The following is a 114095-nucleotide window of genomic DNA, read 5'->3' on the forward strand; positions in this document are numbered from 1 at the left end:
ACTGTTTTCGGTTTCGTCAGAAACCGGTCGCTCACTCAACGTACTGACGATGATTAATCCGTCTTTCGACAGACAAACCTTCCTCTAATACTGTGTGAGGCTTTTGATACTTTTGCTATCCGGTGGCTCCGAAGAACCACCGCCGCATTCCGCATCAAGTGCCCACACTTATCGGCTGTTAGTTTTTAAAGATCGATTCGCTCAACGCGCTGCGCCGAACTTCAATTACCCGGCGCTGCTTCGTTTTGCGTCGCTGCGTCTGCAGCAGAGAAACGAGATTATGGAGGCTGTTTCTCGTTTCGTCAACACCATTTTCGCTTTCGCTTAAAAAGTCTTGCAGATCACTTCCGGGTTGCGTTCAGGACCGCGTCGAGAGGCACCGCATCCGCCATCGCCGCATAGCCGGCGTCGCTTGGATGGATGTGATCGCCGCTATCGAAAGCGCGCTGCAGACGATCCGGTTGCGCATGATCTCGAAGCGCAGCGTCGAAGTCGACGACGCCATCGAAAGAACGGCTGGTCCGAATCCACTGATTGACAGCAAGCCTGATATCTTCCCGCTCCGGCGGCAGCGATGCCGGCGTCAGCGTCGCGCCGAACACCTTCACGCCCGCGTGCCGAGCGGCGGCAATCACCCGCTGGTAGCCGGAGATCAGGTCGCTAGCCGTCACCGACGTATGCGGAAAGTCGCAATCGAGCCCACTATGAGCCGGCATCGCCGCGAAGTTGATGTCATTGATGCCGATCAGTAGAACGACGGCCTTCACGCCCGGACGCCGCAACGCGTCGCGATCGAAGCGGCTCACGAGCGCATCGCCATAGCAAGGCGAGTCGCTCAGCAGCCGGTTGCCGCTGATCCCGAGATTGACGATCGCGACCGACTGCCCGCCGCTTGCATCCAACCGCCGCGCCAGCGCGTCCGGCCAGCGGCGGTTCCGGTTCAGGCTGGAACGCATCCCATCGGTGATCGAATCGCCGATCGCGGCAACGGTCGCCGCCGGCGCGGACGCATCCACCGACAAGCCGGTCACCCACATATATTGCGTAAAGCGGCCGCGAAACGCCGCAGCGGAAGCGTCGGCAGCGTGATTGCCGGGCGCCGACACGTAATTCACCTGGTTCGACACGCGATGCCACGCGGCCATCCGCTGGTCCGGCCCCATGAATGCGCTGATTGCGTACGGCGTGCCTTCGATGATATCGACCGCGACCGGATCGCTGTCCAGTTCGCCGCCCGGAGGAATACTGACCGCGCCCCGTCCGCCAAACGTCACGCGGGTTCCAGCCCCCTCGGCTGCCGCCGCGCCGCCCGCCGAGCGCGCAATGCGCAGGTCCTCGATCACGAGCGGCGTCCTGCCGTACGCATTGCTCAGGTGAATCCGCGCACTTTTTCCGGACAGCGTCGGATAAACGATCTGCCGAATCGTCCGCCCGGCAACCTCGGGCGCGCGATACAGCGGCGGCAGGTCAGCTCGCTGCGGAATCGGTTGCAGCGCGGTCGCCCACGCCGACACCCATTGCCCGGACGTCTCCGCGGCGACAGCGCTCGACGAAACCGCCAGAGGAGCAAATTGGACAAGCAGCGCAGCGCCGCATGCGGCAGCCAGGTGACGGAGAGTCATTCGGATGGATCGGTTCAAGGCGAAACGCGCATTGTGCCCGATCACGACGGTCACCGCGGGCAGTTGGGGGCAGCTGCGGGCGATCCGCCTCACCCCGGGAACAGCTAGTTCACGCGACGCACACTCAGGCCTTCTGCTGGCTCATGATCTTGAGCGCGACCGCCTCGGCCACCTCGATTCCGTCGATCGCCGCGGAGTAGATCCCGCCGGCATATCCGGCACCTTCACCCGCCGGATACAGCCCCTCGACGTTCACGCTCTGATAATCGTCGCCGCGACGCACCCGGACTGGGGACGATGTCCGGGTTTCGACCCCCGTCAGCACCGCGTCGTGCATCGCAAAGCCGGCGATCTTCTTTTCCATCTGCGGCAGCGCCTCGCGAATCGCCTCGATCGCATAGTCGGGCAGCGCCGTACTAAGGTCGGTCGGCCGCACACCCGGTTTATACGACGGCACCACCGAACCGAGCGACGTAGACGGCCGCCCCGCGATGAAGTCGCCGACCAGCTGCCCCGGCGCCATATAGTTGCCGCCGCCGAGTTCGAACGCCCGCTCTTCCCACTTACGCTGGAACGCAATGCCCGCCATCGGTCCGCCGGGGTAATCCTCGGGCGTAATGCCGACCACAATGCCCGCGTTCGCATTGCGCTCCGCGCGCGAGTACTGGCTCATCCCGTTCGTGACGACGCGCCCCGGCTCGGACGTGGCCGCGACCACCGTACCGCCCGGACACATGCAGAAGCTATACACCGCGCGGCCGTTGCTGCAGTGATGCACCACCTTATAGTCGGCTGCGCCGAGCTGTTTGTGACCGGCAAATTTGCCGAACCGGCTGCGATCGATCACACCCTGCGGATGCTCGATCCGGAAACCCAGCGAAAACGGCTTCGCTTCCATATAGACGCCGCGGTCGAAGAGCATCTGGAACGTATCGCGTGCACTGTGGCCAACCGCCAGCACCACGTGATCGGTGCGCAGCGTCTCGCCGGTCGACAGCTTGAGCCCACGCACCTTGCCGTCTTCGATCTCGATATCCTCGACGCGCGTCTCGAAGCGCACCTCGCCGCCGAGCTCGTGAATCTTCGCGCGCATTTTCTCGACCATGCTGACCAGCCGGAACGTGCCGATATGCGGCCGGCTCAGATACAGGATGTCTTCGGGCGCGCCGGCCAGCACGAACTCGTCGAGCACCTTGCGGCCGTAATGCTTCGGGTCCTTGATCTGGCTGTACAGCTTGCCGTCCGAGAACGTACCCGCGCCACCTTCGCCGAACTGCACGTTCGACTCGGGGTTCAGCACGGATTTGCGCCATAGCCCGAACGTATCCTTAGTGCGTTCGCGCACGGCCTTGCCGCGCTCGAGGATGATCGGGCGGAAACCCATCTGCGCGAGGATCAGTCCCGCGAACAGCCCGCACGGCCCCATGCCGATCACGACCGGGCGCGGCGTGCTCAACTGCTCCGGGGCCCGGGCCACGAACTTGTAGCTCATGTCGGGCGTCACGCCGCAATGCGGCACGTCGGCGAGCCGCCTGAGCGCGGCCGCTTCATCCGTGACCTCGACATCGACGATGTAAGTCAGCTTGATGTCGGCGCGTTTGCGCGCATCGTGGGCGCGGCGAAACACGGTGTATCGGATGAACTCGTCGCCGGCCACCCCGAGTTCCGCGAGACGCGCACGGATGGCGGCTTCGAGGACGCTCTCGGGATGATCGAGCGGGAGTTTGATTTCGCTTAGACGTAACATGAGGTACCGGAGACGCAGAAAGGGCCGTCAATCGCGGCCAATTCGCAATTTTATCGGTTAAGCGTCGGAACGGGGCGACGACGGTTGCCTGAACACTCACGTCGCGCATCCGCGGCCGATCCGTCGAGGCAGCTCCCCGCGCTATCGAACACCACGGCTATCTTTAAAAAATTTATTAACCGACCGGTCGGTTGGTTTATACTACGCCGACCCAGACAACTTCGGCAGAGAGCGTCCCCATGTACACGCAATCCCTCGATATCCCCGGCAATGTCGCCCCGCTCGACGCGGACGCGAATTCGCCGGAGCAGGCCCGCTTCGATGCGGTCATGGCCGCGGACGGCAAGATCGAGCCGCAGGACTGGATGCCCGATGCGTACCGCAAAACGCTGGTCCGGCAGATCTCGCAGCATGCGCATTCAGAGATCGTCGGCATGCTGCCGGAAGGCAACTGGATCACGCGCGCGCCGAGCCTGAAGCGCAAGGCGATCCTGATCGCCAAGGTGCAGGATGAGGCAGGCCACGGGCTCTATCTATATAGCGCGGCTGAAACGCTGGGCGTATCGCGCGATCAGCTGATCGCCGCGCTGCATGCCGGCAAGGCCAAATATTCGAGCATCTTCAACTACCCGACCCCCACGTGGGCCGACGTCGGCGTGATCGGCTGGCTGGTCGACGGCGCGGCGATCATGAACCAGATTCCGCTGTGCCGCTGCACGTACGGTCCGTACGCCCGCGCGATGATCCGCATCTGCAAGGAAGAGTCGTTCCACCAGCGCCAGGGCTTCGACGCGTTGCTCGCGATGATGGCCGGCACCGACGCACAGCGCGAACTGGTCCAGCAGGCGGTGAATCGCTGGTGGTGGCCGGTGCTGATGATGTTCGGCCCGAGCGACAAGGATTCGGTCCATAGCAACCAGTCGGCGAAATGGGGCATCAAGCGCATCACCAACGACGACCTGCGCCAGAAATTCGTCGACGCGACCGTCGAGCAGGCCAGGGTGCTCGGCGTCAGGCTGCCCGACCCCGACCTGAAGTGGAACGAGGCGCGCGGCCACTACGACTACGGCGACATCGACTGGGAAGAGTTCTGGCGCGTGGTCAACGGCGACGGCCCGTGCAACCGCGAGCGCCTCGCGACCCGCGTGAAGGCCCACGACGATGGCGCGTGGGTGCGCGAAGCCGCGCTGGCCCACGCCGAAAAGCAGCGCGTGCGCGAGCATCAACAGGCGGCTTGACGCACTGGCGCGGACGCAAGCGCATCGACGAATTCACAGGCGCCAGCGCGCCGCCCGAACAGCACCGCATATCAAGGAATCAGGAGATCAGCAATGAACAAGGAATGGCCGATTTGGGAAGTGTTCGTGCGCAGCAAGCAGGGACTCGACCATAAACACTGCGGCAGCCTGCACGCCGCCGACGCGCCGATGGCGCTGCGCATGGCCCGCGACGTCTACACGCGCCGCCAGGAAGGCGTGAGCATCTGGGTGGTGCCGTCGGCGGCGATCACCGCGTCCGCGCCGGACGAAAAGGCCGAGTTGTTCGAACCGGCGGCCGACAAGATCTATCGCCACCCGACGTTCTACACGCTCCCCGACGAAGTCAACCACATGTAAGCGCGGCCATGTCCATCACGTCCCAACATCTCCAGTACGTGCTGCGCCTCGCGGATACCGCGCTGATCCTCGGACAGCGCAACACCGAGTGGTGCGGCCACGGCCCGATCCTCGAAGAGGACATCGCGCTGTCGAACATGAGCCTCGACCTGATCGGCCAGGCGCGCCTGCTGTACACGCACGCGGCCGAACTCGAACAGCAGCTCACCGGCAAGCAGCGCAGCGAAGACGACTACGCGTACTTCCGCGCCGAGCGCGAGTTCGCGAACTACACGCTCGTCGAGCTACCGCACTGCGGCCCGCTCGCCGGCACCGCGCAGGCCGAAAAGGATTACGCGGTGACGATCGCGCGCAACTTCCTGTACTCGACGCTGATGCTGCACCTGTGGAGCGCGCTGACCGCTTCCACCGATGCCCAGCTCGCGGCAATCGCGGCGAAGTCGATCAAGGAAACGCAGTACCACGTGCACCACGCGAGCGAGTGGCTGATCCGGTTCGGTGACGGCACCGACGAATCGCACCGTCGCGCGCAGGCCGCGCTCGACTACCTGATCCCGTACACGCGTGAATTCTTCAGCGCGGACGAGGTGGAAGACGCGATCGCCGCCGCCGGCATCGGTCCGCGTACCGCGGAACTGGAAGCCGCATGGCTGGCGGACGTCAGCGCGACGCTCGACGAAGCCACATTGATATTGCCCGAACCGGTCAAGCACGTGACGACCGGCAAGCACGGCGAGCACTCCGAGCATATGGGTTTCGTGCTCGCCGAAATGCAGAGCCTCGCGCGCCAGCATCCGGGCGCCAACTGGTAAGCACGCGATGACGACCTCGACCGCCCCGCATCCCGCCGACGTAGCCGACGCCACGCTCACCCACGCGTGGACCGTGCTCGAAGCGGTGCCCGATCCGGAGATCCCGGTGGTATCGATCCGCGAGCTCGGCATCCTGCGCGACGTGCGGCGCGGCGCCGATGGCGCGCTCGAAGTCGTGATCACGCCGACCTACTCGGGTTGCCCGGCGATGTCGCAGATCGCCGAAGACATCGGCCGCGCGCTCGATGCCGCGCAACTCGCGCCGTACCGGATCGCGACCGTGCTCGCGCCGCCGTGGACCACCGACTGGATCACCGCCGACGCCCGCGAAAAGCTGCGCAGCTACGGCATCGCGCCGCCCACCGGCAACTGCGCATCGACGGCGCAGCCGCGCGAGCAGGTGCTGCGCTTCGTGCCGCGCGCGTTGCCGGCGCCGTCCTGCCCGCGCTGCGGCTCCGCGCACACCGAGCGGCTCGCGCAATTCGGCTCGACTGCCTGCAAGGCCCTGTATCGCTGCCTCGACTGCCGCGAACCCTTCGACTACTTCAAACCGTACTGATATGGCCACCCCGCAATTTCATCCGCTGCGTATCCGCGAAGTGCGTCCCGAAACCGCCGACGCTGTGTCGGTCGCGTTCGAAGTGCCGCCCGAGCTGCGCGACCAGTATCGTTTCACGCAGGGTCAGTTCGTCACGCTGAAGACGCATATCGACGGTGAGGAAACCCGCCGCTCGTATTCGATCTGCGTCGGCGTCACCGACTACGATCGCGACGGCGAACTGCGCATCGGCATCAAGCGCGTGCGCGGCGGGCGTTTCTCGAACTTCGCGTTCGACACGCTGCAGCCCGGTCACACGATCGACGTGATGACGCCGGATGGCCGCTTCTTCACCCATCTGAACGCCGAGCAGGGTCAGCAGTACCTCGCGTTCTCGGGCGGCTCGGGCATCACGCCGGTGCTCGCGATCATCAAGACGACGCTCGAAGTCGAGCCGCGCAGCACCTTCACGCTGGTGTACGGCAACCGCAGCGTCGACCAGATCATGTTCGCGGAAGAGCTCGAAGATCTGAAGAATCGCTTCATGAACCGCTTCGTGCTCTATCACGTGCTGTCGGACGATCTGCAGGACGTCGAGCTGTTCAACGGCGTGCTGGATCAGGCAAAGTGCGCGGCGTTCCTCGAGAACCTGCTGCCGGCCGACGCGATCGACGAAGCGTTCATCTGCGGCCCCGCGCCGATGATGGACGCCGCCGAGGCCGCGCTGAAAGCCGCCGGCGTGCCGCCCGCGAAGGTGCACGTCGAGCGATTCGGTTCGCCGCTGCCGCAGGCGGGCGTGCCGGCGGTGGAAATCACCGAAGATACGCCGGCTGCCGACCTCGAAATCGTGCTCGACGGCAAGCGCCGCAAGCTGCGGCTGCCGTACCAGGGTGTCAGCGTGCTGGACGTCGGCCTGCGTGCCGGCCTCGCGCTGCCGTATGCGTGCAAGGGCGGGGTCTGCTGCACCTGCCGCGCGAAGGTGCTCGAAGGCGAGGTGAAGATGGAAAAGAACTACACGCTCGAAGAGCACGAGATCCGCGACGGTTTCGTGCTGACCTGCCAGTGTCATCCGGTCAGCGACAAGCTGGTCGTCAGTTACGACGAACGCTGAGGCGCCGGCATAGCGCGGCAGCCGCCGCCGCTTTCGGCCATTTCGCGATCCGCTTACACTAGGGGCCGCTCATCGACCGGGACCCTCGCTTCCCGGTCGATGAGCGGCCTCTTTTCGTTACAGCCGCTAGCGGCACAGCCAGCCTTAGCCAATGAGCACGATTCACCTCACCAACGGCGACGTCGCCGCCGAATCACTGCGCACCGCGCTGGCCCAGGCCGGCCGCGACGACCGCGTACAGGCGTTGCGCGACGATCTCGCGGTCGGCCCATTGCGCGGCGTCGACGACGGCCCGCAGATCCGCGCCGATTTCTGGGCGCGCGTCAGCGGCGACACGCGGCGCGATTTTGTGCGCGAATTCCGCGAGCAGGCCGCGATACTCGCCAGCCTCGCGAACGGCACCGCGAATCTCGTCGTGTGGCACGGCGCAAGCGCGTCCGACCAGCTGATGCTTCGGCGCGTCTGCTACCTGCTGCGCAACAGCCCGCAGCGCCTGAACGAAGTGCGACTGTCGCTGGCCGATCTCACTGATCCGCACGCATGGGCGCATACGCGCAAGGATCGCGCGACCTCGGTGGGGATGTTCGCGCCGGATGTGCTGCAGGCGCGGGTGCCGGACGCCGCGCCGATTTCGGTGCTGCGCATCAGCCGGCTCGCGCTCGAATGGCAGGAGGTCAAGCACGCGAACGGCGAGACCCGGCGCTGGCGCGACAACACTTTCACCAGCAGCAGCTTCGCCGAACTCGACGCACTGATCCTCGAGCACGCCGGCGCCGACTGGCAGCCCGCATCGCGCGTCGCCGCCAATGTAATGAGCGCCGAGCTGTGGTTTCTCGTCAGCGACAGCATCGTGCTGTGGCGCATGCGCGAACTCGCGGCGCTGCGGCGCATCCGCCTGCGCGGCGACGCGAACGCGTGGCGCTCGCTCGAACTGTGCGCGGCGCTCGCCCCCTGCTCACCTCAATAAAAACAGACCACTATGGCCCGCACCCGAGCCCCCGATCACGAAACCCAACGCGAGCAGATTCTCGAACTGGCCGCGGCGAAATTCGCGCAAACCAGCTATCCGAGTACCTCGATGGCCGATCTCGCCGCGGCGAGCGGTACCTCCAAAGCGCGTCTCTATCACTATTACGAGAGCAAGGAAGCGATTCTGTTCGATCTGCTCGATCGCTATACGAAGCGGCTGATGCTGATCATCGCCGAGGTCGAAGGTTCGAGTCAGCGCCGCGGGCTGAGCGAGCGCGAGACTTTCGCCGAACTGATCCGCGCGTTTCTCTCGGAGTACGAGACCTCGCATAGCCGGCACGTCGCACTGCTGAACGACGTCAAGTATCTGGTCGACACGCAGCGCGAGATCATCCTGAACCGTCAGCGCGACGTGGTCGCGGCGTTCGCGCGACAACTCGCGCGCGCGTATCCGGAGCGTGCGACCCGCGACAACCAGACCGCGCTGACGATGATGGTCTTCGGCATGATCAACTGGACCTTTACGTGGCTGAAGCCGGACGGCCGGATGGGCTACAGCGAGTTCGCCGAACAGGTGGTAAATATGGTCGACCACGGTCTGGGGACGGCGCCGTAAGCGTAAAACAGCGGCCCGGGCCGGCTCGTGAACGCGCTGCGGGGCTGCGGTTGCCCCTCGGATCAATTTCCCGGGGTGCTTGCGTCTCACCGTCACGAACGCGCCGGAATGACGCACAGCAGCAATATCCAGACCGCCTGAAGCCCTGATGCGACCCATGTGGCATCGTGTCACGAATGCACGTTCCATTCAATTTATTCGTTAAAAATCATATAATTAAAAATAGGTCTTTAACGGTTTAGATAGTTCACTCTGATTTTGATACGGGTTTTCCCTAGTGCGCCCCCTAGGTTTCCGGTAAAATTGGTTTTGCGGTGCACAACACCGCCTGATCAAAAGGAGAACCCGACCATGAACCTGCTGCCCCCTAGCACCGCCGAGCTGATCGCCTCGAACGATCGTGCGTCGCTGTCTGCCGGACGTGCGCCCGTTCTGGTCCGCGAGCTCACCACAATCGACCGCGAACGCCTGCTCACCCACTTCCTCGCGCTCAATGAGGAAGACCGTCTGCTGCGTTTCGGCCAGGTCGTCCCGAATCACGTGATCGAAAACTACGTGCGCGCGATCGATTTCACGCGCGACACCGTGTTCGGCGTGTTCAATAGCAAGCTGGAACTGAGCGGCGTCGGCCATCTGGCTTATCTGCCGGCCGAGGGCGACAAGCGCACCGCCGAATTCGGCGTCTCGGTGCTCGAAAGCGCGCGCGGTCAGGGCATCGGCAGCAAGCTGTTCGAGCGCGCGGCGATCCGCAGCCGCAACACGCACGTGACGATGCTGTACATCCACTGCCTGTCGCGCAATTCGACCATGATGCACATCGCCAGAAAGGCCGGCATGAAGATCGAATACGCGTACGGCGAAGCCGACGCCTACCTGACGTTGTCGCCGGCCGACCAGTCGAGCATCCTCGCTGAAATGCTGCAGGAGCAGGCCGCCGTGTTCGACTACGCACTGAAGCGCCACGCGCGCCAGGCATCGCGACTGTTCGAGTCGTTCATGCCGGCCGCTATCGCTGCCTGAATAATCGCTACGGGGAAATGAGAAGGGGGCGGCCGCAAGGTCGCCCTTTTTTCTTTTGGCGGATGCCCGCCACGTCGGACCCACAAGTGCCTACAGAATAGGCAGCGCCGTCGTTTCCTTGATCTTTTCCAGTGAGAAGCTCGACTTCACGTCGATCACCGACGGATGACGCAGCAACTGATCCTGCACGAAGCGCGAAAAGTGCGCCATGTCCTCGACCTGGACGCGCAGCAGGTAATCCATCTCACCGGTCATCGCGTGACAGGCGACTACTTCGGGCCATGTCTGCACGGCGGCGCCGAACAGCTCCGCGTGGGTCGCCTCGCCTTGCGGGCTGAACGCGCGGCCGCCGCCCTTCTCCAGGCGCACGTTCACATACGCGAGCAGATCGAGTCCGAGCCGCTGCGCGTCGAGCAGCGCAACGTAACCGCGAATCACGCCGCTTTCCTCGAGCCGGCGAATCCGCCGCAAGCAGGGACTCGGCGACAGGTTGATCCGCTCCGCGATTTCCTGATTCGACAGCCGGCCGTTCTCCTGAAGAATGCCCAGAATGCGCCGGTCGATCGCGTCTAATTCTGCGTTAGCCATGTTCTGCCGCGTAAGGTTGAAATTGAGACGTAAACTGGCTCAAGCGTAGTCATCCGCGAATAAGTTCGCAAGCTTTTGCCTCCGGTGCAGTCCTACACTTGCTTCATGCGTTCGCGCCATACAGGAGACAAGACCATGCAGGTTGCAACTTGGGACAACCCCGTCGGCACCGACGGCTTCGAATTCATCGAATACACCGCGCCGGACCCGAAAGCGCTCGGCAAGCTGTTCGAGCAGATGGGTTTCACCGCCGTCGCGCGACATCGTCATAAGGATGTGACGCTGTACCGGCAGGGCGGCATCAACTTCATCGTCAACGCGGAAAAGGATTCGTTCGCGCAGCGCTTCGCGCGGCTGCACGGCCCGTCGATCTGCGCGATCGCGTTTCGTGTGCAGGACGCCGCCAAGGCCTACAGCCAGGCGCTCGAAAAAGGCGCATGGGGCTTCGACAACAAGACCGGCCCGATGGAGCTGAACATTCCGGCGATCAAAGGCATCGGCGATTCGCTGATTTATTTCGTCGACCGTTGGCGCGGCAAGAACGGCGCGGCGCCGAACAGCATCGGCGACATCGATATCTACGACGTCGACTTCGAGCCGATTGCCGGCGCGAACCCGAATCCCGTCGGCCACGGCCTCACCTATATCGATCACCTGACGCATAACGTCCATCGCGGCCGCATGCAGGAATGGGCGGAATTCTACGAGCGCCTGTTCAACTTCCGCGAGGTGCGCTATTTCGATATCGAGGGCAAGGTCACCGGCGTGAAGTCGAAGGCGATGACTTCGCCGTGCGGCAAGATCCGCATTCCGATCAACGAGGAAGGTTCGGACACCGCCGGCCAGATTCAGGAATACCTGGACGCGTATCACGGCGAGGGGATTCAGCACATCGCGCTCGGCACCAACGACATCTATCGCACGGTCGACGGCCTGCGCGGCGCGAACATCTCGCTGCTCGATACGATCGACACCTATTACGAACTGGTCGACCGCCGCGTGCCGAATCACGGCGAACCGCTCGACGAGCTGCGCAAGCGCAAGATCCTGATCGACGGCGCGCCGGACGATCTGCTGCTGCAGATCTTCACCGAAAACCAGATCGGCCCGATCTTCTTCGAGATCATCCAGCGCAAGGGCAATCAGGGCTTCGGCGAGGGCAACTTCAAGGCGCTGTTCGAATCGATCGAACTCGATCAGATTCGCCGCGGCGTGGTGCAGGACAAAACCTGAACACACCGCCGCCTCACGGCCGGTCGGCCGGTCGGCCGGCCAATAAAAAAGGGCGAGCATCGCAGGATCCTCGCCCTTTTACTTATTTACGCCGCCGCTCACACCGGAGCCGCGGCCGGTTACAGAAAGACGCTCCGCTCGCGCGGCACGTCAGGAATTTTGCCCGTCCTCGTCGCGGCTGACCGACGCTTGCGTAAGTCGCCCGGCCTGCGCGCGCGCGGGTGCGACCTGGGCGCTACGGCTCATCGCGTTGGAAAGTGCGCCCATGCTGCCCGGGTTCGACCGCGCCGGCGCGCTGATCGCGAAGAAAGCGGCGGAAACCATCAGGAAGGTCTGGATGTTTCTAGTGTTCATGCGTACTCCTTGTTCTAACTGCCCTGCTGCCCCGAAGCCGCGCCGAATGCGCGGCGTTACACGGGCATCGCTCGCAGGTCGGGGATTAGACAGTGGTTTTCACTGCGGTTCCGCAAATTCGTAGGTTTTACAACCTGTTACATGCGAAATTGCGATAGAAGCGCATTCCAGCCAAAACGAAGCGCAATTGAATGGAATTTGCAGGCAACACGCGATGAATCGACTCGAAAACCTGCCGCGCATAGCCATTTCTGAAACGCCTGCGGCGGGTTTCCACCAGTGCTACCATCGGCTAAAACCAGTCAATATGAGCACCCCGGCCCCAGCATTCACAAGATGTCGGGGACCCAAAAAGTTTTGGCGATCCCAAGCTGAGTGGAGGAGTACACATAATGAATGCCCCGCTAGACGCAGGTCAGCGAGCCCGGCTCGAAGCTGCGTTGTCATCCGTCACGCTCGACGACAAATACACCCTCGAACGCGGCCGCGCGTACATGAGTGGCATCCAGGCGCTGGTACGTCTGCCGATGTTGCAGCAGGAACGCGATCGCGCCGCCGGCCTGAACACCGCCGGCTTCATCTCCGGCTACCGCGGCTCGCCCCTCGGCGGACTCGACCAGTCGCTGTGGAAAGCCAAACAGCATCTGGCCGCGCACCAGGTCGTGTTCCAGCCCGGCGTCAACGAAGACCTCGCCGCCACCGCCGTGTGGGGCTCGCAACAGGTCAACCTGTATCCGAGCGCCAAATACGACGGCGTGTTCTCGATGTGGTACGGCAAGGGCCCCGGCGTCGACCGTAGCGGCGACGTCTTCAAGCACGGCAACTCGGCCGGTTCGTCGCGCCACGGCGGCGTCCTCGTACTCGCCGGCGACGATCACGCGGCCAAATCCTCGACTCTCGCGCACCAGTCGGAACACATCTTCAAGGCCTGCGGGCTGCCTGTGCTGTTTCCGTCGAACGTGCAGGAATACCTGGACTTCGGCCTGCACGGCTGGGCGATGAGCCGTTATTCCGGGCTGTGGGTCGCAATGAAGTGCGTGACCGACGTGGTCGAATCGTCGGCATCCGTCGATATCGACCCGCACCGCACGCAGATCGTTCTGCCCGAAGATTTCATGATGCCGGACGGCGGCCTGAACATCCGCTGGCCCGACCCGCCGCTCGTGCAGGAAGCGCGGCTGCTCGATTACAAGTGGTACGCCGGCCTCGCCTACGTGCGCGCGAACAGGCTCGACCGCGTCGAAATCGACTCGCCGCATGCGCGCTTCGGCATCATGACCGGCGGCAAAGCGTATCTCGACGTGCGCCAGGCGCTGACCGATCTCGGTCTCGACGACGAAACCTGCTCGCGCATCGGCATCCGCCTGTACAAGGTCGGCTGCGTATGGCCGCTCGAAGCGCAAGGCGCGCAAGCGTTCGCGCGCGGCCTTCAGGAAATTCTGGTGGTCGAGGAAAAGCGCCAGATTCTCGAATACGCGATCAAGGAAGAGCTGTACAACTGGCCCGACGCCCAGCGTCCGCGCGTGTTCGGCAAGTTCGACGAAAAGGACGGCGCCGGCGGCGAATGGTCTGTGCCGATGGGCAACTGGCTGCTGCCCGCGCACTACGAGCTGTCACCGGCGATCATCGCGAAGGCGATTGCGACCCGGCTCGACAAGTTCGATCTGCCGTCCGACGTGCGCGCGCGGATCGCCGCGCGCATCGCAGTGATCGACGCGAAGGAAAAAGCGCTCGCGCGCCCGCGCGTCGAAGTCGAGCGCAAGCCGTGGTTCTGCTCGGGCTGCCCGCACAACACGTCGACCAACGTGCCCGAAGGCTCGCGCGCGATGGCCGGGATCGGCTGCCACTACATGACGGTGTGGATGGACCGCAGCACCAGCACGTTCAGCCAGATGGGCGGCGAAGGTGTCGCGTGGGTCGGCCAGGCGCCGTTCACGAACGACAAGCACGTGTTCGCGAACCTCGGCGACGGCACCTACTTCCACTCGGGGCTGCTGGCGATTCGCGCGGCGATCGCGTCGAAGGCGAACATCACCTACAAGCTGCTGTACAACGACGCGGTCGCAATGACCGGCGGCCAGCCGGTCGACGGCGTACTGAGCGTGCCGCAGATCACTCATCAGCTGGCGGCCGAGGGCGCCGCGAAGATCGTGATCGTCACCGACGAGCCGGAGAAGTACTCGGCCAACGTCGGCCTCGCTCCGGGCATCGACATCCACCATCGCGATCAGCTCGACGAAGTTCAGCGCCAGCTGCGCGAAATCCCCGGCACGACGATCCTGATCTACGACCAGACCTGCGCGACCGAAAAGCGCCGTCGTCGCAAACGCGGCGCCTATCCGGATCCGGCGCGCCGCGTCGTGATCAACGAGGCGGTCTGCGAAGGCTGCGGCGATTGCTCGGTGAAGTCGAACTGCCTGTCGGTCGAACCGCTCGACACCGAATTCGGCACCAAGCGCCAGATCAATCAATCGACCTGCAACAAGGACTTCTCGTGTGTGAACGGCTTCTGTCCGAGCTTCGTATCGGTCGAAGGCGGGCAGTTGCGCAAGCCGAAGGTGGCCTCGGGCGTCGGCGCGGATGCGATGCCGCCGGTGCCGGAGCCCGAACTGCCGTCGATCGACCGGCCGTACGGCGTGCTGGTGACTGGCGTCGGCGGCACCGGCGTCGTCACGATCGGCGCGCTGCTCGGGATGGCCGCGCATCTGGAGAGCAAGGGCGTCACCGTGCTCGACGTGACGGGCCTCGCGCAGAAAGGCGGCGCCGTGATGAGTCACGTGCAGATCGCGAACCAGCCGGCCGATATCCACGCGACCCGCATCGCGATGGGCGAAGCGAGCCTCGTGATCGGCTGCGACGCGATCGTCACCGCGAGCGACGAATGCGTATCGCGGATGCAGCCGCAGCACACCCGCGTCGTGCTGAACAGCGCGCACACGCCGACCGCCGAGCTGATCCGGAACCCGAACTGGCGCTTCCCCGGCACCAGCACCGAAGCCGACGTGCGCGCGGCGGCCGGCGACGACAACGTCGCGACCGTCGACGCGAACCAGTTCGCGGTCGCGCTGCTCGGCGACGCGATCTACACGAATCCGTTCGTGCTCGGCTACGCGTGGCAGCGCGGGTGGGTGCCGCTCACCTATCAGTCGCTGATTCGCGCGATCGAGCTGAACAACGTGCAGGTCGAGAAGAACCGCGCGGCGTTCGAATGGGGCCGGCGCGCCGCGCACGACCTCGCCGCGGTGCGCAAGCTCGCGCAGACCCAGGGACGCGCGGACGCAACCGATACCCAAAGCGGCAAGATCATCGCGCTGCATACGCCGAAGGCACTCGACACGCTGATCGACAAGCGCGCCGACTACCTGGCCGCGTGGCAGAACCGCGCGTATGCGGAGCGTTATCGCGCGCTGGTTGGGCAGGTGCGGGCCGCGGAACAGGCGCTCGATCCCGCCGGCAGCCAGTTGCCGCTGACCGAAGCGGTCGCGAAGAACCTGCACAAGCTGATGGCGTACAAGGACGAATACGAGGTCGCGCGGCTATACAGCGACCCGGCGTTCATCGACAAACTGAACGCGACGTTCGAGGGCGACTGGAAGCTGCATCTGCATCTGGCGCCGCCGACGCTGTCGAAGAAGGACGCGCAAGGTCACCTCGTGAAGAAGAAATACGGCCCGTGGATGTTCCGCACGATGCCGCTGCTCGCGAAGCTCAAGTTCCTGCGCGGCACGCCGCTCGACGTGTTCGGCAAGACCGAGGAGCGCCGCACCGAGCGCGCGTTGATCGGCGAATACGAGGCGCTGGTGCGGGAAGTTATCGGCGGTCTCACCGCGCAGAAACGCGAGCTGGCAATCGAACTCGCGAATCTGCCGGACGGCATCCGCGGTTATGGGCACGTGAAGGAGAACAACCTGAAGGGCGTGCGGATCCGCTGGAACGAGTTGCTTGCGCGCTGGCGCGCGCCGGATGCGGGCAAAGCGCGGCACGCGGCGGCCTGACGGGCTCGTCCAGCGTCGTGAGCATGAGCTGCGACGGCTGAAGCCGAAACTGACAAAAGCGGCGGTCCTCACGGATCGCCGCTTTTTTTCACCCATAAAAAACGCCACGAAATCCCAAGGATTGCGTGGCGTTGCTCGCTCAGCGGCGACCTACCGTTTACTTATTGCGCATTCACCGACTTGCGCGCGTTCGCCGAAGCGACCGCCGTCATGTTGATGATCCGGCGCACGGTCGCGGCCGGCGTCAGGATGTGCACCGGCTTTTCCGCGCCGAGCAGGAACGGACCGACGGTCACGCCTTCGCCGCCCACCACCTTCAGCAGGTTGTAAGCGATGTTCGCCGCTTCGACGTTCGGCATGATCAGCAGGTTCGCCTCGCCGGAGAGCGACGTGCCCGGGAACGCGGCCTTGCGGATCGCCTCCGAAAGCGCGGCGTCGCCGTGCATTTCACCGTCGATTTCCAGCGACGGCGCACGCTCGGTGATCAGCTTGCGGGCGGCGGCCATGCGCTGCGACGACGACGACGGCGCGCTGCCGAAGTTCGAGTTCGACAGCAGCGCGACCTTCGGCGTGATGCCGAACTTCTCGATTTCGCGCGCGGCGAGCATCGTCATGTCGGCGAGTTGTTCGGCGGTCGGCACTTCGTTCACGTACGTGTCGCAGATGAACAGATTGCGGCCCGGCAGCATCAGCAGGTTCATCGCCGCGAAGTTCTGCACGTCGTCGGCCTTGCCGAGCACCTGTTCGATGAAGTTCAGGTGCGTGTGGTACTGGCCGATCATCCCGCAGATCATCCCGTCGGCTTCGCCCAGACGCACGAGGATCGCGCCGATCAGCGTGTTGAACTTGCGCATCGCGGCCTTCGCGACGTCCGGCGTCACGCCTTCGCGCGCGCCGAGTTCGTGATACGCCTGCCACGCGCGCTGATAACGCGGATCGTCTTCGGGATCGACGATCTCGACGTCCTCGCCGCACTTGAGCTTCGAGCCCATCTTCTTCAGACGCATCTCGATCACCGACGGCCGGCCGATCAGGATCGGCTTGGCGATCTTCTCGAGCAGCACGAACTGCGCGGCGCGCAGCACGCGCTCGTCTTCGCCTTCCGCGAACACAATGCGGGCCGGCGCCGACTTCGCCGCCGCGAACACCGGACGCATCACCATGCCGGTGCGGTAGACGGTCGTGCCGAGTTCTTCGCGGTACGCGTCCATGTCCTTGATCGGACGGGTCGCAACGCCCGAATCCATCGCGGCTTGCGCGACGGCCGGCGCGATCTTGATGATCAGGCGCGGATCGAACGGCTTCGGAATCAGGTACTCGGGACCGAATTCGAGCGAATGGCCTTCATATGCCTTCGCGACTTCGTCGCCCTGGTCGGTTTCCTCGGCCAGCTCGGCGATCGCGCGCACGCACGCGAGCTTCATTTCCTCGGTGATCGTGGTCGCGCCGACGTCGAGCGCGCCGCGGAAGATGAACGGGAAGCACAGCACGTTGTTGACCTGGTTCGGATAGTCCGAACGGCCGGTCGCGATGATGCAGTCCGGGCGCACTTTCTTCGCGTCTTCCGGGCGGATTTCCGGCTCCGGGTTCGCGAGCGCGAGAATCAGCGGCTGGGTGCCCATTTCGGCGACCATCTCCGGCTTCAGCACGCCGGCGCTCGAGCAGCCGAGGAACACATCGGCGCCGCGGATCGCGTCGGCCAGCGTGCGCGCGTCGGTATTGGCCGCATAGCGTTCCTTCGACGGATCGAGGTTGCCGCGGCCTTCGTAGATCACGCCCTTCGAATCGGTGACGAGGATGTTCTGCTTCGACAGACCCAGGTTGACCAGCAAGTCCAGACAGGCAATTGCCGCCGCGCCCGCACCCGAACAGACGAGCTTCACTTCGCCGAGCTGCTTGCCGACCACTTTCAGGCCGTTCAGGATCGCCGCCGACGCGATGATCGCGGTGCCGTGCTGATCGTCGTGGAAGACCGGAATTTTCATGCGCTCGCGCAGCTTCTTCTCGATGTAGAAGCACTCGGGCGCCTTGATGTCTTCGAGGTTGATGCCGCCGAGCGTCGGCTCGAGCATCGCGATCGCTTCGACGAGCTTGTCCGGGTCCGACTCGCTCAACTCGATGTCGAACACGTCGATACCGGCGAACTTCTTGAACAGACAGCCCTTGCCTTCCATCACCGGCTTCGCGGCGAGCGGACCGATGTTGCCGAGGCCGAGCACGGCCGTGCCGTTGGTGATCACGCCGACGAGGTTGCCGCGCGACGTGTACTTCTGCGCGTCGAGCGGTGTGTCGTAAATCGCCATACAGGCCGCTGCAACACCCGGCGAATACGCGAGCGACAAGTCCAGCTGGTTCGACAGCGGCTTGGTGGGCGTCACCGAAATCTTGCCGGGTTTCGGATTCTGGTGGTATGCGAGAGCGCTTTGCTTGAGTTGTTCGTCCATTTCTAGGCCTGCGAGACGTAAGTAATTGGGCCCGGGGCACCACACCGTTGCTTCGCTTGCATCTGTCAGACGGATAGCCGACCGAGGTGGTTTTCGCACGCGCCGGTTGGCGCGGTGGCTTACCTCGACGAAGTACGGGACGATGTGGAGTGCTTCGCGGGTCGACCAGTGTACACCTGGGACGTGTCGATGCACTGAGTGGTTAACAGGACTAACCAATGGCGAAACAGCGGCTGATAATACTGCCGCGCCGCTGCCCGGCGCCGGGTTCCGCGCGCTGGCTATTTGACATTGCGCCGCGCAGCGGGCGCGGATTCGGAGTTATTCCAGTTCGGCGCCGCGCCGTTCAGGAATCAGAAACAGTGTCGCGACGATGTCGAGCAGATAGATCGATGCGAGCAGCGCCAACGCCGCCGAGAACGAATAGCGCGCGGCCAGCGCGCCCACCACGACCGGCCCGAAACCGCCGACCGCGCGGCCCGCGTTGAACAGCACGTTCTGCGCGGTGGCCCGCGCCTCGGTCGGATAGAGCTCGGAGATCAGCGCGCCGTAGCCGCCGATCATCCCGTTCACGAACACCCCCATCGCCGCGCCGCCGATCAGCAACGCGAGCGGCGTGCTCAACTGCGCGTAGACGAACACCATCACGACCGCGCCCGCCTGATAGAACAGGAAGGTCGGCTTGCGGCCGAAGCGATCGGCGGCGATGCCGAACAGCCAGATGCCGGCCGCCATGCCGAGAATCGTCGCGGCGGTCCACAGGCCCGACTTCGTCAGCGAATAGCCGAAGGTCTTCGACAGATAGCTCGGCAGCCAGATCATCAGCCCGTAATAGCCGAAGTTCTGCACCGAGCACAGGATCGTGACGCCGAGGCTCGCACGGGTGGTGCGCGCATCGGCGAACAGCAGTTTGAGCGGCAGCTTGCGTACCCCGCGCGCGGCACGCTCAGTGAACAGCGCCGGCTCCTCGACCCGCCGCCGCACGAAAAACGACACGAGCGCCGGCAGCAGCCCGATGGCGAACATCCCGCGCCAGCCGATCAGCGGCAGCAGCAGCGGCGTCAGCAACGCGGCCGCCAGCACACCGAGCTGCCAGCCGAGCCCGACATACGACGACACCCGCGCGCGCTGCGCCGCCGGCCACGCTTCGGCGACCAGCGTCATGCCGATGCCGAACTCGCCGCCCAGTCCGATCCCGGCGATGGTCCGGAAAATCAGCAGGTCGGTGTAGCCCTGCGCGAGCGCACACAGCCCGGTGAACACCGCGAAGATCAGGATCGTCCACGTCAGCATCCGCACCCGGCCGAAATAATCGCTGAGCACACCGAAGAGCACGCCGCCGGCGACCGCGCCGATCAGCGTCCACGTGACCAGCGCGCCCGCTTGCGCCGAACTCAGATGCAGGTCGACGGCGATCACCGGCAGCATGAAGCCGAGGATCAGCAGATCGAAGCCGTCCATCGCGTAGCCGAGCACCGCGGCGAGCAGCGCGCGGCCCGCATGGCCCGGTTTGAGCGCCGAAGCGGCGGGTGCGGCGGCGGTCGCGCGAGCGGGAGGGGCGGCGTTCATCGAAAGGATTCCGTAGGTCGGGGAGCGGGCGCGGCGGGTGCCCGCCAAAGTCGCGTGAGTGTAAAGGCGGCCTTGCGCGCTCACAAGACGATGCGCGCGCCGTTGAGCCGCCGACGGCCTCCTCGGCGCCACCCATTTCGGGTAAAATAGCCGCCCACGCGCGCAGCAAACGCCGGTCTGGGTATCACCGCCGGTCGCGTATTCCGCCCGGCATGGCGCGGCATACCTCCGCTTGCTGCGCCACCGGGCCCGCGCCCGCTTCTCCCCCGCTCATTCCGAAGGATCCGCCCATGACAGGCTTCGATCGCCAGACGATCTCCGACACCACCGCCAAAATGCTGCTCGAAGTGCAAGCAGTGCATTTCAACGCGGAGAAACCGTATATTTTCACGTCCGGCTGGGCGAGCCCGGTGTATATCGACTGCCGCAAGCTGATCTCGTATCCGCGCGTGCGCCGCGGCCTGATGGAAATGGCCGAAACGACGATCCTGCGCGACGTCGGCTATGAGCAGATCGACGCGGTCGCCGGCGGCGAGACCGCCGGTATCCCGTTCGCGGCGTGGCTGTCCGACCGCCTGATGGTGCCGATGCAATACGTGCGCAAGAAGCCGAAGGGTTTCGGCCGCAACGCGCAAATCGAGGGTCTGCTGACCGAAGGCCAGCGCGTGCTGCTGGTCGAAGACCTGACCACCGACAGCCGCAGCAAGATCAACTTCATCAACGCGCTGCGCACCGCCGGTGCGACGGTGAACCACTGCTTCGTGCTGTTCCACTACAACATCTTCAAGGAAAGCGTGTCGGTGCTGAAAGACATCGACGTCGATCTGCACGCGCTCGCCACGTGGTGGGACGTACTGCGCGTCGCGAAGGAAAACAAGTACTTCGACACCAGGACGCTCGACGAAGTGGAAAAATTCCTGCACGCGCCGGCCGAGTGGTCGGCCGCGCACGGCGGCGCCACCTCGACGCCGCAGTAAGCTCACAGCCAGCCGCCTGATGCGGGCTGAATGAAAAGCCGCCGGTCTTCGCGACCGGCGGCTTTTTTTATGCGCGTTCAGCAAGCGGCGCGCGGTTCGGGCTTTCCGCGCGACACGCACCACCTGCGCACCACCTGCGGGACACGCCGGACACGCACGCCCCACACGACGATGCATCGCACAGCTAACCAGCGCCGATGCAAGTGTTAGACTTGGTTTCACTTTAGGGCACGATTAAGGACAACAACCATCGCGAGGACGAGCGCCTCGCGCCCTGACAGGAGAGCCGGCACATGCGCGCGCGTTGCCTGGTTGTTTCGCTGACTTCCTCGTGGTGGCATCGATCGATTCTGGTGTGCGCAATGCTCGCGTTGACCGCGGCGCAAAGTTCGGTCGCGCGCGCCGACGGCGCCTTCACACTGACCAGCGCGAATCTGCGCGTGGGCTCGCCGGTGCCGAACGCGCAGGTGTTCGACCAGAACGACTGCAAGGGCGGCAACCGCTCGCCGCAACTCACGTGGCGCGGCGCGCCGGCCGGCACCCGCGGCTTCGCGATCACGATTTTCGACGAGGATGCGCCGGGCCGCGGCTGGTGGCATTGGGCCGTCGCGGGCATTCCGGCCAACGTCGATAGCCTGCCGGAGAACGCGAGTTCATCGGGGTTCCTGAAGAAACTCGGCGCTGTCGAAGCGCGCAACGACTTCGATACCGACGGTTACGGCGGCCCCTGCCCGCCGCCCGGCAAACCGCACCGCTATATCATCACTGTCTATGCGCTGAACTCCGCCGATCTGCGGCTCGCGCAAGGCCGTCCCGCGCTGATGTTCGATCACGAGATCGGCACCGCTGCGATCGGCAGTGCGAAGCTGGTGGTCAGCTACGGGCGCTAACGCCCGCTCACTTTGCTGGAGTACTACATGTCGAAAATCGTCATCGTTTATCACAGCGGCTACGGCCATACGAAGAAAGTCGCGGAAGCGGTACACGCGGGCGTGCTCGAAGCCGGCGCCGACGCGAAGCTGATGCCGGTCGGCGAAATCGACGACGCGGCGTGGGACGAACTCGCCGCCGCCGACGCGCTGATCTTCGGCGCGCCGACCTACATGGGCGGACCGTCGGCCGACTTCAAGAAATTCGCCGACGCGAGTTCGAAGCCGTGGTTCGGCCAGGCGTGGAAAGACAAGATCGCGGCCGGCTTCACCAACTCCGCGACGATGAACGGCGACAAGTTCTCGACGATCCAGTACTTCGTCACGCTGGCGATGCAGCACAGCATGATCTGGGCGGGCACTGGCATGATGCCGGCCAACACGAAGGCGGCGACCCGCAACGATCTGAACTTCGTCGGCGGCTTTACCGGGCTGCTGACCCAGTCGGCGGCCGACGCATCGCCCGACGAAGCGCCGCCGCCCGGCGACCTCGAGACCGCGCGGGCGTTCGGCGCGCGCATTGCGGCCGTGACCGCGCGCTGGATCGCCGCGCGCGGCTAGCCCCGCGATCTTCCGCCAACTTCCCCGCATCCGCTCGGATCTGCCGCGCAACACTTCACGTCGCTGTCACGTTGCGCGCGCATCGTCGTTTTTTCGCGCTGCGCCGCACGAGCGGCGCACTGACGTCTTAAAATAACGTTCCGGCGCGGCGTCGCGCCCCGTTTCCAGCGAGTGAGATCGAGATGAGCACGAAAGTTTTTGTCGACGGACAGGAAGGCACCACCGGCCTGAAGATTTTTGAATACCTGTCGAAGCGCGCCGACGTTGAAATCCTGCGTATCGAAGAAGCGAAGCGCAAGGACCTCGACGAGCGCCGTCGTCTCATCAACGCGTCGGACGTCACGTTCCTGTGCCTGCCCGATGTCGCGTCGCGCGAATCCGCGTCGCTCGTCGAGAACGAGCGCACCGTGCTGATCGACGCGAGCACCGCATTCCGTACCGCGGCCGACTGGGCCTACGGCCTGCCGGAACTGGCGCGCGCGCAACGCGAGCGTCTGCGCAGCGCGAAACGCATCGCGGTGCCGGGCTGCCACGCGTCGGCGTTCGTGCTGGCGATGCGCCCGCTCGTCGAAGCCGGCGTCGTCGCGCCCGAGTTCGCCGCGCACGCATACTCGATCACCGGTTACAGCGGCGGCGGCAAGAAGATGATCGCCGACTACGAAGCCGGCGGTAACGGCAAGCTGAAGAGCCCGCGTCCGTATGCGCTCGGCCTGACCCACAAGCATCTGCCGGAAATGGCCGCGCATACGGGCTTGACGTCGGCGCCGATCTTCACGCCGATCGTCGGCGACTTCTACAAGGGTCTGGCGGTCACCACCTACTTCTCGCCGAACCAGCTGGCCAAGAAGGCGACGCCGCAAGACGTGCAGGCGCTGTTCGCCGAGTACTACGCGGGCGAAGCATTCGTGCACGTCGCGCCGTTCGATGCGGACGCCAATCTCGACAACGGCTTCTTCGACGTGCAGGCGAACAACGACACCAACCGCGTCGACCTGTTCGTATTCGGCAACGAAGAGCGCTTCGTCACCGTCGCGCGGCTGGACAACCTCGGCAAGGGCGCATCGGGCGCGGCGATCCAGTGTATGAATCTGGCGATCGGCGCGGCCGAAGAAACCGGCTTGAAACGCTAAGCGCGTCACATCGCGAACGGTCATCCGCACTCTCCGTTCGCCACTCCCGTCGAAAAGCCGGTCTGCAAAGACCGGCTTTTCTGTTTTAAAACACCCCGCATCCAATTCGCTTGACACCCCTTGTCGGTAGTAGCCCGAATTACTTTAAATATTAAAACCGGACTATTCACCGCATTCCGGTAATTCGTGCCCGCAATTGCCGCGCAATGCATTGTTTTCCGCCTGGGGAAACACCTGATTTTTTTGCGAACGGTCGTGCCAGGATGATAGAGCCTTTTGCCGCGACGCTTGCCCAGCAAGGCGATGCGGCGAAACAACGGCACCGCCTTCAGCTCGAAAAAAGCTTTTGCGTTTAAAAGGACGGCAACTGTCCGTGCCATGCGCGCGCAATGAAAATCACGCTGTTTGAATCAGCCTTTTTAGACGGCTCATTCAATTGACAGCAAATAAACGCACAGCAAAATGACTCCGCACAATTACACGAAGGGAGACAGCAGCATGTCGCACGCGATGACACGCGGCCTGGCAATGGCGATTGCCGCAGCGCCGATCCTGATTGCTTGCGGAGGCGGCAAAGCTGGCGATCCGAGCCCGGTCACGCCGACGCAATGTTCGGGCGTGAGTTGCGGCCCGCAAGGCGCGCCGGCCTCGAGCGCGACGACGGCCACGCTGTGTCCCGCTACCGCCGATATCGTCAAAAGCAAGTACCTCGGCGGCGCCGGCAGCGGCGAAGTCGTGCAGCTGAACATCGACGCCACCGCGATGACCTACACGCTGAAGTGGCTCGAGTCGCCGATTCCGCTGACCAGCGCCAGCGTGTCCGTCACCCGCAAGGGCACGCAGATCGCCGGCCCGGTGATCCACCCGCCGGCCGGGATGCTGCCGACCGACGAACAGACGCGCTGCGCGTTCATCCTCGGCGCGGGCAGCGGCACCGCGTCGAACGGCACGACCTATACGACGCCCAGCTTCGTGAACAACCCGAATCCACCGATGGTGCTGGTCGGCAAGGGCGTGGCGGGCGGCGGCATACCCGGCGCGACGGTCGAATACGCGGGCATCAACCTCGTCGTGACGACGCTCGGCGCGGTCACCAAACGGCACTTCGACTTCTATCCGTTCCTCGGCTTCGCGAGCACGACCACCGACCTGTCGCGGCTGCCCGGCACCTACAACGCGCTGCTGTACCACCTGTCGCCGACCGCGAACTACGAAACGATCGCGACCAACGCGGTCGAGACCTTCGACGCGAGCGGCAACTGCACGTCGTCGAGCTCGACCGGCTGCCTGTCGACCGGCAAACCGCTGACGCTCAACAGCAACGGCTACTTCGACAGCAGCACACCGCCGCAGATCGTGCCCGGCACCGGCGCCGCCGCCAACCCGCTGCGCACCGGCAATTTCGGCACCGCGCACATGATCCTCGGCCAGCTGAACGGCGCGACGGTCCCGCTGGTGGTGCGCACCGGCCTCGCCAATCCGGACACGCTGCAGGTCGACGACGAATCCGGCATCGCGATGCTCGCCGCGGCGACGCCGCTCGCATCGGGCGGCTTCGACGGCGGCTACGTCGGCGCGGATTCGAACTTCAAGTACACGGCGACGCTGGTGCAGGGCGCGGCCGCGACCTTCATCAATCCCTCGACGTCGGCCCCGGAAAGCACGGTCGGCCTCGGCTACGGCGCGTCGACCCCGGGACTCGTCAACGTGCTCGACGGCAACGGCCACACCGGTCTCGCGATCGCATCGGGCGGCCTGTACGCGACCGTGATCCAGGGCAGCGAAAACGGCGGCATCGCGTCGACCTCGGCCAACCCGGATACGCCGAGCGCGCCGTACTTCGGGATCGGCGCGCAGATCAGCAAGTAAGCCGCAAACAGGCGGCACATCAAGGGCAAAGGACCGGCCGCGCGCAACGCACGGCCGCCCCGCTCGCGGCGGGACTCCGCGGTGGGACAGATCAGGCAGAAGGCGGCCGGACGCGGAGCCGGCCCCATACAACGACAACATTGGGAGGCGGTATGAATTGGAGAATCGTTTCGGTGCTGGCGCTGTCCGCACCGTTGGGGGCGTGCGGCGGTGGCGGCGGCAGTGACAACGGCGCCGGACCGATGACCGAGACGCGGCTGTGCCCTTCGGCGCTCGACTACAACACGGTCTTCACCGGCGGCGGCGGCGACGGTGAGCTCGTCAAGCTGCGGCTCGATACGAGCAAGATGACCTGGCAGATCAGCTACATCGAGTCGCCGATTCCGGCGACCGCCGGCACCGTGATGCCGACCCGCGCGGGGCAGACCGCGAGCGGCACGCTGAGCCAGGAAACGCTGCTGCCGACCAACAAGCTCAATCAATGCGCGTTCCGCCTGAACGGCGCAAGCCTCGATTCGAGCCGGCCGGCGCGAATTTTCGTCGGCGAAGGGGTTGCAGGCGGCACGATCCCGGGCGCCGAAATCTCGTTCGGCGGGGTGCTCGGCGTCGGCGCGGTGCCCGACACTACGTTCCCGTACTACCCGTTCATCGGTTTCTCGTCGATTGAAACGAATCTCGCCAATGTCGCCGGCACCTACAACCAGGTCGGCTATCACCAGGTGCCGTCGCAGAAATTCGCGCCGGTCGCGGTCGATTCGAAGATCACGATCAACGCCGACGGCACGTGGAGCGAGTGCGACAACACCGGCGTCCATGCGGGCACCTGCCAGCAGCCGGGCGGCAACTTCAGCGCCGCCACCGACGGCAGCGGCGCATTCCAGACCAATAACTTCCTCGGCCAGGCCAAGCCGACGCTCGCGGCTACACCGAAAGCACGCGGCTACATGATCGTCGGCAAGCTGAAGAACCAGCTGGTGCCGATCCTCGTGCGCACCGGCGCGGCCAACTCTTCGGCGACCACCGCGGTCAACGGCGAAACGGGCCCGTACGCCGACGACGAATCGGGCATCTCGATCCTCGCGCCGCAGATCGCGACCACGGTGAACGCGCAGAACGGCGAGTACATCGGCGTCGACAGCCAGTTCGACTACCGGACCACCGCGCTCGAGGGCACCGAGGCGACGCTGCTCGATCCGTTCAACGCGTCGCAGGCATCGCTCGCGACCGCGCTGAACTTCGACTTCTCGCAGACCGTGCCGGGCGTCGTGACGACTTACAAGGTCGGCGCGTCCACCGGCACCAAGGCGACCGGCAAGATGATCTTCACCGGCGGCGTGTTCGGCTACCTCGACATGACCGACGCGTCATCGCCGTATTTCACGATCGGCGCCTTCGTCCAGTAATGGCCAACCGCGGCGGCGCCGGCCTGCCGGCCGCCGTCCGCACAGCGGTTGCCGCGTTGCGCTGCGCTGCCCTCGCTGGGCGCTCAGCCGGCGACGCGGCGACCGCCGCCCCCCGAATATCCAGCGCGGCGGCCCGCCCGACGCGCGCCGCCGCCCGTCGCGCGACATGCCGGCCGGGCGTCTGAGGAGAAAACACGATGAAAAAACTCTGTCTCGCGATACTGGCGACGCTGTTGTCGGTCAGTGCGTACGCCCAGCGTGCGGGCGACAACGTCGCCGTGCTCGGCTGGTTCCACGTGATGCCGCAGGATTCGAGCACGCCGCTCACCACCCACGTCGCGCCGACGCCGATCAACACGCCGCTGCGGCTGCCGGATCAGTTCACGTCGGCGGGCACGGGTCTGTCGACCAATTCCGCGAACACGGTGGGCTTGGTATTCAGCCACTACCTGACCGACCATATCGCGGTCACCACCGTCGCCGGCATCCCGCCGACCTTCAAGATCTACGGTCACGGCACGATCAAGCCGCCGGGACCGGCCGGCGCGCTCGGCCAGCAGAACCTGGGCGACCCGCAGGCCAATCCGATCGTCAAGAGCGTGCGGCAGTGGAGCCCGGCGCTGATGTTCCAGTACTACTTCAACGAGCCGACCGCGAAGCTGCGGCCGTTTCTCGGCATCGGCGTGTCATATAACTGGTTCTCCGACATCCAGTTGAGCCCGAATTTCGTCAAAGCGACTCAGGAAAATCTCGGCGCGGTGCTCGCCGCGGGCGCGGGCAAGAGCGGAACGACGCAGGTGTCGGGGAAAGCGTCGTCATCGTGGGCACCGGTGTTCAACGCGGGGCTCGCGTACAACATCACCGATCACTGGGGGCTGGTGGCGTCGGTCACCTATATCCCGCTGAAGACGACCTCGTCGGTGATCATCAAGGCGGCGGACGGGACGGAGCTGGGTGTGTCGAAGGCGGATCTGAGCGCGAATCCGATCATTTCCTTCCTGGCGGTGTCGTACAAGTTCTGACGGCGCTGCCGCGCAACCCAGTGGCCCGGAATAGGGCAAAAAAAAAGCCCGCCTAGGTTGGCGGGCTGAATCCATATCAGAGGAGACATGGAGGAGACAAGAAGAACTATAGCAAACCGCTTGGTGCGACGCAACATGCAAATTAGGGTTGACCCTCAATGTTGCTTACATACAACGGTCATATTTCGTAGTGTCCGCCTGCTCCCCACCTCCCGCTGCCGGCGTGGTGCCTAGTGGCGCACCAGCGCCATCATTGCGCCGAAACCGACGAATACGCCGCCGGTCAGCCGGTTGAAAGCGCGCGCGACGCTGCGGCTCTTCAGCTTCGAGCCGATACGCGTGCCGAAGCCCCCGTAGACCAGATACCAGCTGACTTCGATCGCCGCAAAGGTCGCGACCAGCACGCCGAACTGCGGCAGCTTCGGCTCGCTCGCGTCGATGAACTGCGGCAGCAGCGCGGCCGCGAACAGAATCGCCTTCGGGTTGCTGCCGGCGACCAGAAAACCGTTGCGAAACAGCGCGAAGCGCGAGCGCGCGGGTTTCGCCGACTGTTCGTCGAGATTGTGCGCGGCGGCTTCATCGACCGGCGCGCGCCAGGCCTTGATACCGAGATAGACCAGATAAGCCGCGCCGATCAGGCGCAGCGCGTTGAACATCGTCGGCCACGCGGCCAGCAGCACGCCGAGCCCCGCCGCCGAGACCGCCAGCATCAGCACCAGCGCCGACAGGCAGCCCGCCATCGTCGCGCTGGCGCGGCGCAGGCCGTGCTGCGCGCCGTGCGTCATCACCAGCAGCATGTTGGGACCGGGAATCGCGGACACGACGAAGACGGTGGCGACGAACAGCCACCAGGTATGCAGAGTCATCGGAACTGGGGGAATGTAGAGAAATCGGGCGGCTATTATGCCTTGCCGCCCGACCCGGCCGGATACGCTCGCCCGCGCTCAGCGCTAAGCGGTTAGTGCTTAGCGCTTAGCGCCCAGCGCGCCGCGCCGCGACCTGGCCCAGCACCGCGAAGTCCTTCTCGCCGTCGCCGTGCGCGATCGCTTCGATCAGGCTGTCGCGCACCACGCTCGCGACCGGCATCGGCGTGGTCACCGCGTCGGCGGCGGCCAGCGCGAGGCGCACGTCCTTCAGGCCGAGGCGCGCCTTGAACAGCGCCGGTTCGAACTGCTGGTCGGCGATCAGCTTGCCGTAGCCCGCATACACCGGCCCCGGGAACAGGCCGCTGGTGATCACGTCGAGGAAGTCCTGCATCGCCAGACCGTGGCCGGTGACGAGCGCCGCGGCTTCGCCAAGCGTCTCGATCGCCGCGCCGAGCATGAAGTTCGCGCCGAGCTTTATCACGTTGGCCTGCTGCGGCAGCGAACCGATCCGCCAGGTTTTCTGGCCGATCACGTCGAACACCGGCTGGAGCCGGTCGATCGACTCGGCCGGCCCGCCCGCGACGATCGTCAGCTTGCCGGCCGCCGCGACATCCGGGCGGCCGAGCACCGGCGCGGCGACATAGTGAACGCCGCGCGACGCGTGCGCGGTCGCGAGTTCTTCGGCGAGCGCGACGGAAATCGTCGCCATGTTCGCGTGAATCAGACCGCGCGGCGCGTGCTCGAGCAGCGACGCGGTGATGACTTCGCGCAGTGCGGCATCGTCGGCCAGCATCGAGAACACGGCGTCGCCCGCAAACGCTTCGGCCGGCGTCGCGACGACCTGCGCGCCGAGTGCCGCCAGCGGCTGGGCCTTCTCCGGCGAGCGGTTCCACACGCGCACCTGGTGCCCGGCTTTCAGAATGTTTGCAACCATCGCGGCGCCCATCTCGCCGAGACCGATAAAACCGATGTCCATCTATCGCTCCGTCAACTAAAGAACCCGAAGTAAAGCACACTCATGCGACATGCGCAGGACAACGCGCAGCACGGACGGTGCGATACTGCCATGATGGTCACCGCGACTTTCCGCTTCTACGAGGAGCTGAACGACTTTCTCGCCCGCCAGTTGCGCCGGCGCGAGTTCGCCTGCGTGTGCGCGCGCGGGGCGACCACCAAGCACATGATAGAAGTGCTCGGGGTGCCGCATACCGAGGTCGAGCTGATTCTGGTGAACGGCGTGTCGGTCGGCTTCGATCAGCCGCTCGCGGACGGCGATCGCGTCGCCGTCTATCCGAAGTTCGAAGCGCTCGACATCCAGCCGCTTCTGCGCGTACGCGAGCGGCCGCTGCGGGTGTTGCGCTTCATCGCCGACGCGCATCTCGGCGGCCTTGCGCCGCTGCTGCGGCTGGCCGGCTTCGATACGCTGTACGACAACCACTACCCCGATGCCGACATCGAAGCGCTCGCCGCCTCGCAACAGCGCATCGTGCTGACACGCGACCGCGAACTGCTCAAACGCCGCAATATCACGCACGGCTGCTACGTGCGCGCGCTGCGTCCGCGCGAGCAATTGCGCGAAGTGTTCGAACGGCTCGATCTGGCGCGCAGCGCGCAACCGTTCCGGCTTTGTCTGATGTGCAATGTGCCGCTGCGGCGCATCGCCCGCGAGGAAGCGGGGCCGCGGGTGCCGCACGGCGTGTTGCAGCGGCATAGCCGCTTCGTCACCTGCGACGTATGCCAGCGGATCTTCTGGGAAGGTACGCATTGGCAGAGGATGCGCGCGTTAATGGACAGCGTGTCGGCACCGCCGGCCGAGCGCGCGGACTAACATCGGCGCACTCATGACTCGCTCGCCTGGCGCTCACCCGCGCCCACCCCGCACTCGCGATGCGCACCGCGCCAGGCCGCATGGCGCCACGGCTTGCGCGGCTGCGTACAATGCTGGCTTATTTACCTCGCAGAGGCCTTCCAGATGGCGATGAAAAAAACCGACCTTGAAAAGAACAAGGCGCTGAAACTGAACAACGCAATGAAGCAGGCGGGTGCGAACCGCGCCGGCAAGGGCACCGCGACCGCACCGGTCGCCGACCGGCGCGAACAGCGCAAGCTCGATCAGGCGCAAGGCCTCGTCGCGTTTGCGTGCAAGCTCAACGGCGAACTCGTGAACGAACTGAAGACGCGCGCGGCCACCCATCCGGACGGGCTGAACGGTCTGCTGGACGAAGTAATCCGGCGCGGACTGGCAGGCTGATCGTCCGGGTCGAGCGTGACATAAGCGGCGTAAAACGCGCCGCGGATGCAAAAAGGCCAGAGCGAAAGCTCTGGCCTTTTTGCTGGCAATCCGGTTTATCACCGGCTGCCGCGGGCGGCGAACCGCACGACGCAAGTAACCGCTACGTCGCGTAGCGACGAGCGTGCGTCGGCTTAGTTTGCCGCGCCCTTGTCGTTCGTGCCTGCTGCCGAAGCTGCTGCTGCCACCGGCGCGCGCTTGCCGTGGGTCTTCAGCTGCTTGACGTGGTGCTTCTTCGGTGCGCTAGCAGCAGCGGCAGCCGGCGCAGCAGCTGCGTCCGATGCCTGTGCGAAAGCCTGAACGGAAACCAGCGCGAACGAAGCGGCTGCGAGCGAGACGATGACTTTTTTCATGTGTTGATCCCCAAACCTGACGACTAAGTCGAATGTGAATTGAAAACAACTGCACGGTAGAGCAGGCTGCGAGATGCCTTCGGCTCCCCGCGGGAGAGTATTACCCAAGCGTAGGCGGTTTGTCATGCGTAAAACTCGATATGTATTTTCCGGGAGACACCGTGCTTTCAGCGCGCTTTCAGTTATTCAGTATTCCCTGCCAGGGACAATACCTAGACCGCTGACAGCGGCTTGCGTCGGGCGTTACCGCGGATGCCCGACACCGCGCTGACGCCGCGCGGCGTGCGTGGCGGTCGCCCGGCCCGCGTATCATGTGAGCGGCTGCTTACCGGCAGCGCGCCGTGTGCCGACGTTGCGTGTCTCACCGGCGCGATCCACCGCTCAAGACCACAACAACACCTTGAATCCCGATACCCGCCAACACCTGCGCGCCAACGCGCTGATGCTGATCGCCGCGCTGATCTGGGGCTCCGCGTTTGTCGCGCAGCGCCTGAGTCTCGATGCGATCGGCCCGTTTCTATTCACCGGTCTGCGCTTTCTGCTCGGCGCGCTGGTCGTGCTGACGATGATCGTCTGCGTGCGACGCTCCGCGCTCGCGGAACTCACGAAGCGCGAACCGGCCGGCGCGCGCGAACTGCTCGGCGCGGGCGCGCTGCTCGGCGTCGTGCTGGCGGTGTCGATTTCATTGCAGCAGATCGGCCTGCAATACACAAAGGTCGCCAACGCGGGCTTCATCAGCTCGCTCTACGTGGTGATCGTGCCGCTGCTCGGCGTGCTGTTGCGCCATAAGACCGGTCCCGGCACATGGCTCGGCGCGGTGCTCGCGGCGCTCGGCATGTACTTCCTGAGCGTCGACGAACATTTCTCGATGCTGTACGGCGACTGGTTCCAGCTGGCCGGCGCGCTGGCGATTTCTCTGCAAATGATGCTGGTCGGCCGCTTCGCCGCGCGCCACGACACCCTGATGCTCGCGCTCGTGCAGTTCGTGACCTGCGGGCTCGTCTGTCTGGTGATCGGTCTCGCGCTCGAACCGCTCAGTGTCGCGGTGATCGTGCGCGCGGCGCCGACGATCGTTTACGGCGGAGCGTTGTCGGTCGGTGTCGCGTATACGATCCAGGTGGTCGCGCAGCGCTATGCGGCGCCGTCGCACGCGGCGGTGATCTTCAGCATGGAAGGCGTGTTCGCGGCGCTCGCCGGCTGGCTGGTGCTCGGCGAAACCTTGACGGCGCGCGCACTGTTCGGCTGTGCGCTGATGCTCGCCGGTTTGATCGTGTGTCAGGTGTTGCCCGGCTGGAAACGCAGCCGGGAGCGCGTGTCGAAGACGGCTTGAGCGTGTGGCGCGCGTCGTTCGTCGTTGCGTTCGCCACTGTTGATCCCGGCGCCGCTGCGGTGCGCCGGCTATGCCGCGCGTGGATGCGCGAACAGATTGCGGGTGTCGGCGGTCGGCGGAAACACGCACCAGCAGCCGTCGTCGTGGCGGAAGAAAAACAGTCCGCGGCGGCCCTCCCGTGGTGACGTCTCGACTCGCACGTAGCGTCGCCCACCCATTCGCGTGCGGCTGAATTCAGTCACGTGAACCGGCTCGGATGGCGACGGCGCGAGCCACTTCTCCACCAGAAACCGCAACGAGCGTTCGCTTGCGGCTCTCATGACCGGCTCCGGAACAGCTTGTCGCGATAGGCGTCGCGGGTGGACTCGGTGTTGTCGTCATCGGCGGCGGCGAGGTCTTCGTCGGCCTCGGCGCTTGCCAGCGCTATCGCCCGGTTAGTCGCGGCGGCCCGCAACGTACTGCAATGGGCCGCATGCCGAAGATCCGAAAGAAGCCGGACTAGCTGTCGTGCTGATCTGCGTTTCATACATCCCCCCGCACTGCACCAAGAACCTCACAAAGCACTTTAACTCTATGCCTGTTTTGGCCGTTGGCTAAACGGATTTAGCGAAATAGCAACAGTTGCGTTTGCAAAAAGTAAGCACGCAATCTTTGTTCCGTGTTCTTACTATGCGCGCGGCGTTAACCGGATTCTGTGCGTTAACGAGCGCTTCGCGACCCGCGAATCGTCTGCTCCGCCGCTTTGGGATAAGCGTTGCGAGGGCCAGGTTATCCACAGCGACCTCTGTACAACTCGGGGATAGCACGGCGAATAGCCTGTGTGCGGAATCTTGATAAGAGCAGGGGCCGGTTAACGTGCTTTCAAAGTTATCCCGGCCATGTAGTTTTTCTACAGCCGTGTTCCGCACGGTTATCGTTTCCGCATCGTGTTGATGTAAGACGGGATTTGGGAGTTATCCACAGAAACGAGTGCCCTTTGTTAACTACTACTATGTATGTATACGTTTTAAGTAAACACCATAAGGTAAACGTCGCTGCGTGGGGTTAACGGCTGAACAGTGATTGATCAGCCCAAACACATTCGATGTCCGTGTTGGTTTACCGGTTTACGGAACGCGGGTCGCGCCGCTCGCCGGATCGGCCGCGGCAGCCTGGCCGATCGGGTCCAGGAGTTGGTTAACGGGAGCGGGTGCGGTGGGCTGCGTTGGGGTGAGCGTCGGCGGTTCAGTTGCCACGGATGTGGTGATCTGGACCGGCGCTGGTGATGTGATCTGCGCTGCGGCGGGTGTCGATGATTGAGTTGCCGCGGGTGCTGCGATCTGCGCAGGGATTGTTTGCGTCGGCTGGCTCACTGCGGGCGCAGTTACATGCTCTGGCGCTGCGGCCTGAACCGGTGCGCTCATTTGAGCCGGGCCTCCGGCTGGCACTGCCGCCGGCGCGCTCTGCGTGACCGGCATCTCGGCGGGAATTGTCGTGAGCTGCAGCGGCGTCGCGACCTGCATCGGCAGCGTGCGCGTTTCGATCGCGCTGCTCGTCACCGGCTGCGTGCGCACGACGGTCTGCAGATAGTGATCGACGAGCCCGAAGAACCGTTCATAGAACTTGCCCGACGGAATCGTCTCGCTCGAAATTTTCACCATCGCATCGCTATTCGAGCGGATCGGCAGCGACAGCGAACCGAGCACGCTGAGCCCGACGCTCGCCGACGTATCGCTCTTCTTCAGCGCAAAGCCGTTTTGCACCGCATTCACATACACGATGCTGCTGCTGGCCGCCTCTTCCCCGGGCGTACAGACCACATGAAATTCGACGACCACGTGGGTGTCGCTAGTCGGCTGGAAATTTTTCGTGCCGTCGACGGAATCGGGACGCGACATCGTCGTCAGATAGCCCTGGCTCAGCAGCGCGCGACGCGCGGCTTCGCAGCTATCGATGGTGTTCGAATTGAAATTGCGCGCATACGGACTCGCGCCGGTCTCGAACATCTCCTGAGTGAATTTCGGTTGCGGCGTGCTGCTGCATGCCGCGAGCGCCAGCAGGCCGAATACGGCCGCGGCGGTGGATCGGGAAAACGGGATCTGCATGGTCGATGGCAAGAAGCGCGCGTCGTCAGCGCGAATGGGAATGCATTGTAGAGCGGCGCTGTGAACGTGCGTAAAAAGGGTGCAACGTCAGGCCGGTGTCGCATTACGGCGCATGACAAGGGCGGCACCGGGCGAACTCGCCGGCGCGGAGGCACGGGCCTGTCTTCGGGAAAATGCGCGATGGACCGCGCGAGCGCGATCGGCGGACCAGGTGAACGCGATTATTTCGACGCGCTGCGCGGCGAGCCTGAGGTCGAGGCCGATACGGAACCCGACGACGCCGCGAGCGCGGCCGACGGCGCCCGTGCGCCGCTCGCCGCCGCATTACCGGCGGGCGTGGCCGGCACGCTGAACGCGTCAGCCCACGGATTGGCGTCGTCGCATCGATCTGCTTCACACGACGCCGCCTGGCCGCTGCCGGCTTGCGCTTTGTCCTGAGGCACGGCGATCGCCGAGAAATCCTCGACGCGCAACGTAACCTTCTGCGCATATGCCTTCGAGCCGCCGTAACTTTTCAGCGCAGCGTTCAGATCGCCGTTGGCCGAGCGCATGTAGCCGTACAGGATCGCGGAGCCGGCTTCGATGTTGGCGCCCGGCTCGGTCAGATCCTTCACGTTGCGCAGAAGTCCGCGATGCGCTTGCGGCACGACCTGCATCAGCCCGGTCGCGCCGTTGGCGCCGTGGGCTTTTTCCTTGAAGCGGGATTCGATCGAGATGATGGCGAGCAGCAGCGCCGGCGGGAGGGAGTATTTGGAAGCGGCGGATTGCACCGCGTCGGAGATCTTTTGAGCTTTGTCTTTGTTGAGCCCGAACTTGTGCGTGAGATACGCCGAAATCCGGTCGCTGTTTTCGTCGGCTGCGGCAGTTTGCGCGAGGCCGAGCGACAGCACGATCAGGCAAAGTAACCGGCTCATGGCGGGGCGGAAGGTAACAAAGACCTGCGCATTATAGCGCCGGCATCAGGGCTGTCATCGGACCATCACAATTTTTGTCTTTTAAATCAAGGTTGAACGAAAGGCTCGCGGCTGGGCAGGCGAGTTTTCGACTGAACCGGTGGCTCACGCAAACAGGCCGCAAAAGGTTCGCATGCGCGCCCGCCAGCGCTGCAAGCTGGTTCTTCTAAAAATTGCACGGTTATGCTGTTAGTTGCGTTTGACGGAAAAACCGTCCCGCCGCCCTGTCCTCTCATCGAATCGCGTCGATCCGCGGACCGCATGCAGGCGTCGTGCTTTGCATGGATTTGCGACAATGCAGGTCGCCCGCCTGTCGCGGGCTTCCTGGAGGCCCGAGTTTCGGCCCACCCCAGACGAACCAACCAGCGATGTTTTCACGGATGAGCAAGACCGCGTTTATTCCCAGCGTCCCCGGGACGACGGAGGACGACTTCGAGATTTCGGCGAGCGCGAAAATGACCGGCTACCGACGCTTCTTCGGCGTATTGAAGGTGGTACGCACGACCGACGGCCGCGTGCTGTTTCCGTTCGACGGCGCCCCCGAACTCGGCCCGCACGAGAGTCGGCTCGAAGCGACCGCGGCCGCGCAGGTGTACGGCGAACATATCGTCGAGAGTGATCTGGCGCGGCCGGAGTTATAGGCTTAAAAGAGACGCGCCGCGCTGGTCACGAAGTCGCGGCGCCACCGCGCCAGGGCTTACCACGCGTGCCAGGACAGCGGCCATCACAGCGACAACCTCAGGAGCGAACCATGCGAGCCATCAGCGGTTGGGGCCAAGCAGGACGAACGCTGGGCGCGCTGGGCTGCGCGACCCTCCTCGCCGGCGGCGTCTTCCCTCAGACCGGTTTCGCGCAGAGCGAACCTGTGTCCGCCGCGGCCGTGCAGGCGGCGCTGCGGCAGGCCGACGTCGTACACATGCAAGTACGCGTCGTCGCAATCGATCCCGCCCACAACAACGTCACGTTGCGCAGCCCGCACGGCCAGCTCGCCGATGTCGACGTGAATCCTGCGATAGCCGATATCAGCCGGCTGCGGGTCGGCGACCGGCTGAACGTCGCGTATCAGCAGGCGCTGCTAATGCACGTCGACAAACTCGCGGCGCGAGGCGTGCGCGAGCGCGTCGAAACGACGGTCGCACTGCCGGCTTCGGGGGGCAGCGCGTCGTCCGTGCATCGGGTGCGGGTCGTCGCGACCGTTGTCCACATCGATCGCGATAAGCGCCTGCTGACGTTGCGCGGCCCGAAGCATCAACAGGTGCTGCACGCGGCGCGTGAGATCCCGCTCGCCGACCTGCGCGTCGGCGATAGCGTGCGCGCGGAGTTCGTGTCGGCGGTTGCGGTCGCGCTCGCGAAAGAGTGATCGATTGCTTGACCCCGTTCAGTGCATCGCCGTTTTCCCAACCGGCTGCGCATCGCTGTCGTTCAGCGTGTTCAGAAACGCGATCACATCGCGGATATCCCCTTCCGACCACACCGGTTTGCCGCCCTTGTGATTGGTCAGCGGAGCAGTACGGCGATCGACGTTGTTCTGATACTTCACGGGCAGATCGTCGAACGGCTGCTTGCCGCCGGGATGCGGATACCACTTCTGCGGGTTGGTGTCGCGCTGCACGTAGAAGCGCAGCGACTCTTCCAGCGTGTGGAAGCGCCCGTTGTGGAAGAACACCTTGCGCGTGCTGACGTTGCGCAACGTCGGTGTCCTGAACATTCCGCAGTACCAAGCGGTGTCGGACTTGTCGGTTCGCAGCGGCCCGCACAGCCCCATGTCGTAGTACTTCGGATCCGCATTGGCCGGAATTTCCGGATTGCGCGGCACCCCGAGCGTCTGGAAGTTGTAGTCGGTCAGCACCGGGTGCGCGCCGGCCGCGCCCTTCTCGACCAGATGGCAGGACGCGCAGTTGCCGCGCTCCGGATCGACGAACAGCGCAAAGCCGCGTGCTTCCTGGGTGGTGAACCGCGCCTTGCCGTCGAGCACCTGGTCGAACTTGCTGTCGAACGGCTGAAAGCTCGGGTCATCGAACTGGAAGCGTTCGAGCGCCTTGCCGAGCGCCGCGAGCGCGTCGGCCGGACGCGCGAAGATGTCCTCGCCGAATACCTCGCGAAAACGCACCGCATAGGCGGTTTTGCTCAGGCGGGCGGTAACGTCCGCGGCGTTCGCATTGGCCATCTCGTCCGGATTGAGCAGCGGAAACGCGGCCTGGTCGGCCGGGCGGTCGAAACGGCCATCCCACCCGTAGCCGCCGGACGGCTGATTGTCGCCGTCTTCGAGACGTTCCTTGAAGCTGCTCGCGTACGTGTGCGTCCAGATCGGCACGCGCCGCAGATAGCGCAGCGACGGCACCGCGCGGGTGCCGTAGTGCTTCAGGTCGGCGCCGCCCAGTTGCACCGCGAGCCCGTTCGGCGGACCGTACGCATGCTCGGGGCTATGACAGCTCGCGCACGAAAGTTTGCCCGAGGCGGATAACGACGGATCGAAAAACGCCAGCTTGCCGAGTTGCGCCATGTCCTTGCTGGAAAGCGCCGCCGCTGGCTTCGGCGCGGGCGCCGCAACGGTCGCGGCGCCCGCCGTGTTCAGGGGAGCGTCCTGCTGGCCACATGCCGTGAGGAACACGCTTGCAATGAAAAAAAGGGCCGCCCCCCGGGCGGTCCCTTTCGAACAGTTAAAAAACATCTGTGTTTATTGGGTGAAGATGTCGGACCCGAAGGTCACGAGTTTCGAGTCGTCCGCATATCCCAGGTATTCCGGAATACCGAAGCGGTCTTCCAGGCTCTTGAGCAGCGAGTAGTGGTTGTAGCCGGTGGTGCTGGTCGTGCCCGCCTTGATGAACGGCGACAGCAGCACAGCGCCCGTGCGGTCACCGCCGACGCCGTCATAGTGCATACCGATCTGGATCGTCTTCACCGTCGACGGCAGCGACGAAGCGTTGATGCCGAGAGTCGATGCGTACGCGATCGGCAGAGTCGACATGATCTGATCTTCCGGACGCTTGACGTTCGGGCCGGTCTGCTGGTTGCAGCACGACTCGCCGGTCAGGTTGATCGTCAGATTCATCTGCGTGTAGGCCGAGTTGAACGTCGAGGTCATCGGCGAGCTGGCCGCGTTCGACTCGTCGAAGTTGATGATGATCAGGCCGTCCTGCTTGTAGGCCGCCGATGCCTGGATGAGCGGAATCCACTTCTTCAGGAACGCATCGATCGAGGTCAGGCCGCCGGCCGCGCCGCTCTTGCAGCCCTTGCCCGCCGCGCCGGTACCGTCGCCGTCGTGGCCGTCGTCGCACAGGTTCGGCGTGATGAACACGAAGTTCGGCGTGGTATCGAGCGACTTCAGGTCGTTCTCGAGGTTGTCGTCCAGGTTCACGACGTGCTGGTCGCAGTAGTCGATGTCGTCGATGATCGAGTGGAAGTACACGAACGGGTTGTGACGGGTCGCGTACGCATCGGCCTTCACGTCGCCCGATGCCGAGCTCGCCTGAGCGGACTGGGTGCCGTCGACCGCCTTCGCCGGATCCTTGCCGGCCAGCTTCGCGGTACGGGCGGGGAAGCTGCAGGTCCTGGTGCCGTCGCGGTTCAGGTCGTTGCCCATGTCGCCCATGTAGCCCTTCCACGTCAGCTTCGCGTTATCGAGCTGGTTCGGGAACGTCTTCACGCGCGCCGGGAACACGCAGCCGCCGCCGGCGTGACCGTTCGCGTCGGTGCCGGCCTTCAGGATCTTCGGGTTGGCGCTGTCGTTGCCGGCATCGACGACATCCGACCAGAGGCTGAAGCAGTCGGTTTCGGTATCGACCGTGGACGGCTGGCCGCTCATCATCGAAATGTAGTTATCCAGACTGACGTGGCCGGTGCCGTAGTAGTTGGTCAGCAGCGCGCCTTGCGGCGCGAGCGACTTCAGATACGGGTCCTGGCTGCTGGCAGCGGCGGTTGTGCCGAAGGATTCTTCGTAGTTCTTGTTTTCGAGCGTGATCACGAACACGTGACGAATGCTCTTTGCACCGACGACGGTCTTGATGTAGTTGTCGCTGGCGGTCTTCACGGCCGCGAGGCTGCTGTCGGTGTTGAAGTCGGCGAGCAGCTTGTCGGTCGACACGCCGCCGAACTTCGTCGCCAAGGTGGTCTTCGCGTCGCTTAGCGTCGCGCCGCCGGCCACCAGTTGAGCGAGCTGCGTGGTGATCGCGCTGACGCTGCCGGTCGCGCCGTTCGGGGCGAGGAAGAATGCGCCGTTGCCAAACTTGGTGCCCATGTCGTTGCCGTTGGCATCGTTCTCGCGGGCGTTGGTCAGATCCGCGACGATGTTTTTCCACGCGCCGCCGCTCTTGTCGCCGATCGAGAATTTGCCCTTCGCATCGCTGACTGCCGACGGTTCGTCGCTGTCGCACTTGCCGTTGTCGTTCAGGTCGAGACAGACCTTGGCGTTCTGAATGTAGCTGCCGAGCACCTGGCCGGCCACTTGCGGGGTTTTGTCGACGGAAGCCTGCGGGGTGCTATCCACGCTGTCTCCACAGGCGGCGAGACCAGCCGCCAGACCGATCGCGGTCAGCAGGGCAAAGGTGCCCTTGCGCCACATCGGGTTCTTGTTTTTGTTCGAAGAAGTCACTTGCGCTCCAGTCGCGTGCGAGCGGAGTTGCGCCCTCACGCATCCCCTGCCCGTTTTGTTAGGTGTATTACATCGGGGTAGGAGAGTAAGGCGGGGGTGTGACAGGGGTGTTACAGGGGTGTCGGCGGAGATGGGGGAAGTTTGAAGGGGATGCGGGAAGTGGTGATGCGAGGAAGCCGCGGGCGCGTACCCATTACGTCCTGAAAGCAGAACGCCGTCACAATCCGTCGCCGCCATACGAAACCCATGCGCGCCTTGTCGTACGACCGCGGCAAACTTTCTGGTTTCTTCCTCATGTAATCGGGAACGACGGTCTCATCGACCTTCTTTATATCCTTCAGCGGGGCGTCAGGCGCATCAAATGACCAAGCCTCCCAATGACCGGGGCCCTTCGGAGCGCCCTGACTGACAAGCCTTAGCACATGTAGCACCCTATCTACCGGATTCCAGCATATCGACCTGTATCGGACGTTGTCTCCATCCCGTTCGCGTTGAAAAAGCGCAAACCGATACAACCCTTTCGGCCATTCCTCGTACGGTAGCTGCAGTTGCTCGAGCATCGTCGTATCGGCTACTCGAGGTCGAAGCCGCGAGACGGCGCCGAGCTCTTCAAGTCCACGCTTAGCCATGTTGCCTCTCCCCTTGGAATTGCAATTTACAGTTGGCAGTTGCGTCTGACCAGCTCTAGCCTTTTGTCCGTCCTCAAAGGGTAGTCGTGGTCTATTTCAAGGAAGCCGTAGACGACTGCCGCTGTGAATCGGTGGTAGGCCGCGTCCGAGCTGATGCCCATGTTGCGCGATACCCTAAGCATCACTGCATCGAGGCTTCCCCGATTGCTGCTTCGAAGAACAACCGGCGCAAACAGGCGAGCTGCATTTACGAGGGATGGAAGGTCCTGCTCGCGTGCAATGTTGTAGAGATAGCGCAGATTGACGAACTCGGTCATCGGGACGGCGTTGCCGCGGAGAAGCTCCCACGTCCAGCGGTTCGTATAACCAGATGGTCACGCGTACGCGCTGGAACGGCCGAAACAACGAAACCTATTCGGAGAATATTCGGCGCTCGTGTTCGTCGTGCGGCGGCGGTGGTCGGGTTGTGTGCACGACTTGCGGCGGCTCCGGTAAGCAGACTTGTCGAGCGTGCTCGGGGCACGGATTTTTCACCGACATTTCCAACGTGCGTTCCGTTGCCACGCCGTGGTGGCACGTTCCCAGGCACAGTGGACTCGCTGCGGAAGCACTCGTCGCGGCACTGGAACGTAGAGGCACAGAGACTGCGCGGGAACTGGTACCTTTTAACCTTGCGGGTACTGAATATAACGAAAGCGATAACTGGGTTGTGCGCTACACCGGTACGGCTGATGTCGTAGAGCTCGGCCTTGATGTCGCCGAAACTCCGTATGCTGTGGCTGCCGTCGGCGTGAATGTCATCCCAATCAAGACTCCGCCGATTTTCGACCAGCTTCTACGCGGCGAATTGAAGGACATCGCTGCGACACTGGGGAATGGGAAAGACGGCCGTTCCAATATCCGCCGACAGGCGAAACGGCTCTATGCCGTCTTCCGAAGTGTTCCTGTGCTCGACAAAGCTATGCGGAGTGTTGCCAAGCTCGACAAAGAATCGAGGTCGAATCCTGCGCCAGTCGTGGTTCGTGTTGCAGAAGGCTTCATATCGGCCCAGTCTGCGGAGACCTTCGGTATAGTGTTCCTTCATACCCTCGACAAGGTCTCGCCCGCGAACTCTTGGGTCGCCTGGGCATTGGTCGCGTTGCTTCCCATCCTTGCGGCGTTTGTCTCGGCTGCCAACAACTTCCTTACATTCTCTCCGACACACCCATGGCAGGCCCTGCTGCCGCTTTGCTTTGGTATGGGGTTCGCCGGCGCTGTCATGGTCGTCGTTTCGCCAGTTGGTTGGGCATTGAGCGCCACAGTTAGCTCGCTACTGCGGCTCAAGGTACCGGCTGAATATCGGCAGCGCGGTCGTAACTGGGCACCTCTCAAAACCGCTTGCCTCGTGACGATGTCAGCGTCCTTCACCGGGGCACTCTACGGAGCCGCCGGCGCGATGCATTGGGCTCCGCCCATTACCAGTGCGACAACGCCTATTGCAAGTTATGCGGTCGCTCACACGGCCCAAGAAGGTGGCGTCAACCGGTTCTTCGCGAAATTCTTGCCATCGCGGCAGGCAGATGCAGCGCCCGTTGTCGAGTCGCCCCTAGATTCGCGCCGCGAAGTGCAGCGATTTCTAATAGCACACGGCTATCTTCGCGGGCAGGCAGATGGAACGCTTGGAACGCGTACTAACGCAGCAATTTTGAAGTATGAACGGCATGAGAAGCTTAGTGCCTCGACTCCAATACCCGAGCTTCTGGCGCACATGAAAACTGACACTGCCACCTCATCCGAGACGGTCGAGCCCGGCGGGCAGCTTCCCCCAGCCAACAAGATGGAAGCCGGATTGAAGCCGGCAGGAATTGAACGGCCGGTTGCGCTGCAGAGCATTAAAGCAAACAATCCCGTAGTCGCGCCCCAGGCGACGCACAACGCTCCCAGCGTTCCGTGCAGTCAGGACGGAACGTATTTTGGCAGCAATGTTTGCAATGACGCCCTCTTGTCGAGCACATACCAGCGGGAACTGCAGGCATACGAGGCAGCGCAGAGTCGGCTCGGTCACGTCGACAATGGACTTCGCATCGAGCAGGAACGCTGGATGGACGCGGTCACGCACAGTTGCGGGGATGCGCAATGTCTGACAACAGCATTCGAAAAACGAGCCGCGGATTTGAATGCACGGTATCGTGGAGGCTAGTGGAAATACTTGCGAGTCGCGAGGCGCTCCGTAATCGAACTATCGAATGGACCTTTGGATTCAGCCTTGCGAAAAGTGCGCCGCCCTTCATGGCGAATCGGCGGCAGGACCTCCGCATCAAGACCTTGTGCTCAGTGGCGTCGGGACGGTTGAAGATTCGCAGCGGGAGGAGCACTACACATGCGCGCGATGCAGCGGAGCGTTTGCTCGCATACTTGCTGGGCCGTCGACAGGCCAGGTTTGGTTGTTGCTGAACGCAGGGCGGTATTGAAGAAATGCCCACCAACCGCTGATGTGCACAAGTAAGGGGGCCGTCGGACCGCGTGCTGGCGAGGCAGCGACGCCAACGCGTCGCCCATTCCAACTACCGTTCCGTCGTCACCTCATGCCGAAGTTATCCGCAGACCACCGACCCCGAACCCGTCTTGTCCAAGCCCGCCGCCTGCTGGCAATCGCGCAGACCGGGCTCCACTACGCTACCAGTGACTTCGACAGGGAACGCTACGAGGAGATTGCGGGAATCGCTCACAACCAGATTGCCGAGCTTGCGTCGATGGAAACTGGCAAGGTCGCTGAGCTTTTCTCATTAGAATCAGGCTACGCGAATCCGAAGCTTGACGTCAGATGTGCAATCTTTGACGAAGTCGGTCGCATTCTGCTTGTCCGCGAGGCTGCCGACGGACTGTGGTCAATCCCGGGTGGTTGGGCCAACGTAGGTTTGTCGCCTGCCGAGAATGCAGCGAAGGAAGCCCGCGAGGAAAGCGGATATACGGTGCGTATCGAACGTCTGCTAGCGGTCTGGGACATGAATAAGCATGCCCATCCGCCGTCCACGTTTCACATCTGGAAGTTAGTGTTCCTTGGCGCGACGGAGAAAGCAGGAGCGATAATCGGCTCGGAGACGGATAGCGTTAATTTTTTCAGTCTAGAAGACCTTCCTTCACTATCGCTTGGGCGCATACTGCCCGAACAGATTGGAAGGTTAGTCGAGCTATATCGTGCCGGGAGTGTGGACTTCGACTAGCACGGCTACCATCGCCACGGCTCGTCTTGTCGCGAAAGCTGACGGGAAAATCATGGTTCTCGCCCTATAACAGATTGCGAACGAAATCACTACGCTGGCGTTTCGCTAATTTTCGCCTTGGGCGATGCTGTCCGTCCGCTAGCTGCAGGCTAGGGCCGTTGACTTCCCGGACAAGCAGCTTCGGTTGAACGCCAGTTACAGAGCCAAGGCTTGGCTTCTCTCCGAAAGTCGTCAGGCACGTTTCGCTCTGCCAGCCCTCGCGCGACGAGCTGCGCGCGCTGTGGGCTGCGCATCGTTCCCCGCAGCGTCCAGGACGAAACTATCCCGCGTCTGATTCTTGAAATCGTCAGCCTTGGGAGTTCTCGGCGTCTTCGATACTGACGAGGACGCGCAGGAAGCAAGACTTGCGTGCGCGTGCACGTCGGTCGACTCGCAGGGTTAGCCTGACTTGGCTGCCTCATTGACCCGATACATAGGTCCGACACAACAGTGGTTTGCTCATGGCGTTGTCCTTCGCCGCAGGAAACCTATGCGCCCGCACACACGGTTTACTCGCGGCCAAAAGAGTTGGCCATGCAGCAAATAGACTTTTACGCCGCCGGAACCGGCTTCGCCAACGTAGGCGGGCGAGCCTGCGTCGAGGGCTCATGAGTTGACGTAGCATGCCGCCCGGCGCTGCAAGCTTGATGCGGATTTGTTGTTGTTCGCTCGACAGAATGCTCTGGCAAGCGCAAAAGAGGGGCGCTGGAAATGGCACCAGCGCCTTTTGGCAATAGTTCCGGTTGCGCCTTGTGCGACTCCCTCGGCGCCAACCCAGCGGAGGGACGGGGACGGCGCGATGATGCGGGGGTTGGAGGCAGGCGAAAGCAGCGGAGAGTGAACGCGCTGAAGAGGAAAAACCGGGGGCGGAGGCCCCGGTCCGGCCGCGCGACGGATTCATTCCGTTGCCGTTTTTCGGAATTTCCCGTCGAAATCGGGCGACTTTGGGCCCCGGAATTAGAAGCGTTTACCTTGCAAAAACAGTCGCTTGGACGCAGAAAAGAGCTTCCGAAGCGGGAGATGCGTTTACGCGTATACGCTTCTAATTCAATCGAGCAGGGCCTGTCAGCCGCCAACCCGATTCACTCCACCGTCACCGACTTCGCCAGATTCCGCGGCTTATCCACATCCGTCCCACGCGCACAAGCAGTGTGATAAGCGAGCAACTGCAACGGCACCACATGCAGGATCGGCGACAGCACGCCGTAATGCTCCGGCATCCGGATCACATGCAGCCCTTCGTCGTTGACGATCTTCGTATCCGCATCGGCGAACACATAAAGCTCGCCGCCGCGCGCGCGCACTTCCTGGATATTCGACTTGAGCTTCTCGAGCAGCGCATCGTTCGGCGCCACCGTCACGACCGGCATCGCCTCGGTGACAAGCGCCAACGGCCCATGCTTGAGCTCCCCAGCCGGATAAGCCTCGGCATGGATATACGAAATTTCCTTGAGCTTCAGCGCGCCTTCGAGCGCGATCGGATAGTGCATCCCGCGGCCGAGGAACAGCGCGTGTTCCTTGCGCGAAAACTCTTCCGACCAAGCGATGATCTGCGGCTCCAGCGCCAGCACGCTGTTGAGCGCAGCCGGCAGGTGCCGCAGCTGCTTCAGATAACCGGCTTCCTGCTCGTCGCTCAAGCGACCGCGCAGCTTCGCGAGCGTCGCGGCAAGCGTGAACAGCGCGACCAGCTGCGTGGTGAATGCCTTCGTCGACGCCACCCCGATCTCGCGACCGGCATGCGTGAGGAACGACAATTCAGTCTGCCGCACCATCGCACTGGTGCCGACATTGCAGATCGCGAGCGTGTGGCGATGGCCAAGCTCCTGCGCATGCTTGAGCGCCGCGAGCGTATCCGCGGTCTCACCCGACTGCGAAATCACCACGACGAGCGCCTTCGGATTCGGCACCGACTCGCGATACCGGTACTCGCTGGCAATCTCGACCTGGGTCGGAATCTTCGCAACCGATTCGAGCCAGTACTTCGCGGTCAAGCCCGAGTAGTAGCTGGTGCCGCAAGCCAGAATCAGCAGGCTGTCGATATCCGCGAACACTTCACCCGCGTTCATGCCGAACAGTGATGCGTCGAATGCATCGCTTTGCGGAATCGTGTCGGTGATCGCGCGCGGCTGCTCGAAGATTTCCTTCTGCATGAAGTGGCGATACGGGCCGAGTTCGACCGCGCCGCCGTACGCCGCGACCTGGCGCACTTCGCGTTGTGCTTCGTTGCCCTGACGATCGGCGATCCGCACGCCGTCGAGCGACAGTTCGCACACGTCGCCTTCCTCGAGGAAGATGAAACGTTCGGTGCTGCCCGCGAGCGCGAGCGCGTCCGACGCGAGGAAGTTCTCGCCATTGCCGAGCCCGACCACCAGCGGCGAACCCTGCCGCGCGCCGACCACGGTGTGCGGCTGGTCCTTATGCAGAACCGCGATCGCATACGCGCCGTGCAATTGCGCGATCGCCTCGCGCACCGCGGCGAACAGATCGCCGCGATACAGGCTGTGGATCAGGTGCGCGATAACCTCGGTGTCAGTCTGCGAGACGAACGTGTAACCCTTGCCGCGCAGCATTTCGCGCAGGGTTTCGTAATTCTCGATGATGCCGTTGTGTACCAACGCGAGCGCATCCTTCGAGAAGATCGGATGCGCGTTGTCGGTGATCGGCGCGCCGTGCGTCGCCCAGCGCGTATGCGCGATGCCGGTCACGCCTTCGAGGCGGCCGTCATGCACCTGCGCGTCGAGGTCGGCGACGCGCGCGACGCTGCGCGCGCGCTTGGGCCCTTCCGCGCCCAGCACGGCGACACCGCACGAGTCGTAGCCGCGATATTCGAGGCGCCGCAGTCCTTCGATCAGGACGGGAACGATATTACGTTGCGCAACCGCGCCGACGATGCCGCACATGGTTTATTCCTTTTCAAGAGCCGGGTTCGACGTGCGCGCCGCGCGCGCCCGCCATCCGCATCACGCCTTCTTTTTGACCGGGCGCACATAGCCCGTTTTGCTCGTTTGAGTCTTGTCGTTCAGGACCAGCGCGTCCGCCGCGACGTCCTTCCAGACCGTCGTGCCGGCCGCGATCGTCGCGCCGCGCTGCACCCGCACCGGCGCAACCAGTTGCGTGTCGGAGCCGACGAAGACGTCGTCCTCGATCACCGTGCGGAATTTGTTCGCGCCGTCGTAATTGCAGGTGATGGTGCCGGCGCCGATATTCACGCGCGCGCCGATGTCGGCGTCCCCGATATAGGTCAGGTGATTGGCCTTCGAGCCGTGGCCGAGCACCGCGTTTTTCACCTCGACGAAATTGCCGACGTGCGCTTCGTCTTGCAGCGCCGCGCCCGGCCGCAGCCGTGCATACGGTCCGAGCACGACGTGCGCGCCGACTTCGGCGCCTTCGATATGCGTGAACGCGTCGACCCGCGTGCCGGCGCCGAGCGTCGCGTTGCGGATCACGCAGTTCGGCCCGATGCTGACGTTGTCGGCGAGCGTCACGCGTCCTTCGAACACGCAGTTCACGTCGATCGACACATCGCGGCCGCATTCGAGCGTGCCGCGCACGTCGATACGGGCCGGGTCGGCGAGCGTCACGCCGGCGACCAGCAGCGCCTCGGCGACGTTGCCCTGATGGATCCGTTCGAGTTCGGCGAGCTGCTGCTTGCTGTTCACGCCGAGCGTTTCCCACTCGTCGTCCGGTTGTGTGGTGACGACTTCGAGGCCCGCTTCGATTGCCATCTCGACCGCGTCGGTCAGATAGAACTCGCCTTGCGCGTTGTCGTTTTTCAGCGCCGCGAGCCAGCCCGCGAGACGCGCGGTCGGCGCGACGATGATGCCGGTGTTGATCTCGGCGATCTTCAGCTGTTCGGGGCTCGCGTCCTTCTGCTCGACGATGCGCTGCACCTTGCCCTGCTGATCGCGCACGATCCGGCCGTAGCCGCTCGGGTCCGCGAGCGTGACGGTCAGCACGCCGTAGCCGTCACGGCCGGCGCTTTCGGTCAGCGCCCGCAGCGTGGCCGCGCGCGTGAGCGGCACGTCGCCGTACAGCACCAGGGTGGGGAGCGTGGGATCGAGCAGCGGCAGCGCCTGCTGCACTGCATGACCAGTGCCGAGCTGCTGCTCCTGCACCGCGAATTGAATATCGGGAGCGGCGACGGCCGTGCGCACCGCTTCGGCACCATGGCCGATTACAACGATGAGGCGCGCGGGCTTCAGCGCGCGAGCGGTGTCGATGACATGAGCAAGAAGGGGCCGGCCGGCGAGGGGATGGAGCACCTTGGGAAGCGCGGAACGCATGCGCTTGCCGGTACCCGCCGCCAAAATCACGATGTTCATGGCGTCGGCATAAGAGGAGTTTTGAGGGACCGATTTTACCATGCGGCACTGCACTAAAAAGGCCGCGAATGCGGCCTTTACCACGTTTCCACCTCTTCAATTCGCGCCGAAATGCCTGCAAATCAGGCGCTTTTCTTCACAGATCGTCGAACTGGACCAGCGGGATGGTCTTCGCGCCGTTCAGCGGCATGCCCTCTTCGCTGCCGGTCGAGCACGGTTCTTCGTCGAACGCGATGTCGCCGTTCGGATCGGCTTCGCCGCTCGCGCGCAGCCCAGCGAACGGGAACAGCTGGTGATCCATCAGATGTGACGGCACCACGTTGGACAACGCATTGAACATGTTCTCGATGCGGCCCGGGAAGCGCTTCTCCCAATCGCGAATCAGCGCCTTCATTTCCGCGCGCTTCAGATTAGGTTGGCTACCGCACAGATTGCACGGAATGATCGGGAACTCGCGCAGCTCCGCGTACTTCTCCAGATCGGTTTCCTTCACGTACGCGAGCGGACGGATCACGATGTTCTTGCCGTCGTCCGATTGCAGCTTGGGCGGCATGCCCTTCAGCTTGCCGCCGTAGAACATGTTCAGCAGCAGCGTCTGCAGAATGTCGTCGCGATGGTGGCCGAGCGCGATCTTGGTCGCGCCGAGTTCGCCCGCCACGCGATAGAGAATGCCACGCCGCAGCCGCGAGCACAGTGAGCAGGTGGTCTTGCCCTCCGGCACCAGTCGCTTGACGATGCTGTAGGTGTCCTGATTCTCGATATGAAACGGGATGTCGAGCTGCTTCAGATACTCGGGCAGCACGTGCTCGGGGAAGCCCGGCTGCTTCTGATCGAGATTCACCGCGACGATCTCGAAATTGATCGGCGCGCGCTCGCGCAGCCGCATCAGGATATCGAGCATCGCGTAGCTGTCCTTGCCGCCCGACAGGCACACCATCACCTTGTCGCCGTCCTCGATCATGTTGAAGTCGCCGATCGCCTGGCCGACCTGGCGCGCAAGGCGCTTGAACAGCTTGTTGTTCTCGTACGCTTCTTTCTGTTCGCGGCGGGTGAGCGGGGATTTGGTCGCGTGAGCGGTCTGGATGTCCGGTGCGTTCATCGCTCAATCCTCCTTCACGCGGAACACTTCGACGCCGACCGCGTCGCAGTCCGGATATACATCCGGCTTCTCGGTCGACACCCGCGCGGCACGCACCTGCGGATGTTCGAGCATCGTGCGCACGAGGTCGTCGCACAGCGTCTCCTGCAGATGGATATGCCCTTGCGACACGCGTTTGGCGATCGTCGAGCGCATGAAGTCGTAATCGACGACTTCGTTCAGTTTGTCCTGCACCGGCGTGGACAGCGCGAGCGGCACGTACAGTTCGACGTTGATCACGACGCGCTGTTCGCCGCGCTTTTCGAAATCGTGTACGCCGATGTTGATGTGCACTTCGTAGTTGCGCAGAAAGAGCCGGCGACAATCGGCGAGCCGGGGATGCGAAAGAGCGGCAAACATGTTCGTTCCAGTCAAAAAAGCGTGCTTGGCACGCAAAGGGGCGCTGCGTCGCGCAGCGCGGCGGCCTCGGCGAGGCGAGGCGTGGCAAACCGCGCGCGGATCAGGCGCCCGTCAAAAACATTACGTCGCGCGGCAACGGCACGAGATGCTGCCCGCCGTCGACCACCAGCGTCGTTCCGGTGACACCGGCTGCATCCGCGAGATACAGCGCGGCGGCGACGATATCCTCGGGCCGCGACGCACGGCCCAGAGGCGTCATTCGATGCGCGGCCGCAAACCCTTCCTGGGTCTGGTCGCCCGATTGCATCGTCAGGCCGGGCGCGAGCCCGACCACCCGGATCTTCGGCGCGAGCGCCTGAGCGAGCGCGACCGTCGCGGTCTGCAGCGCCGCCTTCGACAGCGTGTACGACAGATAGTCCGGGTTCATGTTGTACAGCTTCTGGTCCAGCACGTTGATGACCACGCCGCGCTGGCTTTCGTCATGCACCGCCGCGTCCGGCGTCGCGTCGTACAGCATGCGCGCGAGCACCAGCGGCGCGCCGACGTTCATCGCGGTCAGCTTCAGCAGCAACTCATAGCCGACGTCGCGCGCGGTGTCTTCCTCGAAGCGCGACGCGTTGTTGACGATGCACGACGGCCGTCCCAACGCCTCGGTGCAGGCCGGCAGCAGCCGCGCGACCTGCGCCTCGTCGCCGAGTTCGGCCGGCAACGCGAGCGCGCGGCGGCCGAGCGCGACGATCTGCTCGACGGTTTCGTCGGCCTCTTCACGCGATGCGCCGTAGTGCACGGCCACGTCCCAGCCGCGCGCGGCAAAGCCGAGCGCGAGCGCGCGGCCGATTCGGCGCGCGCCGCCGGTAATCAGCACGACACGGGGCTGCGGCGCCTGTGCGGGCGCCACGGCGGACGCCCCTGAGGACGCCGCTTCGGCCGGGCGGGCAACGTTGTCCGGGGAGACGGTCATTTACAATGCGGGGATGAATCCGAAAGCTCACCAACCCGATAGTTTACCTGCTCCCGGCCCGAGCGCGCTCGCGCAGTCCGACGCGCTGATCGCGCAGATCCGTACGCAGCTCGACGCGGCCGGCGGCTGGCTGCCGTTCGACCGCTACATGGAGCGCGCGTTGTACGCGCCGGGGCTCGGCTATTACAGCGGCGGTGCGCGCAAATTCGGGCTGCGCGGCGATGACGGCAGCGACTTCGTGACCGCGCCGGAACTGTCGCCGCTGTTCGCCGCGACGCTCGCGCGCCCGCTCGCCGAAGCATTGGAGGCGAGCGGCACGCGCGAGCTGATGGAGTTCGGCGCCGGCACCGGCAAGCTCGCGGCGGGCCTGCTGACCGCGCTCGATGCGCTCGGCGCCGGGTTCGACAGCTACTCGATCGTCGATCTGTCGGGCGAACTGCGCGAGCGGCAACGCGACACGATCGCGGCGGCCGCGCCCGCGCTGCTGGCCAAGGTGCGCTGGCTCGATGCGCTGCCGGAGCGCTTCGAAGGCGTGGTGATCGGCAACGAGGTGCTCGATGCGATGCCGGTGCGGCTGTTCGCGCACCGCGGCGGCAGCTGGCTTGAGCGCGGCGTGGTCTGGCGCGACGGCGCCTTCGCATTCGACGACCGGCCGGTCACCGCGGCCACCGACCTCCTGCTGCTAGAGGAAATCGACGCGGCCCGCGAAACCGGCGCCGGCGAAGACTACCTGACCGAGACGCACGAAGCCGCGCTGGCCTTCACGCGCACGATCTGCACGATGCTCGCGCGCGGCGCGATTTTGCTGATCGACTACGGTTTTCCGCGCCACGAGTACTACCACGCGCAGCGCGCGCAGGGCACGCTGATGTGCCACTACCGGCATCGCGCGCACGGCGATCCGTTTCTGTACCCCGGCTTGCAGGACATCACCGCGCACGTCGAATTCACCGGCATCGCCGAAGCCGGCACCGAAGCCGGCGCGGAGCTGCTCGGCTTCACGTCGCAAGCGCGCTTTCTGATGAACGCGGGGATCACCGAGGTGCTCGGCGAAATCGATCCCGCCGACACCGCCCGCTTTCTGCCGGCCGCGAATGCGGTGCAAAAGCTGCTGTCGGAGGCGGAGATGGGCGAGCTGTTCAAGGTGATCGCGTTTTCGCGCGGACTGGACGATACGCTGCGCGCGTTTTCGAGCGGCGACCGATCGCATACGCTGTGACGTGCGGCGCTGACCTCGTTTCCGTGCCGCGCCTTTAAAGACCCGAGAGACTCGCGATGATCCGATGGCTGTTGACCACCTTTGTTGCCGTCGCGATTCTGTCGTCGTGCTGGCCGTGGCTCAGGAAGCTCGGCATCGGCCGGATGCCCGGCGACGTGACGCTGCGGCTGTTCGGCCGCGAGTATCCGTTCCCGTTCATGTCGACGCTGGTGCTGTCGATGCTGTTGTCGTTGCTGGCGCGGGTGTTGTAGCCCGTCCCACGCCAGCGCACGCCTGCGCTGGCTGCGCGGCGCGTCTGCGCTAACCCAGCGCCGCCTCCACCGCCCGCACCCGCTCCTGATGCACGGCGTCCTTGATGCCGGCCGGCGCATCGGCCAAACGCTGCGCAACCGCGCCCGCATCCACCCCCCGCGCGGCCACCAGCGCGACCCGCAAACGCTCCGCCTGCGGATAGTCGCGCGTCTCGAACCCGAGCCGCCCGCGCGCATCCGACTCGCACGCCTGCAACGCCTCGGCGAAGCGCGCCGGCTTGCGCATCGCGTCGCTGCGCTCGAACAGCCGCACCAGCGCGGCCGCGCCCATCTCCATCACGCGATGAATATTGCCGTGCTCGCGGGCGACCAGCAGCGCGAGGTCGCGACACTCGTTCGGCACGCGCAGCCGCTCGCACAGCGGCTTCAGCAGATCGACGCTGCGGCCTTCGTGACCGATGTGACGCGGCAGGATGTCTTCCGGCGTGGTCGCCTTGCCCAGATCATGAGTCAGCGCGGCGAACCGCACCGGCAACGCATAACCGTGCTGCGCCGCGTGGTCCAGCACCATCATCACGTGCACGCCGGTGTCGACTTCCGGGTGATAGTCGGCGCGCTGCGGCACGCCGAACAGCGCGTCGATCTCCGGCAGAATCCGCGCGAGCGCGCCGCATTCGCGCAATACGTCGAACATGCGCGAGGGCTTTTTCTCCATCAGCCCGCGCGACACTTCCTGCCACACCCGCTCGGCGACCAGCGCATCGGCCTCGCCGTCGGCGACCATCTTGCGCATCAGCGTCATCGTTTCCGGCGCGACCGTGAAATCGGCGAAGCGGGCGGCAAAACGCGCGATGCGCAAAATCCGCACTGGATCTTCGAGGAACGCGTCGCCGACATGGCGAAACAGCTTCGCCTTCAGATCGCCCTGGCCGTTGAACGGATCGATGACCGGCCCGGTCAGCTGGCCGTCCGGGCGCACTTCGCGCGCCATCGCATTGATCGTCAGGTCGCGGCGCGCGAGGTCTTCTTCGAGCGTCACGTCCGGCGCGTAGAAAAACTGGAAGCCGTGATAACCGGCCGCGGTCTTGCGCTCGGTGCGCGCGAGCGCGTATTCCTCATGCGTCTGCGGATGCAGGAACACCGGAAAGTCCTTGCCGACCGGCCGATAACCCTGCGCGACCATCTGCTCGGGCGTCGCGCCGACCACCACGTAATCGCGATCCTGCACCGGCACGCCGAGCAACTCGTCGCGGACCGCGCCGCCAACTGCGTAAATATTCATGGGCATTCGTCTTGATAGGGCACTGCGTGCGTTTCCTTGCGCGCGGCGTCGATCCACGCATTGACCGCCGGCAGCGCGGTGAGCCGCTCGACATACGCGGCGGCCGTCGCCGACAACGCCGGCTTCCACGTGTTGAAGCGCATCGCGACCGGCGCGTACATCGCGTCGGCGATGCTGAATTCGCCGAACAGGAACGGCCCGCCGTAGCTTTGCAGGCAGTCGCTCCAGAGCGCCTCAATGCGGGCGATGTCGGCGAGCACGCCCGCGGTCGCGTTCTTGCCCGGAAACGACGCGCGGATGTTCATCCACATGTTCGAGCGCAGTTCGCCGAAGCCCGAATGCATCTCGGCGCTCACGCTGCGCGCGTGCGCACGCGCCGCCGCGTCGCGCGGCCACAGCGCGTGCTGCGGGAAGCGCTCGGCCAGCGTTTCGGCGATCGCCAGCGAATCCCACACCGGCCGGCCCGCGTCGTCGATCAGACACGGCACCTTGCCGGACCCGCGCGGCGCGAGCGCGCGGATCTTCGCGTTGGTGTCCGCCTCGTTCAGATGGATCAGCACTTCGTCGAACGGGATGCCGAAATGCGTGAGCAGCAGCCACGGACGCATCGACCACGACGAATAGTTCTTGTCACCAATGAGCAGCTTCATGCATTGCCTGAAAATGAGTGAAGAAGAAGAGTTCAGCGCCCGGCGCTGGCTCGGAACGAGTCGAGACGCGAACCTTTGGACGCGCCGGTCAGATAGGTCGGCACGATCGCTTCGATGCTGGCCGGTTCGATCCCAAGTTCCGGCGCGAGCGGCCCGCTCAGGATGTTCGGCACTTTCATCGAGTCGAGATTGTCGCGCGAAATCACCGGTTCGCCGGGCGCCAGCTCGAAGCTGAGCGCCTGCAGGCGGGCCAGCGAGTCGGGCAGCCGGATGATCCGCGCGTGCTTGCCGATCACGTCGCCGCAATAGGACACCAGGTCTTCGAGCGTATAGACGGTCGGGCCGCCGAGTTCATAGGTGCGGCCGGTGGCGGCATCGAGATCGAGCACGTTGGCGATCGCCTTCGCGACGTCGCCGACGAAAACCGGCTGGAACTGCGCGTCCGGCATCGCGAGTGGAATGACCGGAAACACCCGTTGCAGGAACGCGAACTTGTTGAGAAATGCGTCCTCGGGACCGAACACGACCGACGGCCGGAAGATCGTCCACGCGACGCTGCCGCCATGCACCGCTTTCTCGCCGTCGCCCTTCGAACGCGCGTACATGCTCGGGCCGTTCGAATTGGCGCCGAGCGCGCTCAGATGAATCAGCCGATGCACGCCCTTGCCTTCGCAGGCGGCGACGATGCGCGTGGGCAGCTCGACGTGCGCGCGCGCGAACGCTTCGCCGTACGGCTTGCCGCGTTTGGAATTGAGCACCCCGACGAGGTTGATCACGCAATCGGCACCTTCGACGAAGCGCGCGAGCTGCACCGGATCGAACACGTCGGTTTCGATCACATCGATGGGCAGCATGGTGAGATGGCGCGCGTTGTAGCGGCGCCGGGTGGCGACGCGCACGTCCTTGCCGAGTTCGACGAGCGCATTGACGACGTAGCTGCCGATAAAACCGGAGCCGCCGATGACCGCGATAGCTTGATGTCGCATTTTTCGACTCCCTGATGGAAGCCGCGGCAACGGCTGATGAGACGCGCCGCGGTGCGGGCCCGCAAGACCCGGCGACCGCGGCGGCACGGCGCTTACGGTGCGATGTAACCCAGACGCGCCTTCAGCGATTGCGGACGGCCTTCGAACAATGCCGCGTAGTAGACCGTGTTGGACAACACATTCTTCACGTAGTCGCGCGTTTCCTGGAACGGGATCGACTCGGCGAAGATCGCGCCTTCGACCGGGCGTTGCAGCGACTGCCGCCAGTTGCGCGGACGGCCCGGACCGGCGTTGTAGCCGGCGGTGGCCAGCACCGCCGAACCGTCGAACTGATTGTAGATCATCGCCAGGTAGTTGGTGCCGAGCAGGATGTTGGTGTTGATGTCGTTCATCTGCTCGCGCGACACCGGGCCCAGGCCGATCTTTTTCGCGACCAGCTGCGCGGTGGCCGGCATCAGCTGCATCAGCCCGCCCGCGCCGACTTCGGAGCGCGCGTTGATGATGAAGCGCGATTCCTGGCGGATCAGCCCATACGCCCACTCGACGTCGAGCCCGCTCGACTGCGCGTCGCGCTCGACGATATCGCGGAACGGCGACAGATAGCGCAGCGAGAAATCGTGCTCGGCCTTCGTGCGGTCCGCGGTGTTGACGGTGCGGTCGTACAGCTGGATGCGGCGCGCGTATTCGGCGGCCGCGAGCAGTTGCCGGTCGCTCATCTGACGCAGCGGCCAGTTCCATTCGCGATTGCCTTCGAGGCGCAGGTTCAGCGCGTAGAACCGCTGGGCGAGATCGAAGCCGGCAGTGGCGCCGGCCTGCTGGATTTCGGCGTCGGTGACCGTGGTCTTCGGCGGCACGGTGATCTTCTGGCCGAGTTCTTCCGCGGCGAGCTGGCCGTAGAAGTTGAAGTTCTGCGCGATCGACTGGAATTCCTGATTGGCCGTGTCGACGTCGCCCGCCTGCTTCAGCGCGCGCGCGTGCCAGTACACCCACGACGGCTGCTTGCGCAGCCCTTCGGGCATCTGCTCGATCGACCAGCGCACCATGTTCCAGTCGCCGGCGAGCAGCGCGCTGCGGGTGCGCCATTCATACGCGGGATTGGACAGCGGCGCGTTGGCCGACAGCCGGAACCAGTCGACCGCGCCCGGCAGCTGCTTGACCGCCGCCTGATAGCCGATCGTGCCCCAGCCGATCGCCCGCTCGGGCGAATTGAGCGACGGCGCGACCGATGCGAAAGTCGCCGCCGCCATTGCCGGATCGTTGCGCGCCATCCGGGTGATCGCGAGCAGCGCCAGTTGATGCGACTGCGAATCGGCGCCGACGCCGCGCGCGAGCAGCAGCGGCGGCGTATTGACCGCCTGACTGAACAGCACCGGGTCGGGCGCCTGATCGCCGAGCGCGTCGACGAGCTTGCTGCCGGTGCTGGTGTAGTTCTGTTCGTACGCGAGGCGGATCTGCTGCCAGATGTCGTCGTTGCTGAACTGACGATTGACGCCGAGCACCGTGATCAGATCGACGCAGCCGTCGCCGTACCACTTCGGATCGACCAGCAGGCCGCGCGCCGCATCCGCGACGTTCTCGCCGCGCGAGGCGCGCGATTCGAGCGCGTAGCACTTGACCTGGGTGTCGTCGTTGAGCACGAACAGCGGGTACTGCTGATCGAAGTTACGCCAGTCGTGACGCGTGCCGAGCACCGTCAGATAGTCGTTGCGCATGCGGTCGGCGATCGCCTGGCCGTCGTACTTCTGCAGGAACGCGAGCACCGGCGCGTCCGGCGCGTCGACCCGCGCATGGCCGGCCGAATCGAACAGCTGCGGTTTGATCTGGAAGTACTCCAGATACGCGGGCGCCGGATAGTCCGGAATCATGCTCGCGAGCTGGGCCGCGCGCGGGGCGTCGTTCTTGCGCGCGGCCTCGCGAAGCTGAACGAAGATCTGATCGTCGTTCGCATTCGTGAGCTGCGAGATGGGGAGAGGTTTGACGGCCGAGGCGGTGCTGCACGCGACGAGCGCCGCGGCGGCCAGCGCGGTACCGGCTGCGCGATATACTCGAAAAAGGCGTTTTGACATCGTTGTTTCTGGAGCGCGAATTGGACCAAAGCATAGCACGCAACCCCGTCCCGATAATGAAAAAGGCATTGCGCCAGACGCTGCTGGAAGCCCGGCTGCAAGCGGCTTCCAGGCCGGCCGTGAATGCCGCGCTGGGGCGTCGCGTGCTCGATGTGCTGAAGCACTTCGGTGTGCCGAGCGTGGGTTTCTACTGGCCGCTAGCCGGCGAGTTCGATGCGCGCGGTCCGGTGTCGCTCTGGCTCGCCGGCGACGACAGCCGCGAAGCGAGTTTGCCGATCATCAAGGAGCGCGGCACCGCGCTCGAGTTCCACGCGTGGCACCCGCAGGTGCCGATGCGGGTCGGCCATCACAAGATCGCCGAGCCGACTTCGGGACGCATCGTGGTGCCCGACCTGCTGTTCGTGCCCTGCGTCGGTTTCGATGCCGACTGCTACCGGCTCGGCTACGGCGGCGGCTACTACGACCGCACGCTGGCTTCGTGGCCGGCGGCGAGCAAGCCGATCACCGTGGGCATCGCGTATGACGCGTGTCGGATCGATGCGCTGCAGCGCGAGGCGCACGACATTCCGCTCGATCTGATCGTCACCGAAACGGGCTTTCACCCGGGCCTGCCCGAGTGAGCCGCCGCAACTGCCGCGAGCCGGGCGTGCGATAGCGTGCGCCCGGCGCGTCGCGCCGCCGCGCGGCCGCGCCAATCCGCTGGTTTGATCATGTACGCTTCAGTTATCGCTGATCCCGCGCCGGACCCGCGCCAATGCGCCGCGCGGTCCGCCTCCTCCGCCGACTCGACCCGGGCCGTCCAGCCATGAGCCAACCCCGCATTTTTCCGCTTGGCGATAACGCGCTGATGTGCGTCGCGCCGCCCCCTGCCACGCTCGACTGCCAGCGGCGCGTGTGGGCCGCTGCCAGCGCCGCGCGCGACTGGCCGCAAGTACTCGAAGTCGTCCCCGGCATGAACAATCTGACGCTCGTGTTCGACCCGCTCGACACCGACGCCGACGCGCTCGCCGCCCAGCTGCTGGCGGCCTGGCACGCGGCGGACCCGAGCGCCGCGCCGACCCGCGAGGTCGAGGTGCCGGTCCAGTACGGCGGCGAGTTCGGCCCCGATCTGCAAGCGGTCGCCGAGCATACCGGGCTGAGCGCGCGCGAGGTCGTCGAGCGTCATGCGGGCGGCGACTACGTCGTGTTCTTCCTCGGCTTCCAGCCGGGCTTCGCCTATATGGGCGGCCTCGAAGCCGCGCTGCACACGCCGCGCCGCGCGTCGCCGCGGCTCGAGGTGGCGGCCGGTTCGGTCGGCATCGGCGGCGAGCAGACCGGCATCTATCCGGCGGTGTCGCCGGGCGGCTGGCAGTTGATCGGCCGCACCGAGGTGCCGCTGTTCGACCCGCTGCGCCGGCCGCCCACGCTGCTGCAACCGGGCGACCGGGTGCGCTTCACGATCGCGGGGATGCACGCATGATCGACGTGATCCGCGCGGGTCTGCAGACCACCATTCAGGACCTCGGCCGCCACGGCTATCGCCATCTCGGCGTCGCGATGGGCGGGGCGCTCGACCGCCTGTCGCTCGAAGTCGGCAATCGCCTCGTCGGCAACCGGCCCGACGCGGCCGGCCTCGAAATCACCTTCGGCCCGACCGTGCTGCGCTTTCTGCGCGCGACGCGGGTCGCGATCACCGGCACCGACTTCGGCGCGACGCTCGACGGCAAGCCGGTCTATGCATGGTGGAGCCTGCCAGTGCAGGCCGGCCAGGAGCTGGTGCTGAACGCGGCGAAGCGCGGGATGCGCGGTTACGTGTGCGTGGCCGGCGGTATCGACGTGCTGCCGGTGCTCGGCTCGCGCGGCACCGATCTGGCCGGCCATTTCGGCGGCCTCGGCGGCCGCGCGCTCGTCGACGGCGACCGTCTGCCGGTCGGCGCGCCGCCGCAGCGGAGCCAGCTCGGCTTCACGCCGGAGGCGCCCGAGTTCGGCGTGAAGGCGCCCGTGTTGTGCAAGTTCGTGCAGGTGCACGAACCGCTGCGGCGCGGCCGGCATCCGTCGGGGGTGCCGTGGGCGGTGCCGATCCGGGTGCTGCGCGGCCCCGAATACGACAGCTTCACCGCTGCCGCCCAGGAGTCGTTCTGGGCCGACGAATGGCTGGTCACGCCGAACAGCAACCGGATGGGCTACCGGCTCGCCGGCACCGAGTTGGCGCGCGCGCGCAAGAGCGATCTGCTGTCGCACGCGGTGTTGCCCGGCACGATCCAGGTGCCGCCGAACGGCCAGCCGATCGTGCTGATGAGCGACGCGCAGACCACCGGCGGCTATCCGAAGATCGGCGCGGTGATCCAGGCCGATCTGTGGAAGCTCGCGCAGGTGCGGTTGAACGCGGCGGTGCGCTTCATCCCGACAACGCCCTACGAGGCGCGCCACGCATTACTCGAAGAACGCGCGTATCTGCGGCAGATCGATGCCGCGATCGCGATGCATGAAGAGCGTTGCGCGCGCCGGGCGGCGCTCGCGACGCGGTAACAGGAAGGAGAGGAATCACCATGGAAATCGATCTGAATGCCGATCTCGGCGAAGGCTGCGGCTCCGACGAGGCGCTGCTCGACCTCGTCAGCTCGGCGAACATCGCGTGCGGCTGGCATGCGGGCGGCCCCAACGCGATGCGCGACTGCGTGCGCTGGGCCGTGCAAAAGGGCGTGTCGATCGGCGCGCATCCGAGCTTCAACGATCCGGAGAATTTCGGCCGCAAGGAAATGGACCTGCCCGCGCAGGACATCTACGCGGGCGTGCTGTACCAGCTCGGCGCGCTGTCGGCGATCGCGCAGGCCGAGGGCGGGCGCATCGCGCACGTGAAGCCGCATGGCGCGCTGTACAACCAGGCCGCGCGCGACGCCCAGATTGCCGATGCGATCGTGTCGGCGGTGCATGACTTCGATCCGTCGGTCGCGGTGTTCGCGCTGGCCGGCAGCGGGCTCGTGAGCGCCGCGCGCAACGCGGGCCTGACCGCGATCGAAGAAGTGTTCGCCGACCGCGGCTATCGCGCCGACGGTTCGCTGGTGCCGCGCAAGGAGCCGGGCGCGCTGCTCGACGACGAAGACCTCGTGCTCGAACGCACGCTGGCGATGATCCGCGAGCAGCGCGTGAAGTCGGTCGATGGACAATGGGTGCCGTTGAATGCGCAGACCATCTGTCTGCATGGCGACGGGCCGCATGCGCTGGCGTTCGCGCGGCGGATTCGCGCCGCGCTCGAGGCGGCGGGCATCGAGGTGCACGCGGCGAGTTCGGCGCGGATTTGAGTTTTTGCCGTGCGCGTGGGCGCCGGCACCGGTGTGAGTAGCGCCGCCGCGCGTCGGCAAACGCGCGGTTGAGCGCTCACCTCGCCAGCCCGATCCAGACCGCGCGCCTCGCCCCCGGGTGAGCCGCGTCGCCGCTTCAACGCGCCGCCTTAGCGCCCTGCTTCAACCCCCGTCTCACCGCGGGGCGTTTTGCCAGCAGCAGCGCTGGTTCTTTCGCGGCGGCCCCGGCAAACCACGGGTGCCCACGCATCCGCCGTACCGATTCTGAGAGTTCAACGCGGCCGCAGCGCCGCGGCAGCAAGCCGGTCCACCAACCCGGTGCGCCGGTTCACCTCAGCCGCCAGCCGCGGCGAAGTCGGATCACTCAAGGAGATCTCGATGCAGACAACCGTCACTTTGTGGCCGCTTATCGGTGTGGCCGTCATCATCGTCGGCTTTCTGTTGCGCTTCAATCCGATGCTGATCGTGGCAGTCGCGGCGATCGTCACCGGCTTCGCCGCGCATTTCCCCCCTGGAAAAATTCTCGCGCTGATCGGCACCGGCTTCATCAAGACCCGCAATATCCCGCTGATCATCCTGTTGCCGCTCGCGGTGATCGGTCTATTGGAGCGGCACGGCTTGCGCGAGCGCGCGCAGGCGTGGATCGGCAGCATCAAGGCGGCCACCGCCGGGCGTCTGCTGATCGTCTATCTGGCGGTGCGCGAGCTGACCGCCGCGGCCGGCCTGACCGGGCTCGGCGGCCACCCGCAGATGGTCCGTCCGCTGATCGCGCCGATGGCCGAAGGCGCGACCGAAAACCGCTTCGGCAAGATCGGCGATGCGGTGCGCTTCCGCCTGCGCGCATTCGCCGCGGCAACCGACAACGTCGGCCTGTTCTTCGGCGAGGACGTGTTCGTCGCGTTCGGCGCGATCGTACTGATGACGACCTTCCTGAAGGAGGCGGGGATCATCGTCGAACCGCTGCACGTCGCGATGTGGGGAATTCCGACCGCAATCAGCGCGTTCATCGTGCATGGTTTCCGGCTGTGGCTGCTCGACCGCTGGCTCGAACGCGAATTGCGCGGCAACCGGCCGGGCGGCGGTGCGGGCGCGGCGAGTTCTTCGTCCACCACTTCATCGCCGGCTTCCTCGGCCGCTACGCGCGCCACGAAGTCCGCCACCGGAGACCAAGCATGACCTTCACGATCACCTATCTGTTCTGGCTGCTGGGCATCGTGCTGCTGATCGTCGGCGGCATGATCGTGCTGGATCGCGAGCATCCGCGCCGCTTCACCGCCGGTGGCTTCTGGATTCTGTATGCGCTGATTTTCCTGATCGGCGACCGGCTGCCGCCCGCGCTGGTCGGTGTCGCGGTGATCGCGATGGCGGTGATCGCGGGCTTCGGCGGAGTGACCGCGGGCAAGCCGAAGACGTTGTCGCTGGAGGCGCGCATCGCGAGCGCCACGCGGCTGCGCAACAAGCTGTTCGTGCCCGCGCTGACGATTCCGGTCGTCACCGTCGTCATCACGCTCTCGGCGAGTCATCTGGTGTTCGGTGGCGTCCCGCTGATCGAGAAAGCCAATGTGACGCTGATCGGTTTCGGGATCGGCTGCGTGATCGCGTTGGCGATCGCGTGCGTGATCACCCGCGACACGGTCGGGCAATCGATGAAGGAAGCGCGCCGATTAGTCGATGCGCTTTCGTGGGCGGCGGTGCTGCCGCAGATGCTCGGCATGCTCGGCCTCGTGTTCTCCGACGCGGGCGTCGGCAAGGCGGTCGCGCACGTGACCACGTCGTATATCAGCCTCGACTACCGGTTCGTCGCGGTCGCGGTGTACTGCATCGGTATGGCGCTGTTCACGATGGTGATGGGCAACGGCTTCGCCGCGTTTCCGGTGATGACGGGCGGCGTCGGTGTGCCGATTCTGGTCGGCGTGTTCCACGGCAACCCGGCGGTGATGGCCGCGATCGGGATGTTCTCCGGCTACTGCGGGACGCTGATGACGCCGATGGCCGCGAACTTCAACATGGTGCCGGCCGCGCTGCTCGAGTTGCCCGACAAGAACGCGGTGATCAAGGTGCAGGTGCCGACTGCGTTGACGATGCTGGTGATCAATATTTTCCTGCTGAATTTTTTGATGTTTTTGTAAGGGGGTGGTTTTGGAGGGGAACGGTGAGGCGCTGGGGGGTGTTTATGCACGTCACCGTTTCTGAAGGGCCGGTCCTGGTTCAAGCGCCGTTCTTCTCGCGCCAGCGGGCTACATAAGAGCGCATTGCGATGACCGTCAGCAGCGAGACGATGAAGCCGAAAATGAGCATCGTAGCGGCGAACACGTCGTCGGAATCTTCGCAGCCGTGCGCATCGAATGCGCCGTTGAGCATGGTAAAGAACGCGTAACTGGCATCGCTGCGAAACCATCCGGTCAGGTCCAGCAACGATACGATCCAGCGTGTGACTGGCAAGAACATCAGCAGTGCGAGCGAGAAGCAGATCAGCGTGCTTTTTATCCAGGACTTCTTTCGCGGTCGTCTCTGCCGGGACCGGCGATACCGGCTGACGGCCGTCCAGCAAAGGTTGGCGATCAACAGCGAGACGAAGAAGCCGACGACGTTCAGCACGGCGCTAACTGCATTCCAGCGGCTGTCGTAACTAAACCTGGCCAACGCGTCGAAAAGCGGCGCGAAGAAGTCCCACTCTGTGATGCCGTAAAGCGAATCCCACACGCCGGGGAGCATGGAAAGAATGTGTCCCGCCGATAGAGACGTCACTACTGCTATTGCTATGCATGCTGGCGTCTTTTTAATTGGTGAAGTCATCATCGCGTCTCCCGATAGCGCCGATGACGCAACCGCATGATGATCGTCCATGCTGCATTGACGGACACCAACGAGACGAAAAAACCGGCAACGGTCAGCGTCCCGATGATGACGTCCAGGTTGCCTTCGTTGCCATACGTATCGAATGCACGGAACAGCGGTTTAAAAAAGCTATAGCCGTCCGCGCTGTAAATCCATTCCCATACACCCGGGAGCCGCGAAATCCCGTAGCCAACGGGAAGAGACATCAGCAGCGCGAGCGTGAGGCAGATCAGCGCCCTTTTCATCGCACCTCCACCGTACCGTAGTAGCGGCTCCCGGTTCCGGGGACGAACGCGGGAGGCTGTGCCTTCAAGTGCGAGCGCAACGCTTCGAACTGCAGCGGCGAAAGAAGCGTTATGCAACCCTCGCTCACCCCGTTCCGGCCTACCGGGTGCAAGCGAAAATTGCCGCGTCGAACGCTCTTCACAAAGGTCCAGTCATCGATGGCTCCGTCATCGCGATACAGACCGAACCAAGTCTCAAGTTTCGTTCCGGAAAATTTGTCGTGGATTAGATCTCTCAACCAACCCAACCGCCCGCCGCTCTCCCGATCGACGATGTAATACCTCCCCTTCGGAATCGCCCCAGCGTTCGGGACATTCGTAAAATCCGGATCATCGACATACCGGCCATTGCCCGAAAATGCCGGCACCGATCCAAACTCCGGACAGACCAGTTCCGACATCGGTCGGCGATTCAACGTGAAAGTGCAGGACACAGGCATCTCGTCACCCCAGCCTGTTGGTGCGCACATCGATCAGCGCGGTCACCGTGCCGCTCGTTCCGCCGAGCCGGTTTTGCAGGATGTATTCATGCTTCATCCGCGCGAACGACAGCCGCACTTCCTCGTAACAGCCTGCCCCCACTCCGACCGGCTCGACATACGCAACGACCACGTCATACAGCGTGATCCGTGCGTACTCGTGCGGCACCCCACCCGCCCGGCGCATCGTCAGCTTCGCCTCGCTGATCCGCTCGCCGGAGAAGCAGAATCGCGCCAGATTGGGACTCGCCCGGTCCAGCTGATGCGAGAACTCCAGATCGGAGACATTGGCCTTCGGCGCCCCCACGCCCGAACCGGTCTGCATCGCCGACTGCTGGCCCACTTTCCAGCGCCACGAAATCACGTCGATCTCGTTCAGATGCGCCGCGTCCTGCGACTCGCCATCGATACCGGCGATCTTGATAAAAATGTCCTGCGTCATCCCCGCCTCTCCAATTTCATGATTGAGCTAAAAACTCAACGACGAAAGCTAAGTCAGCGAACACGCAAAACCTACAGGACGATTCCTAAAAGCGCGAAGATCACAGGTTTTGTTGATCCAGATCGAAGATCAGACAACCCGGCGCGCATCGACCGCCGTCGCGGGAAATCGTCAAAAAAACGCGCACACCCCGCACAAACCCTCCCCGCCCGCACCCTTCAGAAAGCCCCCGAACTGCCGTACTACCGCTCTGACACGGTGAAAAACCTTGTTTCGACACGCGGTTATGCATAGTTCATAAAAAGGAAAATCAAGTGCGGAAGTCTCACATCACGATCAGAATGCGGATCCTGGCGATATTCGGCAGCTGCGTCGCGCTGACCTTGTTCACCGGCCTCGCGGGCATCGTCGCTTTGTCGCAGTTGAACGCCGACGCGGCGGCCCGTCCGCTCGTCGGTGCGCTCGTCGTGATGGCCTGGCTCGGCACCGCGGTTGCGCTGTACGGCGGTTTGCAGCTGCACCGGATCGTCTGCGGCGGTCTGATCCGCCAGCGCAAGAAGTTCGAGGAGATCGCCGCCACGCTCGACGTGTCGCGCCGTGCGGCGAGCCCGCGGATGGACGAGTTCGGACTCGGCGCGGTCGCGTTCGATGCGCTGCTGCGGCGGATCGAGGAAAACATCGTGATCGTGCGTTCGTCGAGCGATTCGGTCAGCACCGCGACCCGCGAAATCGCCGCCGGCAATCTCGATCTGTCCGCGCGCACCGAGGAACAGGCGGCGTCGCTCGAACAGACCGCGGCGAGCATGACGCAGCTCACCGAGACGGTGAAGCACAACGCCGACAACGCCCGCCAGGCCAACTCGCTGGCGACCAACGCGGCGAGCAAGGCCGCCGCCGGCAACGACGCGGTGCAGGCGATGGCCGCGACGATCGGCCGGATCAGCGGCAGTTCGAGCAAGATTTCGGAGATCACCGGCGTGATCGAGGGGATCGCGTTCCAGACCAATATCCTCGCGCTGAACGCGGCGGTCGAAGCGGCGCGCGCCGGCGAACAGGGGCGCGGTTTCGCGGTCGTCGCGAGCGAGGTGCGCAGCCTCGCGCAGCGTTCGGCGGCGGCGGCCAAGGAGATCAAGGAGCTGATCGGTTCGTCGGTGGCGATGATCCAGGACGGTTCGACGCAAGCGGTCGAAGTGAGCACCGTGATGGGCGAGGTTACGACCGTGATCCGCCAGGTGTCGGATATCGTCGGCGAGATCGCGGCGGCGTCGGAGGAACAGAGCCGCGGCATCGAGCAGGTCAATCAGGCGGTCAACCAGATGGACGAGGTCACGCAGCAGAACGCGGCGCTCGTCGAGCAAGCGGCGGCCGCCGCGCAATCGCTGGAGGAGCAGGCGGGCAAACTCGCCGGCGTGGTCGCGACGTTCAAGGTGGCCGGCAACGAGCCGGCGGCACGCGGCGCCGCGCCTCAGGCGCCGAAGCAACGCGCGGCGGTCGCGCCCGCACCGCGCGCCGGGTCGTTTGGGTCGTCCGGGTCGTCCGCGTCATATGAACCGGCGGCATCGAAGCCGGTTTCGAAGCCGGCCGCGCCGGCTGCCGGCGACCGCAACGTTGCGCCGAAAGCCGCCGCCGCGCGACTCGAACCCGCGCTCGCGGAAGGCTCCGACGCCGACTGGCAGACCTTCTAATCCTCCCGCCACGGGCCGGGTTCCCACCCGGCCTCACTCCACCTCGCCTCGCTTCGCTTCACCCCGGTTCAACCACGAACCCGTGCTGCCGCAACAGTTGCAGCACGCCCTTCGGTCCACCCAGGTGCAGCGCGCCGATCGCGACGAACACCGGTTTATTCGGCGCGGCCAACTGCAGCATCCGATTAACGAAGCGCCGATTGCGTTCGTAGACGATCCGGTTATCGATCGACGCTGACACCTGCTTGTCGCGCGCCAGCTTCTCCGATTTCGCGACTTGCCACGCGGCGATCGCATCGGCATCGCCGACCCGCCACAGCCGATGCAGCTTGCGCACGTCCTCGACGTTCTGCGCGGGCGTCTGCACCAGGTCCTGCGCGAGCATTTCGCGCTGCTGCGCGGCCGACAGTCCGGTAAACGCGTGCATCTGCTGCGCGAGCGTCTCCAGCCCGACGATCTTGCCGCGCGTCTTCAGATACACGTTCTGTAGTTGCGCCTCGGTGCCGTACTCGGTCTGCAGACCGGCCGACAGCGAGTCGTAGGTCTCGACGACCAGCGACGCGAGCCACGGCCGCATCTTCTTGATCGCATCGAGCGCGGCCGGATTGCCGCGCAGCCGCAGCGCGAGCTTGTGCCATAGCGCCTCTGGCAACAGCCCGGGCAGACAGTCGCGCTTGCAGACGCCGTACCTGGACACGTCGTCCTGCGACACCAGCAGTTCATCGGGGGAGAGTTCGAGCGCGAGCGTTTGCGACGCCGCCAGCGCGGCCATGATCGGCGGCCGGAACGGTTGCCCGGCCGGATAGTCGACGGGATCGCCGACGTGCAGCGTGCCGAGCACATAGAGGGTGACATTGCCGCGTGTCGCGACATAGAACGGCATGCGCGCCGGCTGCTGGCGCACCGGACCGCTCGCGGTGGTGCCGGGCGTGGCAGGCGGGGCCATCGACGGCGGCGGCTGCGGTGTCTGCGGAGCGGCCGGCGCGGCCGGCACACCGAGTGACGGCCGCCCCGCCTGGCCCGGCGCATCCGCCACGGCGCGGCCGGCATTCGCGGCGTCGAACGGGGTGCCGAAGCTCAGCATCGCGGCCGCCAGCGCACCGATCAGCACACGTCGCCACGCGCCAGCGCACGCGCCGACGCACGCACCGACGCACGCACGATGCCCGCCGCCGGGCGCAGCGCTTGTCAGCACCCGCACCCCGCGGCGCCGCGCAAAAGCGGCCGCGCGGCCGCCCTCACGCAAGCGGCGCGCAAGACGACGCGCCGCCCCCACATCAGGCATCCACGTCCCCCACCTCTTCGGCGCGGTGACACGAGACCTGACGGCCATCCACTTCACGCAGCTTCGGCTCTTCGCTGCGGCATCGGTCGATCACGTACGGGCAGCGCTGATGGAACGTGCAGCCCGACGGCGGATTCAGCGGCGACGGCATTTCGCCTTGCAGCTTGATCTTGATCGTGCGATCCGCCTCGAAGATCGACGGCGTCGCCGACATCAGCGCGCGCGTGTACGGATGACGCGGCTTCGAGAAAATCCGCTGCTTGTCGCCGAGTTCCGCGACGCCGCCGAAGTACATCACCATCACGTCGTCGGCGATATGCTCGACCACCGCCAGGTTGTGCGAGATGAACACGTAGCTGGTCTTGAACTGATCCTGCAGGTCCATGAACAGATTCAGGATCTGCGCCTGGATCGATACGTCGAGCGCCGACACCGGTTCGTCGGCGACCACGATCTGCGGATCGAGGATCATCGCGCGCGCGATCGCGACGCGCTGGCGCTGGCCGCCGGAGAACATATGCGGATAGCGCTTCGCGTGCTCGGGCCGCAAGCCGACCGTGCGCATCATCTGCGCGATCCGTTCCGCGCGTTCGCTCGCGCTCATCTGTGTGTTGATCGCGAGCGGTTCGCCGAGCGTCTGCTCGACGGTCTTGCGCGGATTGAGCGACGCGAACGGGTTCTGGAACACCATCTGCACGCGCCGCCGCAGCGCCGCGATCTTCTCGTGGCTCGCGCCGGCCACGTCCTCGCCGTCGATCAACAGGCGGCCCGCGCTCGGCGTTTCGATCATCGTCAGCTGGCGCGCGAGCGTGGACTTGCCGCAGCCGGACTCGCCGACCACCGCAAGGGTCTTGCCGCGCTCCAGCGCGAACGACACGCCGTTCAGCGCCTTCACGGTGCCCTGCGCGAACATCCCGCGCTTGACCGTGTAATAGCGCGCGAGCTGCTCGGCGACCAGCACGTGATCGGCGCCGCTGCGCGCGTCGCGGCGGGTTTCGGGTACTGCGTTCATCGGGCGCCTCCTTGCGTGTGAACGTTGGCGTCCTTGTCGACGTTCAACGGCTTGATGCAGCGCACCCGCGCGTAGTCCGCGTGAGCCGGCAGCGGCGCGAGCGCCGGCCGGGCCTTCATGCAGTCGTCGACCACGTACTTGCAGCGCGGCGCGAACAGGCACCCCTTGGGCCGGTCGTCGCGCCCCGGCACCATCCCCGGCAACGCGGCGAGCCGCACCGCGCCGACATTGTGCTCGGGAATCGCGGCCAGCAACGCTTCGGTGTACGGATGATGCGGCGCGGCGAAGATATCCGGCACGCGGTTGGTCTCGATCACCTCGCCCGCGTACATCACGGCCACGCGCTGCGCGACTTCGGACACCACCGCCAGATCGTGCGAGATGAGCACCAGCGCCATTCCGCGTTCCTTCTGCAGGCGCATCAGCAGTTCCATGATCTGCGCCTGGATCGTCACGTCGAGCGCGGTGGTCGGCTCGTCGGCGATCAGCAGCTTAGGATTGCAAGCGATCGCCATCGCGATCATCACGCGCTGGTTCATGCCGCCCGACATCTGATGCGGGAACGCGCCGATGCGGCTCTTCGCGTCCGGAATGCCGACCTGGTCGAGCAATTCGAGCGCGCGCTTTTCCAGCGCGGCGCCGCGCAGCCCCTCGTGCAGCTTCAGTACTTCCTTGATCTGATAGCCGACCGTATAGCTCGGGTTCAGGCTCGTCAGCGCGTCCTGGAAGACCATCGCGATGTTCTTGCCGATGATCTTGCGGCGCTGTTTCGCCGACGCGTTCAGCAGGTCCTTGCCGTCGAACGTGACTTCGTCGGCGGTGACCTTGCCGGGCGCGTCGATCAGGCCCATCAGCGCCATCATCGTCACGCTCTTGCCCGAGCCCGATTCGCCGACCACGCCGAGTACTTCGCCCGGCGCGACGTCGAGATTGATGCGGTCGACCGCGGGCAGGCCGCTGAAGTTGACCGCGAGATTGCGGATGGTCAGTAGGTTGTTGCTCATGATCAGGCCATCCGTTTCAGTTTGGGGTCGAGCGCATCGCGCAGCCCGTCGCCGAGCAGGTTGATGCACAGCACCGAGATCAGGATGGACAGGCCCGGCATCGTAACGATCCACCATGCGCTGTCGATGTAATCGCGCGCGGACGCGAGCATTGCGCCCCACTCCGCCGACGGCGGCTGTACGCCCAGGCCCAGAAAGCCGAGCGCGGCGGCATCGAGAATCGCCGACGAAAAGCCCAGCGTGGCCTGCACGATCAGCGGCGCGGTGCAGTTCGGCAGCACCTGCGAGAACATCAGGCGCAGCGTGCCGGCACCGGCGACGCGCGAAGCGGTCACGTACTCCTTCTGCAACTCGCCCTGCGCGGACGCGCGCGTCAGACGCACATAGCCCGGCAGCGCGACGATCGCGATCGCCAGCATCGTGTTGACGAGGCCCGGACCGATGATCGCGACCACCGCGACCGCCAGCAGCAGCGACGGCAGCGCGAGCAGCACGTCCATGATGCGCATGATCGGCGTGTCGGCCCACTTCTCGAAGAACGCGGCGATCAGCCCAAGCACGATGCCCGGAATCAGCGCGAGCACGACCGACACGAAGCCGATCCAGAACGACAGCCGCGCGCCGTACATCAGCCGCGAGAGGATGTCGCGGCCCGCTTCGTCGGTGCCGAGCACGAACTTCCAGTTGCCGCCTTCGAGCCACGCGGGCGGGATCTTGACGAACTCGCGGTACTGCTCGATCGGGCTGTGCGGCGCGATCAGGGGCGCGAAGATCGCGATGAAGACCAGCACCAGCACGATGATGCCCGCGCCGACCGCGCCGCGATTGCGCGAGAAGTTGGCCCAGAATTCGCGCGCCGCGAGTGCGCGGCCGCTCGGAGGTGTGACTGCCTGGGGGACAGTGTTTTGAATGTCAGCCATGATCGTGTCATGCCTCCCGCAGAGCCGCCTCAAGGGAGGCATGCGCCCCCTCGGGGGGCAGTGAACGTAAGTGAGCGTGGGGGTACATGTTTACCTCGTATGGCGAATGCGCGGATTGAGCACGCCGTACAGCAGATCGACGACGAGGTTCACGACGATCACCAACGTCGCGATCAGCAGAATGCCGCCTTGCACGACCGGATAATCGCGCCGGCCGATCGCGTCGATCAGCCATTTGCCGATGCCCGGCCACGAGAACAGCGTCTCGGTCAGCACCGCGCCGGCGAGCAGCGTGCCGACCTGCAGGCCGATCACGGTCACCACCGGAATCAGCGCGTTGCGCAGCGCATGCACGACGATCACGCGGCCCGGCGACAGCCCCTTCGCGCGCGCGGTGCGGATGTAGTCCTCGCGCAGCACTTCGAGCATCGACGAACGGGTCATCCGCGCGACCACCGCGAGCGGAATCGTGCCGAGCACGATCGCCGGCAGGATCAGGTGGCTCAGCGCGGATTTGAACGCGCCTTCGTCGGTCGACATCAGCGAGTCGATCAGCATGAAGCCGGTCACGTGCGGAATGTCGTATTCGACCGCGATGCGGCCCGACACCGGCGTCAGCCCGAGCTTGACCGAGAACACCATGATCAGAATCAGGCCCCACCAGAAGATCGGCATCGAGTAGCCGGTCAGCGCGGTGCCCATCACGCCGTGATCGACCACGGTGCCGCGCCGCAGCGCCGCGAACACGCCGGCCGGCAGCCCGACGATCAGCGCGAAGATCATCGCGCAGATCGACAGTTCGACGGTGGCGGGAAAGCGCGCGAGGAACTCGCCCATCACGCTGGTGTTGGTGATGATCGAGGTGCCGAGATCACCGTGCAGCGCGCGGCCGATGTAGTGGAAATACTGGATGGGCAGCGGCTCGTCGAGCCCGAGGCGGTGCATCGCGGCCGCGTGCATGGCCGGATCGACGCCGCGCTCGCCCATCATCACTTCAATGGGATCGCCGGGGATCAGATGAATCAGCGCGAACGCAAGGATCGTGATGCCGATGAACGTCGGAATCACCATGCCGATGCGGCGCAAAACGAAGCGGAACATGGTTCGCTCCCATGGTACTGGTGATGAAAAAACGCAACCGGCGACGAGGGCTCGTGACCCCGGTCGCCGGACCATTTCGACCAGTTTTCTAACCGTGCGAAAAGCGTACTGCGTGAATGTTACGGCTGCCTTGCCGGCTCAACTGCCGGCTCGGTTGCCGGCTTACTTGAGGCTGACCCCGTCGAAGCGCGCGTAGCCGAGCGGCTCGATGCGCATGTCGACCACCTTCTTGCTGACAGGCTGATAAACGGTCGAGTGCGCGATCGGCGCGAACGGCAACTGCTGCGCGAAGATGTGCTGCGCGTCGCCGTAGATCTTCGTGCGCGCGGCCACGTCGGACGTGGCGCGGCCCTTCTGGATCAGATCGTCGAACGGCTTGTAGCACCACTTCGAGAAGTTGTTGCCGTTGATCGCTTCGCAGCCGAGCAGCGTGCCGAGCCAGTTGTCCGGATCGCCGTTGTCGCCGGTCCAGCCGATCAGCATCGTGTCGTGTTCGCCTGCGTGCGCGCGCTTGATGTACTCGCCCCATTCATACGTGACGATCTTCGCCTTCACGCCGATCTTGGCCCAGTCGGCCTGGATCATTTCGGCCATCAGACGCGCGTTCGGGTTATATGCGCGCTGCACCGGCATCGCCCACAGCGTGAGCTCGAAACCGTTCGGATAGCCGGCCTTCGCGAGCAGCTCCTTCGCCTTGGCCGTATCGAACGACGCGGCCGGCAGGCCCTTCACGAACGACCATTGGGTCGGCGGCATCGGGTTGGTCGCGAGCTGGCCCGCGCCCTGGTACACCGAGTCGATGATCGCCTTCTTGTTGATCGCCATGTCGAGCGCCTGGCGCACTTCGACCTTGTCGACCGGCTTGTGCGTGACGTTGAACGCGAGGTAACCGAGGTTGAAGCCCGGCTGCGACGGCATGTCGATGTTCGGCTCGGCCTTCAGCGGCGCGATGTCGGCCGGGCGCGGATAGCTCATCACCTGGCATTCGTCGCGCTTGATCTTCTGCACGCGCACGCCGGCGTCCGGCGTGATCGAGAAGATCAGCTTCGAGATCTTCACCGCGTCCGGCTTCCAGTAGTCCGGATTGCCGTCGAAGCGGATCGTCGCGTCCTTCGTGTAGCTGCGGAAGATGAACGGACCGGTGCCGACCGGGAACTGGTTGATGTCGGCGGCCTTGCCGGCTTTGAGCAACTGATCCGTGTATTCGGCCGACAGGATCGACGCGTATTCCATCGCCAGATTCTGGATGAACGGCGCGTTGACTTCCTTCAGCGTGAACTTGACCGTGTACGGGTCGACCTTCTCGACCTTGGTGATCAGCTTGTCGAGGCCCATGTCGGTGAAGTACGGGAACTGCACCGGGTACGCCTTGCGGAACGGCTGGTTCGGATCCAGCATGCGCTGGAACGTGAAGATCACGTCATCCGCGTTGAATTCGCGGGTCGGCTTGAAGAACGAGGTGGTCTGGAACTTCACGCCGTGACGCAGATGGAACGTGTAGGTCTTGCCGTCCGGCGACACTTCCCACTTTTCCGCCAGGCCCGGTTCGACCTTGGTGCCGCCGCGCTCGAATTCGACGAGGCGGTTATAGACGGTGAACGTGTTGGCGGTGAAATCGACGCCGGTCGTGTATTGCGCCGGGTCAAAACCCGCAGGGCTGCCTTCTGAGCAGTAGACGAGGGTCTTGTTCGGGATCCCCGCAGCGTGCGCGCTGTTCGCGCCCACGAGGGATGCCGCTGCGGCAGCGACGAGCGTGGTTACACGCGCGACGTGCAACAGTTTGTTTTGCTTCATGTTTCCTCCGGGTACGGGACCGGCTTGCGCCAGCGTAGCGGGATATTACTTGAGCTTGGGCCGGCCACCAAGCGGAGGAAATTCCCCGTGTTGACGATTGGAAACACCTAATGCAAACGTTTCGCGCCGGTCTGCGGCGCTGGTCTGCGGCGCTGGTGTGCGGCGCTTGTGCGGCGGTTGTGCGGCGGTTGTACGGCGGTTGTGCGATGCGCCGCCGCGATCTGCCGTGAGCGGCTTTCGGAGGCTTACGGCCGCTTACGGCAATTCGTGACGGCGCAACCCGGGCCAGCGGCGCAAAAAGCGCGCCGCAGCGCGGCTATTTCACGCCAACTTCCATGAATTGCGTCGGTCCGAACGGATCGATCTTGAAGCCGGTCACGTTCTTGCTGATCGGCTGGTAGACCGTGGAGTGAGCAATCGGCGTGAACGGCACCTGATCCTTGAAGATTTCCTGCGCCTGCATGTAAGCCTTGGTGCGCTCGGCCATATCGGTCGTGCTGCGGCCTTTCTTGATCAGATCGTCGAACGGCTTGTAGCACCACTTCGAGAAGTTGCTGCCGTTGACCGCGTCGCAACCGAGCAACACGCCGAGCCAGTTGTCCGGATCTCCGTAGTCGCCGGTCCAGCCAATCAGCATCGCCTGATGCTCGCCCGAATGCGCGCGGCGGATGTACTCGCCCCACTCGTAGGTCGCGATATTCACCTTGACGCCGATTTTGGCCCAGTCCGATTGCAGCATTTCCGCCATCAGGCGCGCGTTCGGGTTGTATGGCCGCTGCACCGGCATCGCCCACAGCGTCAACTCGAAGCCATCCGGGTAGCCGGCCTGCTTGAGCAGCGCTTTCGCTTTGTCGACGTCGTACGGGGCGTCCTTCAGGTTCTTGTTGTAGCCCCATTGGGTCGGCGGCATCGGGTTGGTCGCCGCCTGGCCGGCGCCCTGGTAGACCGCGTCGATGATCGCCTTCTTGTGTACCGACATATCCAGCGCGCGGCGCACCAGCACGTTGTCGAGCGGCTTTTTGCTGGTGTTGTACGCGATATAGCCGAGGTTGAAGCCCACTTCATTGGGCATCGCCAGCGACGAATCGGCCTTCACGGTCCCGATATCGGCCGGACGCGGGTACGACATTACCTGGCATTCGCCGCGCTTGAGCTTTTGCAGCCGCACCGCCGGGTCGACGGTGATCGCGAAGATCAGCTTGCCGACCTTCACGTCGGCCGGTTTCCAGTAGTCGGGATTGCCGTCGAAGCGGATCGTGTCGTCTTTCGTATAGCTGCGGAAGATGAACGGGCCGGTGCCGACCGGATACTGGTTGATGTTGGACGCCTTGCCCGCCTTCAGCAGCTGATCCGTATATTCAGCCGACAGGATCGATGCGAACGGCATCGCGATCTGTTGCAGGAAAGGCGCGTCGACCTCCTTCAGCGTGAAGCGCACCGTGTACGGATCGAGCTTTTCGATCTTCGCGATGTTCTTCGCGAGCCCGAGGTCGGTGAAATACGGAAACGGCACCGGGTATGCCTTGCGGAACGGGTTCTCCGGGTCGAGCATGCGCTGGTAGGTGAACACCACGTCGTCCGCGTTGAATTCGCGGGTCGGCTTGAAGAACGAGGTGGTCTGGAATTTGACGCCGGGGCGCAAATGGAACGTATAGACGAGCCCGTCCGGCGACACGTCCCACTTTTCGGCGAGGCCCGGCTCGATGTCGGTGCTGCCGTGCGCGAATTCGACCAGCCGGTTATAGACCGTGTACGAGCCGGCGCTGAATTCGACGCTGGTCGTGTATTGCGCGGTATCGAAGCCGGCCGGGCTGCCTTCGGAGCAGAACACCAGCGTCTTGTCGGGTAGCGTGGCCGCCTGCGCCGCGGCGGGCGCAAGGCCGCCCGTGGCGACCGCGAACGCGGCGAGAGCCGGCAGGCAGAACCGATGAAGCGCGAACCGCCGGTGTGCCGCAGTCTTTCTTGTCACTGTCATATCGTCCTCCGCACCGCAGCCGGGTTAGCTGCGTTTCGATCATAGACAGCACAAAAATGAGCTTCAACAGGGACTTACCACGTTGTCGGGAGGGGGAGGCGGGAGTTCTTTTGTCGCGGCGCGGCGCTTGCAGCCTATAGATGCCGGTCGACATCCATGCGTTGGTGAAGGATTCGGCTGACTTCAAGAGCGGCATCGGTCATCCGGTAGAACACGATGTGCGAGCCAACCGCGTATTGGCAATAACCGTCCCGTACGTTGCAAACGCGGCCGATCCGGTCGCCGCGCGCGAGCAGTTCCATGGCGACAATCAGGTCCCTCAGATACTTGTCCGCCTGCTCACTCGACCAATTCTCGAATGTGTAAAGCCAGATTTCTTCCAGGTCGGCTTCGGCGAGGGGCCTCAGCCGGAGTTGGCGGGGCTTAGCGGGCATGTTTAGCCCGCATCCGCCGGAGGAAGGATTCGCCATCGAATGGCGAGGCAGCACCGGATTCTTCGCCGGCCTTCAGCGCATCGTGCAGTGCGCGGACCTGACTTTCGTGATCCTCCAGCATGCGCAGACCGGCACGAACCACTTCGCTCGCCGAGCCATAGCGACCCGAGGCCACCTGCGTATCGACGAAGGCGGCAAAGTGCTCGCCAAGAGAGATAGAAGTATTGCGAGCCACGGTAGACCTCCGCTTCAATGCCTGATGCGAAGAGTGTACCAATTTTTGGTATTTGCTCGCGTAAAGCTGGCGCCGGGAGGATAGCGAGACCGCGCGGCCGTTGCGGCCGCGCGGCTTGGCAGGCACGACTCGTGCGCGTTACGCGCCGAGCCGTTCGCAGATCGCCTTGGTCGACGCGGCGGCGTTCAGCGTGTAGAAGTGCAGGCCCGGCACCTTCGCGTCGACGAGGCGCCGGCACAGGTCGGTCACGACGTCGAGCCCGAACGCGCGGATCGACTCGCGATCGTCGCCGAAGCTCTCGAGCCGGCGCGCGATCCAGCGCGGCACTTCGGCGCCGCACATCTCGGAGAAGCGCATCAGCTGCGAGAAGTTCGTGATCGGCATGATGCCCGGCACGATCGGCACGTCGACGCCGAGCTTGCGGGCGTCGTCGACGAAACGGAAATACGCGTCTGCGTTGAAGAAGTACTGGGTGATCGCCGAATTCGCGCCGGCCTTCACCTTGCGCGCGAAGTTTTCCAGATCGTGACGCGGCGAGCGCGCCTGCGGATGGTATTCCGGGTAACCGGCCACCTCGATCCAGAACCAGTCGCCGAACTCCGCGCGGATGAAGCTCACCAGCTCCGACGCATAGCGCAGCTCGCCGACCGCGCCCATCCCGGACGGCAGGTCGCCGCGCAGCGCGACGATATGGCGGATGCCGTGCGCGCGGTACTCGGTGAGGATCGCGCGCAGATCGTCCTTCGACGAGCCGATGCACGACAGATGCGGCGCCGCCTCGATGCCTTCCTTCGCGATATCGACGACGGCCGCGAGCGTGCCCTGCTGGGTCGAGCCGCCGGCGCCGAACGTGACGGACACGAACTTGGGTTTGAGCATGACGAGTTCCGCGCGGGTCGCGCGCAGCTTGTCGATGCCTTCCTGCGTTTTCGGCGGGAAGAATTCGAATGAGAGTTCGATCGGATTCATATCAGAGAGGTCAACCTAAGCTGCGGTTGCCGAAAATGAGCGCGGACAGCAGCCACGACACGATGCTGTACAGGATCGAGCCGAAGAACGCCGACCAGAAGCCCGACACCTCGAAGCCCTTGAGCAGCGACGCGCACAGCCAGAAGCACAGCGCGTTGACGACGAGAATGAATAAGCCGAGCGTGAGTATCGTGACGGGCAGCGTCAGCAGGATCAGCACCGGGCGCAGCACGGCATTGATCAGGCCGAGCACGATCGCGACGATCAGCGCGGTGCCGAAGCTGCGAATATGGATCGACGGCACGATGTACGTGATGATCAACAGCGCGAGCGCGTTGATCAACCAGGTCAGCAGCACGGTCATGTGAAGCTCCTTGTAAGCACCTGCGGGGGCAGGCTGTCGAGTGAACGGAAAGCGGCGCCGGCGAACAAAGCGGCGCATTGCGCGCCGCCCGGGTCAACCGTGATGCCTGCCTGCGCCGCCGCGTCCGCGAGGCCGGACGCACGTGGCACGCGCGGCGGGCTCGCGAACGCGCGCGTCGCTTAATAGCGGTAGTGGTTCGGCTTGAACGGACCGTTCTTGTCGACGCCGATGTAGCCGGCCTGCGCATCCGACAGCACGGTCAGGTTCGCGCCGATGCGCGCCAGGTGCAGACGCGCGACCTTCTCGTCCAGATGCTTCGGCAGCACGTACACCTTGTTCTCGTACTTCTTGCCTTGCGTGAACAGTTCGATCTGCGCGAGCGTCTGGTTGGTGAACGAGTTCGACATCACGAACGACGGGTGGCCGGTCGCGCAGCCCAGGTTCACCAGACGGCCTTCGGCCAGCAGGATCACGCGCTTGCCATCCGGGAAAATGATGTGATCGACTTGCGGCTTGATGTTTTCCCACTGGTACTGACGGGTCGACGCGACGTCGATTTCCGAGTCGAAGTGGCCGATATTGCAGACGATCGCGTTATGGCGCATCGCCTTCATGTGATCGTGGTTGATCACGTGGTAGTTGCCGGTCGCGGTCACGAAGATGTCGGCCTTGTCGGCCGCGTATTCCATCGTCACCACGCGGTAGCCTTCCATCGCCGCTTGCAGCGCGCAGATCGGATCGATTTCGGTGACCCACACGGTTGCGCCCAGACCGCGCAGCGATTGCGCGCAGCCCTTGCCCACGTCGCCGTAGCCGGCCACGACTGCGATCTTGCCGGCGATCATCACGTCGGTCGCGCGCTTGATGCCGTCGACCAGCGACTCGCGGCAGCCGTACAGGTTGTCGAACTTCGACTTGGTGACCGAGTCGTTGACGTTGATCGCCGGGAACGGCAGGCGGCCTTCCTTTTCCATCTGATACAGACGGTGCACGCCGGTGGTGGTCTCTTCGGTCACGCCCTGGATGTGCGCGAGGCGCTTCGAGTACCAGTTCGGGTCCGCGTCGAGGTGCGTCGCGATCGATTTGTACAGCGCGACTTCTTCCTCGTTGGTCGGCTTGGCGATCACCGAGCGGTCTTTTTCGGCCTTCGAGCCGAGGATCAGCAGCAGCGTTGCGTCGCCGCCGTCGTCGAGGATCATGTTGGCGAACTCGCCGTTCGGCCATTCGAAGATGCGGTGCGAGAACTCCCAGTATTCGTCGAGCGATTCGCCCTTGAACGCGAACACCGGCGTGCCGGCTTCAGCGATCGCGGCGGCCGCATGGTCCTGGGTCGAGAAGATGTTGCACGAAGCCCAGCGCACGTCCGCGCCGAGCGCCGTCAGCGTTTCGATCAGCACGCCGGTCTGGATCGTCATGTGCAGCGAACCGGCGACGCGCGCGCCCTTCAGCGGCTGCTGCGCCTTGTACTCTTCGCGCGTTTGCATCAGGCCCGGCATTTCGGTCTCGGCGATCGTGAGTTCCTTGCGGCCCCACGCGGCGAGCGACATATCGGCGACGACGTAATCCTGCTTCTGGGAATCGATGACTGCGGCGTTCATCACGCCCTCCTTTCTAAGAAATTGACTAGAAATGTGACGTGAGCGCGGTTTGATACGAAGGCCCGGTGCGCGATGCGCGGCGCGATCCTCCGAATTGAAGCCTTCGAGCCTGGCGGGCGGCCGGCGAATAAGAATTCGCGGTACCCGTCGCAACGCTCCTCGAAAGCGAACGGCGATTGTAGCAAATTGGGATAACGGCGTGGTTGCAGGCGGCTAGGCCGGCAGCAGCCCGAGCAGCGGTGCGAGCAGCACCATCGCGACGCCGGCGATCATCATCGTCAGGCTGGACACCACGCCCTCCTCGCTGCCGATCTCGCGCGCCTTCGCGGTGCCCACGCCATGCGCGGCCGCGCCGAACAGCGCGCCGCGCGCGAGCCGCGTGCGCAGCGGCAGCAGCGCGAGCACCAGTTCGCCGAACAGCATTCCGCAGACGCCGGTCGCGATCACGAACAGCGCGCTCAGGTCCTTCGGCGCGTGAATCCTGTCGGAGACGGCCAGCGCGAACGGCGTCGATACCGAGCGCGTCATCAGGCTGCGCTGCAACTCCGGCGACAGATGCAGCAGCTTCGCGAGCAGCAGCGAGCCGCCGACGCCGACCACGATTCCGACCGTCACGCCGACGCTCAGCGAAATCCAGTGGCGCTTGAGCAGCGCGCGGTACTCGTAGATCGGCACCGCGAACGCGACCGTCGCCGGGCCGAGCAGCCACATCAGCCAGCGGGTGTCCTCGAAATACAGCCGATACGGAATGTGCGCGAGCACGACGATCGCGACCAGCGCGGCCGGCACCGTCAGCATCGGCGTGAGCCACGGCGAGCGCACGCGCGCGTAGAGCGCCTTCGACGCGAAATACAGCGCGATCGTCAGCAGCAGGCAGCCGGCCGCGATCAGGCGCGACGCGTTATCGGCGAACAGCGTGGCGATCAGCGGTGAATAGAGCGGGAGCATGGGCGGATGGTGCGGAGCCTAGCGGCGCGCCGGCGAAGGCCCGGCGGTGCGGCGGGTGGCGCGCGCCCGGCGCAGCGCGACGCGCCGTTCGAGACGCGCGGCCTGGTCGACCGCCAACGCCACCGCGACCATCACCATCAGCGTGCCGCCGATCACGACCAGCGCGAGGCGCCAGCCGTCCGCGCGAAACAGTCCGCCATATTGGACGGCGGCGACCGCGGCCGGGATAAAGAACAGCAGCATGTCGGACAGCAGCCAGTCCGCGCCGGCCTTGACCCAGCGCGGCGCGATGCCGCCGCAAAACAGCAGCGCGAGCAATACCAGCAGTCCGACCACGCCGGCCGGCACCGGCAGATGCAGATGACGGACCGCGAAATCGGCGCCGCTCCACAGCGCGGCGATCGCGGCGCTTTGCACGGCGATGCGCGCGATGCGGGCGAGCGCCGACGCGCGGCTGTCGCCGTTCGAACCGCCCGCGCCACCCGAGCCGCGTTCGCCGTCGCCCGCGCGGCTTGCGGCGGAACTGGCTTGACGGGCGAAAACTGGCGTGGACATGGCTTTCAGTGGACTGACGGGCGGAGGAAAACGAGTATAGAGGCCGCTGCGTCATAAACATAATGACTTACAATCATCGAAGTCATTCCAAAACGGAATCTGGAGCAAGGCCTCATGGAACTACGCGCGCTGCGCTATTTCGTCGAAGTGGTCCGCCAGCAGAGCTTCACGGTCGCGGCCGAGCAGATGTTCGTCACGCAGCCGACCATCAGCAAGATGGTCAAGTCGCTCGAAGACGAGATCGGCTCGCCGCTCCTGCTGCGCGACGGCCGCCAGATGGTGCTCACCGATGTCGGCCGGATCGTCTATCAGCGCGGCCAGGACGTGCTCGCCGCGCACGCGCAGTTGCAGGCCGAGCTGAACGATCTCGACACGCTCGGCCGCGGCGAACTGACGATCGGCATCCCGCCGATGGGCGGAGCGCTGTTCACCCCGGCGATCGCCGCGTTCCGCCAGCGTTATCCGAAGATCGAGCTGAAGCTGTTCGAGCAGGGTTCGCGGGCGATCGAAACCGCGTTGATCAACGGCGAGCTGGAATTGGGCGGGGTGCTGCAACCGGTCGATCCCGACAGCATCGACGTGCTGCCGATGAGCCGTCAGCTGCTATGGCTGGTCGCGCGCGCCGGCTCGCGCTGGGACGGCTTGCGCGAAGTGCCGCTCGCGCAACTCGCGAACGAGCCGTTCGTGTTTTACGGCGAGAGTCTCGCGCTGAACGACGTCGTGTTGAATGCGTGCCGGGCGGCGGGCTTTGCGCCGGCCATCGTCGGGCGCAGCGGGCACTGGGATTTCATGGCGGCGCTGGTGCTGGCCGGCGTCGGCATCGCGCTGTTGCCCGCGCCGTATTGCCGGCGGCTCGATCCCGCGCAGTTCACCTGCCTGCCGGTCGTCGAGCCGGAAATTCCGTGGGAAATGGCGATCGGGTGGCGGCGCAACGGGTATCTGTCGCATGCGGCGCGCGCGTGGCTCGAGGTGGCGCGCGAAACGCTGCCGACCCATGTCAGCAATGACTTCATGCTCGGGCCGGGGATCGGCTTCAGTACGATTGCGGCGCCGGAGGATGGGCAAGCGGGGACGCCGGCGGGCGAGTGAGCGGCAGTTGCGAACGCGGCGGTTTTCGCTTGCGCCGCGCCGCGGCCTGCCGCCGACGTGCCGCCCGCCGACCTCAAGCCGCGCGCGCCGCCACCGCAGCCGGACCCGCGCCCGCCACCGTTCTCAACATCCCCACCCCTTCCCGCCGGCTCGCCGCGATCATCTCCGCCGCGCGCTCGCCGATCATCACCGTCGGCGCATTGGTATTGCCGCCGATCAGCGTCGGCATCACCGACGCATCGACGATCCGCAATCCGCTCACGCCGCGCACCCGCAATTGCGGATCGACGACCGAACGCGCATCGCCGCCCATCCGGCAGGTCGCGACCGGGTGATAGATCGTGTCCGCGTGCTCGGCGATGGTCTGCCGCAACTGCGCATCCGACTGGCCCGCCGACGTATAAAGCTCGCGCCCGCCATGCAGCGCGAGCGACGGCGCATCGAGAATCCGCCGCGCCATCCGCGTGCCTTCGACCAGCAGATCCAGATCGCGCGCATCGCTCAAAAAGCGCGGATCGATCCGCGGCGCGACCCGCGAATCGGCGCTCGCGAGCGTGACCGTGCCGCGGCTATGCGGGCGCAGCACGCAGGTATGCAGCGAATAGCCGTGCCCCCAATGCATATGGCGGTTGTGATCGTCGACGAGCGCCGCGCAGAAATGCAGTTGCAGGTCGGGCCGATCGAGCGTCGGCCGGCTCTTCAGAAAGCCGCCGGCCTCGGCGACGTTGCTCGACAGCATTCCGCGCCCGTGCCGCATGAAGGTCATGAACTGCGGCAGCATCCGCGCGATCCCGCGCACCGAGAAGCCGGTCGGCTCGATCGACGACACCCGCTTGTTGATCGTGAAGTCGATATGGTCGATCAGGTTCTGGCCGACCTCCAGCGCGTCGTGCAGCACGTCGATGCCGAACGAGCGCAGTTGTTCGGCCGGCCCGATGCCGGAACACATCAGAAGTTGCGGGGAATTGAACGCGCCCGCGGCGAGCACCACCTCGGCGCGCGCGCCGAGCGTTTCGTGGCGGCCGCCGCGCACGAGCTCGACGCCGCTCGCGCGCTTGCCGTCGAACACGACGCGCAGCACGGTCGCGTCGGCGAGGGTATGCAGATTGGCACGCGGCCGGTCATAGACATACGCGCGCGCGACGCTGCAGCGTCGGCCGTCGCGCTGCGTCACCTGATAGAAGCCGACACCCTCCTGATCCGCGCCGTTGAAATCGGCATTCGCCTTGTAGCCGGCTTCGAGCGCGGCCTGCACGAAACGTTTTGAAAACGAATTCCGAAAGCGCAGATCGGACACGGTCAGCGGGCCGGCGTCGCCGTGCCACGCATCGGCGCCGCGCTGATTGCCTTCCGCGCGACGGAAGTACGGCAGCACGTCGTCCCACCCCCAGCCGGCGCAGCCGAGCGCCGCCCAGTCGTCGTAATCGAGCGGATGGCCGCGCGTGTAGATCATCGCGTTGATCGCGCTGGAGCCGCCGAAGCCGCGTCCGCGCGGCTGGAACCCCTGGCGGCCGGCGAGTCCCGGCTGCGGGGTGGTCAGGAATCCGTAGTTGGTCTTCAGCTTGAACGGCACCGCGGCGGCGACGCCGACCGGCATGTTCACGAACAGATTGCGATCGGTGTGCGGACCGGCTTCGATCAACGCGATCGTCGCGTCGGGACAGCTGTCCGCGAGGCGGCTCGCCAGTGAGCAGCCGCCCGAGCCCGCGCCGACGATGATGTAGTCGTATTGCATGCGCTCCTCCTGGTGGGCCGCGTTGCCCGCGGACCCTGTCTCGTGCACACTTGTCTACGTGTGTTTTACGCGCATTGTAGGGAGCGTTCAGGGGCCGCGGCGGCTTCGTCACAGAGCGATTCCTCTAAACAGCGGCGCGGTCGCGCCCCTATCATGAAAGACGCGCTCGCCCCGCGCGCAAGCCCGCCAGGCAGGCGCGCGCGGGATTCAAACAGCATGCGGCGCAGGTCATCTTCCGCGCATGCGGCCTCGCCCGCGGCGCTCAAACAGCCAACCCATACGACGCCGGCAAACCGGCGCACAATGCATCAAGCACGGAGACAGCAGATGGACTCGCACGGCTTCGGTCAGACTCACGAGGTAACGAATCAGGCGCCGCCGCTCGCGGACTACAACCTGTTCGCGAGCGACATCGCGTTGAGCGAAGCGCTCGCGCGCGACGGCGCGCAGTGGCATCGCGAGGCGCTGCTGCGGCACGGCGCGGCGCTGACCACACCCGACACCCTCGCGCTCGCCGAACTCGCGAACCGCCATACCCCCGAACTGATTACGCATAGCCCGCGCGGCGAGCGCATCGATGCGCTCGAGTTTCATCCCGCGTGGCACTCGCTGCTCGCGCTGCTGCGGCGCGAAGGACTGCACGCGCTGCCGTTTTCCGATCCGCGCAGCGGTGCGATGGTCGCGCGCTGCGCCGGCTATTTTCTGCACGCGCAAATCGAGTCCGGCTCGCTGTGTCCGCTGACGATGACCTTCGCGAGCATCCCGGTGTTGCAACGCGAAGCCGCGCTGTTCGACACGCTGCGCGACCCGCTTTATTCACGCGAACACGATCCGCGCGACGTGCCGCTCACGCAGAAACGCTCGGCGATGATCGGCATGGGGATGACGGAGAAACAGGGCGGCTCGGACGTGCGCAGCAACCAGAGCCGCGCGTATGCGCTCGATGCGGGTGGCCGAGGCGGCGCTTATCGATTGATCGGTCACAAGTGGTTTTTCTCGGCGCCGCAATGCGACGCGCATCTGGTGCTCGCGCGCACCGATACGCACGAAGGGCTGTCGTGCTTTTTCGTGCCGCGTTTCGCGCCGGACGGCAGCAAGAACGCGGTGCAGGTGCAGCGCCTGAAGGACAAGCTCGGCAACCGCTCGAACGCGAGCAGCGAGGTCGAATTTCTCGACGCGTACGGTGTGCTGATCGGCGACGAAGGCCGCGGCGTGCCGACCATCATCGAAATGGCGAACTACACGCGGCTCGATTGCGTGATCGGCAGCGCCGCGCTGATGCGCGCGGCGCTGGTGCAGGCGATCCATCATGCGCGCCATCGCAGCGCGTTCGGCCGGCAACTGGCCGACCAGCCGCTGATGCGCAACGTGCTCGCCGATCTCGCGCTCGAATCGGAAGCGGCGACCGTGCTGTTCATGCGTCTGGCGCGCGCGTTCGAGGCGGCGGACGGCGCTGATCAAGCCGATGCCGCGCCCGCCGAGCGCGCATGGCGGCGCATCGTGACGCCGGCCGCGAAGTACTGGGTCTGCAAGCGCGCGCTCGAATTCACCGGCGAGGCGATGGAGGTCTGGGGCGGCAACGGCTACGTCGAAACCGGGCCGATGGCGCGCTTCTATCGCGAGGCGCCGGTCAACTCGATCTGGGAGGGCTCGGGCAACGTGATGTGCCTCGACGTGCTGCGCGCGATGGAGCGCGAGCCGCAAGCCGCGCACGCGCTGTTCGCCGCATGGCAGGACGACGCGCGCGCCCATCCGGCGTTCGGCGCGGCGTTCGGCGCGGTGCTCGCGCGGCTGACGGCGATGCTGAACGGACCGGCGCAGCAGCGCGAGGCGTCGGCGCGGCGGATCGCGCAGCAGATCGTGCTGATAGCGCAGGCGACGCTGCTCGCGCGACACGCGCCCGCCGAGATCGCCGATGCGTTCATCGCGACACGTCTGGCCGATGGCTGCGGCGAAAGCGGTCGCGTGTACGGCACGCTGCCGGCGAGCTTCGATCATGCGGCGATCATCGCGCGGGCGTTTCCGGAGTGAGTTTTCACGTGTCTATGCCGCGTGAATCCGCTGCGTGAATCTGCTGCGTGGAGTTGCCGCGCAGCTTGATCGCACGGATTTCCATACAAACCGGTGGGCGTCGATTGGCCGCGCTGCGGCCGCATGCCCGCGACGCCGGTCCGGCATACACCGACCAACACCGACACACACGAATAAGCGCTGCACGCGCACCCATCATCGATCAGGGAGTAGATAAAGATGAAGAACGATCTGCCGGACGTCGCCGCGCTCGGAGCGCTGCTGCGCGATCAACGCCATGCGTATCTGCGCGCGCCGTATCCATCGTGGGACACGCGCGCGACGCATTTGCGCGCGCTGCGCAAGCTGATGCTCGACAACCGCGACGCGCTCGCCGACGCGATGCATGCGGACTTCGGCAATCGCGCGAAACAGGAAGTGCTGCTGGCTGAATTTCTGCTGGTGAAGGAAGAGATCGACGCCGCGCTGCGATACGGCAAACGCTGGATGAAGCCGCAGCGCCGCCGCATGAACAAATGGCTGCTGCCGGCGCGCGCGAAGGTGGTGCCGCAACCGCTCGGCGTGGTCGGCATCATCGTGCCGTGGAATTATCCGGTGCTGCTGGCGGTCGGGCCGCTGATCAGCGCGCTGACGGCCGGCAATCGCGCGATCATCAAGATGTCCGAACTCACGCCGCGCACGTCGGCATTGTTCGAGCAGCTGATCGGGCAGACCTTTGCGCGTAATCACATCGCGGTGGTCAACGGCGACGCCGCGCTCGCGGCCGCGTTCAGCGCGCAGCCGTTCGATCATCTGCTGTTTACCGGCTCGACCAGGGTCGGTCACGAAGTGATGCGCGCGGCAGCCGAGCATCTGACGCCGGTAACGCTGGAACTCGGCGGCAAGTCGCCGGCGATCATCGGCGCGCATGCGCGTTTCGATAACGCGGTCGATAACCTGATGGCCGGTAAAACGCTCAATGCCGGCCAGACCTGCGTGGCGCCCGATTACGTACTGGTGCCGCGCGGCAAGGAGCAGGCGTTTATCGAACGGGCGCGCGCGCGGATGTCGAAGATGTATCCGGACTTCGCGCGCAATCCGGATTACACGTCGATTATTTCGGCGCGGCATTTCGAGCGGCTTTTGCGGCTCGCCGAAGAAGCGCGCGATGCGGGCGCGCAGTTGCATCCTCTGACCGATGCCGAGCCCGATGCCGGGAGCCGGCGGTTTCCGTTGATCGTGGTGACGGGCGCGCCGGATGAGTGCGCGCTGATGCAGGAGGAGATTTTCGGGCCGCTGTTGCCGTTGGTGCCGTATGACACGCTCGATGACGCGATCGCGTGGGTGAATGCGCGGCCGCGACCGTTGGCGCTTTATTTATACGCCGACGATGCGCACACGGTTGAGCGGGTGACTCGCGAGACGATTGCCGGCGGGATGGCGGTGAATGAAACGTTGATGCATCTGGCTTGCGAGAGTTTGCCGTTCGGTGGAGTCGGGGCTAGCGGAATGGGGGCTTATCACGGGTATGAGGGGTTCGTGACTTTCTCCAAGATGAAGCCGGTGTTGACGCAGTCGCGGTTCAATACGCGGGGGTTGATTTCGCCGCCTTATGGGAGGCGGGTTAATGCGTTGTTGAAGTTGATGTTTAAGGTTTGAGGGCTTTGCGTGCGTGTTCAACTTTGTCTGGCGGTTGTGGGTACGCGCACGTTACTGATCGCGCCGGCCTTGCCGACTATTGCGAGAAATCCGGGCTATCTGTAGAACAGCAATATCCTGGATTTGGGGTGGAAATAGTCGTTCGACACCTCGGCTGGAATCGTCGACAATCGACCGATCAGACCATTCACTGTGTACCAATGTCGATCGACGTTCCGGGAACCGAAGGTTATGCCGAGCATGCCGAGGCCCTGGCTAACGATTGGCACAAGATTTCATTCCAAGACCACCATCGACCCGTTCTGCACCTGATCCCGAGTGCACCTTCCCGTATCCTGGATGTAGGGGCCGGCATGGGCCGCGACGCTGCAGCATTCGCATCGATGGGGCACTCCGTGGTGGCGGTCGAGCCCGTTGACGCGCTGCGGGCTGCCGCTATCAACTTCTACTCCACCTCCAGCGTTGTCTGGCTAGACGATAGCCTTCCGGAACTCCGCCTCGTCCGCGAAAGGGCGAACACGTTCAACGTCGTCATGGTTACTGCCGTGTGGATGCACCTGGACGAAGTCCAGCGTTGCCGAGCGATGGGCACGATCTCAGATTTATTAGTCGATGGTGGCCTCGTCATTATGTCGTTGCGCCACGGGCCGTTTCCGAAGGGGCGGCGCATGTTTGACGTCTCCGCGGAAGACACGATCGAGCTCGCCGCAGCCCATGGTCTCCACCTTCTGCTCAACGTTTGCAGCGGCTCAGCCCAGCAAGCAAACAGGAACATGGGAATCACATGGACGCGGCTTGCTTTCCGGAAGTGAGGAGCGGTGCGGCGGAGATCGCGCACGGTGACTACCGGCCAGGAAGCGGTGATTGCGCGCCGGTAGAATCGTCAACAATCGGCTCCGGACTGGATGGCCGCTTCCTTTTAGCGAGAAACAGCGATGAAGGTAACGATTGCGTACATCGAAGAACCTCCGTTCGGCTGGACGGAAAACAACCGTATCGCAACCGGCGCAGATATTGAATTGGCCGAAGTCGTTCTTCGAGCGATCGGGGTCACTCGGATCGAGCATCGCCTGACGTCGTTCAGTGAACTGTTGCCCGGCGTTCAAGCCGGCCACTGGGATATGAATGTGCCGCTGTTCGTCACGCCTGAACGTGCCAAGCTCGTCGCGTTCAGCGAGCCGGTTTGGGCGATCGGGGATGGATTCCTCGTCCGGGCTGGAAATCCCAAAGCGCTCTACAGCTATGCGTCACTCGCCAATCGCGACGACGCGCGCCTTGGCATCATTGCCGGACAGGTGCAACACGCATCGGCGAAAGCAGCAGGTGTACACCCGGATCAGATGGTAATTTTCGAACATCAGGCAGATGCGATCGATGCCGTTCTCTCCGGCCATATCGATGCGTATGCGAGCACTGCCGTGGGAAACCGCATACTGGTTGATCGTATCGGCGGTTCGGTATTGGAGGCTGTGGAGCACAAACCGAAAATGAATGGCAAACGACAAGAACTTCCGGTCGGAGCATTCTCGTTCAGCAGAGAAAATAGCGGTCTACTGAACGCGGTAAGCGCTCATCTGCGTTCATATTTAGGCTCGCCGGACCATCGCGCTCGCATGGCGAGATTCGGGCTGACCCGCAATGAGATCGATCCTGTGCTAGCCCGTTGAGCGTGCGACGGGGGACGCGCTTCGGCCGAGGCTGTGTAAAAACGCCCAGAACGGCTCACCGGTGACGCCCGGTTGGGAACGCAGTTGCGTTAGGCCGAGACGCAGGCAAATGAAGTGATCGTGTTTTATGGCAAACGAAGTCGGCGCGCGGGAGTTTATGCACCCGCGAGCTTCATTGCACGCATCGTCTTTGCGAACCCGAGAATCCTGATGACCCGTTTTAGGTTGTAGGCCAGCACGTGCAAACTCATTTCAGCGGCGACATGGCCAAGTCCGCGCGTCTGGAAGTGCGTCGTCCCCATCCAGTGCTTGAGTGTGCCGAACACGTGCTCGACCGTGCGCCGTCGCATCGTCATGGCATCGAGCTGGCGATCCAGCCTGGACTGCATCGCCTCAAGCACCGCTTCGTGTTCCCATCGTCGAATACGCCGGTAGTCAGTGGGCGTGCACCGCTTCTTTATCGGGCATTTCGGGCAAGCGCTGCTCCAGTAGGTACGCAGGGCCATCGGAGTTTCGCGCTCGACGGAAGTAAATCTGTAAATCGCCCGTTGCCCCGCTGCACATAGGTATTGGTCGTCTTTGGCGATGTAGATGAAGTCGGCCCGATCGAACCGTCCATCCGCCTTTGCACTGGAGGTTTGTGTTTTTGGCACCAGCGCTGCAATACTAGCGTCATCGCATGCTTTGATTTCCGTGGCGCTGTAGTACCCGCGATCGGCCAGCGCCTTGAGCTTCTTCTTGCCCATCGCTTCGCGCGCGGCTTTGGCCATCGGGCTTAGCTGAGCGCGGTCACTACCGACGTTCGTCACTTCGTGTGTCACGATGAGGTGGTGCTTCGTATCAACAGCCACCTGAACGTTGTAGCCCACCACGCCTGTGCCCTTGGCTTGCGACATCATCGAACGTGAATCGGGATCAGTCAGCGAAACCTGTTTTTCCGGTAAATCATTCAACAGTTCCGCGGCCCGATCCAGATCGCGCATCTGCTCGCGCAGCGTCTCGATCTTTTCCCGCAGCCGTTCGGTTTTCGCTTCGACCTCTGCGGGTTGCGTGCGATCAGCAGTTTCCAGCGCATCCAGATAGCGCTGGATGCTTTGCTCGATCTGCTCCTGACGCTTTGCAATCTTGTTGGGCGTGAAGTTGTTATCGCGGCTGTTGACCGCCTTGAACTTGCTGCCGTCGATGGCAACGATTGCTTGCGTGAACAGCTTCAGGTCGCGGCATATCACCACGAAGCGGCGGCATACATTGCGAACGCCGGCGCCATTGCTGCGTCTGAACTCGGCAATCGTCTTGAAGTCCGGCGCGAGGCGACCGGTCAGCCACATCAGTTCGACGTTACGCTGGCACTCGCGCTCCAGACGTCGGCTCGACTGCACGCGATTGAGATAGCCGTAGATGTAGAGTTTGAGCAGAACGGACGGATGGTAAGACGGTCGGCCCGTGATCGCCGGCGTGGTGCCTTCGAAGCCCATGGAAGCCAGATCGAGTTCGTCTACGAATGCGTCGACGATCCGCACGGGATTGTCCTCAGCGATAAAGTCTTCGAGACACTCCGGCAGCAACGTGGCCTGATTGCGGCTTGCACCTTCGACGAATCGCCCCATCTCCGCCTCTCGCGCTAACAGGTTGATTCAGTCTAGGCGATCGCGCGGGTTTTGACACACCCTCGGCCAGGAAGGGACGGCAGCAGCGAAGTATCAATGTCTCCAGTTCTCGGCTCTCGGCCGTTCGGGATGGGTCCCAGAAATCCCACCCTATTACACAGGTGATCTCGCGGGTGCTGATTGATTTTCAGGCTTTAGAATTCGCGCGGTTTCACCAACACTCTTCCGATTAGTGTCGCCGCGCCTCTAAGGTTTTTCGGCATCGCGCCGATATGTCGGTATGTTCATATAGATCGGAGAGGGAGATGAGTCTGTCTATCAGTCCAACGAGCGCAACGATAGTGGCGGTCTCCGATTCAAATCTCAGTTCCGTAGCGCTAAACCAGAATTCCACCGCAACAGATGGCATATCAGCGTCGTCGGTGGCATCGATGACGGCAATCGATACGCAGCAGACCTCCGATCGAGTCTCTAAATACCTGAATGCAATGACGATTAATTCGCGCACCGGGGCCGATGCGCAGGATGTCGCCACTGCGCTCGTATCGTCCATGCAGGCATTGGTACTCCAACGGCCCGACCTTGCTAACGCACAATTCGATTTCCAGTCCGACAACGGTTCGATCAAAGTCATTTCCAACAGCCTGAGCAACAGTGATAAAACCTGGCTTCAAAACCTGTTGAACAATAACGGCTCGCTCGTGCAGGCTGTCAATGTGTTTCACAATGACGCGGTGGGCGGATACTCAGCGTGGGCAGATGCGGACGGCACTCCCCTCACCGACGCCCAATCGCGAGCGGTCAGCAAACACGCCGATGGCATGGTGAGCTTCATGCGGTTGTTTCAGCAAATGGGTAGCACGGGTGCGCAAGCGATGTTTAAAGACGGGTCGTACTATGCCCCGGACGGAGCGAAGATCGATCTGACGCAAAACACAGGTAGTGCCGTTGGGTTCCTGAGTTTTATGCACAGTGCCCAGGCGATGGCGAACGGAACCGACGAATATGTGGGCCCGGGCGGGCACTCTCTTTTCGGCGCGGCGAAGTTCAATGTGTTTGAACTGAATGCTTCTGCCGTACCGAATTTTTACCCCACCCACGCTACGTCATTAGGGGTGCATGAAACTGCCTGATTTTCCGAGCACAAAGAAACGCGGCAGTTGCGCGCCTTCGTCACAGCATGGGCGCAACACCCGCCCCATCGCAATCAGGGTCATGCGCGAGCGGTTCAAGCTTATGGCCCGTTCACCCGGTTCCATAGCTGGGAAGGCAGATCATCGCATTCCTCGACGTTTAAATACGGCGTGATAGTTGCTGACGCGAAGACGCCAGCGACCGTCGCCCGGTGGTGTCGTCCCGTATTGCCGTCCCCACCATCCACGCTATAAGCGACGCACGTTCATCCCACCATCCAGCACGTGCATCGCAAGATGCTCACTGCCGCGCCGCCATCCGCAGGCGCTCGCCCGCTTTGGTTCGCGCCGACGCGATCGACATGCCCAGGCCGAGCAACGTCAGGCACACGACGGGCACCAGCATCGGCGCGCTGGCGTTGCCCGCGACCTTTCCTACGTAAGGCATCAGGTTCTGCGCGAAGAAGCCTCCGAGATTGCCAATCGAATTGATCGCCGCGATGCTGGCAGCCGCGCGGGCGCCCGTGAAATATCGCGGGGGCAGCGACCAGAAGCATGGATAGAGCAGCGGAATGCATGCGCCGCCCAGCACGAGCGCGGCAAACTGCAACGGCAGGCCCGGCAGCACGAGACTTAGCGCGAAGCCGATCACGCCGACGCCCGCAACCATCGCCATCGCGCTGAGCACCACACCCTCGCGTTTCAGCTTCGCCGGCAGCCACAGCAGAAGCAGCGCGGAGAGCATCCACGGAATCATGTTAAGCAGACCGTTGAGCGACGAATGCGAGACGCCGCCGCTTTTCAGCAGCGTCGGCAACCAGTACGTCACGCCATAGAGCGACGTGGACATCAGCATGTAGCCGCACGCGAACATCAGCACGCGTTTGTCGACGAGCGCCCGCCACGGATGCCCGGCGGCCGCGTCCGCCGGCGCCTCGCGCCGCAGCGCCGCGATCATCACAGCCTTTTCGTCGTTCGACAGGAACGACGCGCGTTCGACGGACTCAGGCAGAAAGCGCAACGCAACAAGTGCGACGACGACGGCAGGTATCCCCGTTGCCACGAATACCCATTGCCAGCCGGCGAGACCCAGATTGCCGTCCAGCGACAACAGCAAGCCGCCCGCGAGCGAGCCGAGCATGTTGGCAAGCGCGCTGCCGAGCGTGAAGAAGCCAAGCATGCGGGTGCGATGACTCTGCGGAAACCAGAGCGTCAAATAGAAGATCACGCCCGGATAGAAGCCGGCTTCGGCGACCCCCAGCGCGAACCGGAACACATAGAAGAGTCCCGTTGAATGGGTGAATGCCATCGCCACGGTAATGGCGCCCCAGGTCGCCATGATCCGCGCGAGCCAAAGGCGAGCGCCGAAACGATGCAGCGCAAGCGTGCTCGGCACCTCGAACAGCAGGTAGCCGATAAAAAAGAGCGACGCGCCCAGACCATATGACGCTTCCGACATGCCGAGCGCGTGCACCATCTGCAGCTTGGCAAAGCCGACGTTCTGCCGATCGATAAAGGCGATCAGGAACATCACGATCAACAGCGGCATCAGCCGCCACGCGACCTTTTTCACAACGGCCTGCTCGGCGATCAGGGGTTGGCTCACAATCATTCTCCGGTCAAAAATTCATATATATGTTTCGCTGAATCCAGTTTTGAGACAATGCGTACAAACCCTTTTCACCCATTTAAAATGGCCATGTACGGGTTATTACCGATCCGTCACCGACCGTGAGTATGAAATCATCTATATGAATGTGATGGAGACTACGATGCCTGCCGATGACCGTCTGCCCCGTTACCAGCGTTTGCGCGACGAAATGGTCGCTCTGATCGCGGCCCGTCATTGGCGGCCGGGCGAAGCGATCCCTACCGAGCAGGCGCTCGCCAAAAGCTACGACGTGGCGGTCGGCACGGTTCGCAAGGCCGTCGATCTGCTCGTCGCGGAAGGCCTGCTGGAACGCTTTCAGGGCCGAGGGACCTTCGTGCGCCGCGCGAGCTTCGACAGCTCCCTGTTTCGTTTCTTCCGCTTCCAGACCCGGCAAGGTGAACGACGCATTCCGGAGAGCCGCATCTTGCGACGCGAGGTCGTCGATGCGCCGTCGGCTGTCGCCGCGACCTTGCAGATTTCGACTAGCGCGCGCGTGATCCAGATGACTCGCCTGCGGCTGATCGACGGCGTGCCGATGCTCGCTGAAGAAATCTGGCTGCCCTATGTCCGTTTTGCCGCGTTTGCGCAGATGGACCTGAATGAAGTCGGTGACCTGCTGTACCCGGTGTACGAGGCGCAATGCAATCAGGTCGTGGCGTCCGCCACGGAAACGCTGACCGTCGAAGCGATTGGCCCGTTGCATGCACGGCTGTTGCGCATCGAACCGGGCACGCCGGCCGTCGTCATCGAGCGACTTGCATACGGCTACGACAGACAGCCGCTCGAATGGCGCCGCTCACGCGGGCCGGCCAGCGAATTCATCTATCAGGCCGAGATCCGCTAGCGATCGCGCGCCCTCACAAACAAGTCGTTCCCACGCAGGAACGACGATCTGGAGACAGCAATGTTCAAGTGGTTCAGCCAGATTTCGGGCAATGAACGCCGGACGTTCTGGGCGTGCTTCGGCGGATGGGCGCTAGATTCGCTCGATGTGCAGATGTTCAGCCTCGTGATTCCGGCGATCATCGCCGAGTGGTCGATCAACCGCACGCAAGCGGGGCTCGTCAGCGGCGTCACGCTGGTGGCGTCGGCGCTGGGTGGCTGGATCGCGGGCATGATGTCGGACCGGCTGGGGCGCGTAAAGACGCTGCAATGGACCGTCGCGTTTTTTTCCGTATTCACGTTCCTGTGCGCGTTCGCGCAGAACTATCCCCAGTTCCTCGTGCTGAAGACGCTACAGGGATTTGGCTTCGGCGGAGAATGGGCGGCGGGCGCCGTGCTGATGGCCGAGACGATCCGCAACGAGCACCGCGGCAAGGCGATGGGCAGCGTGCAGAGCGCATGGGCAGTCGGCTGGGGCGCAGCGGTGCTGCTGTATGCGTTGATGTTCTCGCTGCTGCCCGCCAATACCGCGTGGCGCGTGATGTTCGGAGTCGGCGTCGTCCCGGCGCTTCTGATTCTGTACGTCCGACGCAACGTGCAGGAGCCTGCCGCGCCGGTCCGCGCGACGCGCGATGCGCGGGCGGGTCAGCAACAGCAGACGCCCGGCGTTGTCGTCGGCATCTTTTCTCCGCAAGTGCTGCGCATGACGCTGATCGGCGCACTGCTCGGCGTGGGTGCGCATGGCGGCTACTACGCGCTGATGACGTGGCTGCCGACCTATCTGAAAAGCGAGCGCCATCTGTCGGTGTTGAGTACCGGCGGCTACCTCGCGGTCGTGATCGTCGCGTTCTTTTGCGGGTGCCTCGTGAGTGCGCAGCTGCTGGATCGCATCGGACGCCGCAAGACCATACTCACGTTTGCGATCTGCTGCGTGATCACGGTGCTCGCCTATCTGTTTCTACCGCTCGGCAATGCCGCGATGCTGTTCCTCGGTTTTCCGCTGGGCTTTTTTGCAGCAGGCATTCCGGCAAGCATGGGCGCGCTGTTCAACGAGCTGTACCCGCGCGGGATGCGTGGCACGGGCGTCGGGTTTTGCTACAACTTCGGTCGCGTCGTGTCGGCGGGATTTCCGGTGCTGGTCGGGCACATGTCCGCGACCATGTCGCTTGGCACGGCGATCGGCATCGATGCGGGACTCGCGTACTCGATCGTCGTGTTGTCCGTGCTGATGCTGCCCGAGACACGGGGCCGTACGCTGGGTGAAACCACGCTCGAACCCGAACACACCGGCGCGCTTTCTCACGCGCAAAGGCATTGACGCATTGACGCATTGACGCGCGAGGTACTCGCCGTAACCGCGCAAGACTGGTGATGAAGGAACGTCCATGATGGAGAAGTCGGCGATAGAGGCGAGTCACCGGCAGGCTGTGTATCGTCCAGCCTACATCGCAGCTGTCGATACGCATGCTCATGTATTCGAGCGCGGCCTGCCGCTCGCCCGGAAGCGTCGCTATGTGCCCGAGTACGACGCCACGCTCGACGCATACCTGGCCCAACTGAACACGCACGGCGTATCGCACGGCGTGCTGGTGCAGCCCAGCTTTCTCGGCACCGATTGCAGCTATCTCCTCGATGCCTTGCGCCGCGCGCCGCAGCGACTACGCGGTGTCGCGGTGATCGAGCGTGATTGTCGGATCGACACGCTGACGGCAATGGCGAATGCGGGCATTGCGGGGATTCGGCTGAACCTGATCGGACATGCCGATCAGCCGCTCGACAGATGGGTGAGCGCGCAAACGCTCGCCGATGTCCGCGATCTGAAATGGCATGTCGAAGTGCATGCGGAAGCTGCGCGGCTGCCGGGCATCGTCGAACCGCTTCTGGACGCGGGCATGAATGTCGTCGTCGATCATTTCGGCAGGCCCGATCCGGATATCGGTGTAAAAGACGCGGGCCTTCGCCGTCTTCTGGAACTCGCCGACACGCGGCGTGTGTGGGTGAAGATATCGGCCGCGTACCGGAATCGACGGCAGCTTCGCGCGGATGACCATGACGCGCATCAGGCGTTTCATTTTCTGAAAGAGGCCTTCGGCGTGCATCGCCTTATGTGGGGCAGCGACTGGCCGCATACGCAGTTCGAGGCGGACGAGGACTTCGGCCAAGCGCTCGAACTTTTGCGTGCACTGGTTCCGGTTGAAGAAGAGCGTCGGGTTGTGCTGGCGGACACGCCTGCGAGACTTTACGGGTTCGACGTTGCGTGATTCGCATCGCGCAGCTTCTATCGCCAGCCGACTCGCTCCACCGGCAATCGGCCACTACACCTGCCGCGCGCCGTGACGAGCCAATGGATTGCAGATGTAGCGGACTGCGTAGTCAGCAATAGGCGAATAGGGAACCAGACAGAGACTGGACAGCATCAGCGTGCCGACCTTCTTCCTTAGACTCCAGAATGGATTTGCCAGGATCGCGTGAAAGTAGGCATGCGAGTCGCTGAACATCCAGCGCCATCGGGTCGTCAATGGCGCCTGATAGACACTTGCACAAAAAATGGCTCTTTCATGCGCAAAATCGTAGAAGTTGGATGGCAATTGCATGCCCAGGCGGTGGGACGCGACTTCGCGCAGGATTGCCCACCGCGACGTAACGGCTCTGGGAGCCTTCTCGGGCTGATCGGAGTTGGCGAACGATACGCCTCGCGCTGAGGATTGAGACACCCGATACCCGCCGAGCGACATCGGTATGTTCGAGACTGGCCCGACGAGGGCGGCTCCATAGATCGCGTAAAAATCTGCGCCATACCGGTTTTCGGCCGTCTCCGGAACGGGGAACACTTTTCTTAGTGCAGTGACGCTATACGCGTTCCCGGAAGCGGGGGGAGACGGATAGAGCCATCCGTCCAGCAGGAGTTTTCCGCAGTCACCGTCGATGCCGGAATTAGGCACATAAACGCCTGTGCATCTGCTCGTGTGGTCGATGATGTCCAGCCGGAACTGAACCTTCGCAGGATTTGCCGTATTAAAGCGCTGCATCACTTCGGTCACGGCGCCCGGATAGAGCACGTCGTCGGCGTCCAGGAACAACACGTATTCCGACCTCACGAGATGAAGACCCAGGTTGTACGCGGACACCTGCCCGCCGTTGCCTTTGAAGATAGATGTTATGCGTGATCCGTAACCCTCCATGATTGCGCGAGACCCGTCCGTCGATCCGTCGTCGATCACGATCACGCGAGTATTTGCATAGTCCTGCGCGAGCGCCGAATTGACCGCCTCCGCGAGGAATCGCTCGTGGTTGTAATTGCAGATCACAATGGTCATTTCTTTCATAACGACCCACGCAAAACAGTAAATTTCGACTTTTTGGGCTGCGTCCGATCAAATGAAACGGCGCCGGATGAGTTTGCTCGCAATGTCCTTGGGTGCGATCAAGGTGGCGACGCTCCACCCCGCGATCAGAATGCGAAAGGCGGGACGCTCGAAACTTTCACGAAATGGAATCGACAACGCATCGCGCAGCGCGCGAATCCGGCTGTCGCCGGGTAATGGATGCTGATCTGGTGTCAGCCGCAGCGATGCAACTCGCAACTGCAACAGATGCGGCGCTGAAAACAGAGTGCTAAGCGGCGGTGGCGGTAGGCCCATCATTTCGCATGCTTCACACGCTGCATTGTGGCGCTTTAGTGCGCGCGTGATCTCGCGCCCAAAATTGCTGACATTCGCACTCATCGCGCTATCGTTCGCGCCGTGCATGCGATACAGAACAAGAGGGGCTGCAATTGTTTCGACGTCGCCCATATAGGGGGCCATCGCAATGCAAGTCGAATCCGTAAATGAATCGTAGTTCTCACCCAGAGGAAAAATTCTTTCGAGGAAGGTTCGCGCGTAGGCGTTTCCAGAGCCAGGCGGGGTGGGATACTCCGCAATTCTGTAAGCCCAGTTGCGAATGGCTTCCGACGACAGTTTCGGTGGAACGTTCGGTATCACGTTTCGAAGCTTTGGAATGGCGCTGTGTAAAGGACGCCCCTGTGCATCGACCCGCTCCATCAGAACCTGCACCTTGCTCAGGCCAGGTCGCCATACTGAAGCGATCGAGCGCAGTGCGCCTGGCACTAGCACGTCGTCCGCATCGAGGAAGATCACGACGTCGCCCGCGCTCCGCTCGAAGCCTACGTTGTTCGCTTCCCGCTGGCCGCCGTTCTTTTTGAAGATGGCCGTGATTTTTTCGCCATAAGAACGTATCACCTCCGCGGAGTCATCGGTCGAACCGTCGTCCACGACGATGACTTCCCTATTCGGCCAATCCTGTGCCAGAGCGCTATCAATGGCCTGGCGAACAAAGCGCCCGTAATTGTAGTTCGCAATGACAACAGAGAAAAACAGTCGATCGCGCTCTGCGAGAGATTCGTTGTATCGGACTTTCATCAGGTACCTCCGGTCTGGTTCATATGGGCGCACCCATTCCACCTCGACACCGATTCATGTATTCCTTCCGCCATGGCGATAAGCGGACGGCTCGATTCTATGTAGTCATCTCATGCAACTCGATGGATCCTCCGTGCCGTGACGCGGCGACGCGATGCTGAAAGAACTATCCCGATCGCTGTCCAGCTCGAACCCTGTCGAGCGAAGTTTGCTGTTGTCGAGTCTACAAAGAGCCATTGGAATGCGTCGGGAAATGCAACGGCTTAGCGCTAGCCCCTTCAATAGATCGAAAGCGAGAGGCACCTGCAGGAGCGCTTTATGGCCAACGCGATGATAAAAATTTTTGTAGCTGGGAGAAGCTGTGTCCGCAATATTGTACGCATCGATTCCATTCGTGCTGCTGCCACGAAGAGCAACTTGCAGCAAATGCACGACGGCCATCGCAACGTTATGCGGGGAGATGTAATGGTTGTTCCGGTACATCTCCATGATCCTGTCAGGCCGCCCGCTCGCGAGGGAGCGCTGAAGAGAGCGTTGTGCCATGGCAATTCTGTAAACATCGACATGCAGATGCGGAGCGTACTTTTCCAGTACTCTTTCCGCTTCCCGCTTGCTGCGCGCGTAATCACGCATGGCGCCGCTTTCAAAATACTGTTTTTCGATCGGGATGTCGGGATTTATCAAAGGGTCACTCTCCGTCACCAGTCGTTTGGTTGGAGACCCATAGACCACCATTGAACTCGCGTGACCGAAGTACTCGATCCCGTGTCGCACGCACGCTCGCACAAGCCGTTCAAGATTGACTTCGTTGGTCACATGCATGTCCGGCGCGCCCGGACCAGTTGCCGCCAGGTGGATTACAGCGCTGACACCATTGAGCAGGCTGTCGAAAGTGGCGTCGACCATATCCACTTTTGAAAAATCCGCATGTACCCACTCGACACGGCTCTCGTTCGGTAGCTTCAAATGGAATTGGCCCCTGACGCGATAGCCCTGCACAAGCAGTTGTTCAACAATAGACGTTCCGAGGTTGCCCGTTGCTCCCGTGACGAGCACGAGGGGACGGCTTCCGTTTTCGCAAAACGCGCTTTTGAATTGCGCAAGCCGCCGTGACGCAAAGCGTTCTCTCAGATGATCCGCGAGGCGCATTGACAGCGCCATTGTCATCACGGCGTGATTCGCAGCACCGCTGGTCGGGAAAACGGAACTGCCGGCTACGTAAAGCCCGTTCATTCCGTGGACCTGAGAAGTCGGGTCCACGACACTTGATGCAACGTCCACGCCCATCCGCGTGGTGCCCGAAAAGCGCCCGATATTGTGCGGGACGATCTTCGCACCGTCGCTCGCCGCAAGCGCCGGTGACAGGCGGAAATCGCTGAATCCGGCAACCGTGAGTTCGCGCGCCAACAACGATCCTAGCGTCGATAGACCGTATCGCACCTGATCACCGACATCCCAGGTCACCTTTGCTTTGGGCAACCCGAAGCGGTCGCAATGGCTGGAAAGCGTGACCCGATTTTCCGGCAATGGCGGCTGCTCGCAGACAACGTCCAGATCGACTTTTTCGATTTTTCTCGCGGGACTGCGGATACGGTTACGGTCCGCAGATGTCGGGTGCAGCAGCGCCGTCGGGTGGGCGAGCCAACCACGCAGCCACGCCGGCGCTTGCGGGTGCTCCAGCAACATCCGCCCAACATGAGTCGTCGCAAGCCCAGGCCGTGCGCTTGCCGCCAGCAAGTCAGCTGCCCGGCGTTCGCGTTGGCCTTTTAACAGCCTGTCCAGGGCTCGGACAGGATCATCTGCGCCGTGGTGCACGGTCGCGTAGACGGTCATATTGGTGAGACGCCACTGATCCTGCACGTTTGGCTTTATCGATAATCCATACGAGTAAATAAACGCACGACGATCAGCAAACAGCGTAAAGGCGCTAAAGGCCGATGCCACCCGGCTCTTTGACGGGCCGTAGAAACTTCCCAGCGTCACGCTCGGGCGATCCATAAGGTAGCGGCCGACCACGTCCTGCCGATTACCTGGTGCGGCCCCTGTGCGATCCCGTGAAAGAAGAAGCAAGCGTGCGTTCTCCACTGCGCCAGCGGCAAGCACGACGTACCCGGCATCGAGCAAGCAATGATTTTTTCCGGATACCGAAGACACAACACCAACCCCGGTGACATTGCGATCGCCGCACTTTATCGACGTCGCTGTCGCGTTAAAAAGAACCGTGACATCCGGATGGTTTTCGCTGCGGAATTTATTCCACAATCTCGCCGCATCAGTCATATCCGCTGTCGATGGCGCTTTTTGATTAAAAGCGGGAGAGAAAGAGTCCAGGCCTTCGATCACCGACGGCACTTGTTGCCCGGTAGTCTTCCATATCCGGTTACTCGCCAGTAATGGCCCACCGTCCAGTCGCCGCACTGCTCGCGCGCAGTAATGTGCGAGTGTGTCCATGTCTAACGGCCACCCTGATCCGGGCACCCAATCGCGCTGAGCCAGGTCGATAGGACCGAATTGCGCCAACTCGTCCGCGCGCGCCGTTGCGGAGTCGCCGGATGCGCCAATGTCATCTTGCAGCTCTGTCGCATCACGTGCTTTCTCATGGGTTGTTTCGTCCCAATTTCCGCTTTCGACGATCAGCAGGCGCAGGCCCTGGCCCGATAGCTCGCGAGCCAAAGTCAGTCCGGCAACACCCGACCCAATGATCAACAGATCAAACGCTGTCCCAACTATTCCTGCGCCGCTGTAGCGCTCAAAATCGATGTAACAACTCATGAGCCTTTCCTCGTGCAGTTCTGGACCGAACCTTGGCAGCCCTTAAAGCGAGAGGACTCCCCATTCGTCCCTAATGCACTATCGCTATCCAACGATGGCTGACGCGCCTCGCAACCAAGTCGTGCCGCCGCACGCCCCAACGGGCGCGATCGACGTTAGATCTACATGGTGCATCGGCTGTGCTAGCGGCGATTGAAGCGTCTTACCACGCAATAAAATATCCAGGGATGGATCTTGAGCATGGTCATCACGATGGAAAGCTTCAGATGCCGATCCGCAAACATGCCGAGCAGGTGCTTTACGCGCAGCTTCTCCGATACGCTCCTGAGAATGGGGCTGGCGAGGTAGTACGTCGGCGCTGTGATCGCGGTCTGAAACGCGATCGCGCGGTACGCCCACGCGTATTTAAGCCGGAAAAAAAGGCGTTTGTGGTCAGCGATCGGCAGGGATGCGGTACTCTTTTCCACGCGATCCATGATCGAGAAAAGATCGACGACCTGAGGGTTGAAACGTCTGGAAATGCCGGATTCGCGGACCATGTATGAATAGAGCCTGTCCGGAATGAGGCGAACGACCTTTGCGTTGGCGAGCGTTTGCACCGACACGCAAATGTCTTCGAAAATGAGACCGCACGGATGCTCGGCTGCGACGAAGATTTCCCGGCGCACAAGCTTGTTCCAGCAAAAGGCTGACAGCTTGAGTTCGAGGACTTTTTGCACGGCTTCCACGCCAGTGATGACGCCGTCGCCGGATTCGATTTCGGGCAACGCGGTGCCGTCTGGATAGATGCGCTCCGCAGCGAAATTGACGATGTCGGCGTCGTGCTGTTGCGCCTCACGCAGCACGGTGCGAACCAGATCCGGATGGACACAGTCGTCGCTGTCAACGCACAGCACGTAATCGCCACGCGCTTCCAATGCCGCAATTTTGCGCGTTTCGGCGAGCCCTTTATTTTCAATGTTTCTGACGAGCTTCCAGGGAATGCGACTCTGTTGCGCCAGAACCCGGGCTGCAACTTCACCGGAGCGATCGGGGCTGCAGTCGTCGACCGCGATGATTTCAAAGTCGGTGCACGATTGCGCCAGCAGCGAGTCGAGACAGTGCTCGACGTAGTCCTCGACGTTATACATAGGCAGCAAAACGCTGATTTTCGGTGCGGCCATAAACATTGCTCCTGCAAGTCAAAAATCGTTGCTTCGCGAGAAATTAACTTTTCACGAACGATGCTGTTGGAGCAAACCGGACCGACGTAAAGTGTCGGCCGTCTGGATCAGCCAGGACCGCCACGAATCGAAATAAACAGACGAATAAGCGCGCCTGCGCTGGCGCCGCGCGATCGCGGCGACGTCACGACCATTACGCCACGAAAGGAAGCACTTCGAAGCACTTTGTATATGGCGCTCTGCACCCTTACTTTATAAATCGGCACAAATGGGTTAGGTATTGGCGCATTCCGCCGCGTCGCGGTTCACCCCGCGGACGCTCGTATTTGTATGAAGGTTACGGGCTTTCCCGGTGTTGAATAGGAGAGCCAACTTACGATTGCCCGCGTTGCGTCACACGGCTCTATTCGCGCATTAGTGAAGTTCGCAACAAAGCCCGGCCTGTTCGCGCCAATCAAAACGAAGCTGGGAGATCGAAGTCGATGACGACCGCCCGCGACGGGCCTTGGCCGCGCCGCTGGACCGGGCTTGTGAAGCCGCTGGAATCGACTTCAGCCCATGCGGCAAAGTGGTGGGAGTAAGTGAATACGACGTACGGGTCGCACTGAGTTCGCGCAGTGACGAGGATCGAGAACGCCCGGTAATTGCGCCGACTATTTCGTCGGTGTTTGGTCGCGGCAACGAAAAGAGCGTGGGGGCACGCCCTTCGCGCATGCCGGCATAGACCTGCTCCGCTCAGGCGGCGGTGCGTTCGAGGTACGGTTCGGCTGCATTGGCTCGTGCGCGCGCCACGCGGTGAAAGCGTTTGTCGCCTGACGCCTCAAGCAAACGTATCAACCAATCCCACCGACCGCTGCGTAGCTGCAGCACTCACAACGGTATCGTCAGCGTCCGAAGCACCACCATCGGCAGCAAACCCACGCGCGCGCCCTGAGCCAGAACCGGACCCCGACCCCGCCCCAGTCCCGGCATTCTGCTGCTGCCCGCTCTGCCGCGCGAACCCATCACTGACGCTAGCGCTTCCCAACCCGATCCCGTTCGACTCCATCGCCTCGCGCAACTTCGGCAGCGCCGCCTCGACCGCCTCCCGCACCGATTGATGCTGGGAAACAAACAGCGCATGCGCATGGTTGTCGGCCACCTGCAACACCACCTGTAACGGCCCGAGATCCTTCGGGTTCAACGTCAGCTCCGCGCTTTGCGAATGCGCGTTCGACAGGAACACCACCTTCTGGCTCAACGCCTCTTCCCAGTCGCTGGTGCCGACCTGCGGGCCCAACGCGTTCGATGCCGCCTGCGCCGCGCCCGCGTTGCCGGTGCTCTGCGCCGCCGCGGTCGTGCTCGCGGCGTTCGCCGCCGCCTGGGTCGCGGCCAGTTCGGCGCTGGCCGAGTCGGCCGCGCTGCGCGCCGCGGCCAGCGTGTCCGCCTGGCCGCTGCTGGCCGCTGCCGCCGTCAACGCATCGGCGGTCGCTTTCGCCGTCGACGGATCGGTCAGCGCGGTCGCCGCGGCCGTGGCCGTCGTCGTCGCGTGGCTCGCGCCGCCCTTCGCGTCGCCGAACAGGCCGCTCGTCAGTGTCTTGCCGTCCGAGCCGCCGCTCAGGCCGCCGCTGCTGGACCCGCCGCTGTTCAGCCCACTCTTACCGCTCGCGAGGCCGCTCGCCGTCGTCGCGGCTTTGGTCGCGGCACCGGCCGCCAGCGCCTGCGCGGGCACCGCTCCCTGGCCGCCCGACAACGCCGCCAGCGCCGTGTGCAACGCATCCTGCAGCGTCGTCGGATCGACCGCGCCCTTGCCGCTCGCCGCGCTCCCGGCCAGCGCATCGGCCACACCGCCCGCCACGGTGCTCAGCGCATCGGTGGCGGCGTCGGTGAGGTCGGTCGTGCCGGTGCTATTCGTCTCCGCGCCGTTCGCGGCGGCCTGGGCTTGCGCCTGCGCGGCGGCGGCCGCGGCAGCCAGCGCACCGGCATCGCTCTGCGCTTTGGCGTCGGTCTGCTTCGCCTGCGCGCTGTGCGCCGCGTGCCGCGCATACGCGGTCGCGGCAGCGGGCCTCGCCGTGCCCGACGACGTCGCGCCGCTGCTCTGTTTGCTGTTCGCGCTATCAGACGCCGACGGAGCCTTCGCCATATCGTGCACGCTCGAACCCGAACCCGAGCCCGAACCTGAACCCGAGCCCGAAGCCGAACCCGAACGCGAAGCAGCCGCCGCCGCCCGCGCCGCCGCCGAACCCGCGTCCACGCTCGCGCTCTGCGCGCCCGCGCTGTTCTGCTGGTCGATGCTCTGCTGCAAGGTCTGCGCGAACGGTATCGCGTTGGCTGCGGCGCTGACGGCCGCGCCGTTCGATGAATCGCCGCCCGCGCCAACCAGCGAACTCAGCTGCGAGCCGATCTGTGAAAGAGGGGACATAAGGAATCCTGCCAATCTGGGAAACGGGTGGGTCCGCACGCACGCGGCTGTGCGCCGCGCGCCGGTCCCATGAGTTGTTACGCGCCCTCGGCGCGCATGCGCAACACGCGCGCCGCGAATTCGTCGGCGTCGCGCTGCTCGCGACGCGCGGTGACTTTGGCCTCGGCCGCCTCGCCACGCGCCTGCAGCACTTCATACGAACCGAGCTTCTGCTTCTGACGCTGCCATTCGGGCTTCGCGGCTTCGAGCCGCGCGTTCGCGTTCACCAGCAGATTGCGCTGCTGTTCGATCGCGGAATCGAGCGTGTCGATAAAGGCCTGGAAGTTGCGCATATTGCCGGCCGGCATGCCCGACTGCGCACTCTCGGTAAACCGCGCGTGATACTCGTCGCGGTACTGCACCAGCGCGTCGAGCTGCGCGGCCACGTCGTTGCGCTCGCGCTGCGCGCGGCCCAGGCGCTGCGCGGCGGCGTCGACGTCGTCCTGCGCGAGACCGATCAGCGTCTTGATCGGGAAATGTTTCGCCATCGTCAGCCTCCTCGGGCCGGTTCAGGTAAGTGTTCGAGCATAGGTCGGGCCAGCGAGCGCATGCTCACGCGAACAACGCGTTCAACATCTCGATGCTCGGTTCGAAATTCGCGCACTCGCGAAAGCCCTGTTGCAGAAACTGCTCCATCCGCGGATACAACGCGATCGCGCGATCGAGCACCGCGTCGCGCCCGCTCGAATACGCGCCAACGTTGATCAGATCGCGGTTGCGCTGGTAGCGCGACAGCATCTGCTTGAACATACGCGTTTTATTCAGGTGGTTATCGTCGATCAGCGCGGTCATTGCCCGGCTAATCGACGCTTCGATATCGATCGCCGGATAGTGGCCGGCCTCGGCGAGCGAGCGCGACAGCACGATGTGGCCGTCGAGAATCGCGCGCGCCGAATCGGCGATCGGATCCTGCTGGTCGTCGCCTTCGGTCAGCACCGTGTAGAACGCGGTGATCGAGCCGCCGCCCGCCGGCCCGTTGCCGGTGCGCTCGACGAGCGCCGGCAGCTTCGCGAACACCGACGGCGGATAGCCCTTGGTCGCCGGCGGCTCGCCCACGGCCAGCGCGATCTCGCGCTGCGCCATCGCGTAGCGGGTCAGCGAATCCATCAGCAGAAGCACGTGCTTGCCCTGGTCGCGGAAATATTCGGCGAGCGAGGTCGAATACGCGGCCGCCTGCATCCGCAACAGCGGCGACACGTCGGCCGGCGCGGCGATCACGACCGAGCGCGCCAGCCCCTCCTCGCCGAGAATCTGTTCGATGAATTCCTTCACTTCGCGGCCGCGTTCGCCGATCAGCCCGATCACGATCACCTCGGCGCTGGTATAGCGCGCCATCGTGCCGAGCAGCACCGATTTGCCGACGCCCGAGCCGGCAAACAGGCCCATCCGCTGGCCGCGGCCGACAGTGAGCAGCGCGTTGATCGCGCGCACGCCGACGTCGAGCACCTTGTGGATCGGCTCGCGGTTCAGCGGATTGATGACCGGCGCCGACAGCGGCGCATCGGTGCGGGTGCCGAGCGGGCCGAGGCCGTCGAGCGGCCGGCCCGACGCGTCGAGCACGCGGCCGAGCAGCTCCCAGCCGACCGGCAGACGCTTCGCGCCGGCGAGCGGATCGTCGATCGGCGCGCTTTCGAGCGGATAGACGCGCGCGCCGGGTAACAGTCCGATCACCTCGGTGGTCGGCATCAGGAACAGTTTGTCACCCGAGAAGCCGACCACTTCGGCTTCGGCCATCGGCAGCGAACTGCCGGGCGGCAACTCGATCATCACCTCGGCGCCGACCGACAGCCGCAGGCCGACTGCTTCGAGCACCAGGCCGGCCGCGCGGGTCAGTCGCCCGCATGCGCGCAGCGGCCTGGCGATCGCGTTGCGCGCGCGCAGCGCGTCGAGCTGGCCGCGCCACGCCTCTATGTGCGGATTGGCGTCGAGCGCCGGATCGTAGGGGGCGACGGTCGGCGCATGAGTCACAGTGCGCGCCGCAGCGTCGTTGGCAGGGTTGGCGTGGCGGGCCTTGCTGGCGTGCGCGGCATTGTCCGCATGGGCTGCGCGATCGGCCTTACCAGCGTTAGCGGCTTTACCGTCGTCACCGGCGCGATCGCCGTCCCTGCGATCACCGCTGCCGCCGGCGTCGGCCGCATCGGTAAGCTCGGCAGCCGCACCACCGCGCCCTGCGGCCATCCGGCCGCGCGTCCGCGAATGCGAATGCTCCGAACCCGCCTCCTCGCTGGCCGCCGCGATCGCGTCCTCGAGTTCCGCGAGCGAGCCGTCGTCAGCCGCTTGCGCGAGCGCCTCGGCGCCGAACGACGCCAACGCGAGTTCGCGTTCGAGCGGCGTCAGATCGCTGGCGCGGATTTCTTCGAGAGTCGGCTTCACCATGTACTCACCTTGCCGAGCGCGGCCGCGACGCGCTGCCAGCGCGTCTCGATGCCCGCATCGACTTCGCCGCTGCCGGCCTGCGCGCGGCAGCCGCCGCGTTCGACCGCGGGATCCGTACGCACGGTCCAGCCGCGCGTTTGCAATTCTTCGAGCAGATACGCCTCGACCACCGGCAGATCGGCGGGACTGACGATCAGCGCCGGCGCGCCGGTCAACGCGGGTTCCGCGGCCAGCACTTCGCGCGCGGCCGCGATCAGCGCGGTCGGATCATGCTGCACGTGCTGGCGCACCACCTGTTGCGCGATGTCGAGCGCGAGCGTGACCAGCGTTTCGGAAATCGCGAACTGCGCGCCGTCGAGCGCCGCCTTGAACGTCTGCGCGAGCGCGGCGAGCTGCATCGCCTGTTCGCGCGCCTCGGCCTGGCCTTCTTCGAAACCGCGCGCATGGCCCTGGTCGTAACCGGCCTGGTAGCCGAGCGCCTGACCTGCCACGTGACCGGTCGCGACACCTTGCGCATGCGCGGCTTCGCGCATGCGTTCGAGTTCGGCTTCGAAGGCGGAGCCATCGTCGACTTCGGGTTCCGGCGGCGGAGGCGGCGGCACCGGGTCGAACGAGGCCATCTCCCAGCGCTGGTAGGCCGAGAGGCTTGCCTTCGCCGAGGAGTTCGAATCAGACATATGCGTCTTCCGCCTTGCCGCCTAGCACGATCGCGCCGCTCTCGGCGAGGTTGCGCACGATCTGCAGGATGCGGCGTTGCTGCGTTTCGACTTCGGACACCCGCACCGGGCCGCGCGCGTCGAGGTCTTCGGCGAGCAGTTCGGCCGCGCGTTGCGACATGTTCGACAGGAACTTCTGGCGCAGCGCCGGGGGCGCGCCCTTTAGCGAGATGATCAGCGCTTCGGATTCGACTTCCTTGAGCAGCAGCTGGATCGCGCGGTCTTCCAGGTCGAGCAGGTTCTCGAACACGAACATCTGGTCGATGATCTTCTGCGCGAGCTCCGCGTCGTACTGGCGCACGTTTTCGATCACGCCTTCCTCGTGGTTGCTCGACATGAAGTTCAGGATCTCGGCCGCGGTGCGGATGCCGCCCATCGGGCTGCGCTTCAGGTTGTCGCTGCCGGACAGCAGGCCGGTGAGCACGTCGTCGAGTTCGCGCAGCGCGGCCGGCTGGATGCCGTCGAGCGTCGCGATCCGCAGCAGCACGTCGTTGCGCAGCCGGTCGGTGAAGCAGGCGACGATTTCCGACGCCTGATCGCGGTCCAGATGCACGAGGATCGTCGCGATGATCTGCGGATGCTCGTTCTTGATAAGCTCGGCGACCGCCGCGGAGTCCATCCACTTCAGCCCTTCGATCCCGCTCGTATCGCTGCCCTGCAGGATCCGGTCGATGATCACGCCGGCCTTGTCGTCGCCGAGCGCCTTGGTCAGCACCGAACGGATGTACTCGTTCGAGTCGAGCGACATGCCGGTGTGCTGTTCGGCTTCCTTGACGAACTCCTGCAGCACTTCATCGACCTGTTCACGGGTCACGTTCTTCAGCGCGGCCATCGCGACGCCGATCTTCTGGACTTCGCGCGGCCCGAGGAACTTGAACACCTGCGCCGCCTCTTCCTCGCCGATCGACATCAGCAGCAGCGCGCTTTTCATCACACCTTCAGCGCTCATCGGACACCCAGTTCTTGACGACGGTTGCTACGATCTTCGGGTCCTGGCGCGCGATGCTGCGTGCGAACTCCAGGTTCTTTTCATACTTGTGCTTCGCGTTTTCGAGCGCGAGCGTCTCGGGATCGGCGTCGATCTCGACCACCGCGCCGTCGCGTTCGGCGGCCGGGATGCCGTCGAGCAGGATCGGCTCGTCCGGCGACGGCAGCGCGGCGACCGGCTCCGGCGGCGGCGGAAACGCGCGGCGCAATGCCGGCTTGACCATCACGAAATACAGGAACAGGGCCACCGCGCCGATCCCGAGGTAGGTCGCGATCTGCTTGTAGAGCGCGAGCATCTCGCGGGTGCGCCACCACGGCAGGTTCGCGTCCGGATCGATGTCGGTCGAAAACGCGCTGTTGACCACGTTGACCGAGTCGCCGCGCTGCGCGTCGAAGCCCATCGCGTCCTTCACCAGCTGGGTGATCTGCGCGAGCTTGTCGGCGCTGACCGGCTGCATCGTCACGTGACCCTTCGCGTCGGTGACCTTCATGTAGTTGACGACCACCGCGACCGACAACCGGCGAATCCCGCCCATCGGGCTGTCGATGTGGCGCACCGTTTTGTCCAGCTCGTAGTTGGTGGTCGAATCCTTGTGGTCGCTGATCGGCGTGGTGGTCACGCCGCTCGCGCCGTTGCCGGCGACGATCGGCGCCGACGCCGGCTGCGGCGGCTGGTTCGACAGCGCGCCCGGCACGCCCGACGCGCCGCCCTGCGACATTTCGGTCGCGCTGCTGGACTGCTGGCTGCGAATCGCCGCCTGCTGCGGATTGGCGTTCGGGCCGTAGTTTTCCGAGGTCTGCTCGCTATGCGAGAAGTCGATGTCGGCGCTGACCTGCGAATGGGCGTTGCCCGAGCCGAACAGCGGCGCGAGGATCGCGTCGATGCGCTGCTGGGTATTGCGTTCGATCTGCTGACGGAACTTCAGCTGGGTCGCGTCAAGACCCGTGCCGTTGCTCGGCTGGGTCAGCAGGTTGCCGTCCTGGTCGAGCACGGTCACACCCTTGGCCGGCATCTGCGGCACCGCCGACGCGATCATGTGGGTGATCGCCACCACCTGCCCTTCGTCGAGCACGCGGCCCGGATACAGCTGCACCAGCACCGACGCCGACGGCAATTCCTTGTCGCGCACGAACACGGTCGGCTTCGGGATCGCCAGATGCACGCGCGCGGATTTGACCGACGAGATCGATTCGATCGTCCGTTCGAGCTCGCCCTCGAGCGCGCGCTGATAGTTGATCTGTTCGTCGAACTGACTGATGCCGAACTTCTGGTTGTCCATCAGCTCGAAGCCGACCGAGCCGGCCTTCGGCAGACCCTGCGACGCGAGCCGCAGGCGCGTCTCGTGCACCTGCTCGGACGGCACCAGAATCGCGCCGCCGCTGTCGGATAGCTTGTACGGAATGTTCGCCTGTTGCAGCGCGGCGATGATCGAGCCGCCGTCGCGGTCCGACAGGTTGCTGTACAGCACTTTGTAGTCCGGCGCGCGCGACCACAGGTACAGGCCGGCGACTACCGCGACCAGCAGCGCGACCGCGAACACCAGCGGCGCGCGCGGGTTGCCGCGCATCTGCGCGAGGCCGGACAGACGCTGACCGAGGTTGCCGCCGATGGCGCCGAAGCCGCCGAGACCGCTGGGGTCGGCTGCGCCCGCCTGGCCGGCGGCTTGCCCGGGCGCGGGCTGCGCGCCGGCGAGCCCCATGCGGGCGTCGGGGTTGATCAACGAGTTGGCTGACGAATCCATGCGTCGGGTTTCTCCGGGGGATGCCTTGGCGTTCCGCCGTCACCGCGCGCCGGGTTCGGCGGGCGGACGGACAGAGACTTTCACCGTCGAAATTATCCGGGGCGCGGCCGCCGCCGATTGCTTGAATAGAGCCGGGTTTCCCCCCTAGTTTCGGGACTTTCGCGACGGGGCCGCTTGCTATGCTTTCGGTCAGATCGGTGCGCCTGTCCGCACGCCGGTGAATCAAACAACGGAGAAAACATGAGCATGCCCGTGAACGCGCTATCGTCCGCGCTGCAACAGATGCAGGCGATGGCGGCGCAGGCTGCCGGCGGCGCTGCCCCGGCCGCGGCGGCGGAACAGTCCGGCGCGGCCACCCCGACCGGTTTCGCGTCGGCGCTGAAAGCGTCGCTCGACAAGATCAGCAACGACCAGCAGACCGCGGTCAGCGAATCGCAGGCGTTCGAGCTGGGCTCGTCGAACGTGTCGCTGAACGACGTGATGGTCGACATGCAGAAGGCCAACATCGGCTTCCAGTTCGGCCTGCAGGTGCGCAACAAGCTGGTTTCCGCCTACAACGACATCGCGCAGATGTCGGTCTGAGCGACGTTTCGCGCGAGGCCGCCGCGCGGCATCGGTTCGCAGGCTGCCCGGCAAGTCGCCGGGCGGCCTCGCCGCGCATCGGCGCGCGCTTTCCCGCCCTCCTTACATCGGCCTAAAGCTTTGTCGCCGGCTATCCGATAACCAGCTTACAGGCCCATCGCGGCACGCATGCACGCGCGCCACGCCCATGCCACGAATCAACCGCAGTCAGGATCAACAGGAGGAGCGCCGATGTTTTCCCCGGGACACGCTGGAGCCAACGCATATGCACGCGTGGGTGTCGAGACGGCCGTGATGGGCGCAAGTCCGCATCGTCTCATCGTGTTGTTGTACCAGGGTGCGCGCCAGGCGATCGCCCAGGCGCGCATGCATCTGCAGCAGGGCAACGTGGCCGAGCGCGGAATGGCGATCAGCAAGGCGATCCGGATCGTCGAAAGCGGCTTGCAAAGCTCGCTCAATCTGGAAGTGGGCGGCGAAATCGCGGCGCGCCTGGACGCGCTGTACAGCTATATTTCGCGCCGTTTGCTCGAAGCGAATATCAGTCAGAGCGAGACGATGCTGGTCGAAGTGGACCGTCTGCTCGCGACCCTCGAAGAGGCATGGGTCGGGATCGCCCCGGAGGTCGCGCGGATGGCAGCCCAGCCAGCCGCGGAAAGCCTGAGATGACATCGAACGCAGAATATTTCGCCCGCTACGAGGCGCTCGCCGCGCTGTCCTGCCAGATGTTGGTGGCGGCCCGGCGCGCGCTGTGGAGCGAACTCGCCCATTTGCAGGACGAGTACCGGCAGCTGGTCGACGCGCTGCGCGAAGCCGACGACGGCGTGAAGCTCGACGAAACCGAGCGGCTGCGCAAGTACGCGCTGATCCGCCAGATTCTCGCCGACGACGCCGCGATCCGCGACCTCGCCAATCCGCGCATGGCGGCGCTGTCCGCGCTGTTCGCCGGCCGGCCGACGCGCGTGCTCAAGGAAATGTACGGCGCGCGCTGACCACAGAAATCAAGGCATCGGACGCATTGACGCCGATGCGTCCAGGGAACCGGCATGAACGCAATCGACTCGGTCGCCTCGGTGCTTTCGAGCCGGATCGACAGCCTGCTGAACATCGCGCCGGGCGCCGCGACCACCTCGCAAACCGGCGCGGCCGGCGTCGATACCGCACCGGCCAACGTCACCCCTAACACCACGCCCGCGGCGACTCCGTCTGCGCAGACCGCGCTGTCCGCGGTCGCGCTGACGCTCAATGCGATCGCCGCTTCGGGCGGCGACGCGACGCCCGCCGTGCTCGGCCAGACGCCGATCTGGCCGGCCGCGCCCGCGCTCGACGTGGCCGGCTCCGCGCCCGCGGCTTCCCCTGCTGCCTCCGCTCCCACCCCCAACGCTGCTACCGCAAACACAAACGCTAGCGCGACGTCCGCCGCCGCGCGCGTGGCCGCCGCCGAAGTGCCGGTCGCGGCGCTCGCGGCCGCGCTCGAACGCACGGTCGGCGACAGCGGGCTGTTCTACGAAGCGCACCTTGCCGCATGGCTGAGCGGGCAACGCACGCCGGCCGAACTCGCGGGCGAGCCGCAAAACCGCCTGGTCGCCGGCTCGCCAGCGCCGCCGGGGTGGAACGGCACAAGCGGCACGAGCGGCGATGCCGCCGCGCAGAGCGCCGGCGGCTGGCCGGGTCAGGCTGGCGCGCCGCCCGATGGCGCGTCGCGCGCGATGGCCGGCGGGAATGGCGGGAATGGCGCACAGAGTGGAGCGCCCGCTGCAACGCAAGCCGGCACGCCGAACGGGCCGCCGTCCGAAACCAATACTGGCGCGCACCCGCTACCGTCGATCCTGACCGCGCAGGCCGCGCGTCTTGCGGCCGGCGAACTGCTAGCCAGTTCGATGTCCGATCTGAGCGGGCCGGCGCCGCATCCGGGTCTGCACGGCGGCGCCGCGCCGGGCGCCGAGTCCGCTTCGTCGCAGAATGCGCAGGCGTTGGCGGCCGCGGTGCATCCGGCGACGGTGCCGCTGGTGCGCCAGCAACTCGATCTGCTGGCGACCGGGCAGTTTCGCTGGAGCGGCGAGGCGTGGCCCGGCGCGCGGCTCGACTGGACGGTCGAACAGGACGGCGACGAATGGGACCGCAGCGGCGGCGGCCTCGCGAGCGAAGACGATCAACCGTGGCGCACGCGCCTGACGCTGTCGCTGCCGACGCTCGGCACCGTCGACGCGGAACTGATCCTCACCGGCACGCGCCTGAGCGCGCGGGTGCAGGCGAGTCCGCAGGGCGCGGCGCGGCTCGCGACCCAGGGCGAGAGCTTTCGCCTGCGGCTGGCGGCGGCGGGACTCGACTTGCAGGGACTGACGATCAGGGAGATCGGCGGCGGCATGCCGGGCGCCGCGAGCGGCGCGGCGGCCAGCCAGGCGGCGTCCGCTTATGTGCGCTCGGCGAGCGCGGGTTCCGCCGCGTCCACGGCTGCCGGCGCGCGCCCCACGCCGGGCGGTTCGAGCCCCGCGCGCGACGACTTCGACTGGGAGATCTGATGAGCCGCACGCACCGCCGCAGCGCGGCCGCGCTCGTCTACGA

The 114095-nt window shown here is 64.3% G+C and carries 103 protein-coding genes, 1 pseudogene and 1 riboswitch (1 of these 105 running past the window's edge); of the genes and pseudogenes, 47 read left to right on the forward strand and 57 right to left on the reverse strand.

Going from position 1 to position 114095, the window contains the following annotated elements:
* Nucleotides 1-341: 341 nt before the first annotated feature.
* Together LJ656_RS10870 and LJ656_RS10875 are read right to left on the reverse strand one after the other, a co-directional pair.
* Nucleotides 342-1622, reverse strand: a complete 1281-nt coding sequence (locus LJ656_RS10870) for an SGNH/GDSL hydrolase family protein (RefSeq protein ID WP_230509434.1) — start codon at nucleotides 1620-1622, stop codon at nucleotides 342-344.
* A gap of 124 nt (nucleotides 1623-1746) precedes the next feature.
* On the reverse strand, nucleotides 1747-3369 hold the full coding sequence (locus LJ656_RS10875; RefSeq protein ID WP_230509435.1) for an NAD(P)/FAD-dependent oxidoreductase: 1623 nt from the start codon (nucleotides 3367-3369) through the stop codon (nucleotides 1747-1749).
* A gap of 239 nt (nucleotides 3370-3608) precedes the next feature.
* Between LJ656_RS10875 and paaA the strand changes: the two genes are divergently transcribed.
* The 8 genes from paaA to LJ656_RS10915 all read left to right on the forward strand — a co-directional run bounded on the left by paaA (nucleotide 3609) and on the right by LJ656_RS10915 (nucleotide 10051).
* Nucleotides 3609-4607, forward strand: a complete 999-nt coding sequence (gene paaA, locus LJ656_RS10880) for a 1,2-phenylacetyl-CoA epoxidase subunit PaaA (protein ID WP_230509436.1) — start codon at nucleotides 3609-3611, stop codon at nucleotides 4605-4607.
* Nucleotides 4608-4700: 93 nt separating this feature from the next.
* A complete protein-coding gene (gene paaB, locus LJ656_RS10885; protein ID WP_230509437.1) occupies nucleotides 4701-4985 on the forward strand; it encodes a 1,2-phenylacetyl-CoA epoxidase subunit PaaB in 285 nt (94 codons plus the stop codon).
* Between the two features lie 8 nt (nucleotides 4986-4993).
* Nucleotides 4994-5797 (forward strand): 1,2-phenylacetyl-CoA epoxidase subunit PaaC, encoded by an 804-nt coding sequence (gene paaC / locus LJ656_RS10890; RefSeq protein WP_230509438.1) that lies wholly within the window; start codon nucleotides 4994-4996, stop codon nucleotides 5795-5797.
* Between the two features lie 7 nt (nucleotides 5798-5804).
* On the forward strand, nucleotides 5805-6356 hold the full coding sequence (gene paaD, locus LJ656_RS10895) for a 1,2-phenylacetyl-CoA epoxidase subunit PaaD (RefSeq protein ID WP_230509439.1): 552 nt from the start codon (nucleotides 5805-5807) through the stop codon (nucleotides 6354-6356).
* A 1-nt stretch (nucleotide 6357) separates the two neighbouring features.
* Nucleotides 6358-7446, forward strand: a complete 1089-nt coding sequence (gene paaE, locus LJ656_RS10900) for a 1,2-phenylacetyl-CoA epoxidase subunit PaaE (RefSeq protein WP_230509440.1) — start codon at nucleotides 6358-6360, stop codon at nucleotides 7444-7446.
* 151 nt (nucleotides 7447-7597) lie between these two features.
* The gene (locus LJ656_RS10905; RefSeq protein ID WP_230509441.1) at nucleotides 7598-8413 is read left to right on the forward strand and encodes a DUF1835 domain-containing protein; all 816 of its coding nucleotides are present in this window, start codon (nucleotides 7598-7600) and stop codon (nucleotides 8411-8413) included.
* A gap of 12 nt (nucleotides 8414-8425) precedes the next feature.
* The gene (locus LJ656_RS10910) at nucleotides 8426-9031 is read left to right on the forward strand and encodes a TetR/AcrR family transcriptional regulator (protein WP_230509442.1); all 606 of its coding nucleotides are present in this window, start codon (nucleotides 8426-8428) and stop codon (nucleotides 9029-9031) included.
* Between the two features lie 351 nt (nucleotides 9032-9382).
* Complete coding sequence (locus tag LJ656_RS10915) at nucleotides 9383-10051, forward strand: GNAT family N-acetyltransferase (RefSeq protein ID WP_230509443.1); 669 nt, start codon at nucleotides 9383-9385, stop codon at nucleotides 10049-10051.
* Between the two features lie 90 nt (nucleotides 10052-10141).
* On the opposite strand, the gene LJ656_RS10920 is transcribed toward LJ656_RS10915, so the two are convergent.
* Nucleotides 10142-10639 (reverse strand): Lrp/AsnC family transcriptional regulator, encoded by a 498-nt coding sequence (locus LJ656_RS10920; RefSeq protein ID WP_230509444.1) that lies wholly within the window; start codon nucleotides 10637-10639, stop codon nucleotides 10142-10144.
* 135 nt (nucleotides 10640-10774) lie between these two features.
* Here LJ656_RS10920 and hppD point away from each other — a divergent pair, with 135 nt between their 5' ends.
* Nucleotides 10775-11872: a 4-hydroxyphenylpyruvate dioxygenase gene (hppD, locus tag LJ656_RS10925; protein ID WP_230509445.1), complete on the forward strand. Its 1098-nt coding sequence runs from the start codon at nucleotides 10775-10777 to the stop codon at nucleotides 11870-11872.
* 150 nt (nucleotides 11873-12022) lie between these two features.
* On the opposite strand, the gene LJ656_RS10930 is transcribed toward hppD, so the two are convergent.
* Entirely contained in the window at nucleotides 12023-12226 is a 204-nt protein-coding gene (locus tag LJ656_RS10930) for a hypothetical protein (RefSeq protein WP_230509446.1), read from the reverse strand.
* A 392-nt stretch (nucleotides 12227-12618) separates the two neighbouring features.
* Here LJ656_RS10930 and LJ656_RS10935 point away from each other — a divergent pair, with 392 nt between their 5' ends.
* Nucleotides 12619-16221: an indolepyruvate ferredoxin oxidoreductase family protein gene (locus LJ656_RS10935; protein WP_230509447.1), complete on the forward strand. Its 3603-nt coding sequence runs from the start codon at nucleotides 12619-12621 to the stop codon at nucleotides 16219-16221.
* Nucleotides 16222-16382: 161 nt separating this feature from the next.
* Here the strand turns inward: LJ656_RS10935 and LJ656_RS10940 are convergent, their stop codons facing one another.
* Nucleotides 16383-18665: an NADP-dependent malic enzyme gene (locus tag LJ656_RS10940; RefSeq protein ID WP_230509448.1), complete on the reverse strand. Its 2283-nt coding sequence runs from the start codon at nucleotides 18663-18665 to the stop codon at nucleotides 16383-16385.
* A gap of 321 nt (nucleotides 18666-18986) precedes the next feature.
* Nucleotides 18987-20234 carry an MFS transporter gene (locus LJ656_RS10945; RefSeq protein WP_230509449.1) on the reverse strand — a complete coding sequence of 416 codons (1248 nt, stop codon included), beginning with the start codon at nucleotides 20232-20234 and terminating at the stop codon, nucleotides 18987-18989.
* A 290-nt stretch (nucleotides 20235-20524) separates the two neighbouring features.
* On the opposite strand from LJ656_RS10945, the gene LJ656_RS10950 reads away from it, so the two are divergent.
* The 4 genes from LJ656_RS10950 (at nucleotide 20525) to argC (ending at nucleotide 23831) form a co-directional block, all read left to right on the forward strand.
* The gene (locus tag LJ656_RS10950; protein WP_011490079.1) at nucleotides 20525-21211 is read left to right on the forward strand and encodes an orotate phosphoribosyltransferase; all 687 of its coding nucleotides are present in this window, start codon (nucleotides 20525-20527) and stop codon (nucleotides 21209-21211) included.
* A 293-nt stretch (nucleotides 21212-21504) separates the two neighbouring features.
* Nucleotides 21505-22101 (forward strand): YbhB/YbcL family Raf kinase inhibitor-like protein, encoded by a 597-nt coding sequence (locus LJ656_RS10955; RefSeq protein WP_230509450.1) that lies wholly within the window; start codon nucleotides 21505-21507, stop codon nucleotides 22099-22101.
* A 27-nt stretch (nucleotides 22102-22128) separates the two neighbouring features.
* Nucleotides 22129-22701: a flavodoxin family protein gene (locus LJ656_RS10960; protein ID WP_230509451.1), complete on the forward strand. Its 573-nt coding sequence runs from the start codon at nucleotides 22129-22131 to the stop codon at nucleotides 22699-22701.
* A gap of 182 nt (nucleotides 22702-22883) precedes the next feature.
* Complete coding sequence (gene argC / locus LJ656_RS10965; RefSeq protein ID WP_230509452.1) at nucleotides 22884-23831, forward strand: N-acetyl-gamma-glutamyl-phosphate reductase; 948 nt, start codon at nucleotides 22884-22886, stop codon at nucleotides 23829-23831.
* A gap of 20 nt (nucleotides 23832-23851) precedes the next feature.
* On the opposite strand, the gene LJ656_RS10970 is transcribed toward argC, so the two are convergent.
* The gene (locus LJ656_RS10970) at nucleotides 23852-24211 is read right to left on the reverse strand and encodes a hypothetical protein (protein ID WP_230509453.1); all 360 of its coding nucleotides are present in this window, start codon (nucleotides 24209-24211) and stop codon (nucleotides 23852-23854) included.
* A 118-nt stretch (nucleotides 24212-24329) separates the two neighbouring features.
* On the opposite strand from LJ656_RS10970, the gene LJ656_RS10975 reads away from it, so the two are divergent.
* From LJ656_RS10975 to LJ656_RS10985, 3 genes are all read left to right on the forward strand, one after another.
* A complete protein-coding gene (locus LJ656_RS10975) occupies nucleotides 24330-25700 on the forward strand; it encodes a DUF2957 domain-containing protein (protein WP_230509793.1) in 1371 nt (456 codons plus the stop codon).
* Between the two features lie 152 nt (nucleotides 25701-25852).
* A complete protein-coding gene (locus LJ656_RS10980; RefSeq protein ID WP_230509454.1) occupies nucleotides 25853-27103 on the forward strand; it encodes a DUF2957 domain-containing protein in 1251 nt (416 codons plus the stop codon).
* A 197-nt stretch (nucleotides 27104-27300) separates the two neighbouring features.
* Nucleotides 27301-28125 (forward strand): OmpW/AlkL family protein, encoded by an 825-nt coding sequence (locus LJ656_RS10985; RefSeq protein ID WP_230509455.1) that lies wholly within the window; start codon nucleotides 27301-27303, stop codon nucleotides 28123-28125.
* Nucleotides 28126-28355: 230 nt separating this feature from the next.
* Here LJ656_RS10985 and LJ656_RS10990 read toward each other — a convergent pair whose 3' ends face one another.
* Together LJ656_RS10990 and LJ656_RS10995 are read right to left on the reverse strand one after the other, a co-directional pair.
* Entirely contained in the window at nucleotides 28356-28991 is a 636-nt protein-coding gene (locus LJ656_RS10990) for a LysE family translocator (RefSeq protein WP_230509456.1), read from the reverse strand.
* A gap of 106 nt (nucleotides 28992-29097) precedes the next feature.
* Nucleotides 29098-29967 (reverse strand): NAD(P)-dependent oxidoreductase, encoded by an 870-nt coding sequence (locus LJ656_RS10995; protein WP_230509457.1) that lies wholly within the window; start codon nucleotides 29965-29967, stop codon nucleotides 29098-29100.
* Nucleotides 29968-30060: 93 nt separating this feature from the next.
* On the opposite strand from LJ656_RS10995, the gene LJ656_RS11000 reads away from it, so the two are divergent.
* Both LJ656_RS11000 and LJ656_RS11005 read left to right on the forward strand, forming a co-directional pair.
* Nucleotides 30061-30819 (forward strand): Mut7-C ubiquitin/RNAse domain-containing protein, encoded by a 759-nt coding sequence (locus LJ656_RS11000; RefSeq protein ID WP_230509794.1) that lies wholly within the window; start codon nucleotides 30061-30063, stop codon nucleotides 30817-30819.
* A 144-nt stretch (nucleotides 30820-30963) separates the two neighbouring features.
* Nucleotides 30964-31242, forward strand: coding sequence for a hypothetical protein (locus LJ656_RS11005; RefSeq protein ID WP_230509458.1), 279 nt, complete (start codon nucleotides 30964-30966; stop codon nucleotides 31240-31242).
* Nucleotides 31243-31415: 173 nt separating this feature from the next.
* Here the strand turns inward: LJ656_RS11005 and LJ656_RS11010 are convergent, their stop codons facing one another.
* The gene (locus LJ656_RS11010; RefSeq protein ID WP_230509459.1) at nucleotides 31416-31634 is read right to left on the reverse strand and encodes a hypothetical protein; all 219 of its coding nucleotides are present in this window, start codon (nucleotides 31632-31634) and stop codon (nucleotides 31416-31418) included.
* 400 nt (nucleotides 31635-32034) lie between these two features.
* On the opposite strand from LJ656_RS11010, the gene LJ656_RS11015 reads away from it, so the two are divergent.
* Nucleotides 32035-32964 (forward strand): DMT family transporter, encoded by a 930-nt coding sequence (locus LJ656_RS11015; RefSeq protein WP_230509460.1) that lies wholly within the window; start codon nucleotides 32035-32037, stop codon nucleotides 32962-32964.
* A 68-nt stretch (nucleotides 32965-33032) separates the two neighbouring features.
* Here LJ656_RS11015 and LJ656_RS11020 read toward each other — a convergent pair whose 3' ends face one another.
* The 4 genes from LJ656_RS11020 to LJ656_RS11035 form a co-directional block, all read right to left on the reverse strand.
* A complete protein-coding gene (locus LJ656_RS11020; RefSeq protein WP_230509461.1) occupies nucleotides 33033-33284 on the reverse strand; it encodes a hypothetical protein in 252 nt (83 codons plus the stop codon).
* Complete coding sequence (locus LJ656_RS11025) at nucleotides 33281-33490, reverse strand: hypothetical protein (protein ID WP_230509462.1); 210 nt, start codon at nucleotides 33488-33490, stop codon at nucleotides 33281-33283. Before LJ656_RS11025 ends, LJ656_RS11020 begins: the two co-directional genes overlap by 4 nt.
* Before the next feature lie 580 nt (nucleotides 33491-34070).
* A complete protein-coding gene (locus LJ656_RS11030; RefSeq protein ID WP_425605929.1) occupies nucleotides 34071-35048 on the reverse strand; it encodes a DUF2242 domain-containing protein in 978 nt (325 codons plus the stop codon).
* Between the two features lie 221 nt (nucleotides 35049-35269).
* A complete protein-coding gene (locus LJ656_RS11035) occupies nucleotides 35270-35962 on the reverse strand; it encodes a lytic transglycosylase domain-containing protein (RefSeq protein WP_230509464.1) in 693 nt (230 codons plus the stop codon).
* Between the two features lie 419 nt (nucleotides 35963-36381).
* Between LJ656_RS11035 and LJ656_RS11040 the strand changes: the two genes are divergently transcribed.
* Together LJ656_RS11040 and LJ656_RS11045 are read left to right on the forward strand one after the other, a co-directional pair.
* Nucleotides 36382-36642, forward strand: a complete 261-nt coding sequence (locus LJ656_RS11040) for a DUF6723 family protein (RefSeq protein ID WP_230509465.1) — start codon at nucleotides 36382-36384, stop codon at nucleotides 36640-36642.
* A 110-nt stretch (nucleotides 36643-36752) separates the two neighbouring features.
* Complete coding sequence (locus tag LJ656_RS11045) at nucleotides 36753-37361, forward strand: hypothetical protein (RefSeq protein WP_230509466.1); 609 nt, start codon at nucleotides 36753-36755, stop codon at nucleotides 37359-37361.
* A gap of 18 nt (nucleotides 37362-37379) precedes the next feature.
* Here the strand turns inward: LJ656_RS11045 and LJ656_RS11050 are convergent, their stop codons facing one another.
* From LJ656_RS11050 to LJ656_RS11060, 3 genes are all read right to left on the reverse strand, one after another.
* A complete protein-coding gene (locus LJ656_RS11050; RefSeq protein ID WP_329958855.1) occupies nucleotides 37380-38504 on the reverse strand; it encodes a cytochrome-c peroxidase in 1125 nt (374 codons plus the stop codon).
* A 174-nt stretch (nucleotides 38505-38678) separates the two neighbouring features.
* Nucleotides 38679-40592, reverse strand: a complete 1914-nt coding sequence (locus LJ656_RS11055; protein WP_230509467.1) for an alkaline phosphatase family protein — start codon at nucleotides 40590-40592, stop codon at nucleotides 38679-38681.
* A 655-nt stretch (nucleotides 40593-41247) separates the two neighbouring features.
* A complete protein-coding gene (locus tag LJ656_RS11060) occupies nucleotides 41248-41538 on the reverse strand; it encodes a PDDEXK family nuclease (protein ID WP_230509468.1) in 291 nt (96 codons plus the stop codon).
* A gap of 230 nt (nucleotides 41539-41768) precedes the next feature.
* On the opposite strand from LJ656_RS11060, the gene LJ656_RS11065 reads away from it, so the two are divergent.
* Nucleotides 41769-43400, forward strand: a complete 1632-nt coding sequence (locus LJ656_RS11065; RefSeq protein WP_230509469.1) for a peptidoglycan-binding domain-containing protein — start codon at nucleotides 41769-41771, stop codon at nucleotides 43398-43400.
* Between the two features lie 385 nt (nucleotides 43401-43785).
* Nucleotides 43786-44424 (forward strand): NUDIX hydrolase, encoded by a 639-nt coding sequence (locus LJ656_RS11070; RefSeq protein WP_230509470.1) that lies wholly within the window; start codon nucleotides 43786-43788, stop codon nucleotides 44422-44424.
* Nucleotides 44425-45545: 1121 nt separating this feature from the next.
* Here the strand turns inward: LJ656_RS11070 and glmS are convergent.
* The 5 genes from glmS to LJ656_RS11095 form a co-directional block, all read right to left on the reverse strand.
* A complete protein-coding gene (glmS, locus tag LJ656_RS11075; protein ID WP_230509471.1) occupies nucleotides 45546-47363 on the reverse strand; it encodes a glutamine--fructose-6-phosphate transaminase (isomerizing) in 1818 nt (605 codons plus the stop codon).
* A 60-nt stretch (nucleotides 47364-47423) separates the two neighbouring features.
* Nucleotides 47424-48785, reverse strand: coding sequence for a bifunctional UDP-N-acetylglucosamine diphosphorylase/glucosamine-1-phosphate N-acetyltransferase GlmU (glmU, locus tag LJ656_RS11080; RefSeq protein WP_230509472.1), 1362 nt, complete (start codon nucleotides 48783-48785; stop codon nucleotides 47424-47426).
* Nucleotides 48786-48921: 136 nt separating this feature from the next.
* Entirely contained in the window at nucleotides 48922-49884 is a 963-nt protein-coding gene (gene ttcA, locus LJ656_RS11085; protein ID WP_230509473.1) for a tRNA 2-thiocytidine(32) synthetase TtcA, read from the reverse strand.
* Nucleotides 49885-49887: 3 nt separating this feature from the next.
* Nucleotides 49888-50283 (reverse strand): dihydroneopterin aldolase, encoded by a 396-nt coding sequence (locus LJ656_RS11090; protein ID WP_075303327.1) that lies wholly within the window; start codon nucleotides 50281-50283, stop codon nucleotides 49888-49890.
* A gap of 100 nt (nucleotides 50284-50383) precedes the next feature.
* Complete coding sequence (locus LJ656_RS11095) at nucleotides 50384-51244, reverse strand: SDR family oxidoreductase (RefSeq protein WP_230509474.1); 861 nt, start codon at nucleotides 51242-51244, stop codon at nucleotides 50384-50386.
* 13 nt (nucleotides 51245-51257) lie between these two features.
* On the opposite strand from LJ656_RS11095, the gene LJ656_RS11100 reads away from it, so the two are divergent.
* Both LJ656_RS11100 and LJ656_RS11105 read left to right on the forward strand, forming a co-directional pair.
* On the forward strand, nucleotides 51258-52463 hold the full coding sequence (locus LJ656_RS11100) for a class I SAM-dependent methyltransferase (protein WP_230509475.1): 1206 nt from the start codon (nucleotides 51258-51260) through the stop codon (nucleotides 52461-52463).
* A 56-nt stretch (nucleotides 52464-52519) separates the two neighbouring features.
* Nucleotides 52520-52714, forward strand: a complete 195-nt coding sequence (locus tag LJ656_RS11105) for a DUF2905 domain-containing protein (RefSeq protein WP_230509476.1) — start codon at nucleotides 52520-52522, stop codon at nucleotides 52712-52714.
* Between the two features lie 49 nt (nucleotides 52715-52763).
* Here LJ656_RS11105 and LJ656_RS11110 read toward each other — a convergent pair whose 3' ends face one another.
* The 4 genes from LJ656_RS11110 to LJ656_RS11125 all read right to left on the reverse strand — a co-directional run bounded on the left by LJ656_RS11110 (nucleotide 52764) and on the right by LJ656_RS11125 (nucleotide 57698).
* Entirely contained in the window at nucleotides 52764-53996 is a 1233-nt protein-coding gene (locus tag LJ656_RS11110; protein ID WP_230509477.1) for a multifunctional CCA addition/repair protein, read from the reverse strand.
* Nucleotides 53993-54646: a glutathione S-transferase family protein gene (locus LJ656_RS11115; RefSeq protein WP_230509478.1), complete on the reverse strand. Its 654-nt coding sequence runs from the start codon at nucleotides 54644-54646 to the stop codon at nucleotides 53993-53995. Before LJ656_RS11115 ends, LJ656_RS11110 begins: the two co-directional genes overlap by 4 nt.
* A gap of 32 nt (nucleotides 54647-54678) precedes the next feature.
* Entirely contained in the window at nucleotides 54679-55632 is a 954-nt protein-coding gene (locus LJ656_RS11120; protein WP_230509479.1) for a complex I NDUFA9 subunit family protein, read from the reverse strand.
* Between the two features lie 92 nt (nucleotides 55633-55724).
* Nucleotides 55725-57698, reverse strand: a complete 1974-nt coding sequence (locus tag LJ656_RS11125) for a lytic transglycosylase domain-containing protein (protein WP_230509480.1) — start codon at nucleotides 57696-57698, stop codon at nucleotides 55725-55727.
* A 20-nt stretch (nucleotides 57699-57718) separates the two neighbouring features.
* On the opposite strand from LJ656_RS11125, the gene LJ656_RS11130 reads away from it, so the two are divergent.
* The 6 genes from LJ656_RS11130 to LJ656_RS11155 all read left to right on the forward strand — a co-directional run bounded on the left by LJ656_RS11130 (nucleotide 57719) and on the right by LJ656_RS11155 (nucleotide 63108).
* A complete protein-coding gene (locus LJ656_RS11130; RefSeq protein WP_230509481.1) occupies nucleotides 57719-58318 on the forward strand; it encodes a 5-formyltetrahydrofolate cyclo-ligase in 600 nt (199 codons plus the stop codon).
* A 185-nt stretch (nucleotides 58319-58503) separates the two neighbouring features.
* Nucleotides 58504-59157 carry a 5-oxoprolinase subunit PxpB gene (gene pxpB / locus LJ656_RS11135; protein WP_230509482.1) on the forward strand — a complete coding sequence of 218 codons (654 nt, stop codon included), beginning with the start codon at nucleotides 58504-58506 and terminating at the stop codon, nucleotides 59155-59157.
* Nucleotides 59154-60206, forward strand: coding sequence for a 5-oxoprolinase subunit C family protein (locus tag LJ656_RS11140; RefSeq protein WP_230509483.1), 1053 nt, complete (start codon nucleotides 59154-59156; stop codon nucleotides 60204-60206). Before pxpB ends, LJ656_RS11140 begins: the two co-directional genes overlap by 4 nt.
* A gap of 20 nt (nucleotides 60207-60226) precedes the next feature.
* On the forward strand, nucleotides 60227-60979 hold the full coding sequence (gene pxpA / locus LJ656_RS11145) for a 5-oxoprolinase subunit PxpA (RefSeq protein ID WP_230509484.1): 753 nt from the start codon (nucleotides 60227-60229) through the stop codon (nucleotides 60977-60979).
* A 378-nt stretch (nucleotides 60980-61357) separates the two neighbouring features.
* On the forward strand, nucleotides 61358-62155 hold the full coding sequence (locus LJ656_RS11150; protein WP_230509485.1) for a DUF969 domain-containing protein: 798 nt from the start codon (nucleotides 61358-61360) through the stop codon (nucleotides 62153-62155).
* Nucleotides 62152-63108, forward strand: a complete 957-nt coding sequence (locus LJ656_RS11155; protein ID WP_230509486.1) for a DUF979 domain-containing protein — start codon at nucleotides 62152-62154, stop codon at nucleotides 63106-63108. The genes LJ656_RS11150 and LJ656_RS11155 overlap by 4 nt, the downstream gene beginning before the upstream one ends.
* A 79-nt stretch (nucleotides 63109-63187) precedes the next feature.
* Here LJ656_RS11155 and LJ656_RS11160 read toward each other — a convergent pair whose 3' ends face one another.
* From LJ656_RS11160 to LJ656_RS11175, 4 genes are read right to left on the reverse strand one after another with little or no spacing between them, the layout of a single operon-like run.
* Nucleotides 63188-63778 carry a hypothetical protein gene (locus LJ656_RS11160; RefSeq protein ID WP_230509487.1) on the reverse strand — a complete coding sequence of 197 codons (591 nt, stop codon included), beginning with the start codon at nucleotides 63776-63778 and terminating at the stop codon, nucleotides 63188-63190.
* Nucleotides 63775-64062 (reverse strand): hypothetical protein, encoded by a 288-nt coding sequence (locus LJ656_RS11165; RefSeq protein ID WP_230509488.1) that lies wholly within the window; start codon nucleotides 64060-64062, stop codon nucleotides 63775-63777. Before LJ656_RS11165 ends, LJ656_RS11160 begins: the two co-directional genes overlap by 4 nt.
* Nucleotides 64059-64541 (reverse strand): DUF2778 domain-containing protein, encoded by a 483-nt coding sequence (locus LJ656_RS11170; RefSeq protein ID WP_230509796.1) that lies wholly within the window; start codon nucleotides 64539-64541, stop codon nucleotides 64059-64061. Before LJ656_RS11170 ends, LJ656_RS11165 begins: the two co-directional genes overlap by 4 nt.
* Nucleotides 64542-64545: 4 nt before the next feature.
* Complete coding sequence (locus LJ656_RS11175) at nucleotides 64546-65022, reverse strand: Hcp family type VI secretion system effector (protein WP_230509489.1); 477 nt, start codon at nucleotides 65020-65022, stop codon at nucleotides 64546-64548.
* 629 nt (nucleotides 65023-65651) lie between these two features.
* On the opposite strand from LJ656_RS11175, the pseudogene LJ656_RS11180 reads away from it, so the two are divergent.
* Nucleotides 65652-66707: pseudogene (locus tag LJ656_RS11180) on the forward strand (methyl-accepting chemotaxis protein); the annotation flags it as partial.
* A gap of 58 nt (nucleotides 66708-66765) precedes the next feature.
* On the opposite strand, the gene LJ656_RS11185 reads toward LJ656_RS11180, so the two are convergent.
* From LJ656_RS11185 to LJ656_RS11250, 14 genes are all read right to left on the reverse strand, one after another.
* Nucleotides 66766-67992, reverse strand: coding sequence for a TraB/GumN family protein (locus LJ656_RS11185; protein ID WP_230509490.1), 1227 nt, complete (start codon nucleotides 67990-67992; stop codon nucleotides 66766-66768).
* Nucleotides 67985-69004, reverse strand: a complete 1020-nt coding sequence (locus LJ656_RS11190; protein WP_230509491.1) for a peptide ABC transporter ATP-binding protein — start codon at nucleotides 69002-69004, stop codon at nucleotides 67985-67987. The genes LJ656_RS11185 and LJ656_RS11190 overlap by 8 nt, the downstream gene beginning before the upstream one ends.
* Nucleotides 69001-70008, reverse strand: coding sequence for an ABC transporter ATP-binding protein (locus LJ656_RS11195; RefSeq protein ID WP_230509492.1), 1008 nt, complete (start codon nucleotides 70006-70008; stop codon nucleotides 69001-69003). Before LJ656_RS11195 ends, LJ656_RS11190 begins: the two co-directional genes overlap by 4 nt.
* Nucleotides 70009-70010: 2 nt before the next feature.
* Nucleotides 70011-70928, reverse strand: coding sequence for an ABC transporter permease subunit (locus tag LJ656_RS11200; RefSeq protein ID WP_230509493.1), 918 nt, complete (start codon nucleotides 70926-70928; stop codon nucleotides 70011-70013).
* Between the two features lie 90 nt (nucleotides 70929-71018).
* Nucleotides 71019-72029: an ABC transporter permease subunit gene (locus tag LJ656_RS11205; protein WP_230509494.1), complete on the reverse strand. Its 1011-nt coding sequence runs from the start codon at nucleotides 72027-72029 to the stop codon at nucleotides 71019-71021.
* A 162-nt stretch (nucleotides 72030-72191) separates the two neighbouring features.
* Nucleotides 72192-73823: an ABC transporter substrate-binding protein gene (locus tag LJ656_RS11210; protein ID WP_230509495.1), complete on the reverse strand. Its 1632-nt coding sequence runs from the start codon at nucleotides 73821-73823 to the stop codon at nucleotides 72192-72194.
* 316 nt (nucleotides 73824-74139) lie between these two features.
* Entirely contained in the window at nucleotides 74140-75798 is a 1659-nt protein-coding gene (locus LJ656_RS11215; RefSeq protein ID WP_230509496.1) for an ABC transporter substrate-binding protein, read from the reverse strand.
* 134 nt (nucleotides 75799-75932) lie between these two features.
* Nucleotides 75933-76268 carry a type II toxin-antitoxin system RelE/ParE family toxin gene (locus LJ656_RS11220; RefSeq protein ID WP_329958858.1) on the reverse strand — a complete coding sequence of 112 codons (336 nt, stop codon included), beginning with the start codon at nucleotides 76266-76268 and terminating at the stop codon, nucleotides 75933-75935.
* Nucleotides 76222-76467, reverse strand: a complete 246-nt coding sequence (locus LJ656_RS11225; protein WP_230509498.1) for a type II toxin-antitoxin system ParD family antitoxin — start codon at nucleotides 76465-76467, stop codon at nucleotides 76222-76224. Before LJ656_RS11225 ends, LJ656_RS11220 begins: the two co-directional genes overlap by 47 nt.
* A 138-nt stretch (nucleotides 76468-76605) precedes the next feature.
* Complete coding sequence (metF, locus tag LJ656_RS11230) at nucleotides 76606-77436, reverse strand: methylenetetrahydrofolate reductase [NAD(P)H] (protein ID WP_230509499.1); 831 nt, start codon at nucleotides 77434-77436, stop codon at nucleotides 76606-76608.
* 10 nt (nucleotides 77437-77446) lie between these two features.
* Entirely contained in the window at nucleotides 77447-77800 is a 354-nt protein-coding gene (locus tag LJ656_RS11235; protein ID WP_027199157.1) for a phage holin family protein, read from the reverse strand.
* A gap of 179 nt (nucleotides 77801-77979) precedes the next feature.
* A complete protein-coding gene (ahcY, locus tag LJ656_RS11240) occupies nucleotides 77980-79398 on the reverse strand; it encodes an adenosylhomocysteinase (protein ID WP_230509500.1) in 1419 nt (472 codons plus the stop codon).
* Between the two features lie 33 nt (nucleotides 79399-79431).
* A riboswitch (S-adenosyl-L-homocysteine riboswitch) is annotated at nucleotides 79432-79565 on the reverse strand.
* A 46-nt stretch (nucleotides 79566-79611) separates the two neighbouring features.
* Nucleotides 79612-80346, reverse strand: coding sequence for an LrgB family protein (locus LJ656_RS11245; RefSeq protein WP_230509501.1), 735 nt, complete (start codon nucleotides 80344-80346; stop codon nucleotides 79612-79614).
* Nucleotides 80347-80364: 18 nt separating this feature from the next.
* The gene (locus tag LJ656_RS11250; RefSeq protein WP_329958859.1) at nucleotides 80365-80901 is read right to left on the reverse strand and encodes a CidA/LrgA family protein; all 537 of its coding nucleotides are present in this window, start codon (nucleotides 80899-80901) and stop codon (nucleotides 80365-80367) included.
* Nucleotides 80902-81015: 114 nt separating this feature from the next.
* On the opposite strand from LJ656_RS11250, the gene LJ656_RS11255 reads away from it, so the two are divergent.
* The gene (locus LJ656_RS11255) at nucleotides 81016-81990 is read left to right on the forward strand and encodes a LysR family transcriptional regulator (RefSeq protein ID WP_230509502.1); all 975 of its coding nucleotides are present in this window, start codon (nucleotides 81016-81018) and stop codon (nucleotides 81988-81990) included.
* A 73-nt stretch (nucleotides 81991-82063) separates the two neighbouring features.
* On the opposite strand, the gene LJ656_RS11260 is transcribed toward LJ656_RS11255, so the two are convergent.
* Nucleotides 82064-83725 carry a GMC family oxidoreductase gene (locus tag LJ656_RS11260; protein WP_230509503.1) on the reverse strand — a complete coding sequence of 554 codons (1662 nt, stop codon included), beginning with the start codon at nucleotides 83723-83725 and terminating at the stop codon, nucleotides 82064-82066.
* Between the two features lie 327 nt (nucleotides 83726-84052).
* Here LJ656_RS11260 and LJ656_RS11265 point away from each other — a divergent pair, with 327 nt between their 5' ends.
* The 4 genes from LJ656_RS11265 (at nucleotide 84053) to LJ656_RS11280 (ending at nucleotide 89061) form a co-directional block, all read left to right on the forward strand.
* On the forward strand, nucleotides 84053-85756 hold the full coding sequence (locus LJ656_RS11265; RefSeq protein ID WP_230509504.1) for an isovaleryl-CoA dehydrogenase: 1704 nt from the start codon (nucleotides 84053-84055) through the stop codon (nucleotides 85754-85756).
* Nucleotides 85757-85975: 219 nt separating this feature from the next.
* A complete protein-coding gene (locus LJ656_RS11270) occupies nucleotides 85976-87394 on the forward strand; it encodes a coniferyl aldehyde dehydrogenase (protein WP_230509505.1) in 1419 nt (472 codons plus the stop codon).
* 200 nt (nucleotides 87395-87594) lie between these two features.
* Entirely contained in the window at nucleotides 87595-88206 is a 612-nt protein-coding gene (locus LJ656_RS11275) for a class I SAM-dependent methyltransferase (RefSeq protein ID WP_230509506.1), read from the forward strand.
* A 123-nt stretch (nucleotides 88207-88329) separates the two neighbouring features.
* Nucleotides 88330-89061, forward strand: a complete 732-nt coding sequence (locus LJ656_RS11280) for a transporter substrate-binding domain-containing protein (protein ID WP_230509507.1) — start codon at nucleotides 88330-88332, stop codon at nucleotides 89059-89061.
* A 155-nt stretch (nucleotides 89062-89216) separates the two neighbouring features.
* Here the strand turns inward: LJ656_RS11280 and LJ656_RS11285 are convergent, their stop codons facing one another.
* Complete coding sequence (locus LJ656_RS11285) at nucleotides 89217-90668, reverse strand: IS1182 family transposase (protein WP_230509508.1); 1452 nt, start codon at nucleotides 90666-90668, stop codon at nucleotides 89217-89219.
* A gap of 305 nt (nucleotides 90669-90973) precedes the next feature.
* Between LJ656_RS11285 and LJ656_RS11290 the strand changes: the two genes are divergently transcribed.
* Entirely contained in the window at nucleotides 90974-91801 is an 828-nt protein-coding gene (locus LJ656_RS11290; RefSeq protein WP_230509509.1) for a hypothetical protein, read from the forward strand.
* Nucleotides 91802-92102: 301 nt separating this feature from the next.
* Here LJ656_RS11290 and LJ656_RS11295 read toward each other — a convergent pair whose 3' ends face one another.
* The gene (locus tag LJ656_RS11295; RefSeq protein WP_230509510.1) at nucleotides 92103-93413 is read right to left on the reverse strand and encodes an MFS transporter; all 1311 of its coding nucleotides are present in this window, start codon (nucleotides 93411-93413) and stop codon (nucleotides 92103-92105) included.
* Nucleotides 93414-93573: 160 nt separating this feature from the next.
* On the opposite strand from LJ656_RS11295, the gene LJ656_RS11300 reads away from it, so the two are divergent.
* The 3 genes from LJ656_RS11300 (at nucleotide 93574) to LJ656_RS11310 (ending at nucleotide 96595) form a co-directional block, all read left to right on the forward strand.
* Nucleotides 93574-94296, forward strand: a complete 723-nt coding sequence (locus tag LJ656_RS11300; RefSeq protein ID WP_230509511.1) for a GntR family transcriptional regulator — start codon at nucleotides 93574-93576, stop codon at nucleotides 94294-94296.
* Nucleotides 94297-94356: 60 nt separating this feature from the next.
* Entirely contained in the window at nucleotides 94357-95652 is a 1296-nt protein-coding gene (locus LJ656_RS11305; RefSeq protein WP_230509512.1) for an MFS transporter, read from the forward strand.
* Nucleotides 95653-95719: 67 nt separating this feature from the next.
* Nucleotides 95720-96595: an amidohydrolase family protein gene (locus LJ656_RS11310; protein ID WP_230509513.1), complete on the forward strand. Its 876-nt coding sequence runs from the start codon at nucleotides 95720-95722 to the stop codon at nucleotides 96593-96595.
* A 54-nt stretch (nucleotides 96596-96649) separates the two neighbouring features.
* Here the strand turns inward: LJ656_RS11310 and LJ656_RS11315 are convergent, their stop codons facing one another.
* The 10 genes from LJ656_RS11315 to fliF form a co-directional block, all read right to left on the reverse strand.
* Nucleotides 96650-97660 (reverse strand): glycosyltransferase family A protein, encoded by a 1011-nt coding sequence (locus tag LJ656_RS11315; RefSeq protein WP_230509514.1) that lies wholly within the window; start codon nucleotides 97658-97660, stop codon nucleotides 96650-96652.
* A 48-nt stretch (nucleotides 97661-97708) separates the two neighbouring features.
* The gene (locus LJ656_RS11320) at nucleotides 97709-98755 is read right to left on the reverse strand and encodes a glycosyltransferase family 2 protein (protein WP_230509515.1); all 1047 of its coding nucleotides are present in this window, start codon (nucleotides 98753-98755) and stop codon (nucleotides 97709-97711) included.
* 105 nt (nucleotides 98756-98860) lie between these two features.
* Complete coding sequence (locus LJ656_RS11325; protein ID WP_230509516.1) at nucleotides 98861-101527, reverse strand: GMC oxidoreductase; 2667 nt, start codon at nucleotides 101525-101527, stop codon at nucleotides 98861-98863.
* Between the two features lie 182 nt (nucleotides 101528-101709).
* Entirely contained in the window at nucleotides 101710-102690 is a 981-nt protein-coding gene (locus LJ656_RS11330) for a glycosyltransferase family 2 protein (protein WP_230509517.1), read from the reverse strand.
* Nucleotides 102691-103510: 820 nt separating this feature from the next.
* Nucleotides 103511-105091, reverse strand: coding sequence for a flagellar hook-length control protein FliK (locus tag LJ656_RS11335; RefSeq protein WP_230509518.1), 1581 nt, complete (start codon nucleotides 105089-105091; stop codon nucleotides 103511-103513).
* 77 nt (nucleotides 105092-105168) lie between these two features.
* Nucleotides 105169-105618: a flagellar export protein FliJ gene (gene fliJ, locus LJ656_RS11340; protein WP_230509519.1), complete on the reverse strand. Its 450-nt coding sequence runs from the start codon at nucleotides 105616-105618 to the stop codon at nucleotides 105169-105171.
* Nucleotides 105619-105682: 64 nt separating this feature from the next.
* Nucleotides 105683-107506, reverse strand: a complete 1824-nt coding sequence (gene fliI / locus LJ656_RS11345) for a flagellar protein export ATPase FliI (RefSeq protein WP_230509520.1) — start codon at nucleotides 107504-107506, stop codon at nucleotides 105683-105685.
* The gene (gene fliH, locus LJ656_RS11350; RefSeq protein WP_230509521.1) at nucleotides 107500-108183 is read right to left on the reverse strand and encodes a flagellar assembly protein FliH; all 684 of its coding nucleotides are present in this window, start codon (nucleotides 108181-108183) and stop codon (nucleotides 107500-107502) included. The genes fliI and fliH overlap by 7 nt, the downstream gene beginning before the upstream one ends.
* Nucleotides 108176-109171, reverse strand: a complete 996-nt coding sequence (fliG, locus tag LJ656_RS11355) for a flagellar motor switch protein FliG (RefSeq protein ID WP_075303379.1) — start codon at nucleotides 109169-109171, stop codon at nucleotides 108176-108178. Before fliG ends, fliH begins: the two co-directional genes overlap by 8 nt.
* Nucleotides 109161-110951 carry a flagellar basal-body MS-ring/collar protein FliF gene (gene fliF, locus LJ656_RS11360; RefSeq protein ID WP_230509522.1) on the reverse strand — a complete coding sequence of 597 codons (1791 nt, stop codon included), beginning with the start codon at nucleotides 110949-110951 and terminating at the stop codon, nucleotides 109161-109163. Before fliF ends, fliG begins: the two co-directional genes overlap by 11 nt.
* Nucleotides 110952-111191: 240 nt before the next feature.
* Between fliF and fliE the strand changes: the two genes are divergently transcribed.
* From fliE to LJ656_RS11385, 5 genes are all read left to right on the forward strand, one after another.
* Nucleotides 111192-111533, forward strand: a complete 342-nt coding sequence (gene fliE, locus LJ656_RS11365; protein WP_230509523.1) for a flagellar hook-basal body complex protein FliE — start codon at nucleotides 111192-111194, stop codon at nucleotides 111531-111533.
* A gap of 231 nt (nucleotides 111534-111764) precedes the next feature.
* Complete coding sequence (gene fliS, locus LJ656_RS11370) at nucleotides 111765-112199, forward strand: flagellar export chaperone FliS (protein WP_230509524.1); 435 nt, start codon at nucleotides 111765-111767, stop codon at nucleotides 112197-112199.
* Nucleotides 112196-112522: a flagellar protein FliT gene (locus LJ656_RS11375; protein WP_230509525.1), complete on the forward strand. Its 327-nt coding sequence runs from the start codon at nucleotides 112196-112198 to the stop codon at nucleotides 112520-112522. The genes fliS and LJ656_RS11375 overlap by 4 nt, the downstream gene beginning before the upstream one ends.
* A gap of 54 nt (nucleotides 112523-112576) precedes the next feature.
* On the forward strand, nucleotides 112577-114052 hold the full coding sequence (gene fliK, locus LJ656_RS11380) for a flagellar hook-length control protein FliK (RefSeq protein ID WP_230509526.1): 1476 nt from the start codon (nucleotides 112577-112579) through the stop codon (nucleotides 114050-114052).
* Nucleotides 114052-114095, forward strand: partial view of an EscU/YscU/HrcU family type III secretion system export apparatus switch protein gene (locus LJ656_RS11385; protein ID WP_230509527.1) — the beginning only. Its footprint extends 307 nt past the window's final position; the window shows 44 of its 351 coding nt (coding positions 1-44); it begins with the start codon at nucleotides 114052-114054; its stop codon lies off the right edge, out of view. The genes fliK and LJ656_RS11385 overlap by 1 nt, the downstream gene beginning before the upstream one ends.

It is taken from the genome of Paraburkholderia sejongensis, assembly GCF_020880815.1.
Lineage (GTDB): Bacteria > Pseudomonadota > Gammaproteobacteria > Burkholderiales > Burkholderiaceae > Paraburkholderia > Paraburkholderia sejongensis.

Coding starts and splice junctions, on each gene's coding strand:
- LJ656_RS11200 (WP_230509493.1), bottom strand. CDS start 70,928: ATGGCTGACATTCAAAACACTGTCCCCCAGGCAGTCACACCTCCGAGC.
- LJ656_RS11330 (WP_230509517.1), bottom strand. CDS start 102,690: ATGGCCGCACCGAAAATCAGCGTTTTGCTGCCTATGTATAACGTCGAG.
- LJ656_RS10985 (WP_230509455.1), top strand. CDS start 27,301: ATGAAAAAACTCTGTCTCGCGATACTGGCGACGCTGTTGTCGGTCAGT.
- LJ656_RS11250 (WP_329958859.1), bottom strand. CDS start 80,901: ATGTCCACGCCAGTTTTCGCCCGTCAAGCCAGTTCCGCCGCAAGCCGC.
- glmU (WP_230509472.1), bottom strand. CDS start 48,785: ATGAACATCGTGATTTTGGCGGCGGGTACCGGCAAGCGCATGCGTTCC.
- LJ656_RS10910 (WP_230509442.1), top strand. CDS start 8,426: ATGGCCCGCACCCGAGCCCCCGATCACGAAACCCAACGCGAGCAGATT.
- LJ656_RS11160 (WP_230509487.1), bottom strand. CDS start 63,778: ATGATGACTTCACCAATTAAAAAGACGCCAGCATGCATAGCAATAGCA.
- paaA (WP_230509436.1), top strand. CDS start 3,609: ATGTACACGCAATCCCTCGATATCCCCGGCAATGTCGCCCCGCTCGAC.
- LJ656_RS11040 (WP_230509465.1), top strand. CDS start 36,382: ATGAGCAAGACCGCGTTTATTCCCAGCGTCCCCGGGACGACGGAGGAC.
- LJ656_RS11155 (WP_230509486.1), top strand. CDS start 62,152: ATGACCTTCACGATCACCTATCTGTTCTGGCTGCTGGGCATCGTGCTG.
- LJ656_RS11045 (WP_230509466.1), top strand. CDS start 36,753: ATGCGAGCCATCAGCGGTTGGGGCCAAGCAGGACGAACGCTGGGCGCG.
- LJ656_RS11220 (WP_329958858.1), bottom strand. CDS start 76,268: ATGGCGAATCCTTCCTCCGGCGGATGCGGGCTAAACATGCCCGCTAAG.
- LJ656_RS11210 (WP_230509495.1), bottom strand. CDS start 73,823: ATGAAGCAAAACAAACTGTTGCACGTCGCGCGTGTAACCACGCTCGTC.
- LJ656_RS11280 (WP_230509507.1), top strand. CDS start 88,330: ATGAAGGTAACGATTGCGTACATCGAAGAACCTCCGTTCGGCTGGACG.
- LJ656_RS10995 (WP_230509457.1), bottom strand. CDS start 29,967: ATGGACATCGGTTTTATCGGTCTCGGCGAGATGGGCGCCGCGATGGTT.
- LJ656_RS10960 (WP_230509451.1), top strand. CDS start 22,129: ATGTCGAAAATCGTCATCGTTTATCACAGCGGCTACGGCCATACGAAG.
- LJ656_RS11315 (WP_230509514.1), bottom strand. CDS start 97,660: ATGAAAGAAATGACCATTGTGATCTGCAATTACAACCACGAGCGATTC.
- LJ656_RS11165 (WP_230509488.1), bottom strand. CDS start 64,062: ATGAAAAGGGCGCTGATCTGCCTCACGCTCGCGCTGCTGATGTCTCTT.
- LJ656_RS11375 (WP_230509525.1), top strand. CDS start 112,196: ATGACATCGAACGCAGAATATTTCGCCCGCTACGAGGCGCTCGCCGCG.
- LJ656_RS11125 (WP_230509480.1), bottom strand. CDS start 57,698: ATGTCAAAACGCCTTTTTCGAGTATATCGCGCAGCCGGTACCGCGCTG.
- paaB (WP_230509437.1), top strand. CDS start 4,701: ATGAACAAGGAATGGCCGATTTGGGAAGTGTTCGTGCGCAGCAAGCAG.
- LJ656_RS11320 (WP_230509515.1), bottom strand. CDS start 98,755: ATGAAAGTCCGATACAACGAATCTCTCGCAGAGCGCGATCGACTGTTT.
- LJ656_RS11260 (WP_230509503.1), bottom strand. CDS start 83,725: ATGCAATACGACTACATCATCGTCGGCGCGGGCTCGGGCGGCTGCTCA.
- LJ656_RS11035 (WP_230509464.1), bottom strand. CDS start 35,962: ATGAGCCGGTTACTTTGCCTGATCGTGCTGTCGCTCGGCCTCGCGCAA.
- LJ656_RS10970 (WP_230509453.1), bottom strand. CDS start 24,211: ATGGCACGGACAGTTGCCGTCCTTTTAAACGCAAAAGCTTTTTTCGAG.
- paaD (WP_230509439.1), top strand. CDS start 5,805: ATGACGACCTCGACCGCCCCGCATCCCGCCGACGTAGCCGACGCCACG.
- LJ656_RS11060 (WP_230509468.1), bottom strand. CDS start 41,538: ATGACCGAGTTCGTCAATCTGCGCTATCTCTACAACATTGCACGCGAG.
- LJ656_RS10935 (WP_230509447.1), top strand. CDS start 12,619: ATGAATGCCCCGCTAGACGCAGGTCAGCGAGCCCGGCTCGAAGCTGCG.
- hppD (WP_230509445.1), top strand. CDS start 10,775: ATGCAGGTTGCAACTTGGGACAACCCCGTCGGCACCGACGGCTTCGAA.
- LJ656_RS10975 (WP_230509793.1), top strand. CDS start 24,330: ATGTCGCACGCGATGACACGCGGCCTGGCAATGGCGATTGCCGCAGCG.
- LJ656_RS11050 (WP_329958855.1), bottom strand. CDS start 38,504: ATGGCGCAACTCGGCAAGCTGGCGTTTTTCGATCCGTCGTTATCCGCC.
- LJ656_RS10930 (WP_230509446.1), bottom strand. CDS start 12,226: ATGAACACTAGAAACATCCAGACCTTCCTGATGGTTTCCGCCGCTTTC.
- fliE (WP_230509523.1), top strand. CDS start 111,192: ATGAGCATGCCCGTGAACGCGCTATCGTCCGCGCTGCAACAGATGCAG.
- LJ656_RS11290 (WP_230509509.1), top strand. CDS start 90,974: ATGAGTCTGTCTATCAGTCCAACGAGCGCAACGATAGTGGCGGTCTCC.
- LJ656_RS11010 (WP_230509459.1), bottom strand. CDS start 31,634: ATGAAAAAAGTCATCGTCTCGCTCGCAGCCGCTTCGTTCGCGCTGGTT.
- LJ656_RS11305 (WP_230509512.1), top strand. CDS start 94,357: ATGTTCAAGTGGTTCAGCCAGATTTCGGGCAATGAACGCCGGACGTTC.
- LJ656_RS11285 (WP_230509508.1), bottom strand. CDS start 90,668: ATGGGGCGATTCGTCGAAGGTGCAAGCCGCAATCAGGCCACGTTGCTG.
- LJ656_RS11205 (WP_230509494.1), bottom strand. CDS start 72,029: ATGTTCCGCTTCGTTTTGCGCCGCATCGGCATGGTGATTCCGACGTTC.
- fliF (WP_230509522.1), bottom strand. CDS start 110,951: ATGGATTCGTCAGCCAACTCGTTGATCAACCCCGACGCCCGCATGGGG.
- LJ656_RS11105 (WP_230509476.1), top strand. CDS start 52,520: ATGATCCGATGGCTGTTGACCACCTTTGTTGCCGTCGCGATTCTGTCG.
- LJ656_RS11095 (WP_230509474.1), bottom strand. CDS start 51,244: ATGACCGTCTCCCCGGACAACGTTGCCCGCCCGGCCGAAGCGGCGTCC.
- LJ656_RS10875 (WP_230509435.1), bottom strand. CDS start 3,369: ATGTTACGTCTAAGCGAAATCAAACTCCCGCTCGATCATCCCGAGAGC.
- fliG (WP_075303379.1), bottom strand. CDS start 109,171: ATGAGCGCTGAAGGTGTGATGAAAAGCGCGCTGCTGCTGATGTCGATC.
- LJ656_RS11255 (WP_230509502.1), top strand. CDS start 81,016: ATGGAACTACGCGCGCTGCGCTATTTCGTCGAAGTGGTCCGCCAGCAG.
- paaE (WP_230509440.1), top strand. CDS start 6,358: ATGGCCACCCCGCAATTTCATCCGCTGCGTATCCGCGAAGTGCGTCCC.
- argC (WP_230509452.1), top strand. CDS start 22,884: ATGAGCACGAAAGTTTTTGTCGACGGACAGGAAGGCACCACCGGCCTG.
- LJ656_RS11115 (WP_230509478.1), bottom strand. CDS start 54,646: ATGAAGCTGCTCATTGGTGACAAGAACTATTCGTCGTGGTCGATGCGT.
- LJ656_RS11235 (WP_027199157.1), bottom strand. CDS start 77,800: ATGACCGTGCTGCTGACCTGGTTGATCAACGCGCTCGCGCTGTTGATC.
- pxpB (WP_230509482.1), top strand. CDS start 58,504: ATGAGCCAACCCCGCATTTTTCCGCTTGGCGATAACGCGCTGATGTGC.
- LJ656_RS10945 (WP_230509449.1), bottom strand. CDS start 20,234: ATGAACGCCGCCCCTCCCGCTCGCGCGACCGCCGCCGCACCCGCCGCT.
- LJ656_RS11005 (WP_230509458.1), top strand. CDS start 30,964: ATGGCGATGAAAAAAACCGACCTTGAAAAGAACAAGGCGCTGAAACTG.
- LJ656_RS10990 (WP_230509456.1), bottom strand. CDS start 28,991: ATGACTCTGCATACCTGGTGGCTGTTCGTCGCCACCGTCTTCGTCGTG.
- LJ656_RS11245 (WP_230509501.1), bottom strand. CDS start 80,346: ATGCTCCCGCTCTATTCACCGCTGATCGCCACGCTGTTCGCCGATAAC.
- LJ656_RS11170 (WP_230509796.1), bottom strand. CDS start 64,541: ATGCCTGTGTCCTGCACTTTCACGTTGAATCGCCGACCGATGTCGGAA.
- ttcA (WP_230509473.1), bottom strand. CDS start 49,884: ATGAACGCACCGGACATCCAGACCGCTCACGCGACCAAATCCCCGCTC.
- LJ656_RS10870 (WP_230509434.1), bottom strand. CDS start 1,622: ATGACTCTCCGTCACCTGGCTGCCGCATGCGGCGCTGCGCTGCTTGTC.
- LJ656_RS11110 (WP_230509477.1), bottom strand. CDS start 53,996: ATGAATATTTACGCAGTTGGCGGCGCGGTCCGCGACGAGTTGCTCGGC.
- LJ656_RS10920 (WP_230509444.1), bottom strand. CDS start 10,639: ATGGCTAACGCAGAATTAGACGCGATCGACCGGCGCATTCTGGGCATT.
- LJ656_RS11295 (WP_230509510.1), bottom strand. CDS start 93,413: ATGATTGTGAGCCAACCCCTGATCGCCGAGCAGGCCGTTGTGAAAAAG.
- fliH (WP_230509521.1), bottom strand. CDS start 108,183: ATGTCTGATTCGAACTCCTCGGCGAAGGCAAGCCTCTCGGCCTACCAG.
- LJ656_RS11030 (WP_425605929.1), bottom strand. CDS start 35,048: ATGCAGATCCCGTTTTCCCGATCCACCGCCGCGGCCGTATTCGGCCTG.
- glmS (WP_230509471.1), bottom strand. CDS start 47,363: ATGTGCGGCATCGTCGGCGCGGTTGCGCAACGTAATATCGTTCCCGTC.
- LJ656_RS11025 (WP_230509462.1), bottom strand. CDS start 33,490: ATGAAACGCAGATCAGCACGACAGCTAGTCCGGCTTCTTTCGGATCTT.
- ahcY (WP_230509500.1), bottom strand. CDS start 79,398: ATGAACGCCGCAGTCATCGATTCCCAGAAGCAGGATTACGTCGTCGCC.
- LJ656_RS11150 (WP_230509485.1), top strand. CDS start 61,358: ATGCAGACAACCGTCACTTTGTGGCCGCTTATCGGTGTGGCCGTCATC.
- LJ656_RS10950 (WP_011490079.1), top strand. CDS start 20,525: ATGACAGGCTTCGATCGCCAGACGATCTCCGACACCACCGCCAAAATG.
- LJ656_RS11190 (WP_230509491.1), bottom strand. CDS start 69,004: ATGAACGCAGTACCCGAAACCCGCCGCGACGCGCGCAGCGGCGCCGAT.
- LJ656_RS11325 (WP_230509516.1), bottom strand. CDS start 101,527: ATGAGTTGTTACATCGATTTTGAGCGCTACAGCGGCGCAGGAATAGTT.
- LJ656_RS11270 (WP_230509505.1), top strand. CDS start 85,976: ATGAAGAACGATCTGCCGGACGTCGCCGCGCTCGGAGCGCTGCTGCGC.
- LJ656_RS11120 (WP_230509479.1), bottom strand. CDS start 55,632: ATGCGACATCAAGCTATCGCGGTCATCGGCGGCTCCGGTTTTATCGGC.
- LJ656_RS11070 (WP_230509470.1), top strand. CDS start 43,786: ATGCCGAAGTTATCCGCAGACCACCGACCCCGAACCCGTCTTGTCCAA.
- LJ656_RS11185 (WP_230509490.1), bottom strand. CDS start 67,992: ATGCCTGATGTGGGGGCGGCGCGTCGTCTTGCGCGCCGCTTGCGTGAG.
- fliI (WP_230509520.1), bottom strand. CDS start 107,506: ATGGTGAAGCCGACTCTCGAAGAAATCCGCGCCAGCGATCTGACGCCG.
- LJ656_RS11175 (WP_230509489.1), bottom strand. CDS start 65,022: ATGACGCAGGACATTTTTATCAAGATCGCCGGTATCGATGGCGAGTCG.
- LJ656_RS11300 (WP_230509511.1), top strand. CDS start 93,574: ATGCCTGCCGATGACCGTCTGCCCCGTTACCAGCGTTTGCGCGACGAA.
- LJ656_RS10955 (WP_230509450.1), top strand. CDS start 21,505: ATGCGCGCGCGTTGCCTGGTTGTTTCGCTGACTTCCTCGTGGTGGCAT.
- LJ656_RS11275 (WP_230509506.1), top strand. CDS start 87,595: ATGTCGATCGACGTTCCGGGAACCGAAGGTTATGCCGAGCATGCCGAG.
- LJ656_RS11020 (WP_230509461.1), bottom strand. CDS start 33,284: ATGAGAGCCGCAAGCGAACGCTCGTTGCGGTTTCTGGTGGAGAAGTGG.
- LJ656_RS11310 (WP_230509513.1), top strand. CDS start 95,720: ATGATGGAGAAGTCGGCGATAGAGGCGAGTCACCGGCAGGCTGTGTAT.
- LJ656_RS11000 (WP_230509794.1), top strand. CDS start 30,061: ATGGTCACCGCGACTTTCCGCTTCTACGAGGAGCTGAACGACTTTCTC.
- fliS (WP_230509524.1), top strand. CDS start 111,765: ATGTTTTCCCCGGGACACGCTGGAGCCAACGCATATGCACGCGTGGGT.
- LJ656_RS11195 (WP_230509492.1), bottom strand. CDS start 70,008: ATGAGCAACAACCTACTGACCATCCGCAATCTCGCGGTCAACTTCAGC.
- fliJ (WP_230509519.1), bottom strand. CDS start 105,618: ATGGCGAAACATTTCCCGATCAAGACGCTGATCGGTCTCGCGCAGGAC.
- LJ656_RS11265 (WP_230509504.1), top strand. CDS start 84,053: ATGGACTCGCACGGCTTCGGTCAGACTCACGAGGTAACGAATCAGGCG.
- paaC (WP_230509438.1), top strand. CDS start 4,994: ATGTCCATCACGTCCCAACATCTCCAGTACGTGCTGCGCCTCGCGGAT.
- LJ656_RS11090 (WP_075303327.1), bottom strand. CDS start 50,283: ATGTTTGCCGCTCTTTCGCATCCCCGGCTCGCCGATTGTCGCCGGCTC.
- fliK (WP_230509526.1), top strand. CDS start 112,577: ATGAACGCAATCGACTCGGTCGCCTCGGTGCTTTCGAGCCGGATCGAC.
- LJ656_RS11100 (WP_230509475.1), top strand. CDS start 51,258: ATGAATCCGAAAGCTCACCAACCCGATAGTTTACCTGCTCCCGGCCCG.
- pxpA (WP_230509484.1), top strand. CDS start 60,227: ATGGAAATCGATCTGAATGCCGATCTCGGCGAAGGCTGCGGCTCCGAC.
- LJ656_RS10905 (WP_230509441.1), top strand. CDS start 7,598: ATGAGCACGATTCACCTCACCAACGGCGACGTCGCCGCCGAATCACTG.
- LJ656_RS11335 (WP_230509518.1), bottom strand. CDS start 105,091: ATGTCCCCTCTTTCACAGATCGGCTCGCAGCTGAGTTCGCTGGTTGGC.
- LJ656_RS10980 (WP_230509454.1), top strand. CDS start 25,853: ATGAATTGGAGAATCGTTTCGGTGCTGGCGCTGTCCGCACCGTTGGGG.
- LJ656_RS11215 (WP_230509496.1), bottom strand. CDS start 75,798: ATGACAGTGACAAGAAAGACTGCGGCACACCGGCGGTTCGCGCTTCAT.
- LJ656_RS10915 (WP_230509443.1), top strand. CDS start 9,383: ATGAACCTGCTGCCCCCTAGCACCGCCGAGCTGATCGCCTCGAACGAT.
- LJ656_RS11140 (WP_230509483.1), top strand. CDS start 59,154: ATGATCGACGTGATCCGCGCGGGTCTGCAGACCACCATTCAGGACCTC.
- LJ656_RS10940 (WP_230509448.1), bottom strand. CDS start 18,665: ATGGACGAACAACTCAAGCAAAGCGCTCTCGCATACCACCAGAATCCG.
- metF (WP_230509499.1), bottom strand. CDS start 77,436: ATGAATCCGATCGAACTCTCATTCGAATTCTTCCCGCCGAAAACGCAG.